The 115,343-nt window shown below is 49.9% G+C and carries 98 protein-coding genes and 1 tRNA gene (1 of these 99 running past the window's edge); 47 read left to right on the forward strand and 52 right to left on the reverse strand.

Going from position 1 to position 115,343, the window contains the following annotated elements:
* Positions 1-131: 131 nt before the first annotated feature.
* Both FCN78_RS14175 and clcA read left to right on the forward strand, forming a co-directional pair.
* The gene (locus FCN78_RS14175) at positions 132-1,421 is read left to right on the forward strand and encodes an alpha/beta fold hydrolase (protein ID WP_077658985.1); all 1,290 of its coding nucleotides are present in this window, start codon (positions 132-134) and stop codon (positions 1,419-1,421) included.
* Positions 1,422-1,838: 417 nt separating this feature from the next.
* Positions 1,839-3,233, forward strand: coding sequence for a H(+)/Cl(-) exchange transporter ClcA (clcA, locus tag FCN78_RS14180; protein WP_077457242.1), 1,395 nt, complete (start codon positions 1,839-1,841; stop codon positions 3,231-3,233).
* On the opposite strand, the gene FCN78_RS14185 is transcribed toward clcA, so the two are convergent.
* Entirely contained in the window at positions 3,227-3,913 is a 687-nt protein-coding gene (locus tag FCN78_RS14185; RefSeq protein WP_131825564.1) for a substrate-binding periplasmic protein, read from the reverse strand. The two genes, clcA and FCN78_RS14185, sit on opposite strands and share 7 nt — an antisense overlap.
* A gap of 97 nt (positions 3,914-4,010) precedes the next feature.
* Positions 4,011-4,535 (reverse strand): TetR/AcrR family transcriptional regulator, encoded by a 525-nt coding sequence (locus tag FCN78_RS14190; protein ID WP_077658983.1) that lies wholly within the window; start codon positions 4,533-4,535, stop codon positions 4,011-4,013.
* A gap of 102 nt (positions 4,536-4,637) precedes the next feature.
* On the opposite strand from FCN78_RS14190, the gene FCN78_RS14195 reads away from it, so the two are divergent.
* A complete protein-coding gene (locus tag FCN78_RS14195) occupies positions 4,638-5,159 on the forward strand; it encodes an HPP family protein (protein WP_077658982.1) in 522 nt (173 codons plus the stop codon).
* 331 nt (positions 5,160-5,490) lie between these two features.
* On the opposite strand, the gene FCN78_RS14200 is transcribed toward FCN78_RS14195, so the two are convergent.
* The 3 genes from FCN78_RS14200 to FCN78_RS14210 form a co-directional block, all read right to left on the reverse strand.
* Entirely contained in the window at positions 5,491-6,678 is a 1,188-nt protein-coding gene (locus tag FCN78_RS14200) for an acetate kinase (RefSeq protein WP_069362280.1), read from the reverse strand.
* A 146-nt stretch (positions 6,679-6,824) separates the two neighbouring features.
* Positions 6,825-7,208, reverse strand: a complete 384-nt coding sequence (locus tag FCN78_RS14205) for a hypothetical protein (protein ID WP_077486837.1) — start codon at positions 7,206-7,208, stop codon at positions 6,825-6,827.
* Between the two features lie 321 nt (positions 7,209-7,529).
* Positions 7,530-8,012 carry a TetR/AcrR family transcriptional regulator gene (locus FCN78_RS14210; protein ID WP_158075246.1) on the reverse strand — a complete coding sequence of 161 codons (483 nt, stop codon included), beginning with the start codon at positions 8,010-8,012 and terminating at the stop codon, positions 7,530-7,532.
* Positions 8,013-8,375: 363 nt separating this feature from the next.
* Between FCN78_RS14210 and FCN78_RS14215 the strand changes: the two genes are divergently transcribed.
* Positions 8,376-10,031 carry an AMP-binding protein gene (locus FCN78_RS14215; protein WP_077658981.1) on the forward strand — a complete coding sequence of 552 codons (1,656 nt, stop codon included), beginning with the start codon at positions 8,376-8,378 and terminating at the stop codon, positions 10,029-10,031.
* Between the two features lie 245 nt (positions 10,032-10,276).
* Positions 10,277-10,573, forward strand: coding sequence for a DUF406 family protein (locus tag FCN78_RS14220; protein WP_077658980.1), 297 nt, complete (start codon positions 10,277-10,279; stop codon positions 10,571-10,573).
* 84 nt (positions 10,574-10,657) lie between these two features.
* Here FCN78_RS14220 and FCN78_RS14225 read toward each other — a convergent pair whose 3' ends face one another.
* Entirely contained in the window at positions 10,658-11,272 is a 615-nt protein-coding gene (locus tag FCN78_RS14225) for a DNA-J related domain-containing protein (RefSeq protein ID WP_046075714.1), read from the reverse strand.
* Between the two features lie 397 nt (positions 11,273-11,669).
* Here FCN78_RS14225 and FCN78_RS14230 point away from each other — a divergent pair, with 397 nt between their 5' ends.
* Positions 11,670-12,443 (forward strand): EAL domain-containing protein, encoded by a 774-nt coding sequence (locus FCN78_RS14230; protein WP_077520630.1) that lies wholly within the window; start codon positions 11,670-11,672, stop codon positions 12,441-12,443.
* Between the two features lie 128 nt (positions 12,444-12,571).
* Complete coding sequence (locus FCN78_RS14235; RefSeq protein WP_077658979.1) at positions 12,572-13,972, forward strand: multicopper oxidase family protein; 1,401 nt, start codon at positions 12,572-12,574, stop codon at positions 13,970-13,972.
* 79 nt (positions 13,973-14,051) lie between these two features.
* Here FCN78_RS14235 and FCN78_RS14240 read toward each other — a convergent pair whose 3' ends face one another.
* Complete coding sequence (locus FCN78_RS14240; protein ID WP_077658978.1) at positions 14,052-16,007, reverse strand: methyl-accepting chemotaxis protein; 1,956 nt, start codon at positions 16,005-16,007, stop codon at positions 14,052-14,054.
* Positions 16,008-16,247: 240 nt separating this feature from the next.
* Here FCN78_RS14240 and FCN78_RS14245 point away from each other — a divergent pair, with 240 nt between their 5' ends.
* A complete protein-coding gene (locus FCN78_RS14245) occupies positions 16,248-16,595 on the forward strand; it encodes a carboxymuconolactone decarboxylase family protein (protein ID WP_077457262.1) in 348 nt (115 codons plus the stop codon).
* A gap of 94 nt (positions 16,596-16,689) precedes the next feature.
* Here FCN78_RS14245 and gcvT read toward each other — a convergent pair whose 3' ends face one another.
* Positions 16,690-17,805, reverse strand: coding sequence for a glycine cleavage system aminomethyltransferase GcvT (gene gcvT, locus FCN78_RS14250; protein WP_077658977.1), 1,116 nt, complete (start codon positions 17,803-17,805; stop codon positions 16,690-16,692).
* Between the two features lie 64 nt (positions 17,806-17,869).
* A complete protein-coding gene (locus FCN78_RS14255; RefSeq protein ID WP_069361010.1) occupies positions 17,870-18,472 on the reverse strand; it encodes a helix-turn-helix domain-containing protein in 603 nt (200 codons plus the stop codon).
* A gap of 580 nt (positions 18,473-19,052) precedes the next feature.
* Between FCN78_RS14255 and FCN78_RS14260 the strand changes: the two genes are divergently transcribed.
* From FCN78_RS14260 to FCN78_RS14285, 6 genes are all read left to right on the forward strand, one after another.
* The gene (locus tag FCN78_RS14260; protein WP_077658976.1) at positions 19,053-20,453 is read left to right on the forward strand and encodes an L-serine ammonia-lyase; all 1,401 of its coding nucleotides are present in this window, start codon (positions 19,053-19,055) and stop codon (positions 20,451-20,453) included.
* A 26-nt stretch (positions 20,454-20,479) separates the two neighbouring features.
* On the forward strand, positions 20,480-21,778 hold the full coding sequence (locus tag FCN78_RS14265; RefSeq protein WP_077658975.1) for a serine hydroxymethyltransferase: 1,299 nt from the start codon (positions 20,480-20,482) through the stop codon (positions 21,776-21,778).
* A gap of 166 nt (positions 21,779-21,944) precedes the next feature.
* Entirely contained in the window at positions 21,945-22,322 is a 378-nt protein-coding gene (gene gcvH / locus FCN78_RS14270; protein ID WP_069361007.1) for a glycine cleavage system protein GcvH, read from the forward strand.
* A 15-nt stretch (positions 22,323-22,337) separates the two neighbouring features.
* Positions 22,338-25,202, forward strand: coding sequence for an aminomethyl-transferring glycine dehydrogenase (gene gcvP, locus FCN78_RS14275; protein ID WP_077658974.1), 2,865 nt, complete (start codon positions 22,338-22,340; stop codon positions 25,200-25,202).
* A 199-nt stretch (positions 25,203-25,401) separates the two neighbouring features.
* Complete coding sequence (locus tag FCN78_RS14280) at positions 25,402-26,178, forward strand: substrate-binding periplasmic protein (protein ID WP_131825563.1); 777 nt, start codon at positions 25,402-25,404, stop codon at positions 26,176-26,178.
* 126 nt (positions 26,179-26,304) lie between these two features.
* A complete protein-coding gene (locus FCN78_RS14285; protein WP_106407173.1) occupies positions 26,305-26,478 on the forward strand; it encodes a DUF6435 family protein in 174 nt (57 codons plus the stop codon).
* Here FCN78_RS14285 and FCN78_RS14290 read toward each other — a convergent pair.
* Together FCN78_RS14290 and nsrR are read right to left on the reverse strand one after the other, a co-directional pair.
* A complete protein-coding gene (locus FCN78_RS14290; protein WP_077658972.1) occupies positions 26,475-28,286 on the reverse strand; it encodes an ABC transporter transmembrane domain-containing protein in 1,812 nt (603 codons plus the stop codon). The two genes, FCN78_RS14285 and FCN78_RS14290, sit on opposite strands and share 4 nt — an antisense overlap.
* A gap of 29 nt (positions 28,287-28,315) precedes the next feature.
* Positions 28,316-28,741, reverse strand: a complete 426-nt coding sequence (gene nsrR, locus FCN78_RS14295; protein WP_069360987.1) for a nitric oxide-sensing transcriptional repressor NsrR — start codon at positions 28,739-28,741, stop codon at positions 28,316-28,318.
* Between the two features lie 108 nt (positions 28,742-28,849).
* Here nsrR and hmpA point away from each other — a divergent pair, with 108 nt between their 5' ends.
* From hmpA to arfB, 3 genes are all read left to right on the forward strand, one after another.
* Positions 28,850-30,034, forward strand: coding sequence for an NO-inducible flavohemoprotein (gene hmpA, locus FCN78_RS14300; protein ID WP_077658971.1), 1,185 nt, complete (start codon positions 28,850-28,852; stop codon positions 30,032-30,034).
* Positions 30,035-30,177: 143 nt separating this feature from the next.
* Entirely contained in the window at positions 30,178-30,873 is a 696-nt protein-coding gene (locus tag FCN78_RS14305; protein WP_077658970.1) for a pirin family protein, read from the forward strand.
* A 101-nt stretch (positions 30,874-30,974) separates the two neighbouring features.
* Positions 30,975-31,388, forward strand: coding sequence for an alternative ribosome rescue aminoacyl-tRNA hydrolase ArfB (gene arfB / locus FCN78_RS14310; RefSeq protein ID WP_077658969.1), 414 nt, complete (start codon positions 30,975-30,977; stop codon positions 31,386-31,388).
* 5 nt (positions 31,389-31,393) lie between these two features.
* Here the strand turns inward: arfB and FCN78_RS14315 are convergent, their stop codons facing one another.
* On the reverse strand, positions 31,394-32,395 hold the full coding sequence (locus FCN78_RS14315; protein ID WP_077520593.1) for a GGDEF domain-containing protein: 1,002 nt from the start codon (positions 32,393-32,395) through the stop codon (positions 31,394-31,396).
* 86 nt (positions 32,396-32,481) lie between these two features.
* Between FCN78_RS14315 and FCN78_RS14320 the strand changes: the two genes are divergently transcribed.
* Positions 32,482-33,531, forward strand: a complete 1,050-nt coding sequence (locus tag FCN78_RS14320) for a linear amide C-N hydrolase (protein ID WP_077520590.1) — start codon at positions 32,482-32,484, stop codon at positions 33,529-33,531.
* 108 nt (positions 33,532-33,639) lie between these two features.
* Here the strand turns inward: FCN78_RS14320 and edd are convergent, their stop codons facing one another.
* Together edd and FCN78_RS14330 are read right to left on the reverse strand one after the other, a co-directional pair.
* A complete protein-coding gene (gene edd, locus FCN78_RS14325; protein WP_077520588.1) occupies positions 33,640-35,433 on the reverse strand; it encodes a phosphogluconate dehydratase in 1,794 nt (597 codons plus the stop codon).
* Positions 35,433-35,954, reverse strand: a complete 522-nt coding sequence (locus tag FCN78_RS14330) for a gluconokinase (RefSeq protein WP_077520585.1) — start codon at positions 35,952-35,954, stop codon at positions 35,433-35,435. The genes edd and FCN78_RS14330 overlap by 1 nt, the downstream gene beginning before the upstream one ends.
* Positions 35,955-36,107: 153 nt before the next feature.
* Between FCN78_RS14330 and FCN78_RS14335 the strand changes: the two genes are divergently transcribed.
* The 4 genes from FCN78_RS14335 to FCN78_RS14350 all read left to right on the forward strand — a co-directional run bounded on the left by FCN78_RS14335 (position 36,108) and on the right by FCN78_RS14350 (position 41,843).
* Complete coding sequence (locus tag FCN78_RS14335) at positions 36,108-37,487, forward strand: GntP family permease (RefSeq protein ID WP_069360979.1); 1,380 nt, start codon at positions 36,108-36,110, stop codon at positions 37,485-37,487.
* Positions 37,488-37,496: 9 nt separating this feature from the next.
* Positions 37,497-38,105, forward strand: a complete 609-nt coding sequence (locus tag FCN78_RS14340) for a bifunctional 4-hydroxy-2-oxoglutarate aldolase/2-dehydro-3-deoxy-phosphogluconate aldolase (protein ID WP_077520582.1) — start codon at positions 37,497-37,499, stop codon at positions 38,103-38,105.
* 159 nt (positions 38,106-38,264) lie between these two features.
* Positions 38,265-40,190: a RecQ family ATP-dependent DNA helicase gene (locus tag FCN78_RS14345; RefSeq protein ID WP_077658968.1), complete on the forward strand. Its 1,926-nt coding sequence runs from the start codon at positions 38,265-38,267 to the stop codon at positions 40,188-40,190.
* 225 nt (positions 40,191-40,415) lie between these two features.
* On the forward strand, positions 40,416-41,843 hold the full coding sequence (locus FCN78_RS14350; RefSeq protein ID WP_077658967.1) for a transporter substrate-binding domain-containing diguanylate cyclase: 1,428 nt from the start codon (positions 40,416-40,418) through the stop codon (positions 41,841-41,843).
* A gap of 3 nt (positions 41,844-41,846) precedes the next feature.
* Here FCN78_RS14350 and FCN78_RS14355 read toward each other — a convergent pair whose 3' ends face one another.
* Complete coding sequence (locus FCN78_RS14355) at positions 41,847-42,008, reverse strand: DUF2798 domain-containing protein (RefSeq protein WP_198534587.1); 162 nt, start codon at positions 42,006-42,008, stop codon at positions 41,847-41,849.
* A gap of 321 nt (positions 42,009-42,329) precedes the next feature.
* A complete protein-coding gene (locus FCN78_RS14360) occupies positions 42,330-43,577 on the reverse strand; it encodes an aromatic amino acid transport family protein (protein ID WP_077658966.1) in 1,248 nt (415 codons plus the stop codon).
* Between the two features lie 439 nt (positions 43,578-44,016).
* Here FCN78_RS14360 and rihA point away from each other — a divergent pair, with 439 nt between their 5' ends.
* Positions 44,017-44,952 carry a pyrimidine-specific ribonucleoside hydrolase RihA gene (gene rihA, locus FCN78_RS14365; RefSeq protein ID WP_077659021.1) on the forward strand — a complete coding sequence of 312 codons (936 nt, stop codon included), beginning with the start codon at positions 44,017-44,019 and terminating at the stop codon, positions 44,950-44,952.
* 87 nt (positions 44,953-45,039) lie between these two features.
* Here rihA and FCN78_RS14370 read toward each other — a convergent pair whose 3' ends face one another.
* From FCN78_RS14370 to FCN78_RS14390, 5 genes are all read right to left on the reverse strand, one after another.
* Positions 45,040-46,623, reverse strand: coding sequence for a S8 family peptidase (locus tag FCN78_RS14370; protein ID WP_077658965.1), 1,584 nt, complete (start codon positions 46,621-46,623; stop codon positions 45,040-45,042).
* A 373-nt stretch (positions 46,624-46,996) separates the two neighbouring features.
* Entirely contained in the window at positions 46,997-47,500 is a 504-nt protein-coding gene (locus FCN78_RS14375) for a hypothetical protein (RefSeq protein WP_077658964.1), read from the reverse strand.
* A 126-nt stretch (positions 47,501-47,626) separates the two neighbouring features.
* Complete coding sequence (locus FCN78_RS14380; RefSeq protein ID WP_077658963.1) at positions 47,627-47,980, reverse strand: hypothetical protein; 354 nt, start codon at positions 47,978-47,980, stop codon at positions 47,627-47,629.
* Positions 47,980-49,299 (reverse strand): NAD(P)/FAD-dependent oxidoreductase, encoded by a 1,320-nt coding sequence (locus tag FCN78_RS14385; protein WP_077658962.1) that lies wholly within the window; start codon positions 49,297-49,299, stop codon positions 47,980-47,982. Before FCN78_RS14385 ends, FCN78_RS14380 begins: the two co-directional genes overlap by 1 nt.
* A 108-nt stretch (positions 49,300-49,407) precedes the next feature.
* On the reverse strand, positions 49,408-50,844 hold the full coding sequence (locus tag FCN78_RS14390; protein ID WP_077658961.1) for a coniferyl aldehyde dehydrogenase: 1,437 nt from the start codon (positions 50,842-50,844) through the stop codon (positions 49,408-49,410).
* Positions 50,845-51,165: 321 nt separating this feature from the next.
* Here FCN78_RS14390 and FCN78_RS14395 point away from each other — a divergent pair, with 321 nt between their 5' ends.
* Positions 51,166-52,161, forward strand: a complete 996-nt coding sequence (locus FCN78_RS14395; protein ID WP_069360967.1) for a chemotaxis protein CheV — start codon at positions 51,166-51,168, stop codon at positions 52,159-52,161.
* A 110-nt stretch (positions 52,162-52,271) separates the two neighbouring features.
* Here the strand turns inward: FCN78_RS14395 and FCN78_RS14400 are convergent, their stop codons facing one another.
* Positions 52,272-53,654 (reverse strand): alanine/glycine:cation symporter family protein, encoded by a 1,383-nt coding sequence (locus FCN78_RS14400; protein WP_201258644.1) that lies wholly within the window; start codon positions 53,652-53,654, stop codon positions 52,272-52,274.
* A gap of 402 nt (positions 53,655-54,056) precedes the next feature.
* Here FCN78_RS14400 and trhO point away from each other — a divergent pair, with 402 nt between their 5' ends.
* From trhO to FCN78_RS14415, 3 genes are all read left to right on the forward strand, one after another.
* Positions 54,057-55,037 carry an oxygen-dependent tRNA uridine(34) hydroxylase TrhO gene (gene trhO / locus FCN78_RS14405; RefSeq protein WP_077600094.1) on the forward strand — a complete coding sequence of 327 codons (981 nt, stop codon included), beginning with the start codon at positions 54,057-54,059 and terminating at the stop codon, positions 55,035-55,037.
* Positions 55,038-55,164: 127 nt separating this feature from the next.
* On the forward strand, positions 55,165-56,802 hold the full coding sequence (locus FCN78_RS14410; RefSeq protein ID WP_077658960.1) for a diacylglycerol kinase family protein: 1,638 nt from the start codon (positions 55,165-55,167) through the stop codon (positions 56,800-56,802).
* Positions 56,803-56,972: 170 nt separating this feature from the next.
* On the forward strand, positions 56,973-57,824 hold the full coding sequence (locus tag FCN78_RS14415) for an EamA family transporter (protein WP_077520540.1): 852 nt from the start codon (positions 56,973-56,975) through the stop codon (positions 57,822-57,824).
* Between the two features lie 88 nt (positions 57,825-57,912).
* On the opposite strand, the gene glpD is transcribed toward FCN78_RS14415, so the two are convergent.
* The 4 genes from glpD to FCN78_RS14435 all read right to left on the reverse strand — a co-directional run bounded on the left by glpD (position 57,913) and on the right by FCN78_RS14435 (position 63,250).
* Positions 57,913-59,454 carry a glycerol-3-phosphate dehydrogenase gene (gene glpD, locus FCN78_RS14420; protein ID WP_077658959.1) on the reverse strand — a complete coding sequence of 514 codons (1,542 nt, stop codon included), beginning with the start codon at positions 59,452-59,454 and terminating at the stop codon, positions 57,913-57,915.
* A 307-nt stretch (positions 59,455-59,761) separates the two neighbouring features.
* The gene (gene glpK, locus FCN78_RS14425) at positions 59,762-61,285 is read right to left on the reverse strand and encodes a glycerol kinase GlpK (protein WP_069360961.1); all 1,524 of its coding nucleotides are present in this window, start codon (positions 61,283-61,285) and stop codon (positions 59,762-59,764) included.
* 121 nt (positions 61,286-61,406) lie between these two features.
* Complete coding sequence (locus FCN78_RS14430; protein WP_069360960.1) at positions 61,407-62,270, reverse strand: MIP/aquaporin family protein; 864 nt, start codon at positions 62,268-62,270, stop codon at positions 61,407-61,409.
* 287 nt (positions 62,271-62,557) lie between these two features.
* On the reverse strand, positions 62,558-63,250 hold the full coding sequence (locus tag FCN78_RS14435) for a riboflavin synthase (protein WP_069360959.1): 693 nt from the start codon (positions 63,248-63,250) through the stop codon (positions 62,558-62,560).
* Positions 63,251-63,620: 370 nt separating this feature from the next.
* Here FCN78_RS14435 and FCN78_RS14440 point away from each other — a divergent pair, with 370 nt between their 5' ends.
* Positions 63,621-65,576, forward strand: a complete 1,956-nt coding sequence (locus tag FCN78_RS14440; protein WP_158014684.1) for a TonB-dependent receptor domain-containing protein — start codon at positions 63,621-63,623, stop codon at positions 65,574-65,576.
* A 164-nt stretch (positions 65,577-65,740) separates the two neighbouring features.
* Positions 65,741-66,754, forward strand: coding sequence for a 2-hydroxyacid dehydrogenase (locus FCN78_RS14445; protein ID WP_077658957.1), 1,014 nt, complete (start codon positions 65,741-65,743; stop codon positions 66,752-66,754).
* A gap of 96 nt (positions 66,755-66,850) precedes the next feature.
* Here the strand turns inward: FCN78_RS14445 and yiaY are convergent, their stop codons facing one another.
* Positions 66,851-67,999 (reverse strand): L-threonine dehydrogenase, encoded by a 1,149-nt coding sequence (gene yiaY / locus FCN78_RS14450; protein ID WP_077658956.1) that lies wholly within the window; start codon positions 67,997-67,999, stop codon positions 66,851-66,853.
* A gap of 284 nt (positions 68,000-68,283) precedes the next feature.
* Here yiaY and FCN78_RS14455 point away from each other — a divergent pair, with 284 nt between their 5' ends.
* Positions 68,284-68,922, forward strand: a complete 639-nt coding sequence (locus FCN78_RS14455; protein WP_069360956.1) for a YiaD family glycine zipper/OmpA-like lipoprotein — start codon at positions 68,284-68,286, stop codon at positions 68,920-68,922.
* Between the two features lie 48 nt (positions 68,923-68,970).
* Here FCN78_RS14455 and FCN78_RS14460 read toward each other — a convergent pair whose 3' ends face one another.
* A complete protein-coding gene (locus FCN78_RS14460) occupies positions 68,971-70,527 on the reverse strand; it encodes a cryptochrome/photolyase family protein (RefSeq protein ID WP_077658955.1) in 1,557 nt (518 codons plus the stop codon).
* Positions 70,528-70,670: 143 nt separating this feature from the next.
* On the opposite strand from FCN78_RS14460, the gene FCN78_RS14465 reads away from it, so the two are divergent.
* Entirely contained in the window at positions 70,671-71,249 is a 579-nt protein-coding gene (locus FCN78_RS14465; protein ID WP_235607551.1) for a hypothetical protein, read from the forward strand.
* A gap of 89 nt (positions 71,250-71,338) precedes the next feature.
* The gene (locus tag FCN78_RS14470) at positions 71,339-72,001 is read left to right on the forward strand and encodes a glutathione S-transferase (protein WP_069360954.1); all 663 of its coding nucleotides are present in this window, start codon (positions 71,339-71,341) and stop codon (positions 71,999-72,001) included.
* Between the two features lie 52 nt (positions 72,002-72,053).
* Here the strand turns inward: FCN78_RS14470 and FCN78_RS14475 are convergent, their stop codons facing one another.
* Positions 72,054-72,674 carry a glutathione S-transferase family protein gene (locus FCN78_RS14475; RefSeq protein ID WP_077658954.1) on the reverse strand — a complete coding sequence of 207 codons (621 nt, stop codon included), beginning with the start codon at positions 72,672-72,674 and terminating at the stop codon, positions 72,054-72,056.
* 321 nt (positions 72,675-72,995) lie between these two features.
* Between FCN78_RS14475 and FCN78_RS14480 the strand changes: the two genes are divergently transcribed.
* Positions 72,996-74,603 (forward strand): peptide ABC transporter substrate-binding protein, encoded by a 1,608-nt coding sequence (locus FCN78_RS14480; protein WP_077457151.1) that lies wholly within the window; start codon positions 72,996-72,998, stop codon positions 74,601-74,603.
* Positions 74,604-74,939: 336 nt separating this feature from the next.
* Here FCN78_RS14480 and FCN78_RS14485 read toward each other — a convergent pair.
* Positions 74,940-75,015 (reverse strand) — tRNA-Asn (locus FCN78_RS14485).
* A 238-nt stretch (positions 75,016-75,253) separates the two neighbouring features.
* On the opposite strand from FCN78_RS14485, the gene FCN78_RS14490 reads away from it, so the two are divergent.
* The 3 genes from FCN78_RS14490 (at position 75,254) to FCN78_RS14500 (ending at position 78,611) form a co-directional block, all read left to right on the forward strand.
* The gene (locus tag FCN78_RS14490; RefSeq protein WP_077659020.1) at positions 75,254-77,167 is read left to right on the forward strand and encodes a metallophosphoesterase family protein; all 1,914 of its coding nucleotides are present in this window, start codon (positions 75,254-75,256) and stop codon (positions 77,165-77,167) included.
* Positions 77,168-77,230: 63 nt separating this feature from the next.
* Positions 77,231-77,470, forward strand: a complete 240-nt coding sequence (locus FCN78_RS14495) for an HP1242/YdcH family protein (protein WP_069360951.1) — start codon at positions 77,231-77,233, stop codon at positions 77,468-77,470.
* Between the two features lie 13 nt (positions 77,471-77,483).
* Positions 77,484-78,611: a PQQ-dependent sugar dehydrogenase gene (locus FCN78_RS14500; protein WP_069360950.1), complete on the forward strand. Its 1,128-nt coding sequence runs from the start codon at positions 77,484-77,486 to the stop codon at positions 78,609-78,611.
* 26 nt (positions 78,612-78,637) lie between these two features.
* On the opposite strand, the gene FCN78_RS14505 is transcribed toward FCN78_RS14500, so the two are convergent.
* Positions 78,638-79,390: a PilZ domain-containing protein gene (locus tag FCN78_RS14505; protein WP_077457147.1), complete on the reverse strand. Its 753-nt coding sequence runs from the start codon at positions 79,388-79,390 to the stop codon at positions 78,638-78,640.
* Positions 79,391-79,520: 130 nt separating this feature from the next.
* Between FCN78_RS14505 and FCN78_RS14510 the strand changes: the two genes are divergently transcribed.
* A complete protein-coding gene (locus FCN78_RS14510) occupies positions 79,521-80,528 on the forward strand; it encodes an ABC transporter substrate-binding protein (RefSeq protein WP_069360948.1) in 1,008 nt (335 codons plus the stop codon).
* An 82-nt stretch (positions 80,529-80,610) separates the two neighbouring features.
* Here FCN78_RS14510 and FCN78_RS14515 read toward each other — a convergent pair whose 3' ends face one another.
* Positions 80,611-81,453, reverse strand: coding sequence for a 2OG-Fe(II) oxygenase family protein (locus FCN78_RS14515; RefSeq protein WP_069360947.1), 843 nt, complete (start codon positions 81,451-81,453; stop codon positions 80,611-80,613).
* Positions 81,454-81,661: 208 nt separating this feature from the next.
* Between FCN78_RS14515 and FCN78_RS14520 the strand changes: the two genes are divergently transcribed.
* From FCN78_RS14520 to FCN78_RS14530, 3 genes are all read left to right on the forward strand, one after another.
* Positions 81,662-82,039 (forward strand): glutaredoxin family protein, encoded by a 378-nt coding sequence (locus FCN78_RS14520; protein ID WP_077605498.1) that lies wholly within the window; start codon positions 81,662-81,664, stop codon positions 82,037-82,039.
* A gap of 430 nt (positions 82,040-82,469) precedes the next feature.
* Positions 82,470-82,904, forward strand: coding sequence for a putative pterin-binding protein (locus FCN78_RS14525; RefSeq protein WP_077520721.1), 435 nt, complete (start codon positions 82,470-82,472; stop codon positions 82,902-82,904).
* A gap of 104 nt (positions 82,905-83,008) precedes the next feature.
* Positions 83,009-84,928 carry a putative bifunctional diguanylate cyclase/phosphodiesterase gene (locus tag FCN78_RS14530; protein WP_069360944.1) on the forward strand — a complete coding sequence of 640 codons (1,920 nt, stop codon included), beginning with the start codon at positions 83,009-83,011 and terminating at the stop codon, positions 84,926-84,928.
* On the opposite strand, the gene FCN78_RS14535 is transcribed toward FCN78_RS14530, so the two are convergent.
* The 3 genes from FCN78_RS14535 to FCN78_RS14545 form a co-directional block, all read right to left on the reverse strand.
* Positions 84,925-86,283 carry a hypothetical protein gene (locus FCN78_RS14535; protein WP_069360943.1) on the reverse strand — a complete coding sequence of 453 codons (1,359 nt, stop codon included), beginning with the start codon at positions 86,281-86,283 and terminating at the stop codon, positions 84,925-84,927. The genes FCN78_RS14530 and FCN78_RS14535 overlap by 4 nt on opposite strands.
* Before the next feature lie 328 nt (positions 86,284-86,611).
* Positions 86,612-87,103, reverse strand: a complete 492-nt coding sequence (locus FCN78_RS14540; RefSeq protein WP_077520517.1) for a SixA phosphatase family protein — start codon at positions 87,101-87,103, stop codon at positions 86,612-86,614.
* Between the two features lie 71 nt (positions 87,104-87,174).
* Positions 87,175-88,119, reverse strand: a complete 945-nt coding sequence (locus FCN78_RS14545) for a chemotaxis protein CheV (RefSeq protein WP_069360941.1) — start codon at positions 88,117-88,119, stop codon at positions 87,175-87,177.
* 429 nt (positions 88,120-88,548) lie between these two features.
* Between FCN78_RS14545 and FCN78_RS14550 the strand changes: the two genes are divergently transcribed.
* From FCN78_RS14550 to FCN78_RS14565, 4 genes are all read left to right on the forward strand, one after another.
* Complete coding sequence (locus FCN78_RS14550; protein ID WP_069360940.1) at positions 88,549-89,478, forward strand: chemotaxis protein CheV; 930 nt, start codon at positions 88,549-88,551, stop codon at positions 89,476-89,478.
* A gap of 276 nt (positions 89,479-89,754) precedes the next feature.
* On the forward strand, positions 89,755-90,060 hold the full coding sequence (locus tag FCN78_RS14555) for a DUF496 family protein (protein WP_025744875.1): 306 nt from the start codon (positions 89,755-89,757) through the stop codon (positions 90,058-90,060).
* Between the two features lie 372 nt (positions 90,061-90,432).
* Positions 90,433-92,610 carry a TonB-dependent receptor gene (locus FCN78_RS14560; RefSeq protein ID WP_077658953.1) on the forward strand — a complete coding sequence of 726 codons (2,178 nt, stop codon included), beginning with the start codon at positions 90,433-90,435 and terminating at the stop codon, positions 92,608-92,610.
* A gap of 110 nt (positions 92,611-92,720) precedes the next feature.
* Positions 92,721-93,920, forward strand: coding sequence for an MFS transporter (locus FCN78_RS14565; protein WP_077658952.1), 1,200 nt, complete (start codon positions 92,721-92,723; stop codon positions 93,918-93,920).
* 61 nt (positions 93,921-93,981) lie between these two features.
* Here FCN78_RS14565 and FCN78_RS14570 read toward each other — a convergent pair whose 3' ends face one another.
* The 6 genes from FCN78_RS14570 to FCN78_RS14595 all read right to left on the reverse strand — a co-directional run bounded on the left by FCN78_RS14570 (position 93,982) and on the right by FCN78_RS14595 (position 102,578).
* Positions 93,982-95,619 (reverse strand): EAL domain-containing protein, encoded by a 1,638-nt coding sequence (locus FCN78_RS14570; RefSeq protein ID WP_077658951.1) that lies wholly within the window; start codon positions 95,617-95,619, stop codon positions 93,982-93,984.
* Positions 95,620-95,784: 165 nt separating this feature from the next.
* A complete protein-coding gene (locus FCN78_RS14575; RefSeq protein ID WP_077649400.1) occupies positions 95,785-96,927 on the reverse strand; it encodes an HDOD domain-containing protein in 1,143 nt (380 codons plus the stop codon).
* Positions 96,928-97,199: 272 nt separating this feature from the next.
* Entirely contained in the window at positions 97,200-98,207 is a 1,008-nt protein-coding gene (locus FCN78_RS14580) for a sphingomyelin phosphodiesterase (RefSeq protein WP_077658950.1), read from the reverse strand.
* 151 nt (positions 98,208-98,358) lie between these two features.
* Positions 98,359-100,626, reverse strand: coding sequence for a response regulator (locus tag FCN78_RS14585; RefSeq protein ID WP_077658949.1), 2,268 nt, complete (start codon positions 100,624-100,626; stop codon positions 98,359-98,361).
* A 224-nt stretch (positions 100,627-100,850) separates the two neighbouring features.
* Positions 100,851-101,936, reverse strand: a complete 1,086-nt coding sequence (hppD, locus tag FCN78_RS14590) for a 4-hydroxyphenylpyruvate dioxygenase (protein WP_069360933.1) — start codon at positions 101,934-101,936, stop codon at positions 100,851-100,853.
* A gap of 297 nt (positions 101,937-102,233) precedes the next feature.
* Positions 102,234-102,578, reverse strand: coding sequence for a hypothetical protein (locus FCN78_RS14595; protein WP_046075644.1), 345 nt, complete (start codon positions 102,576-102,578; stop codon positions 102,234-102,236).
* A 208-nt stretch (positions 102,579-102,786) separates the two neighbouring features.
* Here FCN78_RS14595 and fabG point away from each other — a divergent pair, with 208 nt between their 5' ends.
* Positions 102,787-103,518 (forward strand): 3-oxoacyl-ACP reductase FabG, encoded by a 732-nt coding sequence (fabG, locus tag FCN78_RS14600; protein ID WP_077650683.1) that lies wholly within the window; start codon positions 102,787-102,789, stop codon positions 103,516-103,518.
* Between the two features lie 33 nt (positions 103,519-103,551).
* The gene (locus FCN78_RS14605; protein ID WP_069360931.1) at positions 103,552-104,259 is read left to right on the forward strand and encodes an SDR family oxidoreductase; all 708 of its coding nucleotides are present in this window, start codon (positions 103,552-103,554) and stop codon (positions 104,257-104,259) included.
* A 32-nt stretch (positions 104,260-104,291) separates the two neighbouring features.
* Here the strand turns inward: FCN78_RS14605 and FCN78_RS14610 are convergent, their stop codons facing one another.
* From FCN78_RS14610 to FCN78_RS14630, 5 genes are all read right to left on the reverse strand, one after another.
* The gene (locus FCN78_RS14610; protein WP_077658948.1) at positions 104,292-104,981 is read right to left on the reverse strand and encodes a hypothetical protein; all 690 of its coding nucleotides are present in this window, start codon (positions 104,979-104,981) and stop codon (positions 104,292-104,294) included.
* 193 nt (positions 104,982-105,174) lie between these two features.
* Positions 105,175-106,368 (reverse strand): acetate/propionate family kinase, encoded by a 1,194-nt coding sequence (locus tag FCN78_RS14615; RefSeq protein ID WP_077658947.1) that lies wholly within the window; start codon positions 106,366-106,368, stop codon positions 105,175-105,177.
* A 7-nt stretch (positions 106,369-106,375) separates the two neighbouring features.
* Entirely contained in the window at positions 106,376-107,794 is a 1,419-nt protein-coding gene (locus FCN78_RS14620; RefSeq protein WP_069360928.1) for a bifunctional enoyl-CoA hydratase/phosphate acetyltransferase, read from the reverse strand.
* Between the two features lie 56 nt (positions 107,795-107,850).
* Positions 107,851-108,624: an enoyl-ACP reductase FabI gene (fabI, locus tag FCN78_RS14625; RefSeq protein WP_077658946.1), complete on the reverse strand. Its 774-nt coding sequence runs from the start codon at positions 108,622-108,624 to the stop codon at positions 107,851-107,853.
* 314 nt (positions 108,625-108,938) lie between these two features.
* The gene (locus tag FCN78_RS14630) at positions 108,939-109,526 is read right to left on the reverse strand and encodes a nucleoside triphosphate pyrophosphohydrolase family protein (RefSeq protein ID WP_077658945.1); all 588 of its coding nucleotides are present in this window, start codon (positions 109,524-109,526) and stop codon (positions 108,939-108,941) included.
* A gap of 223 nt (positions 109,527-109,749) precedes the next feature.
* Here FCN78_RS14630 and FCN78_RS14635 point away from each other — a divergent pair, with 223 nt between their 5' ends.
* Positions 109,750-110,259: an outer membrane beta-barrel protein gene (locus FCN78_RS14635; RefSeq protein WP_069360925.1), complete on the forward strand. Its 510-nt coding sequence runs from the start codon at positions 109,750-109,752 to the stop codon at positions 110,257-110,259.
* On the opposite strand, the gene FCN78_RS14640 is transcribed toward FCN78_RS14635, so the two are convergent.
* The 6 genes from FCN78_RS14640 to FCN78_RS14665 form a co-directional block, all read right to left on the reverse strand.
* The gene (locus FCN78_RS14640; protein WP_077457119.1) at positions 110,227-111,006 is read right to left on the reverse strand and encodes an NRDE family protein; all 780 of its coding nucleotides are present in this window, start codon (positions 111,004-111,006) and stop codon (positions 110,227-110,229) included. The genes FCN78_RS14635 and FCN78_RS14640 overlap by 33 nt on opposite strands.
* Positions 110,994-111,542: a hypothetical protein gene (locus FCN78_RS14645; protein WP_077658944.1), complete on the reverse strand. Its 549-nt coding sequence runs from the start codon at positions 111,540-111,542 to the stop codon at positions 110,994-110,996. Before FCN78_RS14645 ends, FCN78_RS14640 begins: the two co-directional genes overlap by 13 nt.
* 69 nt (positions 111,543-111,611) lie before the next feature.
* Positions 111,612-112,724, reverse strand: coding sequence for an ATP-grasp domain-containing protein (locus tag FCN78_RS14650; RefSeq protein ID WP_077658943.1), 1,113 nt, complete (start codon positions 112,722-112,724; stop codon positions 111,612-111,614).
* Positions 112,721-113,308, reverse strand: a complete 588-nt coding sequence (locus FCN78_RS14655; protein ID WP_077658942.1) for a DedA family protein — start codon at positions 113,306-113,308, stop codon at positions 112,721-112,723. Before FCN78_RS14655 ends, FCN78_RS14650 begins: the two co-directional genes overlap by 4 nt.
* A gap of 72 nt (positions 113,309-113,380) precedes the next feature.
* Positions 113,381-114,127, reverse strand: coding sequence for an SDR family oxidoreductase (locus FCN78_RS14660; protein ID WP_069360920.1), 747 nt, complete (start codon positions 114,125-114,127; stop codon positions 113,381-113,383).
* A 16-nt stretch (positions 114,128-114,143) separates the two neighbouring features.
* Positions 114,144-115,343, reverse strand: the 3' portion of a protein-coding gene (locus FCN78_RS14665) for a methyl-accepting chemotaxis protein (protein WP_077658941.1). The gene runs 444 nt beyond the window's last position; the window shows 1,200 of its 1,644 coding nt (coding positions 445-1,644); the start codon falls outside the window, past its right edge — the gene reads right to left on this strand; its stop codon occupies positions 114,144-114,146.

The raw sequence follows: 115,343 nt of genomic DNA on the forward strand, positions 1-115,343 counted from the left end.
AGGCTAAGTAAATAGAAAAGTGATGTTCATCACAAAAAAGTGACAGGCTGGCTGAGGGAAACGTGCTCGCTGCTCCCCGCCATCTCTGGTAATCTATCGTGCGTCATCTTTTTGTTTGTAAAGGAATTACCATGCAAGATCTGTGGGATCGCCACCTCCGTTATCGCAGCCATCATGTTGATGTACCGCTGGATCATAGTGACGTTGATAGCCCCTCAATCTCGATTTTCGCCCGTGAAGTGGTGGATACGCGTAAAAATGAACAAGACTTACCCTGGCTGGTGTATTTCCAAGGTGGTCCTGGCATGGAGTCACCTCGCCCTAATGGTGCGAGCGGTTGGTTAAAACGGGCACTAGACGATTACCGCGTGTTGTTGCTCGACCAACGCGGCACGGGCTTAAGCTCGCCGGTGAATCACCAAACGCTTGCCCACCTCACAGCCGCCGAGCAAGCGGACTACCTGAGCCATTTTCGTGCCGATAGCATCGTGAAAGACGCCGAGTGTTTGCGTGAGGCGTTAGGTATCAAGCAATGGGCGATCCTCGGTCAAAGCTTTGGTGGGTTCTGTGCGCTCACCTATTTATCTTTCTTTCCGCAATCGCTATCGCGCGCGTTTGTCACCGGCGGTATTCCGCCGATTGAAGGGCATGCCGATAGGGTGTACCAAAAAACCTATCAGCGGGTGGAAGACAAGAACCAGCAGTTTTTCGCTCAGTTCCCCGATGCACAAGCCCGCTGCCACGAGATTGCCCAGTATTTGCAAAACAATGCGGTGACGCTGCCAAACGGTCAGCCGTTTACGGTGGAGCAGTTCCAGACCATTGGCCTAAATCTCGGCCGCGGTCATGCGGGGCTGCCGCTTTATTATTTATTGGAACGAGCCTTTATTGAGGTGAATGGCGAGCGTGTGCTGAGCTATCCATTCCTTGATGCGATGCAGGCAGAACAAGGGTATTTAACCAACCCTTTCTACGCTATTTTGCATGAATCGATTTACTGCCAGCAGCAGGCCTCGCAGTGGTCAGCACATCGAGTACGCGATCAGTTCCCGCAGTTCCACTACCAGCCCGACCAGCCTTTCCGCTTTACCGGTGAAATGGTCTATCCATGGATGTTTGATCAACTCGCCACGCTCAAGCCACTCAAAGACGCCGCCATGTTACTGGCGGAAAAAACCGATTGGCCGGCGCTTTATGATCTCGAGGCACTCAAGCACAACACGGTGCCGCTCGCCTGTGCCACCTATGTGGATGATATGTTTGTCGAGTTCGATTATTCCCGTCAAACCTTGGCGAAGATTGCTAACAGCCAAGCGTGGATGACTAACGAGTACGAGCACAATGGCATTGGCGTCGATGGCGAGCGTATTTTGGATCGCTTAATCGATATCGGCGATAACCTAGCTGCCCTTCATGGTTAATGACGTCTTACTTTAGCGATGATGACGGCCATGCCTTAACGACTCAGGCATGGCCACACCGCTGTCTACTCTTCGATCAGGTCAGAGCAGAAATTTTCAGCGCAACAAACTGTGATCTAATTCAAATCAATTATTGGCGCTGATAAAGCTGATACGCTAGTTGTTAATACGGTGCACACCGGTTAAACGTATAAAAATGTTCGCTTACGACTGTCTCATTAATATATCGCTTACTCCCGCGGGTTTTGTCTTTATCACTAGACAATGAGGCATCTGTCAAGCGCTTGCATGTTCCGTTAATTGGCGTAGTATAAATGCGTTCTCTCAGGGAACAGGACGTTCCCAGCACGATGTTGGCGTAGGAAGTCGTGCCACCGTACATCGTCACTTTTCTTTTCACACTTTGCGTTCACACAGATGAAAATTGTAAGTAAAACAGGCAAGAAGAGAGCCATCTTTTACAAATCTAGTGTTTTCTTTGATAAATTATGGTCTCGCGATAAAACGCCCGTTTCTATCCTTTTACTCGCGGTAGTCATTGGCTTTTTAGGTGGCGTGGTGGTCACCCTTTTCGAACTCGCCATCCATTCACTGTCTCAATCCAGAACCGACTGGCTAGACAGCAATATCAGCTCGATGCTCCCTTTAGGCGTGCTCGCGTTTCTCATTAGCGCAGGACTCGCCTTGGTCGGCTATTGGCTTGTCCATCGTTTTGCCCCTGAAGCGGCAGGGTCTGGTATCCCAGAAGTTGAGGGCGCGATGGAAGGCATTCGCCCCTCACGGTGGTGGCGAGTTATCCCGGTGAAATTTTTTGGCGGTTTAGGCGCGTTGGGCTCGGGGATGATTCTCGGCCGCGAAGGCCCGAGTGTGCAAATTGGTGCCAATATTGGCCGAATGGTCACCGACACCTGCCGCATCAAAGACAGAAACAGTAATCAAACACTGCTGGCCTCCGGGGCCGCAGCGGGGCTGGCGGCCGCTTTTAACGCACCACTGGCGGCGATCATGTTTGTGGTTGAGGAGATGCGACCGCAATTTCGCTATACCTTGATTTCAATTAAAGCGGTAATTATCGCCGCAATTGTCGCGGACATTGTTTTTCGGTATATCAATGGCCAAGAGGCGGTGATCGTGCTGCCACAATATGAAACCCCACCGCTCATTTCTCTTTGGTTCTTTCTCGCCCTCGGTTGCTGCTTCGGCGTGTTTGGCGTGTTGTTTAACTTTTTGATTATTCGCTTTCAGGATTTTTTCCAGCGCTTTTATCAAAAAAGCCAAACACGGATCTGGCTAGTCGGTGCCACCTTAGGTGGCTTTTTTGGTCTGCTACTTATCTACGCCCCTGAGCTGACCCATGGCGGGATTAACTTGGTGCCGGACTTCGTCACCCTCAATTATTCAATCAGTGCCCTGCTGTTTATCTTTATGGCGCGCACATTACTGACAGTGATTTGCTTTAGCTCGGGTGCGCCTGGGGGCATTTTTGCGCCCATGCTGGCGCTAGGCACCTTGTTAGGCACTGTTTATGGGTTAGTGGTTGCCAATATGTACCCAGAAATGGGCATAGAGCCGGGGATGTTTGCCATTGCTGGCATGGGTGCCTTATTTGCGGCCACGGTGCGCGCGCCGATTACCGGTATTTTGTTGGTGATTGAAATGACCAACAACTATTATCTGATTTTGCCGTTAATCATCACCACCCTCGGTGCCACCTTGGTCGCACAGTTGCTGGGCGGACAACCGATTTATACAGAACTATTGCGTCGTAAAGTGCGCGAGCAAAAGCTGCGGATAGAAAACGCGTCTCAATAAGTGGCGCCATGTTTTTCGAGTAAAGCAGCCATTTCACCGCTCTTTTTCATTTTACCTATGCTGGCGTCCAATCGCTCAAGAAGTGCCTGATGCCGCTGATGAATCGCAAAATAGATGGGGATGGACTCGATAGGGTTATCCCCCATGCGCACATTAGTTAGTTGCTCTTTTTCAATAATGCTTGCCACGCCCACATAAGCCACCATGGCTTGTACCCGATTGCTATTGACCATATTCAACGCTGCGCGCTCACTCCTCGCACCGACCATTTCCCACTGGTACTTATCCGCGATCATTTGCGCTACTTGGTCACCAATCACTCCCACTACACGTTGATAGTCTTGAGGGTTGCCAACATATGTATGGCCAAACAGGTGATAACCGACGGAAAACAGTGATTCACTCGGATAAAGCGCCTGAGGCGTGTCCTGGTAGACCAACCGCGTGCGTCCAAAATCAATATCAATGATCCCTTTAGCCAGTGCATTCTCTGCCCGCGCTAACGGCATTTCTATCCAAGCGAGTTCGATTTGTGGGTCAACCGAGTCAAAAACCCGCTCGACGATCGCTTTGGTCGCGGATGACATTGCACCCGTATGATCGCGATATGCAACAGTGAGTGTGTTTGCCAGTCCACTCAACGGCAACCAGCAAACCATTAATATCCACCATCTCGTCACAGTGCCACCTCAAATCGTTTTCGCACTCTTAGAGATTAGAAGACGGAAAAGGCGACGTCCATATGCAACACGTGACGCTGTCACGAAGCATCGGTAGCTATGCACTCGAGAGAGGCTGTAATATCTTCAGACACGACGCGCGACTGGGTAACTCACCAAATTCGGCGCGCACGATCAGCCCCTCTAATAACGTCATCACGGTGTCGACATCCTCAGACCCGACAATGCCTTCAATCATATTGCGAATTTTGCGCTTATGCGCTTTGGCAATCGCTGTAACTTGGCTGTCTGTACTGCTCTTAAATTCTCCAATCGCGTGCATAAACATACAACCTTTGAAGTCGTCTTGTTTAAACCACGCCAGATGCCAATCCAGTAAAGCCGTCAATTGGGCATCTTTATCCTGATGCGCATCAATAGCCTGCTGCAGCCCTTGTTCAAATCTTGTATGGCGCGCTTGCAGTACAGCCTCAATCAAGGCCGACTTAGCGCCAAAGTGCCGGTACATTGAGGTCTTTGAGACCGCGGCTTCATCACGGATTTTGTCGACGCCCACTGCGGTGTAACCAAACTGATTAAATAACGACTCGGCCACCGCCAAGATGTGATCGCGTTTGCTCATCATGCTCTCCAAAAAAGACTTGTCATAAAGTGTACCGATCTGTACTCTTTAAAACAATGTGTACAGATCGGTACACTTTATTCGACCATTGAAGGAGCAACTATGAAACGACTAAAAGGTGGCGGTGCGTTACCGCCTAAACCCACTTGGGTTCAACTGACAAAAGGCTTACTGGGTGGATTTTTTGGCATTCTCACCTTAGCTGTGCTGAATCAAACCACTGGCGTGCCGTGGCTGATGGCTCCCTTTGGCGCAACCTGTGTGATTTTATTTGCAGCACCTCAATCACCACTCGCGCAGCCGAGAAATGTGATTGTGGGTCACTTACTGACCGCCAGTGTGGGGTTGGCGATGCTGTATGGCGTAGGAAGTGAGAGTTGGATGATCGCACTAGCAGTTGGCCTTGCGATTATGCTGATGCAAGCCTGCCGTGCCGTTCACCCACCGGCAGGAGCGAATCCACTGGTAATCATGCTAGCGGGGACTCAGGTGGTAGGCATCGATTATTTGTTTACGCCCGTGCTCGCAGGCAGTGTCGCACTGGTAACCATTGCAGCAGTGATCAACAACCTCGGTGAACCACATCATTGGCCTGTGTATTGGCATGGGATCAAGCGGGGCTAAAAGAACTCGGTTCCTGAGTCGTACAAGGCTGAGGAACCCATCCCCTCACTAATGAAGCAAATAGCCTGAAAGGGTTAACCACACCCCTAGCGCGAACGCGCCACCGAGAATCAGGGCTTCCAATAAATAAGCCTTAATCACACTATATAATTTCATACCTAACCAATCTTTTTTATCTTTCGGGTATCAAATCAAAAAACGATGCACTTTGTCCATCATTATATACAAAAAGCGCTATATCGGATCATATAAGGCTTGATAGAGATTGATTTTTAGGCATAAAAAAAGCGAGCCACGAAGCTCGCTTCATTAACAGAGGAAGAGACGACAATCAGGCCATTGCCATGGCTTGTTGTGCGATCACCAGCTCTTCGTTGGTTGGGATCACCAGTGCTAGCGGTGACGCTTGGGTGGTGATTTGTCCTGCGGCACCAAAACGCGCGGCGGCGTTAGCCTCGGCATCGGCTTGATAACCGAAAATCGCGAGTTCTTTTAGGATCATTTCCCGCACTGGCAGTGAGTTCTCGCCAATTCCACCTGTGAAAACAATCGCATCCAAGCGAGATAAAGGCACCATGTAACTTGCGATGTATTTCGCAACGCGATAAGCAAACATTTCTAGCGCTAGTTGTGCGCCTTTGTGACCCTGCTCTGCCGCGTCGACCAAGCCTCGACAATCGTTCGTCAATTCCGACACGCCGAGCAAACCGGCTTTATCGATCAGTTCATGATGGATTTCATCGGTACTCAGGCCTTTTTTGGAGAGAAACTCAAGAATAGATGGGTCGATATCGCCACAGCGTGTGCCCATCATTAAGCCCGCCAATGGCGTAAAGCCCATGCTGGTATCGACACTTTGACCGTCTTTGACCGCACACAAAGAGGCCCCGTTGCCAAGGTGTACGGTGATTACGTTGGTTTGCTCAGGCGCTTGATTGAGCCATTTTGCCGCTTCACGACTCACGAAGTAGTGGCTGGTGCCGTGGAAGCCGTAGCGGCGAATACCATAATCGTTATAAAGCTGACGCGAGATCGCGTAATGATACGCTTTTTCCGGCATGGTTTGATGGAATGCGGTGTCGAAAACCGCCACTTGCGGCAAGCTTGGGAAGGCTTGGCGTGCCGCTTTAATGCCCACCACATGCGCGGGATTATGCAAGGGCGCCAAGGCTTTTAGCGCATCAATTTGCCCCAAAACGGCATCGTCAATCAAGGTGGCCTGGCTGAAGGTTTCACCACCATGTACCACGCGATGCCCAACGGCCTGCAGCTTATCACTTAATTGGTTGCTTTCGATAAGGCCCACAATGATATCCATGGCCTCTTGATGGTGGTTGCTTCCTGCACTTAAGGTTTTCTCAGTTTTTTCGCCGTCGACTTTCCAGCTCATCCGCGCGTCATCGCGCCCAAAGCATTCTCCAGCGCCGGAAATCACCGCGTCGCCAGTTTGCGCATCCATCAGTGCAAACTTTAACGACGAGCTACCTGAATTAATAACGAGTACCAGTGCATCACTCATAGGGTTACCTTATTGGCAGAATTAGGATAACGGCTCACGGCCGTCACCCCATTATTAAAATATTTTTGAACAATTCAACTCTCGTTATAGTGATAGCATACTTGCGCAACAATTTACTGCGTAAGATCAAGCTAAGTGCGCACGGACTAGACAAAAACAAAAACCGATAAATAGCTCACAGCGGCCACGGCTAACACTAATGACAAAAAAGCAAACAGTTTGGCGCGTCTCCGGTGGATCCAAGTCCCCACGCCCGTATGTAGGCTGCGATGCGGGCGTATCATCCCTAGGCAGCGAGCATATTTATTGGCTAGACGCTGGTGGCCTTGCGCGTTTAACCGTTCAAGAAGCTGATGGACATGCGTCACCGAGCAGTGACCCAGCACAGCCATACACTCCTCGTGGGGCATGACTGTGAGCAGTTCAACTTGCTTGTTGAGATCATATTGTAAAAAGGCATTGCGAGCGGCCACAATCTCTGATGTTGAGAAAGCAGTCGGTTCAGTAAAGGTGTTGTTCATTACCGTCATGGCGAATCTCCCGATTGGCAGTAGGTAACGACCATCAACAACATCGTGCCCATCCGGACAGTGTGATGTCTAACAGCGAGAGGAGAAAAACAAAGCAGGCAGGGCCAACTATCGACGACAGTTGGTAACGATGAAATGCAGCAATACCAACAGTCGCTATTTTTCTCCGTTAAGACTCGGAGGATGGTCGGTATTGTTCATGGTTGTCTCCAAATACATGTTTTGCTGATAAAGCGTGACAATGATAACAAGAAACGCAGGGGCTGTCTGTCAACAGACGGTCATCTCTCGCACCATAACCCGGGTTAAAAGGCGATGACATTAGGATTTCGCGTCAGCTCGCTGACGGCACAGCAACACACTGGCCCCTAACAGTTGCGAAAAGGCGACCGTTAAATCGGTTTGCATCTGCTGTTCACACTCTTGCTGCAGCGTTTTTAAACACCTGAATGCGGCTCCATGATCGGCTTTGCCACTAATTAACACATAAAAGCACAGCTTTAGCGTCGCCTTAAATTCACCTTCGGCATGCATCGCTTGCATCCAGCTTTTCATAAATGCATTGATGGTGCCACTCGTATCGAGTGGCGTACGCAGGCTCTCCACCAAAAAAGGCTCTAACGCGACCATGAAATCTTGCTTTCGAGGAAAGTGATGGCTAATCCCGGTGCGCGATACGCCTGTCGCTTCACTGAGCGTGGTATAAGACATTCCCTCATAACCGAGCGCCAACAGCTGCCGCTTCGCCTCTGCCAAGATAGTCTCAATGGTTTGTTGTGTTTGGGCTTTACTGCGTTTTGGCATGCGTAATCTGTTCTCCCCGTCAATCGCCGTCATTGGCGCTGTGATGACACGCGCGCCAGTCGGCTCGCGGCCAGGCTAACTCACGAAAAAGTCCCGCCCCTTTTAAAATAGTACAGACTCACCCACTCAGCCTGACACTAACCCTTTACCAAGACGCTGAAGCGGATCAAACTTCCAAAAACCTTATTGAGAAGAATATGAAAAAACTGAAAAATCCGTGACAAATCACTGCAAATAGTGCCATCAGTCATAATTTGAACACGTGTTTAAATGATTATCTTGCTTCTCGCCGCCCCCGATCACTAAATTAACATTATTATAACGTTTAAACGTATTCTTAGGTTGCGACAATGAGGAAGTCCAATGTCACATATCAAACCGAACGATCAGATCTTACGGTGGGCTGATGAACGTCCAAGTCATGTTTTTCTACGCCAGATTCACGGCCGCCGCTTTCATGACTACACCTTTGCGGACGTGGCCGACCAAGCATTGCGCATGGTCACCGCACTACGGGACATGGGGCTGAAACCCGGTGATAAGGTCGCGCTCATCTCCAAAAACTGCGCGGAATGGTTTATTGCCGATTTAGCGATGATGATGGGCAGCTATATCAGTGTGCCGATATTTCCAACAGCCGGGACAGACACCATTGACCATGTGGTCACCCATAGTGAATCGAAAGCCATGTTTGTGGGCAAGCTTGATGACAGTAAAGCCTTGAGCGCCTCACTGGAAAACATGCCAGGCTTAAAGACCATCGCCTTTCCTTACCCCACCATTAGCTGCCATTACGAATGGCATGACTTGATCGCCAACCATGAAGCATCAGATGAGCGCCCTGTGCACCAAGACAGTGATGTGATGTCTTTAGTGTATACCTCGGGCACGTCAGGCTTACCTAAAGGGGCAATTTTAAGTTATGGCGGCTACTGTTGGTCCGCTCAGCGATTAATTGATCATATTGGCATTGAACCTAATGATCGCTTGTTCTCTTATCTACCACTCGCGCATATTACCGAGCGGGTTTACATCATGGGCTCAGCGATTATGGGCGGGATCCCTACCGCGTTCCCTGAGTCACTCGATACCTTTATCGAAGATGTCAAAATGCATCGCCCCACCTTGTTCATTTCTGTCCCTCGGCTTTGGACACTATTCCAGCAACGCATTCAAGAAAAACTGCCAGACGGAAAACTTAACCTTCTCTTGCGCATTCCCTTGGTCAATAACCTGATCAAAAGCAAAATCGCAAAAAACCTTGGATTGGATCAGGCACGCGTGTTGGGATGCGGCTCAGCGCCTGTCGCGCCCGCATTACTGCAATGGTATGAAAAGCTCGGGTTACACATTACCGAGGCGTGGGGCATGACAGAAAGCTATGCCTACAGTACCCTCAACTATCCATTTAGAGCCGATAAGATTGGCACCGTGGGTAATGCAGGGCCTGGCGTGGAGATCAAAATTGCCGATGATCAGGAAATCCTAGTAAAAAGCGAAGGCTTATTCAGTGGTTACTACAAAAACGAAGAAGCCAGCGCAGAAACCTTGGTCGATGGCTGGTTACACACGGGAGATTTAGGTGAACTGGATAGCGAGGGGTATCTGAGTATTTCTGGCCGCAAAAACGACACCTTTAAAACTGCCAAAGGTAAATTTGTCGCGCCCGTGCCGATTGAAAAGCGTTTGTTCGAACTCTCTAATGCCGAGATGCTCTGTGTGATTGGTTCAGGCATGCCTGCCCCTATTCTACTCGCGCTGCCACATCACTTTCCCAACTTTGACCGCGCGCGTTATGAGCGTCGCGTGAAGAAGGTGATTGATACCATCAACGGGGAGCTGGAGTCTCACCAGCAAATCAAAGGCGTATTGATGATTAAAGAGCCGTGGAGCATTGAGAACGGCAAACTCACGCCGACGCTGAAAATTCGCCGTCACAAGCTAGAGCAAGAGTATCATGATGTCGGTACTCACTGGCCGAAGGGTACCTTAGTGCAATGGGAAGAAGATTTGCGCTGATCCTTTAACCCAATCAAATGATAATGCTCACCCACTATTGCACGTGTTGGCATAAACACGAATAGTGGGTGGTGTCTTTATCAGTATCTGTATTGCTGCCATCACTACAGCGTGCTACAAACACTGCAAAACCTGACCTGCCTCAATGTGCCACAACCCAGACTTTGCTAAAGATCATGTTATCGACTTACAGCAGGCCACCAGCACGTTTTTCACGCCTGCTGCTTTTAACGTAGGGAAATACCATGAAAGAGAATCAAACCGATACCTGTGATGCATGTGGTGTTAGCGCTGAAATAGGTTACATTATTTCTGAGGGCGACGAAGTGGCAGAATTGACCATTCAAGGCGATAGCAAGGACGCGGTGCAAGCGCGCTTCGAGCAATACCTCTCCCTCGCAGAGAGCATTAACCCTGCCGTTAAGCATGACTTTGATCCGCAACAGTTTGATCGCAATGGCGCGCACATCAAATTGCAGTTTGAATGCAGTGCCGAAAAGCTGATCTTTGAATTGCGCAGTCGCGGGCTGAATAACGCGTAAGTGTTACGCGAAAACCACAAGCATGTCAGAGGTTCAAGCAACAGGGTGTTTTCTCACACCCTGTTGTTGCTTGCTGACAGCCATTTATAAGCGCAAGCTTTGCCAAGCTTCACACATCTCACGGAAAGTGGTTGCATCTCCTTCGGGCCGATCTGGGTGCCACTTGAGCGCCATTTTGCGCCACTGACGCCTAATTTCATGCTCACTAGCATTCTCATCCAAACCCAACACTTTTAACGCCTTATTGCGCTCCAACATCGCCTCGCCCGGCGCCTCATTGCCGATATGACGCTGGTAGTGCTTCCAAAACGAAGACAACAGTTCTTTGACGTCATCTTGGCTGGCGTCATAGTTGTTCCAGTCCATGTAGTAATCACGCAACGGATCCTGGTAATCAATTTCTTTGGCCACAAAGCCACTGTTGCCAACCCGCCATTGTAGCTGGATATCCATTGACTCAACCTGCAACCACTGCTGCGGCAACAACATTTCTTGTAGTTGATACAAGGCATTCATGATCAGGAAGTTGCGTTTAAATAAATCAAGGTGGGGGTCAGCATCAAGCTGGGCCATCATGGTGTCTTTTTGCAGCTCACCTAATAGATGGTGCACTTTCCAACTTTGTCGCGTTGATTCTAGAATACTGAGTATTGGCCAAATCAGGGGGTTGTCTATTTCATCCCGTTTTTCAGCAAGCATGACGTTCATCCTCTGTCACTGGCCAGCTACCTTGAACCGGCATCTCGTGGGGTTGGTTGTAAAGCCACCTTATTAAGGTATAAACCAATTCTGGCTATTTTGTAGCAAATATTGGGAAGTCCCTTTTCGCGGCACGCATTTTTAAGCGTGCTTTCCGCCATCATAATGACACTTCCAACGTTGCCGGTTAAATATTAAGCATATCCGGTGCCAACTTGTGACGAAAAAGAGACCGTTTTGGCCTATTGAATCCCAGTCTGATCGGTTTATATCGAATGATCACGACTAGGCCTGTACCTTAAACCGTGCGAACCCCATAATTTTTGTCATCTCATTCGCATTCTGCCCAGAACTCCATTAATCTTTTTACAAGGACAGACTAAATAACCGCTTTTCTATGACAGCATCTTCAACACAATGTGAGGCCTGCAGGGATGCGCAGCCACTCGCATTCGATTTTACCATGGCATTCCAACCCATTATTCGGCTTTCCACGCATTCCATTTATGCCTACGAGGCGCTTGCCCGAGGCAAGGACGGTAGCGGCGCGGGCAGCGTGTTTAAGCATGTTAACGCAGAGAATCAGTATCAATTTGATCAAACCTGTCGGATCAAGGCAGTCAAACTCGCGGCCGAACTATCTATTCCTTGTTATCTCAGCATTAACTTTATGCCCAATGCCGTGTACGAGCCAGAGCGCTGTATCCGCACCACGCTGAAAGCCGCGAATGACTATAATTTCCCACTCGAACGGATTCTGTTTGAGTTCACCGAAGGGGAGGAAGTCCTTGATTACAGTCATATTCAGCGCATTATTCGTTATTACCGCTCACAAGGCTTTTTAACTGCAATAGACGATTTCGGTGCCGGTTACTCCGGCCTTACCGCGCTTGCCAGCATTAACACCCATATGATTAAACTGGATATGGCGCTTGTGCGAGATATTGACACTGACGTCACCAAGCAAACCATTGTGCGCCACAGTGTCGCCATGTGCCACGAGCTAAGTCGTCAAATTATTGCCGAAGGTGTTGAAACAGAAGCCGAGCTTCAATGCCTGATTGATTTAGGCGTCGACTTCTTTCAAGGCTATTACATTGCTAAGCCAGGTTTCGAAAGCTTACCGCCTATCAATCAAGTACCTGGGCTCGAAGCCTTCCACTGTCAATAAGCTGACGGCTCAACGAGTCTTGGCACTCGCTGTTTTAACTGCCTCACAAACACAATTGATAATCTTTCTCAGAAACCATTTTTCGAGGTACACTGTTACGCAATGACGGCGTTGAAAAGGTATTAAGAATGAATGGTGAATCACTGAACGCGCGTGGCCTCTCCCGGCGTCAATTTTTACGAACGACCGCAGCGGTGGCAGCCCTTTCCACTTTGCCTGCTTGCTCCTTAGTCTCTGCCTCTCGACAAAACGGGCAGTGGGAATACCATTTAAGCGCTGAGCCCAGTCAGGCTGAGTTGGTTCCTGAGCATCAGACCGATGTACTGGCCTTCAATGGCGAGACGCCAGCCCCCACTATACGCTGCCGCCAAGGTGAGCCAGTGACCATTCACTTCACCAATAACCTCAATGAACCCACCACGATTCACTGGCATGGGCTACGCATTCCCATTGAAATGGACGGTGTTCCTTTCTTGTCCCAAGCGCCTATTCAGCCCGGTGAAACCTTTACCTATCGTTTTACCCCACCGGATGCCGGCACCTTTTGGTACCACCCGCATATGAACTCAGTGGTGCAGTTGGGTAAAGGGCTGGTCGGTGCGATTGTGGTCGAGGAAGCCACGCCGGTTGTGTTTGATGAAGAGCACACACTGACACTCAAACACTGGCATCTTGATCGTCAAGGTAACTGGAAAGATCTCGCTATCCCTCGCTATAGCGCGCGTATGGGCACGCCTGGCGAGTGGGGCACCGTAAATGGTATTCACCATCCTGAATACACACTGCAAGAAAAGGCAACCACACGATTGCGCTTAGCCAACGTGGACAATACACTCACCTATCCCATTCAAGTGCGCGGCGCAGAAGCCTGGATAATCGCTATCGATGGTAACCCGATTGCCACACCACGCCGCTTGGAGACGCACAAGATAGCCCCAGGGATGCGGCTAGATATTGGTCTGATAGCACCCAATGCTGGTGAAACAGTTGAAATAATGCACATGAAAGGTGACTTTCCTTTCTTGCTGGCAAGCTTTACCGCCACACCGTCAACGTTAACAGAGAAGCCCCTACCCACTCTGCCACTCAATCCCGTTGCAAAACCAGATTTAGAGAATGCTGAAACCCGTCATTTTGTGTTTGAGTGGGCTGGCGCGATCACGCCTGCTGATAAGCAAGGGAAGGGAAAACACGAGTTTTGGTTGATGAATAAACGCGCCTGGGAAGGAATGAGTAAAGGTAATATTCCTGAGCCGATCGCCAAACTGGAACGCGGAAAGACCTATATCTTCGATTTAAAAAATGTCACCCAGTACCATCACCCTATTCACCTGCACGGACACACCTTTACTGTGCTGGAAATGGATGGCAAACCAGTCACACCATTTCACACTGACACCGTTTTGTTGGGTAAAAATGGCCACGCCAAGGCAGCGTTTGTGGCCGATAATCCGGGCCGATGGATGTACCATTGCCATGTTATTGAGCACATGAAAACGGGTCTGATGGGGTTTGTCGAGGTCACCTAACGAACAAATCACACACATGAAAAACGGCGAGCACTTGGCTCGCCGTTTTATGTCGTCACTCGGTTTTCACCCGCTGCGATTAACTGTCCTTTTCCGTTTTAAAACGATTAACTAACTCTGATAGCTCTGAGGCCACCACACGCAGCTCGGCAGCTGTGGCATTGGTTTGCTCTGCCGTTGATGCTGCACTGTTGGCACCTTCTAGCACACTGGTCACATTCTGATTAATATCTTCCGATACTGAGTGCTGCTCCTCGGTGGCCGTGGCAATTTGTGACGCCATGTCGTGAATTTGCCCTACCAAACTTTGGATAGTGTCAAAGACGCTCAAGGCCTCTTCCGTCGCCTCCGTGGTGGTTTGTGAGTGCTCAACACTGCCTTGCAGCTTCTCGGAAAGCTGATTCGTGCGCTGGGTTAAGGCCTGCAACAGCTCATCAATCTCTTCCGTTGATTTGGTGGTTTTTTGTGACAGCACCCGTACCTCGTCGGCCACCACGGCAAAGCCTCGCCCATGCTCACCCGCACGCGCTGACTCAATCGCCGCATTAAGCGCAAGCAAATTGGTTTGTTCAGCAATGCCTCGAATGGTATCCAGCATGGCGGTGATATTATCGTTCTCTTTGGTCAGCTCAGCCATCGCGCTATCCGCTTCGTTTAGCGTGGTGGCCATTTCTTGCACCGCTGCGCGCGTATTATTCATCAAGGTCATGCCACGATCGACCTCCGACTGACACTGCTGGGCAGAATCCGCCGTTTGATTGCAGTTTTGAGAGACTTCGTTGGCGGTGGCCACCATTTGGTGGAAGGCGGTGGCAATTTGTTCTAGCCCTGAGCGCTGTTGGTGACTGGCGCCGTCCAACTGTTCAGCAAATTGAGTGGTTTGATCGGCATGAGACGACAGCTTGGTGGATCTGTCCTTGATACCGACGATCAACTCTTGAATCACATCCACAAACTGATTAAAGGCACCCGCCGTTTTACCCAACTCATCCTGGCTGCGAACCGGTAAACGCTTGGTCAAATCACCATCACCGCTTGCCGCATCACTCAGCCCATCACTGACGGCAATGATAGATGCAGATATACGTTGAATCATAAAGTAACCAAGCGCACCAAACACGACAACAAGGATCAGGCTGATGGATAAAATAACGGTTTGCAGCCGGGTAACCTGGCCTAGAACTTCTTGCTGCGGCACAATCCCAATCAAACGCCAGCCACTCTCTGGCGCTTTGTACTGATTGACAAAATAATCTTTACCAGAAAAGGAAACAGCAGTGAGTGATTCACTAAAATTCCCACCGCTGTAAACACTGTCGACACTCTGGGCAGGTTCAAAGTTATTGTCTGGGTTGTTCGGGTCAGCAAGCACCGTGCCTGTGTCTTCCACCAGCACAATATACCCCGACTCACCGAGGGTAACGTCACCTAACATATTTGTCAGTGCTTCTAGCGTAACGTCGACACCAATCACACCACTCAGGCCGTCTTGGGCTTGAAACTCCATGACATAATCAAGGAGGGGGGCACCCGTCGTCACATCTTGATAAGCAGGCACCCTAACTGGGTTATTTCCGCTTCCCTGGCCCGTCTGGTACCAAGGACGCTGACGAGGATCGTAGTTGCCAGACTCCCCTTGCGGCCACTGAATGTACCCACCATCACTTAGCCCAAGGAACACATACGCAAAATCTTCTCGTGACTCGCCCATCGCCTCTAGCAACCCATACGCCCGTGCCTCAGCAGGACTATTTTGCTTGGAGGTCATGGCTTTGGTCGATCCCATGTATTTGGTGACAGAGCTGTCTAAACGTTGAAGGGCGTCGCTGTTACCCAGCATCTTGGCGTTTGCCGCCAACCCTTCTAAGTAAAATTTAAACGCGTTGCCTATGTGCTGCATTTCTTTGTAGGAGCTTTGCTCATAGCTTTGCAACGTACTCGTTCGGAACTGATAGAGTGATACGATAGCGATGATAAGTGTGGGCAGGATAACGCCTGTCAGGACGACAACGAGTAAGCGCTTTTTAATACTCATACTGACCTCCGTCAGTGACAGCACATAGGAACATGTTGGTCAAAAGGTTAAGTGTGTTGTTTTAAATTAGAACAACCATTAATGACAATCTAATAAATAACGTATTTTCCCTCTCTTTTATCACGAAACGGTATCGAGCTGATTGCTTTTTTAGGCAAATGCAGTGGCTCGGCAGACACGGATTGCATGATGGCCAAAAAGCCATTACATTAGACAAGGCTAAATTAAAAGGACAACTTCATGACCAAGAAAAACTATCAGGAAATCAATCAGCAACAACTGGCGCTCAATAAACAATTTAAAGCACACAGCAGTGACACCCTGTCCGCATTCGGACAGCTGCATCGGGCAGCAATGGCTGAAGGTGATCTCGATGTAAAAACCAAAGAGTTGATTGCACTAGGGATTGGTATTGCCGCGCGCTGCGATGGCTGTATCGGTGCCCACGTGGCCGCCGCTTTAAAGCACGGCGCGACTAAACAAGAATGCGTAGAAGCGATTAATGTTGCCATTGTGATGGGCGGTGGTCCGTCGTTGATTTACGGCTCTCAAGCACTGGAAGCGGTCGAGCAACTGAGTGAGGCGTAGCGATTCATCGCCACCTAAAAAGTAGAAGTCGACTCACAAACAAAAACGCAGCCGTCTTTGGCTGCGTTTTTATCGACCTTCGCACTGACCGAGATCAGCCGCGATAATACCGCTGCGGTACAAAGGGCATTTTTTCGACCGTCATGGGCAGTTTTTTGCCACGTACTTCCGCGTATACCTCGGTGCCGGGGGCAATAAATTCAGGAGGGAGATAGCCCATCGCCACAGGCATGCCTTTGGTGGGGCCAAAGGTGCCGCTGGTGACCACGCCGATTTCATTATCGTCTGCATCAAACAGCTTGCTGCCTTCACGCACAGGGGCTTTGCTTTGGCCCACCAGCCCAATGCGCTTGCGGCTCACCGCTTTGGTCGCGATTTGATCGAGTATTTTCGCCTCACCGGGGAAGCCACCCGCACGCTCACCATCGGCGCGACGCACTTTACTGATTGCCCAGATCAAGGTTGCTTCAACCGGCGTCGTGGTAGTGTCCAGATCGTGCCCATATAGACACAGTCCGCACTCAAGGCGCAGTGAGTCACGCGCGCCCAAGCCAATCCATTCCACCTCGTCGTAAGCTAAAAGGGCTTTGGCGAGAGATTCTGCATGTTCAGCCGGGACAGACACTTCAAACCCATCTTCGCCGGTATAACCTGAACGACTCACCACGCAGTGAATGCCATCAATCTCAACAGGCTGAATGTCCATGAACACCATGTCATTCACCTTCGGGTTGAATGTCGCCAGCACTTGCGCCGCCTTCGGGCCTTGAAGCGCCAGTAAGGCGCGATCTTCAATCACCTCGACGGAGACATCCCCTTTCAAGTTGTCGCGCAGGTGCTGAATGTCTTGTGCTTTGCAGGCCGCGTTGACCACCAAAAAGAGGTGATCGCCGAGGTTGGCAATCATCAAGTCATCCAAAATGCCGCCCTGCTCATTGGTGAATACGGCATAGCGTTGTTTACCTTGAGGGAGATCCAACACATCAACTGGGACGAGCGCTTCCAATGCTTTGGCCGCGTCTGCGCCATGAAGACGGATTTGCCCCATATGAGAAACATCAAACAACCCTGCATGCTCACGGCAATGAAGGTGCTCTTTGCGCACACCCAGCGGATACTGAACTGGCATGTCATAGCCAGCGAAAGGAACCATTTTTGCGCCCATATCAAGGTGCAGGCGGTGTAACGGGGTCGTGAGTAACTCTGCCATTATTCTCTCCATATTGTGCCCGCAGGCATCTTGCCCACGTTAAGCAATGCGTTTATGTGGTTAGTTAAGACGCTGTTACCCATAAGATCAGCGCATCGTCATCACTGACGGAAGCTAGCATGTGCCCCATGGTGGCGTCGTAATATACGCTGTCACCCTCATTGAGAGTGATCGCTTCATAAAACTCAGAAAAAAATTGGATACTGCCTTCCAGCACCAATAAAAACTCTTCCCCGTCGTGTCGAATCCAGTCGCTATAATCCTCAAACGCACGTGCCCTAACCCGCGACTTAAACGGCATCATCTTTTTGTTGCTTAGCTGTGTTGCCAATAACTCATGTTCGTAGGTACCCGTAGGGTGTGCTTTTCCCTGACCCGCTAGCGTCACATCTCGCCGACCTGTTGCTTGCCGCTTTTTTGGTGGGGCAAACAGTTGCGGAATATCGATATCCAAGCCGTGCGCGAGTTTCTGCATCGCTTGGAAAGTCGGGGATATCTGTTCATTTTCAATTTTGGATAAGGTTGAACGCGCCAAGCCAGTGCGCTGGCTTGCCTCCTCAAGCGTCAGCCCAAGCCCGACCCTGACGGCTTTTAAACGCGGGCCCAGCCGCAATGGTGCAATGGGTTCGCGAGCGTCACCCTCGCGTTGCGATCGCTCAACCTGCATCGACGGGTACACATCCTGTGTTGATTGGTCTGTTGTCACCTGCTTTCGCCTCTATCGGTTGTCCCGCTGTATTTGCCGCTTTAACACTTTTAACAAAAAAGTTTCCTATCGGAAAATACCGATATCATAAACGTGACCTAGCCAGCGAATTGATCAAGGTAACCAACCTGTCACTCTCACCCGGCACCTTGAGTCCATCATGCTCTTCCTCGTAAAAACAAGGTATTACAGAGATATTAATTAACCATTCACTTAATAAAAAGCGAGTATATTCCCCGGCGTTACTGGCATTGATTTGCAATTTACCCTCGCTTAGGATAAAAAGGCAAACGTTTGCTCCGTTGTTAGATAGTATCAACAGGAGGACGTTTTGTCTCCAGGATCACAACATAGGTTTCTTATTGGAAATTTATTTTGCGGAAAAGTGAACGCTTAGGTACGTTAACAAAATGTTTAAATCAACAGTAAGCGCAATCATCGCCAATCTGTTGAATGCTACGTGAAGCAATGTCGGCATCGTCGATGTCAGGACAACAACAATCATGACAACAACGTACCTTACTGATTGAGGAGACAGGCCATGAGTCACAGCATGTTTGACCTGTTTAAGATAGGCGTCGGGCCATCTAGCTCACACACCGTTGGTCCGATGGTGGCCTGCGCACGCTTTAGCCACTATGCGGCGCAAACACTGTCCATGACCGATATCGAGCGTGTCAAAGTAGACCTATACGGCTCGCTGGCGTTAACCGGCAAAGGCCATGCGACTGACGTGGCGTGTGTGATGGGGTTAATGGGCGAAATGCCTGCCACCATCGAGTCAGATGAAATCGATACCATGACCAAGCTGGTCAAAAACGGCGGCGAACTCCCCTTTGCTGGACGCCACTACATCCCATTCAATTGGCAGGCAGATATTGCCTTTCACTATGAGCAAGTACTGCCCGCGCACCCCAACGGGATGACAGTCAGTGCATACGATAAAGCCGGTGACTGTTTGGCCAGCAAGACCTATTTCTCTGTCGGCGGTGGTTTTGTGGTGGAAGAAGGCGAAACGGATGCCCTAGCGACTGATTTCACTCCGCCATATCCATTTAAGAGTGCAGCGGAATTACTTGAGCAATGTACAAAAACGAACATGACCATCAGCGAGCTGATGTTTACGAACGAGGTCGCACGCGCCCAATACCACGATAGTCACGCCACACGTGACACGGTTAACCAGGGACTGGATCATATCTGGCAAGTGATGCGTGAGTGCATCGACAGAGGCATTAAACAAGGTGGCGTACTGCCAGGCGGTTTAAACATTAAGCGACGTGCCAAAGGCATGTACGACGCCATTCACGATAAACAAGCCCATGGGTTACCGACAGACACCAATGATTGGGTCAACCTGTTTGCCATGGCGGTCAATGAAGAGAATGCCGCCGGAGGCCGAGTGGTCACCGCCCCGACCAATGGCGCCGCGGGTGTGATCCCTGCCGTGCTTGCTTATTACGATAAGTTTGTCTCGCCCAATAACCCAGATGGCATCCGTACCTTTATGGCCACCTCCGCGGCTATCGGCTCTTTGTACAAGACCAATGCCTCTATTTCGGCAGCAGAAGTCGGTTGTCAGGGAGAAATTGGCGTGGCGTGCTCGATGGCAGCGGCAGGATTAGCCGCCGCCATGGGCGCAAGCAACCAACAAATTGAAAATGCGGCAGAAATCGGCATGGAGCATAACCTCGGCCTTACGTGTGACCCGATTGATGGCCTGGTGCAAGTCCCTTGCATAGAACGCAACACCATGGGCGCCGTAAAAGCGATTAACGCGACCCGATTAGCCATGGGTGGCGACGGCGAGCATCACGTCTCGCTTGATAGCGTAATTAAAACCATGCATGAGACCGGGCTCGACATGATGAGTAAATATAAAGAAACCTCACAGGGTGGCCTCGCCACCAATGTGATCCCGATTAATGTTGTGGCCTGTTAGCCACCATCGCCAATAAGGAAAGCGCAATGAAACCGAGCTACCCAAATGTAGAATTGGAGCAGTTTTTCTCCACCAACTTATCGGAGTCCGATGGTGCCGTGATGTCGGCCGTGCAGGCCGAGCACAAACGTCAACAACAGCAGATTGAGCTGATCGCCTCAGAAAACATCGTCTCGCAAGCCGTGATGCAAGCGCAAGGCACCTGCCTAACCAATAAGTACGCCGAAGGCTATCCGGGCCGTCGCTATTACGGCGGCTGCGAGCACGTCGATGAAGTCGAAGCCATCGCCCAGGCCCGCGCCAAACAACTGTTTAGCTGCGAGTATGTCAATGTTCAGCCGCACTCGGGCGCACAAGCCAACGGCGCCGTCATGCTGGCGCTACTGCAACCCGGTGACACCATTTTAGGTATGTCACTCGATGCTGGCGGCCACCTCACTCACGGCGCGCGCCCTGCTCTATCCGGTAAATGGTTTAATGCTGTGCAATACGGCGTGAGCAAAGACAGCCTAGAAATTGATTACGATGAAGTCGCAGTGCTGGCTCGTGAACATCAACCGAAGATGATCATCGCCGGGGGCAGTGCGATCCCTCGCCATATTGACTTCGCTCGTTTCCGTGCCATTGCCGATGAAGTGGGTGCCTATTTAATGGTCGACATGGCACACATTGCTGGCCTAGTGGCCACCGGCGCCCATCCCTCGCCACTACCTCATGCGCATGTGGTCACCACCACTACCCATAAAACCCTGCGTGGCCCGCGCGGTGGCATGATCCTGACCAATCACGAAGACATCAACAAAAAGATCAATTCGGCGGTGTTTCCCGGCCTGCAAGGCGGTCCATTAATGCATGTGATTGCGGCTAAAGCCGTCGCATTTGGTGAGGCGCTAGAGCCTGAGTTTAAATTGTATATTGATCAAGTAGTTGCTAACGCCAAAGTCCTGGCCGAGGTCCTACAAACACGTGGCTGTGACATCGTCACCGGCGGCACCGATACTCATCTGATGTTGGTTGATTTGCGCCCCAAAGGCCTAAAAGGCAACCAAGCGGAGCAGGCGCTCGAGCGCGCTGGAATCACCTGTAACAAGAACGGCATCCCTTTCGATACCGAAAAACCCATGATCACCTCCGGCATTCGCCTCGGCACCCCCGCGGGTACCAGCCGCGGATTTGGTACCCAGGAGTTCCACCAAGTTGGTCAATGGATTGGGGACGTGCTCGATGCCTTAGTCGAGGCACCAGAAGGCAACGCCGAGGTTGAGGCACGCGTGCGTAAAGAAGTACAGCAGCTGTGTGCTCGTTTCCCGCTTTATCGCCAATGATAACTGGTATGAAGCAACTCTTGGAATAACCGCTGCGTCGTCTATCACGATTGCAACCAGCGCAAACAAGACATAGGAGGCGGTGTGATCCCCCAGACGCCGTCTTAATTTACATTGTAAATCGCTCAACGATTGAGCAGCTCGTATTAAAGCAGGAGAGTAACAAATGGACGCGACACTAAAGTTTTCTGAAAGCCATGAGTGGGTCAAAGACAATGGCGATGGCACTGTCACTATGGGGATCACCGATCATGCCCAAGGCCTACTTGGCGATGTCGTGTTTGTCGATCTACCTGAGGTGGGTGACAGTACTGAAAAAGGTGAAGGCTTTTCATTGGTGGAGTCGGTAAAAGCCGCATCAGATATTTATGCGCCGGTTGATGGTGAAGTGGTCGCCATTAATGAAGATCTGGAAGATAGCCCAGAACTGGTCAACGAAGAACCTTTTGAGGGCGGCTGGATTGCCAAGATTAAGCTGGCAGACGACACCAACTTGGATCATCTGATGGACGCGGACGCCTATACCGCCGCAATCGACGACTAATTCAGGACGAATACCATGACGCAGACTCGTTTACTCGATAGCCTGGTGGCCGATAATGATTTTATCGCGCGCCATAATGGCCCCGATACCAATCAGAAAAATGCGATGTTAGCGGCGATCAACGCCACTAGCTTAGAGCACGTGATTGAAGAAACTGTCCCTGCTGACATCCGCTTACCTCAGCCCCTTAACCTCAGCGCCCCCAAAAGCGAAACCCAGATGCTGGCTGAGCTAAGTGACATTGCCGCGCAAAATACCATTAAGCGCAGCCTGATCGGCCAAGGTTACTATCACACACATACTCCACCGCCTATTTTACGCAATGTGTTGGAAAACCCGGGTTGGTACACGGCTTATACCCCGTATCAGCCCGAGATCTCGCAAGGCCGACTCGAATCCTTGCTGAACTTCCAGCAAATGGTGATGGACTTAACGGGGATGGATTTGGCCAACGCGTCGCTGCTCGACGAAGCCACCGCGGCTGCGGAAGCCATGACCCTGTGTAAGCGTGGCGGCAAGCACAAAGGCAACGCCTTTTTTGTTGCCAGCGACGTGCACCCACAAACCTTGGATGTGATTAAAACGCGCGCCAACTTCTTAGGCTTTGACATCATTGTTGATGACATCGACAAACTGAACCAGCACGACGTATTTGGCGCCCTGCTCCAGTACCCGGGCACCACGGGTGAAGTGCGCGATCTCAGCGCGCTGATCGCGGAAGCGCAAAGCAAGAAGACGCTGGTCGCGGTTGCTACCGATCTGCTTTCACTCACTTTGCTCAAAGCGCCGGGTGAAATGGGCGCGGATGTGGTGATTGGCTCCGCACAACGCTTTGGTGTACCCATGGGTTACGGTGGTCCACACGCCGCCTTTATGGCGACACGCGACAAGCTCAAACGCACCATGCCCGGCCGCGTGATTGGCGTATCGGTCGATAGCAAAGGCAATCAAGCTCTGCGCATGGCGATGCAAACGCGTGAGCAACATATTCGCCGTGAAAAAGCGACCTCCAATATTTGTACCGCTCAAGCCTTGCTCGCCAACATGGCCGCTTTTTACGCGGTGTATCACGGCCCTGAAGGCTTGAAGAAAATTGCTCGCCGAGTGCATCACCTCACCGCGCTATTCGCCAAATCGATACAAGCGGCTGGGTTGAGCCTTGCTCACGACAGCTTCTTTGATACCGTGACGCTCAACACAGGCGAGCAAACCGACGCCTTGTATCAAAAAGCACAGGATGCCGGCTTTAACTTGCGTAAATTAAATGGCCAACTGGGCGTGAGTTTCGATGAAGCGAGCACGCTGGCAGAGGTCAATCAATTGCTTACCGCGCTCACCGGTCAAGGCAATGCAGAAAGCGTGGCGAGCGATATTGAAGCCGATGAATTTGCCGCGATCCCTGCCGCATGCCGCCGCACCAGTGCATACCTAACGCACCCCGTCTTTAACCGCTATCACAGTGAAACCAAGCTGATGCGGTATATGAAGGCGTTGGAAAACAAAGACTTCTCCCTTACCCACGGTATGATCCCATTGGGCAGCTGTACCATGAAGCTGAATGCCGCGGCCGAGATGATCCCCGTCACCTGGCCAGAATTTGGTGCCCTGCACCCGTTTGTGCCATTGGAGCAAGCCAAAGGTTATCAAACACTGGGTAAATCACTGCGTGACATGCTGTGTGAAATCACCGGCTACGATGAGATCTCCATGCAACCCAACTCAGGTGCACAAGGGGAGTATGCGGGCTTAATCGCGATTCAGCGCTACCATGAAAGCCGTGGCGACAGTCACCGCAACGTGTGCTTGATCCCAAGCTCTGCCCACGGTACCAACCCTGCTTCCGCGGCGATGGTCTCGATGAAAGTGGTGGTAGTTGGCTGTGATGACGATGGCAACATCGACATTGACGATCTGAAAGCTAAAATCGACAAACATCGCGATGCGCTCTCATGCATTATGATCACCTATCCATCGACACATGGTGTGTACGAAGAAACCGTGCAGCAAGTGTGCGAGCTGGTACACGAGGCTGGCGGTCAAGTTTACTTGGATGGCGCCAACATGAATGCGCAAGTGGGGCTGACCACACCGGGCTACATTGGCTCAGACGTTTCGCACCTCAACCTGCACAAAACCTTCTGTATTCCCCACGGTGGTGGCGGCCCGGGCATGGGGCCAATTGGCGTGAAATCGCACCTTGCGCCTTTCCTCCCCGGTCATGTGGAGCAAGGTGACCAATTTGCCGTCTCAGCTGCACCAATGGGTAGCGCCTCGATTTTGCCTATTTCATGGGCGTACATTGCCATGATGGGTGAACAAGGCCTCACGCGCGCGACCGAGTTAGCGATTCTCAGTGCCAACTATGTGATGGAGCGTTTGCGCCCCTACTACCCCGTGCTTTATCGCGGTAAAAACGGACGCATTGCGCACGAATGTATTATCGACATTCGCCCACTCAAAGAGGCATCCGGCATCAGCGAAGAAGACATCGCCAAACGCTTGATGGATTATGGCTTCCACGCGCCGACCATGTCATTCCCGGTCGCGGGTACTCTGATGGTTGAACCGACCGAAAGTGAAAGCCAAGAAGAGTTGGATCGCTTCTGTGATGCCATGATTGCCATTCGCGAGGAAATTGCCAAGGTGCAAGACGGTGAGTGGACGCTGGAAGACAACCCATTGGTCAACGCGCCTCACACCCAAGCGGATCTGATGGCAGACGAGTGGTCTCACACCTATTCCCGTGAGCTGGCTTGCTTCCCATCCGCCCATAACAAGGCAAGCAAATACTGGCCATCGGTCAACCGTGTCGATAATGTCTACGGCGACCGCAACCTGATTTGCTCTTGCCCTAGCATTGAAAACTATATGGATGAGTAATCCACTAGTCACAGATAACCAAGTTAGAAACTAACTTGATAAACGAAAGGCGAGCCGCTCGGTTCGCCTTTTTTATTGCCCCGTTTTATCGGCTAATGTCGTTCTTCGCAACAGCCAGTCTTAGCGAAATTTTCTCCCGTCTTACTGCTTGCTGGCTAAACTTAAGGCAATACACCTTTTCACTGAGAGTGATTAAGCCTTGCTGAGTTCATGTCGACGCCCTGTTGTACGCGTGCTGTTGGTGATACTGCTGTTGGGAATGACCGGCTTGGTCCATGCGGCTACGCCAACTGTGCGTTTAGTCACGCTCGAATACCCGCCCTATATTCAGACTTCAGACGGCTCCCTTGATGGTGTGGCGGTACGAGTTGTACGCCAAACTTTTGCCAAGCTCGGTTATGATGTCGAGATTGAAGTGCTGCCATGGGCGCGAGCACTCTATCAGGTCCGAACTGGCTTAGCAGATGGCATATTCACCATTTTCAAAACATCTGAGCGCGAAGCGTTTCTCGATTACTCTCAGCAGGTTTTATTTCAACAAGGGATCCGCTTTGTTCATCGCCCCGATGTCAGTCTCTCTGAAGATGCGATTCAATCGTTCAATTTTGGCGCTTACTCCGTCTGTGTGATCAACCAAGTCAGTTACGGCAGCCGGATGGATGCTGCCTTGGCGCAAAATCAATTCGATCAGGTTTTCCGCCTGACTCGCGCACCACAGTGCCTTCGGATGTTGGAAAGTGGCCGAGCACGCTTGTGGCTCAGCAACCATTTTGGCGCACGCGCCCTGGTTAACCAGCTCGATATGAAGGATGTTGTCGAGATCAATCCCCATCCTATTGAAGACACCCCTAGTTACATTGCCTTTTCTAAAGCGCAAGAATTATCAGCCCTACGTGACCAATTTGATCAAGCGTTAGCAGACATGAAAGCCACCGGAGAGTACCAAGCGATCATTAATGACTTTTTTAATGATTAATCGCTGACATTCCTGCACAAGGTTTTATCGCGCACTCACTTTGAGCCGCTAAACAAAGGCCGCTTATCATCCAAGCCCACCCTTACACCGTAATGGAGCATGTCAGTTATCAACAAAGGACGCGACATGCTCTCATTTTTAAAGCCGAATCCGGTTAAAAAGCTTAAAAAGCAGTACGAAGCTAAGCAACAACAAGCCTTTCAGGCGCAGCGCAACGGCGACATCCGTGGTTATTCACTGCTCACCGAAGAAGCAGAAAAGATTGACAAACAAATCAAAGAATTAGAAAACAACGCTTAGCCATTTGAGACATGGCTAAACTGCCGTTTTATCAAGCGTTGGTACAGAGGGCAGCGTGCCAGCAGGTCGGTATGGCTGCCTACATCAACAAGCTTGCCTTGATCCATCACGACAATGCGGTCAGCATGCTGAATGGTCGATAAGCGGTGAGCGATAATCAAGGTAGTGCGGTCACGCATTAAAGCCGCCAAGCCTTGCTGAACCGCATGCTCACTTTCGCTATCAAGGGCGCTGGTGGCTTCATCGAGCAATAAAATTCGCGGGTCCTTGAGAATCGCGCGGGCAATCGCGATTCGCTGCCGTTGCCCACCCGAAAGCCGCACGCCTCGCTCACCCAAAAAGCTGTTGTAGCCGTCCGGTAATTGCTGAATAAACCCATCGGCGTGCGCTTGAATCGCCGCCGCTTTGACGGCGTGCTCACTGGCGCCTGGCCTGCCGTAGCGAATATTGCCTATTACATCATCGCTAAACAGAGCGGGTTGTTGTGGCACCAGTGCCATTTGTTGGCGCAACGCTTGCGGGGATAAGCGACGAATATCTTGCCCGCCCAGCCTAATCGCGCCTGACTGCGGATCATAAAAGCGTTGCAGTAATTCAAATACGGTGGTTTTTCCCGCCCCCGACGGTCCGACTAAGGCGACGACTTCACCGGGCTGAATCACAAGGCTCAACGCATCAATCGCTGCTTGATGGGGACGCGTGGGATAATGAAAGTGCACCGCTTCAAAACGAATATCGTTGCTTAATGATTGGGCATCGACACTCAGCGAGGTGGCGGGAGTACGAATATGGCTTTGCACGTGTAAAAGCTCCACCAAGCGCTCTGTTGCGCCTGCCGCGCGCTGCAACTCCCCCATCACTTCCGACAAGGTGGCCATGGAAGAGGCAACCATGATGGCGAAAAATACAAAGGCGCCCAAATCGCCTGCCGATATGGTGCCTTGAATCACATCGCGCCCGCCGACCCATAACATGCCGGTAATAGCGCTGAACACAATCACGATCACGCCAGAAATAAGAATGGCTCTTTGTTTTACGCGCTCGCGTCCGATGTGATATGCACGCTCCACCTCTTGCCCAAAGGCGGCTTTGGCGTGATCTTCTACCGCGAAGCTTTGCACGGTTTTAATATTGGTGATGGCTTCGCCGGCATAGCTGCCTACATCCGCCATCGAATCTTGGCTTTGCCGCGACAACGCCCGCACACGACGGCCATAGATAAGTATTGGCACCAAAATAAATGGTACGGAGGCCAGCACAATCAAGGTCAGTTTAATATTGGTGGCAAACAGCATGATGATCGCGCCCACACACATCAGCGCACTGCGCATCGCCATGGAAAAAGAGGAGCCAATGATGTTTTGCAGCAGGCTGGTATCTGTGGTGATCCGCGACATGATTTCGCCACTGCCGTGGGTTTCAAAATAGCTCGGATGCAAGCCAATTACATGATCAAACACCGCTTGGCGAATATCGGCACTGACCCGCTCACCCACTGACGACACCAAATAGAAGCGGAAGAAGGTGCCAATCGCGATTAATACCGTGATCAGCAAAATAAACTGTACCGCATTCCCCAGCTCAACCAGTGATTGCTGTGCAAAGCCTTGGTCGATCAAAAGCCGAACGCCGTGTCCGACCGACAGCGTTAACGATGCAGTAAACACCAAGGCCAACAAGGCCGCACTCACTTGCCAGCGATAAGGACGAATAAACGCAATCAGCTCCCACAGAACCGTCAGATTTTTACTGTTGCGATTTGAGGCAGATGGTGTCGAAGCTGTGTGTGTTGAAGCGGAATTGGCCATAAGCTCTACTTAGTGCTGTCCTTGCACATTTAGGGGCGGGTGAGCAGGATCATTAACTCGCGATTGTCGTTGATAAGCGCATCGATGGTGCATGCATCCAACTCCTCTAAAAAGGCTTGCTTGGCTTTTGCTAAGCGCTCTTTTAAACGGCACGCTGGGGTGATATGACAAAACTCAACCGAGCAATTGACGAGTTCCAACGGTTCAAGGTCGCGTACCACTTGCCCCACCGTGATCGCGGTCGGCGCTTGCAGTAGACGAATCCCCCCGTTCTTCCCGCGCACCGTTTGAATATATCCTAACTGCCCTAAACGGTTGATGACTTTCACCATATGATTGCGCGACACCCCAAACAAGCGTGTCACCTCGGTAATGTTGGTGAGCTCACCCTCTGGCAAGGAAGCCAGAAAAATCAAGGTGCGAAGTCCGTAATCTGTAAAGCTGGTTAGTTGCATGTGCGCCTCTTGCTGCTTGGCCGAATTGTAAGTCTTCTATTGATTAAAAGATATATTTGAGATACAACTTAAAACATGCATTAAATATACATGTTTAGAGAGATGCTGATGTTAAGCCAACAAACCATTGATATTGTTAAATCAACTGCCCCTGTACTCGCCGAAACTGGCCCGAAGCTGACAACCCACTTTTACCAAAGACTGTTCCACCATCACCCCGAGTTAAAGGATATTTTTAACCTCCGCCACCAGCAAAATGGCGATCAGCGGGAAGCACTGTTTAACGCGATTTGTGCCTATGCACAGAACATTGACAACTTGCCTGCTTTACTGGGTGCGGTAGAGAAGATTGCTCACAAACATACCAGCTTGCTGGTCCAAGCTGAGCACTATCCGATTGTCGGTCAGCATTTATTGGCTACCATTGATGAGCTACTTTCACCGGGACAAGCCGTGCTCGATGCGTGGGCTGAAGCCTACCAAGTGCTCGCGGATGTATTTATCGCCAAAGAGCAGCAGCTTTATGAAGGTAGCCACGCCCAAATCGGTGGCTGGCAAGGGCAGCGAGCCTTTACTTTGATTGAAAAACGTCCTGAAAGTGAACAGGTCACCAGTTTTGTGTTTGCCCCTCAAGATGGTCAGCCCGTCGCGCCTTTTACGGCCGGGCAATATATTGGCATTGTCGTTAATCATACCGGCTTTGAACATCAAGAAATTCGCCAATACAGTTTGTCACATGCGCCTAACGGCCAGCATTATCAGATCTCGGTAAAACGGGAACCACAAGGTCAGGTCTCCAATTACTTACATGATGAGTTGGCCGTTGGTGGCACTGTGATGCTCACCCCACCGGCCGGCGATCTCAAACTGAACGTGGATCAAGATACACCCGTGGTATTAATTTCTGGCGGGGTGGGCGTAACGCCAATGTTGGCGATGTTACAAAGCCTGACCGAACATGACGCGCCCGTCACTTGGCTGCATGCTACCGAGAACAGCAAACTGCATGCTTTCAATCATTCTGTCCGCACCCTCGCGCGTCAGCACGCGCATATTCAGACGCACATTTGGTATAACCAACCTCAACCCACGGATACGCTTGGACAAGACTTTGATCATACCGGATGGATGGATCTCACTGCGGTGAGCAATACGTTCAGCCCAGCCACGGTACAGGTATATCTCTGCGGCCCTGTTGGCTTTATGGGTCATATTCAAACTCAACTCCGAGACCTTGGCGTCCCTGACGAACACTTCCATTATGAGTGCTTTGGGCCACATAAAACCTTGTAGTGCGTTATTAAGCTAGGATTATTCAACTTTTTAGAACAAGATGCTCAATGTTACGCCGTGTTCGCACGGCGTTTTTGTTTATACACTGCAGCTATTGTTCAGCGTCACCGCTGTTCAACATCGAGTCAGTGAGGAGAAGCATTATGATTACCGTCCGTCATGCCAGCGATCGCGGTCAGGCCAACTTTGGCTGGCTACAAAGCCGCCATACTTTTTCATTTGGTAGCTATTACGATCCTCATCATATGGGCTTCTCTGCACTGCGTGTGATCAATGATGATATCGTCTCGCCCGCCGCAGGCTTTGATACCCACGGACACCGTGATATGGAAATCATCAGTCTGGTGCTGGAAGGGGAAATAGAGCACAAAGACAGTCAAGGCAACCGACAAACCCTACCGGCTGGCGAGTTCCAACTGATGTCGGCTGGGCGTGGTATTTATCATAGCGAGTATAATGCCTCATCAACCCAAGCCTTGCGCTTTCTACAAATTTGGATTGAGCCCAATGAGCAAGGTGGGGAGCCGGGTTATCAGCAAAAAGATTTTGGTAAGCAGGCTGGCTCTACCATCATCGCGACCCCAACTGGGGAAGATGGCACCTTACGCATCAAACAAGATGCGCGTTTGCTACAGCTGATTCTGCCGCCCAGTGAATCGGTTACCTTGTCATTGGAGGCAGGACGCCATGCCTATGTGCATCAGGTCGCGGGCACGCTCGACGTTGAAACGACATCTCTGGCCCCCGGCGATGGCGCAAAAATTGAAGATGTCCCTCATCTAACCTTCAGCAATAAGGGCAACGAAACCAGTCAAGCACTGGTATTTGATCTCCCCTAACGTGATGACTCACCAACCAGCCGCCCTGGCCTGCCGGTCTATTTGCGCCACAGGCCTTACTCTGTGTACACTGCGCTCTTTCTTCATGCATAAGAGGTTGTATGCTCACCCTATCGAATAAGGTGGCGATTCCCGACAATGAGATTGAGCTCACGGCCATTCGCGCCGCAGGGAAAGGCGGGCAAAACGTCAACAAAGTATCGAGCGCCATCCATCTACGCTTTGATATCCAAGCCTCGTCGCTGCCTGATGCCTACAAAGCCAGATTAATGGCTCTGTCTGATTCGCGCATCTCCAAAGAGGGCGTCGTGGTGATAAAAGCGCAAAACTACCGCACCCAAGAGCTAAACCGAGAGGATGCGCTAGAGCGCTTGCAAGCATTGATCAAAGCCGCGATGGTAGAGCAGAAAAAACGTACACCCACTAAACCCACCAAGGCTTCACAGCGACGCCGCGTGGATGCTAAAAAACGTAAGAGCCAAACCAAAGCCCTGCGTGGCAAAGTGGCGCCTTAACCCTTTCACGCCACCACTTTATTCCGACCACCCGCTTTAGCCGCATACAAATTCGCATCTGCTTGGCGATTGATTTCTTGCGCACATTTTGATGCCTCGCTTTGCGTGACCCCGATACTGACCGTAACTGGAATGGCGCGCTGCTGATAAAAAATGGGGGTTTTCGCAATACGCTTGCGGATTCGCTCTGCCACCGCCAACGCATCATGGTGAGAAACACCCTCTAAAAGAAGGCAAAACTCCTCACCACCTTGCCGGAATACATTGTCACTCCCCGCGACGTCGACCATGGTGTTCACCACCGCTTGCAACACAATATCGCCGCCATCGTGGCCATATTCATCATTAACCGCTTTAAAATGATCAATATCCAGCACCAAAAGATGAAACTCGGCCTGCTGATCTTGTAACGCTTGATAGCGATGCTTTAACGCGAGGCGGTTATTAGCTCCGGTTAGCGGATCACAAGTCGCCAGTTTACTCAGTTTGTTTTCCGCCAGTACGCGATTAATTTCATAGGCATGCGAGACAACGGCAATGGTGACGTAACAAAACGAAAAGTTAAGCATCATGGTTATCATGTCGAAATACTGCTCAGTATCAAACTGAAAAGCGATATTAACCATTTGGATGAGAAATAAAGACACGGTAGCCAAAAACCCCGCTTTGTGCCCTAACAGTAGGTAATAAATAATAGGGAACACTAACGTCCAGAAGAACACGCCAGTGTCCGTTGGCTTCAAAACCGTTCCCGCTATCACCAATACCGTCAGACTGACCGACATAATGTATTTGTGGCCATTAAAAATGGTCGTCTTAGAGGTTTGTCGATACACGTGCCAAGAGTAAAGCGCGTACAGCATCACAAATGACGCATAGACATAGCTTTGACTAACAAGAATATTACCGATCGCCACCAAGACTGCTAAACCACCCACTCCCAGGCTTAATCCTTTAAGCACTTTGAGGCGCAACCGAGAACTGCTGTTGAGCTCACTCACTTCCATTGTTCATTCTCATATAGGCCAATTTTTTAACATCAGCTATCATAGCCTGGATTGATTAACATGTTAATAACAAAGGCATCAATGGTATGTGCACACGCATCTTTAATAACCTTAATCCACAATATCCTATCACTGCGCGCAACATGGACTGGTTTTGGCCCATTAATACCTATCTCTATCGTTTCCCAAAAGGTATGAAAAGTCGAGGACTGGACGCGAAGTCTGCTAGCCAGCTCGGTATTCGTAAGCAGCAGGTACTACAATGGCGCTCGGAATACGCAAGCCTGGTCACTGTCATGGGTAGTGACAAGCAAGGTTATGCCGCAGTGGACGGCCTCAACGAAGCCGGATTAGCCGTGAATGGCCTATATGATTCAGATGTCAGTTACGGGCCGGCAACCGGAGACGGACAATTTTTGAGTGCTAACCGCTGGGTGCAGTTTGTATTGGATTGTTTTGCCAACGTTCATCAAGCGATTCAGTTTTTTACTTCAAACACGATCACCATCGTTTCAGAGCGCTTACCTGATACATCGGAAACCGACTCCCATTTGCACCTATCACTCTCCGATGCTGACGGAAATGCCGGAGTTATCGAAGTGCGAGACGGCGTTTTTCAACTCTATGAAAGCCATGACGATACCGTTGTCACTAACCAACCCGACTATAAAACGCAACAAACGCTGAAGGCTTACTGGACTTATGCATGGGGACTTGACCCCAAGAATCCTATTGCTCACCCTGTTTATTCAGCTCCTGGCGGCAACAGTGCTACGCAACGTTTTGAGCGAGCCAGCTATTACTTAACCTTTAGCCAGCCCGCGCAAAACCAGCGTGAAGCGGTTTATCAAGCACGTTCGCTCGTAGCTACGTGCTCCGTTCCTGTTAATTTTAACCCTTATCACACAGAAAAAGCGTCTTACACCATTTGGACCAATGTGGCTGATCATCGTCAGCACGTTTATTACCTTGCCAACACCTTGACCATGGATAGCGTATGGATACACTTTTCACCGGACCACCATAACTGTCAGCGACTGCAACTCCAAAAAGAAAAATCGACAGAGTCCGTCTGCCCGGTTCAATCGGGTGATGTGAGTCGCTACCTCACACTATGCGAGAACCCGTTTGTATAAAGCAAATAGGGAAAAATGTCTCAAGATATCGCCTCTCGACTTTATTCTCCCTACAATTCTTCTTCGCGGAATGGTGACAGCGCATAAGCATCTCGGCTTGCTGGGCGATCACGGAATTAAATAGGTCGCCCCCTCGTCAGCGCGTGACACCTGCTGACGCGCAGCTGCAAACCAATCACGTCCCCATGTATTGGTCGCTTGGGGCGGTTCTGCCACAGGACGCTGGGAGAAGTCAGCATCGCAGGTCAATATGCCAGTATTGGCGTCTAATGTGATCAGATCGCCGTCTTGAATGGACGCCAGCGCACCGCCATGCATGGCTTCCGGACAAACATGCAAAGCCGCAGGGACTTTGCCTGACGCGCCGGATAACCGGCCATCTGTTACCAATGCGACCTGATAACCCATTTTTTGCACATTGCCGAGAATAGGCATGAGTTTATGAAGTTCTGGCATGCCATTGGCGGCGGGGCCATTAAAGCGCACCACTACCACTACATCGTGGTTGAGTTCACCATCTTGATAAGCCCGTTCGACCTCGTGCTGACAATCAAATACGCGTGCGGGCGCACAAACTACGCGATGCGCGGGGTCAACCGCGGAGACTTTGATCACCGCGTTGCCCATATTGCCAGATAGCATGCGTAATCCACTGGTTGAGCTGAAATACGAGCCGGGAGCAGCTATCACCCCTGTGTCGGTTGATGGTGTGGCGGCTTCCCAAACAAGCTGCCCCTGATCTAATCGTGGAGTAGTCAATTGGTCGCTAAATTGGCCAACGGCAGGCAAGGTATCGGCATGCAATAACCCTAGCGCATGTAAGTGAGTCATCAGAGTGGGGACGCCTCCGGCCGCTTCAAAAGCATTAATATCAGCCGGGCCGTTAGGATACATTCGAGTCAATAAGGGAACCACATGGGATAACGCATCAATATCTTCCCACGTTAGTTTAATCCCTGCTGCCCGCGCCATGGCCACCAAATGGATGGTATGGTTGGTGCTGCCGCCTGAAGCCAACAACGCGACCACGCCATTAATAACGCTTTTTTCCGTCACCACATCGGCGAGGGCTCGGAATGTCGCACTTCCCGTACACTGGGATGCTAACGCTGTCGCAGCATAGCAAGTCAACGCTTGGCGCAACGCCGAGTTAGGGGCGACAAACGCAGCGCCGGGAAGGATTAATCCCATAGCTTCAAGCACCAGTTGATTGGTGTTGGCCGTGCCGTAGAAGGTGCAGGTCCCTTGGCTGTGATAAGCCTGACATTCCATCGCCAATAATGCCTCTTTTCCGATGTCACCGGCTGCATATGCTTGACGCACGGCCACTTTTTCCTCGTTGGTTGAGCCCGTGGGCATCGGGCCAGAGGGCACAAATAACGTCGGTAAGTGTGCATAGGTAAGCGCGCCCATCAGTTGCCCCGGCGCAATTTTATCGCATACGCCAAGCAACAGTGTGGCATCGTACACATTATGACTTAACGATATCGCAGTTGCCTGAGCAATCACATCACGTGAAAACAACGACATCTCCATCCCTGGCTGGCCTTGCGTCACCCCATCACACATCGCAGGCACACAGCCTGCCACTTGCGCCGTGTGGCCCAATGGCTGCAAGGCGGCTTTGATCTGATCAGGGTAGTAAGCATAAGGTGCGTGAGCGCTAAGCATGTCGTTATAGGCACTGATAATCGCCACATTGGCAGTGGTCATATCCAGCATCTGCTGTTTGTCTTGCTGGCACGATGCGGCGACCGCATGCGCGATGTTGCCACAAGACAAGCTTGCTCGCGTCTTACCTGCCTCGACTTGCCACTGGGTTTGGCGTAAAAATGCGGTGCGCGCAGATTCGCTGCGTTGGCGTAGCTCGTTAGTCACCGCCTCAACTTTAGGATGCATCATCAAGCTACCTCTTGGTTACGAATAATGAGACACGCGGCGTACTTTGTTAAGGATTCGATGTCTCGGTTGATATCAACAGAAATCACGTCTGATTCAATACCCGTCGGTTTTTCTAAAGCGGCAAATTGACTGTCAAGCATTTCGGTTCTCATGAAGTGGCCTTTACGCGCTCGCAAACGTTCAAGAATTAACTCATAGCTACCATCTAGAAAAAGAAAAGTGACGCTCTTATTTCCCTCTCGAAGCCTGTCCCGGTATTGACGTCTAAGGGCAGAGCAAACGATGACACCGAATTCATTTTTTTGCTCCAAACTAAACGCGACATCACGGATCCTCTCAAGCCAAGGCTCCCGGTCTTTATCGTTGAGGGGGTGTCCTAATGCCATTTTCTCGATATTTGCGCGAGGGTGTAAGTCATCACCATCGATAAACTTGGCCCCCAAATGCTGTGCCAACTTCGCACCTAGGGTACTTTTTCCACAACCACTCACGCCCATCACAATCACACTACCCATTTCCATACCGACTCCTTAGCGAGATTTTAACTAGATCTCATTTTTGGTCATGCATTCAATAATTGTCTTTATCTTAGTGTGGTTACCGGTAACATGTTACCGGTAACTTTTAACTTTGTGACGTTTAACACAAAACATCTTGGTATGAAGAGGTGAGCCATGGAACTACTCGCACAAAGCCCTGAACCCACCACCTTACTCTTGATAGCATTGGGCGCTATCGCGTTGTTATTACTCCTAATAATGAAGCTTAAGGTACATGCTTTTGCATCGCTGACGTTGGTCAGCTTGGCCACAGCACTCACCACCGGAATCCCTATCGATAACGTGGTGCCAACCATGATGACGGGTTTTGGCAATACCCTCGCGTCGGTTGCCTTACTCGTCGGGCTGGGTGCCATGATAGGCAAAATTCTCGAAGTCACCGGCGGTGCAAATGTCTTGGCCGATACACTGATCGCTCGGTTTGGCGAAGCCCGTGCCCCGCTAGCACTCGGTATTGCCTCTTTACTGTTTGGCTTTCCTATCTTTTTCGACGCGGGGCTGATTGTGATGATGCCAATCATGTTTAGCGTCGCAAAACGCTTAGGTGGCTCACCGATAAAATACGCCCTACCTGTCGCAGGGGCATTTGCGGTTATGCATACCTTTGTCCCCCCACATCCCGGCCCCGTTGCTGCCTCAGATTTACTTGGCGCAGACATGGGCCTACTCTTGGTGGTCGGGCTCCTGGTTTCGTTTCCTACTTGGTATTTGGGTAGCTACTTGTTTGGCCTGTATGCCGGCAAGAAATTCAACATCCCACTCGCGAAAGCGTTTTTAAACACCGAGGTCATGTTTAAAAGCAAAAAGGATTACCCCGCCTTTTCAACTGTATTGATGATTTTATTGCTCCCTGTACTGCTTATTTTCCTCGATACGGGTCTGAACGCACTCAGTGTCGCGGGTATGGTTAACGGGGAAAGCACTTGGGTCGGTTTTTTGCGTATGCTGGGTAAAACTCCAGTTGCACTGCTCATCACCCTATTGACCTGTTTGTTGGTCTTTGGCCAAAAACTGGGTAAGAGTAAAATGGAAAAACTGTGTACCGATTCGTTAGCGCCAATTTGTGCGGTGATTTTGGTCACTGGCGCGGGCGGCATGTTTGGTGGCGTCTTGCGCGCGAGCGGTATCGGTCAAGCACTCGCCACCATGCTGTCAGACACGGGCATGCCGATAATATTGGCAGCATTTGTGATTGCTACCTGCTTGCGCGTTGCACAAGGCTCTGCCACCGTTGCTCTCACCACCACAGCAGCACTCATCGCGCCTACGGTGTCGCACACTGTGGGTTTATCTCAATTGGATTTATGTTTTATTGTCATCGCGATTGCAGGTGGAGCCACCGTTTTATCGCATTTCAACGACTCGGGCTTTTGGTTGGTGTCGCGCCTGCTCGAAATGGATGAAAAAACCACACTTAAAACTTGGACTGTGATGGAAACCCTGCTCGGAACCATCGCGTTTGTTATCGTTGCGCTATTAAGCATTTTACTGTAAGGGACCCCCATGACTGAACTGAATCAACGCCTTAAGGCAATTCGCATCGTGCCAGTGATTGCGATTAACAATGCGGATGATGCCGTGCCGCTTGCCAAAACCTTGGTAGATAATGGTCTACCGTGCGCTGAAGTTACCTTTCGCACTGACGCGGCTGCCCGTGCTATTCGTCTCATGCGCGATGCGTACCCCGATATGCTCATAGGTGCGGGTACGGTACTCACCACTACCCAAGTCGACGCTGCGATTGACGCAGGCGCCGATTTTATTGTCAGCCCTGGGCTCAACCCCACCACAGTGAAACATTGCCAGCAACGCGGCATTCCTATCATCCCCGGTATCAATAACCCCAGTTTAGTCGAGCAAGCCATGGAACTTGGGCTTGATACGTTGAAGTTTTTCCCCGCGGAAGCGTCGGGCGGCATTGCGATGTTAAAAGCATTATCTGCCGTGTACCCCGTCAGCTTCATGCCAACCGGCGGCGTGAGTGAGGCGAATGTGAGTGATTATCTCGCGTTGCCCTCGGTGCTCGCATGCGGCGGCACCTGGATGGTGCCCGGCAAGTTGATTGATGAGCAAAGGTGGGATGAGATCGCGGCACTGATTGAGGCGCTGTGATAGCTCTCGCATCCGTTAAGAAAAGATCGGCCCCACTTATTGAAGATAATGGGGCCGCTCGCACGCATACCGCCTGTGCTTGCAACCTCGGCACATAGCCGATACCTTTTCCCGCCTGTTCAAAAACAGACACTGGGTTAAAAATAGGGGAAAGACGGTATGTTGGCACAAGCACTTGAGCACGTTTTTGGGTTTTCATCATTTCGGGCAGGACAAGAGTCGGTGATTTCTCAGATAATGCAAGGGGAGTCGGCCTGTGCGATTTTTCCTACCGGTGCGGGTAAGTCATTGTGCTATCAACTACCCGCCACGCAACTGCCCCACTTAACCCTAGTGATTTCACCTTTGCTAGCATTAATGCATGATCAAATCGCATTTATGCGCCGCAAAGGCATTGCCGCCGCTACCATTGATTCCACACAGACTCCCGAGCAAACTAAACAAGTGATGGAGCAGATCCGTCGCGGCGACATCAAAGTCCTGATGATTTCGGTCGAACGGTTAAACAACGAACGCTTTCGCCAATTTATTGCCCCCATCCCGATCTCTTTATTGGTCGTAGATGAAGCACACTGCATCTCTGAGTGGGGCCACAATTTTCGCCCCGATTATCTCAAACTCCCCGCCTACCGAGAGCAGTTGAATATTCCACAGGTGTTGCTTCTCACCGCAACTGCGACGCCGGCAGTGGTTGAAGACATGCAGCGAAAGTTTGCGATTTCGTCAAATAACACCACGTTAACCGGCTTTTATCGTCCTAACCTACACCTGAATGTGGTCGCCGTGGAAGAGGCGCAAAAACAACAAGCGCTAATTAAGCAGTTGCAGCCCGACCCCCATTTACCAACTGTCATTTATGTCACCCAGCAGCAGACCGCGGAGAATATCGCCGAGTGGCTACAAACCCAGCATATCCCCGCGACCGCTTACCATGCCGGCATGAATCACGAGACGCGTGTATCAATACAAGAGGCATTTATGTCGGGCCGTGCGCCGTGTATTGTCGCGACCATCGCTTTTGGGATGGGCGTCGATAAGGTGGACATCCGGCGTGTCATCCATTTTGACTTACCTAAATCAATCGAAAACTATAGCCAAGAAATTGGCCGCGCGGGACGAGACGGAGAAAACGCTACGTGCACTGTGCTCGCCAACCAATCTAGCCTGAATGTGCTGGAAAACTTTATCTATGGCGATACACCCGACAAGGCAGCGATTCAGGGCGTACTGGAGGATATAAAACAAGCGGGTCAACAATGGGAAGTTATGCTGCACAGCCTGTCACGGACGTATAATATTCGCCTTTTACCGCTTAAAACCTTGCTGGTTTATTTAGAAATGGCCGGCGTGATCACCAGCCAATACAGTTACTTTGCCGATGTGAAGTTCCAATGTGTTGCGTCGCCAGACACCATTACGGCTAAATTTCAGGGTGAGCGGCGCGAATTTGTAGCCCAGCTATTTGCATGCGCAGTCAAAGCCAAAACCTGGTACAAGATGGATTTCCAACAACTGTGGCAACGCTTTGGGGCAGAAAGAAAGCGCGCGTTAAAAGCACTGGAATATTTTCATGAACAAGGTTGGCTGTCACTTGCCACCCAACAAGCCACGCAAGTCTTTTCGGTCAGCTCCCATGAGATTGATGTTCAAGCGCAGGCCGAACAATTACATCACCTTTTTGCTAAAAAGGAAGAGAGCGAACTGGCCCGCATCAACCAATTACTGGCTTTATTGGCCTCTTCAACCTGTATTAGTCAGCGCCTTGCCGACTACTTTGGTGATCGCGACGCACCAACTACCTGTGGTCACTGCTCGGTATGCCAAGGACATATTGCTCATTTACCTCCCCGTCCTGAGTTACCCGCGATCGACGTGCAAGCATTATCATCATGGTGTCAGCACTTTGCCGCCGCTTGCGATGAAACGCCAAGCCACGCGGCGACCACGCGCTTTTTACTCGGTCTATCTTCGCCGCTCCATACCAAAATCAAAGCGAAGACAATACCCGGTTTTGGCGCCCTCGCGTCGTATCCGTTTCAAACAGTCAACGCTCATGTCCTCGCTGAGCACGGAGCCAAACAGTAACGGATAACAATGTGGTGCATCGGCAGCTTGGCAACGCCCGGTGCGCCACCCCATGCCTCTAAACTACCGAAATTTTTTGCATCATCGTCAACATACTATCCTCTCAGTATCGGGGAAAAGTGACATTTATCCTCAGCCGCTGAGGTTTTAATCATATACTGATAATAATGACGTGATGCGTTGGGCGGCGTCATTTGAATTCATTACCAGATTCAAGGGTTGTTTATGAGTCATTCTGGGGTGCTATGTGTGTTGATTCGTCACATCATTGTGGTTTTGGGCGCCAGCGTACTCCTGTCCATCAGCCTGGCGCTTAATGCGGAGCAGAATCAGCAATCCAAGCCACAAAGCCCTGTATTAAAAGTCGCTAACTCACACGCTTGGCGGCCATTTTCCTATCTTGACGACAATCAACAACCGAAAGGGATCTTGATTGACTTTTGGAAAGAATTTGGCAAACGCAATGGCTATCAAATTGAATTCGTTTTGACCGACTGGCAAGACTCTATTGACGCTGTGCGAAACGGTGAAGCCGATGTTCACGCCGGCTTACTCCAGTCGCCAGAACGGCTAGCGTTTATGGATTTCGGCACCCCATTGTTCAGCATCGATACGCAAGTATTCTTTAGCCAGGCGCTCACGGGCGTATCAGCGGATTATGTGTTAGCGGGTGATACCGACCACACAGTCGGTGTTGTGCAAGGTGGGTACGAAGAAGAGTTTATGAGAACGGAATTTCCAAACGTAACGCTACAGCTTTTCCGCAATAACCAAGCCATGCTTGATGCGGCGTTATCGGAAGAGATCCAAGCCTTCGTCGCCGATCTACAAGTGGCTAATTATTACCTTTACACCACCACTAACCAAAATCTGTTTGTGCCTGTCAGACACCTGTATACAGAAATGTTGTATGCCGGTTTTGCAAAAGGGAATACGGCATTACTCAACCAGATTGATAATAAGTTTGCTTGGCTCGACGAAGATACCAAACGGCAGCTCTTAAACCGCTGGGTGTATTACGATGTCGAGACCGTCTATCCGGTGTATTTATTGCCAACGCTGTTCGTGTTTGGCGTGATCATTGCGATCAGCTATATCATGTTACTGAAAAGAACAGTTAAACAAAAAACCCGCGCATTACAAGCCGCCAACGACTTATTGCAAGACCAAGCCATTACCGACTCACTCACCTTGCTACACAACAGACGTTATTTTTATCAGTGCTTATATGGGCAAATGCGCGACATCAAGGGGATAACTCTGATGGTGTTTGATATTGATGATTTCAAAGCCTTTAACGATGGCTTTGGCCACGCCCATGGCGATGAAGTCATTTGCTTTGTCGCCCAAACAGCGCGGAGTCTATTGACCAACGACGCCGTGGTGGCGAGGATTGGTGGCGAGGAGTTTGCCGTACTACAGTATTTTTCCTCCGCTGAACGCGCCCTCGCGCAAGGTAAGCTACTGTGCAACGAGATATCAAGACAAAGCCTTGGGTTATTTAACCATCCGTCTATGCCCGTTACCATCAGTTTGGGCGTGGCTTACTACCCAAATGGTATGCCTCACAGTGAAATTGTTGATGCCGATAAAGCTATGTATCAAGCTAAAAAGCAAGGTAAGAACTGCGCCGTTCTCAACGTGTTCGATTGACCTTTAATCGCGACTGCATAACCACTGCGCTAAACGCTGTACATGCTTTGACGAGAGAAAAATAATAGTGAATGCGATCGGCCAAGCGACGATAAAAGCCTCAACCCAACGCCAAACAAACCCATCACTTAACCCAGTATTCACAGCCGTAATTACCGCTGTCATCAATGTCACCATTAACACTGACATTAAAAAAGGCGCAACAATAGGAAAAAATCGTTTAGGCAGCATAGCGACCTTTACATAAGAATAAACTAATATTAAGACTTTAGCGATACAAAAGAAAAATAGCAAGTACTGTTAGTGGTCTATTAGTACATTATTGAGGGAGAGTTTAAGGGAGGGTTGTCAGTCACTCTCCATAAAATTCAGTAGTGACGACTCACCATATGAAGCCGTGATCGCGTTTTTTACTTGCGCTTAGAGGCCTAAAAGCGCCCATTGGACGCTTTTAACAGGTTATAACGGGTTATAACGGGTTCTTCATTAGCCTATCAAATTATAAAGCAATGCCGAAATCGCCAACATGCCAGTCACAAAGATAAAGTACGTCCCCGCTTTACCGCGATACTGTGCCAGTGCTTTGACTTTATAGGCCGCAACCGTTGGCATAATAAATAGGATCATCGCAATCACAGGCCCAGATAATGCGCCCATCATATCGAGGATGCTGGGGTTAATCACCGCACACCACCAAATGGCAAAGAACATCACTATCACGCCAAGTTTATCAGCCTTTTTGTAGGTCAATGTGCTGTGTTTGGTCACCAGGCCATTGAGGCTCTCACGCGCGCCCAAGAAGTGGCCCAAAAACGAAGAGGTGATCGCAATGAAAGCAACTAATGGCCCCAAAGTGCCAATAAATGGATTTTGGGTGACATTAGCAAGGTATGAGAGCACTGACACATTTTGCGCTTTCGCTTCCGCCATTTGTGCTGGAGTGAGCGTCAGCACGCACGAGAACACAAACAGCAGCACAAAGGCAACTAACATCACGCCCGCGCGTTTAAGAATTTGCTCTGACTTGCCTTGTGCGTCATCACCATAGTGACGGCGTTGAATATTAGCAAAACTCGAAATTGCCGCGGCGTGACTGAACGAAAAGATCACCACAGGCACCGCTAGCCAAAGATTCATTCCCAGTTCTCCCATCGCGGGCATCGCTAGGTTCGGCGCTTGCCATGATGGTATTAGATAGAAAGACAAAAACGCCAAGATAGCCACCAGCGGATAAACCATCGCCGCGAAGGCGCGCAGCATTAGGCGCTCACCACCCATCATGATCGCAATCATACCTGCGACTAACACACCAGACAGCATGACGCGGTTTGGCGACGCCCATCCGAGTTGATTAACCAAAAAGCTATCAACGGTATTGGTCAACCCAACGCCATATATCAACAAAATCGGGAAAATAGAAAGGAAATACAGCACGGAGATCAAACGGCCTGCCTGGCTGCCGAAGTGCTCGGCAACGACATCGGTGAAATCGGCATCTTTGTGGCGCGACGACAGCACAAAACGTGCTAGGCCTCGATGAGCCATAAACGTCATCGGAAACGCCAGTACGGCCATAATTAGGAGTGGCCAAAAGCCCCCCATCCCAAGATTAATCGGAAGGAACAGGATCCCGGCTCCCACCGCGGTACCGAACAAGCTCAGTGCCCAATGGGTATCATGTTGGGTCCAACGGTGCGATACACTTTTTGAGGAGATATCTATAGTCTGGTTCACGTCAAACTCTCTTAGTTATAATATTTTGTGCGGTTGCATACTATCGAGTTCGACTTAAAGTATCACATAAATGTAATAGGTATATGTCCTAATTGTTTTGTTAAAAACTTGTCATATAATCTAGTTTAAATTCAAAATGGCAGTTTATATGACTATAAAACAGCCACTAAACTGGAATTAAACACTAAATTATTAACCAAAGTTAGATTGATTGAATTGTTTGCAAAATAATGCAACAACCACATTTTCGTTCGCAACATGTTGACAATGTGTAACAACTCATATCTCAGTTTTTTATGATAAATGATTCACCTGTTACATCTCGCTCGTGCAAGCGATTAGCAATTAGTAATTAGCGAGGACGATCACACGCTGTAAGTAGCAAGGCGTTTATCCTGTGCTGAGCAACATGCACTCCAACTCAGCGATAGGCCCACTTATGCGTGAACCCATTATTATCGACTGCGATCCCGGCCATGACGATGCCATTGCACTGGTGATGGCTTGTGCACTCCCCCAGCTTGACATCAAAGCGGTCACCACCAGTGCAGGAAATCAAACCCCAGATAAAACCCTTTACAACGCCAGACGCATTTTGACCTTGTTACAACAAACACACATTCCTATCGCAGGTGGCGCACATAAACCACTTACCCGAGAGCTCATTATTGCTGATAATGTTCACGGAGAGTCGGGCTTGGATGGTCCTGCGCTGCCAGAGCCTACGATGGATGCCGACCCCGGTAATGCCGTTAACCTGATGGGCAGAGTGCTTCAAGACGCTGACCAGCCTATTACTTTGGTCGCGACTGGCCCCTTAACCAACGTGGCTTTACTCTTAGCCGCCTACCCGGATTTAACCAATCGGATTAAGCGAATTGTGTTGATGGGAGGCGGCGTAACCTTCGGCAATTGGACACCAGCTGCCGAGTTTAATATTTATGTCGATCCAGAAGCCGCTGATCGCGTGTTTCGCGCTGGGATCCCAATCACCATGTTTGGATTAGATGTTACCCACCAAGCGTTAGTCAAAGATGAAGATGTGGCTTCCATCCGTGCCATCGATAACCCCGTAGCGCAGACCGTTGCAGGTTGGCTTGATTTCTTTATGCGCTATCACCGCGATCCCAAGTGGCGCCTAGACGGCTCTCCGCTCCATGATCCTTGTACCATTGCATGGCTAGTGATGCCTGAGCTCTTCGAGTGTGAATCACTATGGGTGGGTGTCGAGACACAAGGGACGTTAACCACTGGAATGACGGTGGTTGACCGTTATCACGTCACAGGCAATCTCGCAAATACCGAGGTGGCCATGGCCGTCGATCGAGCGGGCTTTCTCAACTTGCTATGCGATTGCTTACGCCAATACGACTAGAAAAAGCGCGACTTTCGCCGCGCTTTAACGTCATCTTGGGTCATAAAACGGTTTCGGTTATAACGCGACCGTCCTAGCGACAGCGCATTAGTATCGCGCTGTCACACTGACACCGTTAAAAGCAGTGTAACCATTAAGCATCACGTGATAGCGACCCTTTTGTGTGCTTTGTACCGTACACACTTCACTATTGCCGTAGTTGTATGGGCGGCAGTCCCAGCTGTTTAAGGTTGGTTTCGCCCCATAGCGTAGATACAAATCTGCATCGCCTGAACCACCGCTAATATTGACCGTTAGACGTTGCCCCGCGTCAACATCAACGTAAAAGAAGCGCTGCGCACCTTGAGCCCCAGCAATACCCGTGACTGGCTGGCCATTTTTGAGCTCGTTTTTTGGCCCTGGCGTCGGGCCACAATCAGGCTCACAGCTGCTATCCGCTTGGCTGTAGAGGAGTTTGTTGACCGAACCACGAGGATCACTGATTTTATTGACGCTAGCACGGTTGCTAATTAAGCTCTCGACTTGTGCTGGCGATAAGCTATTGTTTTCTTGTAAATACAAGGCAGCAACACCGGCAACATGAGGTGTCGCCATTGACGTGCCACTGATGGTGCGATAACCACCGTCATACCAGGCAGATTTGATTTGCGAGCCTGGTGCAAATACATCAAGACAGCTGCCCCAGTTGGAGAAACTAGAGCGGCTATCGCTGCTTGTTGTTGAGCCCACGGTGACGCCACTTGGCTCACGGGCCGGCGAGCTGTTACAGGCGTCGGCATTGGAATTACCAGCCGCCAGCATAAAGCTCACACCCGATTGCACCGCACTGGCAACCGCGCGATCCAGTGCTGTAGACACGCCACCACCCAAGCTCATGTTTGCCACCGATGGTCCACTGGCATTGGATGCCACCCAATCAACCCCGCCAATCACACCGGACGTCGAGCCTGAACCACTACAGCTCAGCACTCTCACCCCAACAATGTCGACATTTTTAGCGACGCCATATTGGCTACCACCGATAGTGCCGGCCACATGGGTGCCGTGACCGTTACAGTCTGACGCGTCATTATCGTTATCAACAAAGTCATAGCCAGAGCGAGCACGACCACCAAACTCTACGTGTGACGTTGTCACACCTGTATCAATGACGTAGGCCGTCACACCTGTGCCATCAAAATTGGTGCTGTAGTTGTTATCCAAAGGTAGGTTGCGTTGGTCAATGCGATCCAACCCCCAAACTGGATTACTCTGGTTGGCGTTTGGGGTGATTACCGGGTCCAAGGAAATCGTCTTATCTTGCTCAATAAAATCCACTTGCTCGTCCATACGCAACGCGCGCAGTTGCTCTGGCGTCAATTTGGCTACAAAGCCACTCAGCGAGCGATCAAACACTTTCTCAACTTTAACCGCGTGTTGGTTGACCATGCTTGAAACGGTCTGCTGCGTGAAGGTTTGTAGTGCTTGTGGATCGTCGCTGAGCGTCATCGGTTGTTTAAATACCACAATGTATTGGTCTTCAATCCCCTGCTTGTCTGACGCGACAACGAGTGGCGCTAGCGTTTGCTGCTGAGAGATCGCTTGTTTACCCTCTTCCTGTTTTGCGAGCGCTGCAGGCGATGCAGCGACTAATGCTGATGCAATACAGCAGCTAAGAACATGCTTTAACATATTGTATTCCTTACAATGGTTAAACGTATCAAAGATTGATTGCCTACAAATAACAACAAGCACGTTTATAAAGCTATGCATCAACAGCAACTTTTTCCGCAGAGAAAATCGCTTTATTTGTCCAACCTACCAGCATTATTTACTATTACATCAGCAGCATCACTTTTAACTTTTTGTTTACAAAGTGTTTATATAGGCCATCCGTGAGCACTTAACACTTTTTTACTAAAAATGATTGATGAACAGTTCTTTGATGCTGCTCACAGCTAAAATGAAAGTGAACTAAAACATGCAGTTAGAGAGTGAGATTGATTGGCATAAAAAAGCCAGTGACAGAGCACTGGCCGGTAAGATACTCGGTGTTCAACCTAATTTAACTTGGCTGCTCATGCACCAATACGCCGCCTTCAAGCGCCCCTATTAATACATTCGGAACGTCAGCTTCATCAGAGGTAACAGCAATACGCGTGCCCGGCCCAATCGCTGAGATGGGGGCTGCCATCATCAAAGGACCACGCTCCCCGTCATCAACAAGCTTCCACGATGGCGCGGCTGCCGCATGATCATTGGCATATAGCCGACACTTGTTTCTGTCAGGTTCAATTAAACAGTCCAGGCCATACTCAATGTCGTCATAAAAAAACGACCACTGATAATAGCCCGCATTGACGCTGCAAGGGGTTTTGATAAAACTCAACGCCTCTGCGTTATCTTGGGTTAAGGTAATAAAGCGCTGCGCATCTGGCACCATCGCTAAATATCCCAGTGATTTGCCATTGGCATCGGTGACCGAGAGCTTTACCTCTTGCTCAACCATCGCGCGCTCATGATCGCCAATGTCTGGCAACATGGAATCGGGTTGTACTGAAAACGCCATTGTGTCGCTCCTTTGGTTGCTTCGCGCCATTTTTAACAGTTATGTAACAACCAAAGATATAGATCAATTTCTCGGAAAAGTTTAGTGATTTGATCGCACACTATGTTGATGAATCACTCGATACGATCATTGTGCCCGTTGGCCGAACAACGACGTTGATTGTGGCTTCAAAACGATCGCCGCAACGATCATAGTGTAGAATGCCGCACCTATCGCAACCATGATTAACATCCCCCAGTCTGCTACACCATTAAGCATCGCAAGTTTGGAGCCCGTTAACGGTGGTGCTGAAAGTGCACAGACAAGGCCGACTACAATACTGAATACAAAAGCGCGCTTGGCGCTGCGCAAAGAAAAGCGACGAAAAATCACTAACGACACTATAGGCAAACCCACTAAAAATAATAACCATCCCCAGTAAGGAGCGGCTGAGTACAGTAGTACGGTAAAAATTGCGTCAAGAGTCATGTCCGCCTCCATTAAATTTTTCCATCCAACATCGCTTGATAGGCTGGTAACAACATTTTTTCTTTCATTACCCAAGCCATCCACGTTTCTTCTGTTGGACTAATAAACGGGAAAGAAGGGAGTAATTTGCCACCGTAACCGAACTCAGCCAGAATCGCTTTGCCAAACCCAGTGATCAATGGGCAAGAGGTATATCCATTGAATTCAGCCTCTAAAGGCTTGTCGTTCAGATAACTTAAGAGGTTTGCCTCAACGATGGGAACTTGTTTTTTTACACTTGCAGCCGTTTTCGATAGCGGAATCCCAGTCACATCACCGATACCAAATACATTGGGGAAAGTGGGATGTTGTAGCGTATATTGGTCCGCTGCCATCCATTCAGCCTTATGAGGACCTTGGTTCCAAACCAGATCACTATGCTTGATCACATCGGGCGCACTCATTGGAGGCACGACGTGGATATAATCATACTCTTCGACCCGTGTTTTCCCCGTTGCTGTGAGTGAGAAGTGTGCTTTTTTATTGGTCGGGTCGATGCCAATCAACGTTTTCTGATCAGCAATGTCTACCCCTTGGTCACCAAAGCGTTCCATGACAAAGTCGTTATAAACGGGAATCGAAAATAATCGGTCTTTAAACGGCGTGGCGAAGTTCACATCATATGCTTGACGATGGCCAGTCTGCTCAAGACGTGCAAGCGAGGTAAAGGTCATTTTAAGTGGTGCGCCCGCGCACTTGATTGGTGTTTCAGCAAGAGTAAATATGGCTTTGCCTTCGCCTTTATTCATAAACTGTTTGAACGCCGTATCCGTTGCTAATGCACCCTCTGGCCCCGGATAAACGCTACCAATACCATGCTGACCAATAAGGCGTTCCTCCATTCCCTCAATGAGGGTGTAATTAAGTTGGGTGCCCATGGCAACGACCAGTACGTCATAGCTAAGCTTGGTGCCATCCTCGAGTACAACTTGTTGTTGTGCAGGTAAAAACGCATTGGCATTTTGTTGGTGCCATTTTATACCAGCAGGTAACCATTGTTCTGTTGTTGATAGGACTTGGGATACTTTCCATAACCCAGATGCCACCAAAGTTTGTCCAGGCTGATACAGGTGACGCTGACGTGAACCCACTAATGCTATCTGATCAGCGGAAAGGTGTTGCACAAGGCGATTAGCTAACGCAATACCGGCAGCACCATTACCCACAATAACCACCTTAGCGCGCGTCTGAGCACGTGAGGGTAAGCTTGCCGGCATCAAGCCTATCGCGCTCGCACCTGCCAGTAGTTTTAAAAAACGGCGTCGCTCTTGGTTCGAATTTTGATATGGCATGACCACCCCACTAATTAAGATAATACTTAATTAGTAGTCGTGAATTAAAATGGGCGCAACGTTACCGGATAGCTTTTGTGGTTTTATTCACAATTCAATCAAGAGTAACTATCGCATCAGCCACCAGCGCATTAATCGTTTGTACCAGCGGTTGTACGGGGGTTTGACTAAAAAGCTGGTGTCCCACTTATCGCGGGTGAGGACGGTTTTGCTGTGGCTAAAGGTATAAAAACCCTCGACTCCGTGGTAATGCCCCATGCCAGAGTCACCAATGCCGCCGAAAGGCGCATCTTCGGCAGCGACATGAAACAAGGTTTCATTAATCCCCATGCCGCCTGCGTGAAGCTGTGTGGTAACCTGCGTGCGTATCTCAGCGTCATTGCTCATCAAATACAACGCGAGCGGCCGTGGTCGCGCTTGAATATAACTCAGCGCCTCAGAGAGATCTTGATAGGTGACAATAGGTAGGAGCGGGCCAAAAATTTCTTCTTGCATCACCCGCATGTCATCGGTGACCTGGGTTAGCAGCTGGGTCGGCCAGCGCTGATTTTCGGCGGTTGGCACGGTTTGCTGGTCGAGTGCACACCAGCGGCGCGCACCTTTATCGAGCGAATCTTTGAGTGTTTCTTCAAGCCGCATCGCTTGCGTTTGGTTAATGATCTGGCTGTAATCTGAGTTGGCTTCAAAGTCAGGATACATAGCACGAAACGCGCGTTGATAGGCGTGGATAAAGGCTTCTTGCCGATGTTCAGGACAAAGCACATAATCGGGCGCGACACATATCTGCCCAGCGTTTAAACACTTGCCATAAATGAGCCGCGACACGGCCACATCCATATCAATTTGATCATCAATGATCACCGGCGATTTACCCCCAAGTTCGAGGGTCACCGGGGTCAAATTATCGGCCGCCGCCAGCATGACTTGACGTCCGACCTGGGTTGAGCCGGTGAAAAAGAGGTGGTCGAACTCTAACTCGCTAAAACGGCGCGACACTTCGACTTCGCCCTCTACCACGGCGACTTCGTTTGGGCTAAATACCTCAGCGATTAACGCGCGTAATACCCGATTGGTGTTGGGGGTGAACTCCGAAAGCTTAAGCATCACCCGATTGCCCGCGGCCAACGCGCAAATCAAGGGACTCAGGGCCAGCATAATCGGGAAGTTCCAAGGGACGATAATCCCAACCACCCCTTTTGGCTGAAAGCGCACGACCAATTTGGTGCCTAGCAGGGTAATGCCTGGACGCCGTTTTTGCGGCTGCATCCATCGCTTTAATCGACGACGGGTGTAATCAATCTGGTGCAGCAAGGGCAAGATGTCGGCAATTTCAGTATCAACGGGCGCACGATAGCCGTAATCATCACTCAAGGCTTGTTGTAACGCAGACGATTTTTGCTTGATCGCCTGACGCAAGCGCAGCAGCGCGTCACGGCGATAGCTGTACTCTAAAAAAGGACACCGAGACACCTGCTCTTTTTGTGCGTCGAATGTCTCACGCATCTCTTTAACCGTTTCCAACCACTGTGAGCCTGGCTCCGTCATCCTTGCCTCCTCTGTCGATACAAGATCGCGACACACCACTTCTTCATTGATGACATAGTCTCACCAACAACGCAACTGGGCATACTTCACGTCGTTGTGCGGGTATAGCGACCAAGGCTTACGCTACCCGTCTGAGTCTTGACATGTTAAAGCCTTGTATCTTCATCCCTGTTATTCATCACGTTTTTAGCGCCATAGCCCACAGAAAGCAGCTTGGTTGTTGAGCAAATATTGTCGCTTTATTGATCTCAGGCTTATACTGAAACAAACTCAGTTTAACGCCAGCTTTATTCGCTGATATCGAAAGGAAATGTGGTAGGCATGAACGACGAGCCAACAAAGAACGAAATACTGACGGAAAGTGGTACGAATGAGCTAGAGATCATTGAGTTTCACTTAATCAAGCAACTTCCTGACGGCAGTACCAAAACCTGCTATTACGGTATTAACGTTGCCAAGGTTCGCGAAGTTATCCAAGTGCCGGAAACCACTGACTATCCAAACGCCCAGGCGCACATGATTGGGGTGTTTTCGTCACGCGACAAGCTAACGCCACTGATTGATCTGGCGGGCTGGTTAGGCGTCCCGACGCGGCCAGAGAAAGACAATAAATTTGTGATTGTCACCGATTTTAACAACATGACTAATGGCTTTTTGATTGACAGCATTAGTCGTATCCATCGTATTTCCTGGGAAGCCGTTGAGTCACCGAGCCAATTCCTAGAGGCAGGCGAGCAAGATTGTGTGGTCGCAGTCGTCCGCAAAGACAAAAACCTGATCATGATCCTAGACTTCGAAAAAATCATCGCTGATATCAATCCTGAATTGAGCATGGAAAAATACGATGTCACTCAGGACAGAAACGTCAACATTTCCGAATCCAGCGCGAAAAAACGCGAGGCAAAAACGATCCTAGTGGTGGACGATTCCGCTTTCATCCGTAGCTTAATTGAAAACACGCTACGCTCAGCTGGCTTTAATATTATATCGGCCAAAGATGGTGGCGAAGCCTTTGACAAACTCACCGAATTTGAACGCATTTCCAAAGAAGAAGGTGTGTCGATTAATGAGTTTGTCGATGCAATTGTGTCAGACGTCGAGATGCCACGCATGGACGGCATGCACTTGGTCAAACGCCTTAGAGAGATGGATACCTATAAAACCATGCCTATTATCATGTTCTCGTCGATCATGAGCGAGGATAACCGTGCTAAGGCCCTCCAATTGGGTGCCAATGATACCATCACCAAACCCGAGATCGGTCGCATGGTAAGCCTGGCGGATACCTATGTATTCGGCACACCGCTCGACGATTGATCAACGATAAGAACGAGCAAGGTGAATACAACAAAGGCTGCACATTGGCAGCCTTTGTGGGTTTTAGCGTGACGCCAAGGTGGGTCGTCAAGCCATTAACTGTCGGTTCATTAGCTATCGGCTACCTGTGAACGATGGCTTTCACGGTAGCGGTGACTGGCGAAATACGTTTTCGCCGCTTGGTTTACCTTAGGCGCCAGCAACAGCGCTGAGACCATGGTGGGAACCGCCATCAGTCCATACGCACCAATGAGGAATAAGAACACCACATCCAGCGATAATACCGCCCCCAGTACCACGAGCGATAAGTATAGGTACTTATAATACTGACCCGCTTGCTCGCCAAATAAATACACAAAGCATTTATAGCCGTAATACCAGAATGTAAATACCGTGGTGAAAGATAACACTAACACTTGTGCCGCCAATAACCATGCACCAGGAGCACCAAAGGCAGCTTTGAAAGCGGCCATGGTCAGGCTGACGCCTTGCATGCCCTCGGCTTGATCAAGCACACCGGTCACCAAGATCACCAGCGCGGTGCAACTACAAACAATCAAGGTATCAATGATGGGACCCAGGCTCGCGACTAAGCCCTCACGAACAGGCTCATTGGTTTTTGCCGCACTGTGCGCCATGACTTCGGTGCCAATCCCAGCCTCATTAGAGAAAGCACCACGACTCACCCCCACAATAATCACACTGATCAGGCCACCGAACATGGCATCCGGTGAAAAAGCGCTGGCGAAAATCGACTGAAAGACGCCAGGCACGCGCTCGGCATTGAGCGCCAAGGCGGCGATCGCCATCACCATATAGCTGCCCGCCATCAAGGGCACTAGCGCACCGGCAACATCAGCCACACGCTTCAAACCACCCCAAATCACCATACCGACGAAGACCGCCAGTACAATACCCAGCGCCCAAGAGAACGCGCTGCTTTCTAGCCAAGCGACCCCAGGAAAGAGCTGAGTTTGTACCACTGCGCCGAGTTGGTTAATTTGGAAAGACGGCACAAACCCCATTAGACCAGCAATGGCAAACATCACCGCTAGCCATTTAAATTTTGGCCCTAGACCATGCCGTACCGTGTACATCGGTCCGCCATGAACATTGCCATTTGCATCTTTGTGACGATACATGACCCCCAGTGTGCAGGTATAAAACTTGGTCGACACCCCCAATAATGCGGTGAGCCACATCCAAAACACCGCACCCGGTCCACCGGCACTTAGCGCCAGAGCCACACCGGCAATATTACCGAGACCCAAAGTGCCGGAGAGCGCGGCAGCAAGTGCTTTGCGATGAGATAAATCACCATGGCCACTACCATCGTCCACCTTACCGGTTAACAGCTTGATGCTGTGTGCCATATAACGAAACGGGGTGAACTTACCATAAAGGGTAAAGAAGACCCCACCGCCAACCAGTAAGATCAACATCGGCTTACCCCAAATAAAGCCGACAAAGGCATTAATCCATTCTTCAATCATGTTTTGCATCCTTTCTTGATGCTTGGCTAATTACTTTGCTTGCTAGACCACTGCCTAGCCGGTGCACGCCAACTAACAAAATAATTAGACCATAAAGCAATAAACCATTCTGGCGTGACTAAAAACCCATTCAAATTAAGTCCAAATGAGGTTTCAGGCGATAAAAACACCGTTTATACGTGATATTGATCTCACAAAAACCAGACAACAATGAATAACTATCAATGCAATTTGATTTGAACACGAAGTAGCGTGTTTGACGTGCTCTACTATCAGCGAGCTCGACATTTAACCTTACTTTTATCCGGTGTTTTGCGTCAGTGGCATTCGCTATACTCCGCGCTCACGTATACACACCACCCATGCACTGGATTTACGCTCCAGCCAGCAAGAGGAAACAAGATGTCTAAATATGTCATTTGTGCCTTATATAAATTTGTCACACTCGACGACTATCAGTCTTTGCAAGCACCACTGCTTGAAGTCATGGAAGCCAACCAAATCGGCGGCACACTCCTTCTCGCCCAAGAAGGCATAAATGGCACAGTGGCCGCGACAAGAGAAAACATGGATGCGCTATTTGCGTGGTTTAAAAACGATCCACGCCTAGCGGATATTGACTATAAAGAGTCGTTCGAAGACAGCCAGCCATTTAGTCGCACCAAGGTAAAACTCAAAAAAGAAATTGTGACCATGGGGGTTGAAGGCATTGATCCGCGCCAAAGCGTGGGCACCTATGTCAAGCCAACAGAATGGAACCAATTAATCAGCGATCCAGACGTTTTAGTGATCGATACACGTAATGATTACGAAATCGAGATTGGTACCTTTGAGCGGGCTGTTAACCCACATACAGATAGCTTCCGTGAATTCCCTGACTATGTCGAACAGCAGCTTGATCCGACGAAGCATAAAAAAGTGGCTATGTTTTGTACTGGTGGGATCCGCTGTGAAAAATCGACCGCTTTTTTGAAAGAGAAAGGTTTCGATGAGGTGTATCACCTAGAAGGCGGGATCCTGAAGTACCTCGAAGAAGTGCCTGAGAGTGAAAGCTTGTGGAACGGTGAGTGTTATGTCTTCGACAGCCGTGTAGCTGTTAATCACGATTTGGAGCGAGGGTCTTACGCAATGTGTAATGCCTGTCGCCTACCCATCACGCAAGCGGACATGGAAAGCGAACATTATGAGCAAGGCGTCTCTTGCCCTAAATGCATCGACAAACACACCGACGCCCAAAAGGCAGCGTTTCGAGAGCGAGAGTACCAAGTCCGTCTTGCACGAGAACGGGGTGAACAGCACGTCGGCGGTGAGGCGAGAAAAATCATTGAACACCGTCGCGCCATGAAAAAATTCCGGCGCCAACGTCAAAATCAAGATAAATAATAATACAAAAACGGCACGCCAGACGTGCCGTTTTTTATGATATTGGGCAGGGCTAACGTATAGTAAAAGCTGGATTGTTTTACCGCTGGCGTCTGTGCTGAATAAAAAGGAGTGAATAAGCGTGTTGATGGGTCCCTTTTATAGCTTGGTCGCCGCGTGTTTATTCACCGCCAGCTGGTGGATGCCCAACCTCCTTCTTAGCTTGCTTTTCGCATGGTGCGCGGCAGCGTTTTTCGCCGTTAGCATCGCTTATTGGCGCAATCAGCCTCGCCTTTTTCGCAAGCGCCAATCCGGACAGATGCCTCGCATCAGCCAGTGGATGTTTGCGCCATTTTTCGCCTTTACCCACCTGTATAACCGTTGGGCGAGAAAACGTGATATCACACCGCCCGTCCAGCAAGTCGCGCCTGGGCTCTATGTCGGTGCCCGCCTGACCGACAAAGACATACCCGATCTACAAGCGCAAGGTATTGACGGGATATTAGATGTTACCGCTGAGTTCGAAAGCATCGATCGCTTCACCCAATCACAGGCTGTTTCCTATCTCTCAGTACCCGTTCTGGATCACGCCTATCCCTCGCGTAGCCAACTGATGCGCGCGTTACAATGGCTGCATCAACAGCGACAAGCCGAACACAAGGTGGTGGTACATTGTGCACTCGGACGCGGGCGATCCGTGATGGTGGTGGCCGCCTATCTTTGGGCGCTTTCCCCTCAAAAAACGCTTGATGAGATGCTGGATGCCATCAAAACGATACGCCCTAAAGCACACTTAAACCGACGCCAGCGCCGCGCTTTAGTGCGTTTCCAGCAAAGCGGTGCGTTGAGGTTGGCGCGTCCCATTGCCTGGATCATTGCTAATCCTGCCGCAGGGGGAAAGAAATGGCGTAAGCACCGCGACTATATTCAGTCCTATTTAGGTGATGGGTATCGGTTAGTGGTCCATCAGACACGCCATAATCGTCGCAGTTATCAACTCGCTTGCCGCGCGGTTTCACAACAGGCTGATGTGGTGATCGCCGCCGGTGGAGATGGCACAGTGAACGCCGTTGCGCGAGCACTGATCAACACCTCAACCCCTTTAGGCGTATTGCCGCTTGGTACCGCAAACGCCTTGTGCCATGCACTGTGGGGAATAAAAACCAAGTTTTTAAATATTGATGCCGCTTGCGATGTGATTTTGGATGGCACGCCCAAAACCATCGATACTGCACGCTGTAACGGCAAAGTGGCGTTGTTAGTCGTGGGCGTTGGCTTTGAGCAACAAATGATTCGCCACGCCGCTCGAGAGCAAAAAAATCAACTAGGCCAGTGGGCGTATTTGCAGGGTTTATTGGGGGCCGCCAGTCAAAATCAAGCCATCGATCTCACCGTTCAATTCGACCAGCACGCGCCTCAGCTGATCCGCACCACCAGTATGGTGGTCGCCAATGCCGCGCCAATGACAACCTTATTAGCACAAGGGCAAGGCCAACCCAATTATGCCGACGGCAAACTCGACGTCACATGGCTCACTGCGAGTTCCACCAAAACAGATACCGCACTGTCCCTGATAGAACTAGCACTGGCAAGCCTGTTTGAAACACGGCTAGGGCGCTTTACACACCATCAACAGGTCACGCGCGTCTCGATAAGGGCCGCATCGAGCATTGACTATGTCATTGACGGCGAGCTGTATCGCGACCGAAAGTTGACGATTGACGCGCAACCTCAATCACTGGCGATTCTCTCGCCTTCTCTCCCCGACGCTCATCAGACCGACTAACCGGCACTCACATCCCTCAAAGACGCCTACGATTCAGCCAAACAAAAATTCTAGCGAATACGATAGGATTGAGACAATTCGCTCCAAAATCTTCGCCCCTCTCTCATCGGAGCGGCTTTTTTTTGTCTCTATGTTAAGGTAATAAACCTATTTTACTAAAAGGAGGGATTATGCAGGCTCGTGCGCTTTTGGTGGCGATATTGAGTGTTTTTGGTGCCATGTGCGCCATTCAATTTGGCGCCTCCTTTGCCAAACAGCTTTTCCCTCTGGTGGGACCTATTGGGACCACTGCCCTACGTGTCGGTTTTTCCGCCCTCATTTTGTGGCTGGTCTTTCGCCCTTGGCGTCAGTGGCCACGCGCACGACATTGGCGAGCGATTACGGTATATGGTGGGTGCCTGGGTGGCATGATGATGCTGCTTTATTTGTCTATCGAGACCATTCCGTTGGGGATTGCCGTCGCACTTGAGTTTACCGGCCCTTTACTGGTGGCCTTAATCTCGATTCGTCGCGCCAGAGACAGTCTTTGGATCGTGCTCGCCGTTGGCGGTGTTATTACCCTTCTCCCCGATTTGTCGGGTGTGGATGCGCTCGACCCGCGAGGAGTGGCTTACGCGCTAGCAGCGGGCGGCTGTTGGGCTGGCTATATTCTATTTGGACAAAAAGCAGGGAATTTAGCGCCAGGCGGCGGGACGGTTGCTTTAGGAATGAGCGTTGCTGCCCTCTATCTCGTACCCGCGGGCTATATTGCGACTGACGGTGCGATTTTTCAATGGCAGTTGATACCCTTGGGCGTTGCCGTCGCACTCATCTCAAGTGCGATTCCTTATTCTCTGGAGATGATAGCGTTACGCAACATGCCCAAACAAACCTTTAGTGTGATGATGAGTTTAGAGCCTGCTGTTGCCGCCATGGCTGGGCTGCTCGTGCTCGATGAACAACTGGCCCTGCGTCAATGGCTCGCCATTGGCATGGTGATCAGCGCATCACTAGGCAGCACGTTATCGGCCAAAAGGCGTTAAAAGACAGTCGATCGAAAAGAGCGCCGACCATCGGCGCTCTTTTCTGTCATCCCATTGTGTTAGCGACACGGGCTCACTTTACCGAGTGTTAGCTCGCTTCACTCAATGGCAGTGCATGTACCTTGACGCGCTGTTGCTCGATGTACTGGCTAATCGCATCAGCCTGTTCTTCAGTCAAATAGAGACCAAGCTTAGTACGTCGCCATAACGCATCTTCCGCATGTTGAACAAACTCATGCTGTACCAAATAGTTGATTTCTACTTGATAGACACCCTCGGCAAATGGGTGGCCCATATCCGCCTCGCTCTGGCAACCTTTCAACAGCAGATGCGTGCGAGTGCCATAAGTATCGACAAATCGCTGCGCCGTCTCGGCATTCAACCATGGATAGCGCTGCTTAATCGACAGGGCTAATTCTTCACGTGTGCAGCTAAAGTCTCCGCCGGGCAGTGTGCCGTCAGCTGTCCAAGGCTGACCCATTTTGTCAAAGAATGGCTCGAGTTTACGCATCGCGGACTCCGCCAGCTTACGATAAGTCGTGAGCTTACCGCCAAAGATGGAAACCAACGGCGCTTGATTGCCTTGTTGTTCCAACTCTATGGTGTAGTCGCGTGTCATCGCCTGTGGCGAGTCCGATTCATCATCACACAATGGTCGCACGCCACTGTAACTCCAAACCACATCCTGCGGCTGAATTTGGTGAGTAAAGTGCTGATTGACGACATCAACTAAGTAATCAATCTCAGCTTCATCAATTTTTGCTTCGCGGGGATCGGCTTTATGCTCCACATCCGTGGTACCAATCAATGAAAACTTGTCGAGATACGGGATCACGAAGACGATACGGCCATCGTTATTCTGCAAAATATACGCTTGTGGATCTTGATGAATGCGTGGCACAACAATGTGAGAGCCTTTGATCATTTTGATCCCGCGCGGCGATTTTTCTTGGAGACTATCATCGTAGAATTGCTTCACCCAAGGACCGGTCGCATTCACCAACGCCTTGGCCTTGCGCTCAAAACGCTCGCCTGTCTGCGCATCCTCTAGTGTCACCCGCCATATGGTGTTTTCACGCTCTGCCGCCACCACTTGACAGTAATTACGGACTTCCCCACCTTTCTCGCGCGTGTACTGGGCGTTTAACAGGGTTAAACGCGCATCATCAACCCATGCATCCGAGTACTCAAACCCGACTTTCATGTCTTTGTTCATGTAGCCGGTTTTGCGTAAATCAACCTTGTGGCTGCTCGGTAACGTTGAGCGCTTGCCTAGGTGATCATATAAAAAGAGCCCACAACGGATCATCCAGGCTGGGCGCAGATACGAGCGATGAGGTAAGCGGAAACGCATCGGAAAGGCAATATGGGGGGCCTTGTTGATCAATACCTCGCGTTCGGCCAGTGCTTCCGAGACCAAACGAAACTCATAATGCTCGAGATAGCGCAACCCACCATGAATAAGCTTCGAGCTCGCGGATGACGTTGCTGATGCGAAATCTTTGGCATCGTACAGACCCACATTGAGTCCACGACCCGCCGCATCGGCAGCGATACCGGCACCGTTAATCCCGCCCCCAACCACGAGGATGTCGAGAAGTACGTCTTGATGAGAATTATGCGTAGTCATTTTTAGCCGACCTTGTTCAAATATGAGCGAACGAACATTTACTGATGGGTATAACTGTATATCAACTTTCGTTTTCGGTCACTATCTATGTTCGAAAAATTATTATTGAGTGTGACAAGTGTAGAATAAGTGTTAATAAAAAAGCCTTCATGTGAACTAAAAAGCCGGCTAGCGAGTACTGTGACACGCGAACAGGCCCAGAAAAGGCGCAGTAAGAGAGAGGGATACGATCCATAGACCGGTGAAAGAGTAATATGAAAAAAAGGCGCGAAAACGCGCCTTTCATTAAGAAAGAGTGATACCAGGCTTACACATCTTCTTCTTCATTATGCAGCTCGGCCCACGCTTGCGCACATTTTACGGCACGCTTCCAACCACGATAGCGACGATTACGTTTTTCTTCGTCTCGATGTGGTTCAAAGCTTCGGTTCAGTTTGGCTTTATCTTTTAGCTCATCTAGGCCATCCCAGAAACCGACAGCCATACCCGCAAGGTATGCCGCGCCTAACGCGGTGACTTCTGTCACTTCCGGACGATGAACGTCGGTGTCGAGCACATCGGCTTGGAACTGCATCAAGAAGTTATTGGCAACCGCGCCGCCATCAACACGCAAGGCTTCAAGTTTGATACCTGAATCCGCCTGCATCGCATCCAATACATCACGTGTTTGATAGGCAATGCCTTCTAGGGTTGCGCGAATGATATGGTTAGAGTTCACACCACGGGTCAGCCCCACAATGGTACCGCGAGCGTAGGCATCCCAGTAGGGAGCCCCCAAACCGGTGAACGCTGGGACAACATACACGCCATTCGATGTATCAACTTTGGTGGCAAAGTATTCGGAGTCATGCGCATCTTCGAGTACCTTAAGCTCGTCACGTAACCATTGAATCGAGGCCCCACCCATAAAGACCGCGCCCTCGAGCGCATAGGACGGTTCACCCTGCGGGCCACAACCAATAGTCGTCAACAAGCCATGGCTCGATGTGACCTTTTCTTGCCCGGTGTTCATTAGCAAAAAGCAGCCGGTTCCATAGGTGTTTTTCGCTTGGCCTGCTTCCACACACATTTGTCCGAATAGAGCGGCCTGTTGGTCACCCGCGATCCCCGCGATAGGAATACGCGTACCGCCTTTACCACCGATGTTCGTTTGTCCATAGACTTCGGAAGAGCGACGCACTTCAGGGAGCATTGAAGCCGGGATCCCAAGCTCATCGAGCATTTTTTGATCCCAACACATATCATTGATATTGAACAGCATGGTGCGCGAGGCGTTAGTATAATCGGTCACATGCACACGCCCTTGGGTCATCTTCCATACCAGCCAGGTATCAACGGTACCGAATAACAGCTTGCCCGCTTCTGCGTCTTCGCGCGCTCCTTCTACGTTGTCCAAAATCCATTTGACCTTGGTACCAGAGAAGTAAGGGTCAAGGACTAACCCAGTATTATCACGCACGTAAGATGCTAACCCACGCTCACGCAAGTCATGACAAATGTCGGCAGTACGGCGACATTGCCACACAATGGCATTGTAAACCGGCTTACCGGTTTCTTTGTTCCACACAATCGTGGTTTCACGTTGGTTGGTAATCCCGAGCCCAGCAATCTCATCGCTACGAATGCCGGTTTTGCCCAGCACTTCCACCAGCGTTGAGCTTTGGGTGGCATAAATTTCCATGGGATCGTGCTCAACCCAACCCGCTTGCGGATAAATTTGCGTAAACTCGCGCTGAGACACACCGACGATATTAGCATCGTGATCCATCACTACTGCACGGGAGCTGGTGGTGCCTTGGTCGAGAGCAACAATATACTTGTTCGCTGACATAATAGGGTTTCCTTCTATCTCTCTTATTTTAGTCTGTATCGCGACATTTCGCGTCATGTGTCATTTTGGACGTGGCTCAATGTCGCGCATTGCTTTATTTCATGTTGCGTACAGTGCTGGGTTATGCGTTGACTTCTCGCGTTTCCGTCTCAGCCAGCTCATCATCGTCACACTGGTTGGGGATCGTACAACCATGGCCTGCCTGTGGCAGATACGGGGCAATCGCTTTCGGATACAACCAACCGCCAAAGCAGGCACCCAAAATAGGGGCGACGATAGGGACAATGAAGTATGGAATGTCACGCGCACCCGTCAGGGCGTAGTCCCATCCAGCGAAGTAGGCGAACAGTTTCGGACCAAAGTCACGCGCTGGGTTCATCGCAAACCCAGTCAATGGACCCAAAGAGCCACCAATGACGGCAATAAGGATACCAATTAGCAGTGGATTCATTGGGCCACGAGCCGCACCATTGTTTTCATCACCCAGTGCGAGAATCCCGAACATCAATACTGCCGTGATCACAAACTCAACCGCCATAGCCCCCATGAAAGACAAGGCTTGATGCGGATAGGTTGAGAAGATACCTGCGGTTGCTAAGGCTTCAGGACTGCTCCGCACAACATTATTGGCCATTTCCCACTCGACAAAAAGGTTACTATAAAGGCTATACACGAGTGCAGCCGAGGCAAACGCGCCGAGCATTTGCGAGATGATATAAGGAACAACTTTACTTTTCTCAAAGCCATGGAAAGCCGCAAGCGCAATGGTAACAGCTGGATTAATATGCGCGCCGGACACCCCTGCGGTGCAGTAAATGGCGATGGCGACACCAAAGCCCCATACAATACTGATTTCCCACTGACCAAAGTCAGCACCGGTGAGCACTAAGGCGGCCACGCAGCCCACACCAAAGAAAATGAGTAAGCCCGTGCCGATAAACTCGGACACGCACTCTCCTAATAGAGTCGACGATGCTTTTTTCATATGATTATCCTTGTCACTGTTAGTAGGGTTACACGTTCAAAACCACACTGTCATTTTGCATAATCACAGCATCTCGAAAACAAACTCACAACAAAAATGAGCGTTCGAGCATAATTTTGTGTCGCAATACTGACATTTTTGTTAACCACATCATCATTTGAGCAAGTTCGCGCACAAAGTGAGCAAGGAGAGTTTAAGCAGCTTGGAAGGCAGGCAGCGCGTCGTTCGCCCCGCCTGTTATGGTATGAGTCAACTTGAGAGGGTGTTTCTTATTTGTTAACTCATCGTTATTTAGAGATACCGATTGCATCTAGGTCAATTCCCTGCTCTTTCGCAAGCGATTCAAGGACAGGAAGTAAAGGGCCCAGTTGCTCATTGAGCGTTTCGCGCACCGTATCTACCATGACTTGCGTCTGGCGTTCAATTTCGATATTGACTTGATCCCCTTCCGACTTTCGCTCGAACGTTGTCATGCGACGCGTTTCAGGAATAAGCCAAACATCAAACCAGCCTTGGTCTTTGTTCACCTCGGCGATGGTCAAACTCGCACCATTGATGGCAATATAGCCTTTGGAAAAGACATAGCGCATCCATTCGGGCTGTACCGAAAAGCGCAAACGATAATTTTCTTCTTGTACCAGCACATCCGATAAGGTCGCACGGCAATCGACATGCCCCGATAACGGATGCCCGCCAATTTCAGCGCCATCTTTCGCGGCACGTTCAGCATTCACCGTATCCCCAGCTTTGATGCTGTTTAGCGTCGTAATCGCGAGGCTTTGTACCATCACATCGAAGCGAACCAGCGTCTGTTCAAGCTGCTCAGTCACTGTCAAGCACACACCATCAATAGCAACGCTGGCTCCTACCGCCAACCCCTCACAAAAGCCATCAGGGAAACGAATATCGAATGTTCGAATACCTTGATGATCGCGACAAACTTCAATATTTGCCACCGCTTGAATAATTCCGGTAAACATGGGCATATCCTATTGAGCATTTCCCAGTATCATACTGCTTGGCAACAAAAATGGCCAACACACATAACTGATAATCAATCTCATTAGCATTGCTAGTTATCAAGCGCTGGCGTATAGTGCGCACTTTTATACGTCAGTAAAGTATTATCAGTATGCCGTATCACTCTCTACGCTTTACCGTTTTGGCAGCCTTTGCCGTGGGCGCCCATACCGCCGGTGCAGCCACAAACCCCTCATCCAACAGCATTGAAACCATTGAGATACAAGGAGAGCAGTTAAACCACCCTATCACCCTTATATCCCCGGACAGTCGACGTTAGAGCTGGACGATATCCAACGTGAACAGGCGCATAACATCGGTGAGTTGGTCATGAAGATGCCCGGCGTCTCACTCGACGCTGGCGCACGGCCAGGCAGTGAACGTATCAATGTGTGGGGCTTTTCTCATCCTTCGGCACTCTCTGTCCGGGTCGATGGTGCCCCCGTCGGTTTTCAACAGTATCGCTACGGTAGCTTCTTCCTTGATCCTCAGTTACTGCGGTCCGTGCGCGTGGTCAGAGGCGATCATAATGTACGTGCCAGTGTGGGGGCCTTTGGTGGCAGCTTTATCATGGAAACCAAAGAAGCGGCTGACTTTCTTGATCCTGATTCCTCGATTGGCGCGATGGCGCAAGCCGGCTTCAACAGTGTCAACGAACAATGGAAACGCAGTGTGACCACCTATGGTGCCTCTGACTCTGGCTGGTCAGTGCTGTTGCACGGCTCTCGACGTGATGCCGATGATATCGAACTGGGCAACGGTGATGTTTTTACGTTCTCTGGTTACCGTCAGCACAGTTTGTTGGGTAAGATTCGCTACCAGTCAGACGCGCACAGTATGATGCTCAGCCACACCCGCTATGACGATCAGGGAAGAAAGCCATGGGCGAATCGTCGCGGTGCCATGCCTTCAATCAGTGATTATAAAATCAATAAATATGGTAGCTACCAAGCGGCAGTGTTTGCCACTTCAGTAGACAATCATTATCGCGAATACACCAGTACGTTGAATTATCACTATCAACCGTTTAACGACAATATCGACACCCGTGTCGTGATCGCGCATTCACAAAACCATCGCTATTGGGAGCGCCCAGATAGTACCTATCAGTCTTACATCACATCAGGCCAATACGGCCACCAAGTTTGGTTGTCCTATGAGCGTTGGTTCGCCGAGCTAACCAACACCAGTCACATCGGTGATCATGAAATCATGGTGGGGGCGCAGTACCAGAACCAGGACAGAAACTCGCACGTTTACAATCACACTTATCGTAACAGGCCGGCGAAAAACAACGGCTACTACACGCCCAACTTTGAGCCATCAGGGGAGCAACAAACCGCCAGTGTGTTTGTACAAGATAAGTACTTTATTACCCCAGATCTCGAACTCACCGCCTCGCTGCGCTATAACCATATTCGTTCACAAGGTGTGCCAAATCCGGCGCCTGATTATAACGATCCATCGGTAGGTCATGATTATAGCGCGATAAGTCATCAGGGTTGGGAGCCGCGTGTTGCCTTAACTTATGATGTCAGCGCATCGACGCAGCTCAAAGCCGCGTATGCCTACGGCATGAAAGCGCCAACCATCGATGAGTTATATACGGTGCAATATGCCAAGGCCTCAAAACGGGCATCATCGAGTCGCGATCTTTCCGTCACGCGTATCAACGCGTATCTATTGGGTCTGTCTGATACACGTCAAAATGTGTTGACTGAAGGCGATCATCTCTCTTCCGAAGTCACACTATTCTGGAATGACATTGTTCATGATGTTGCCCAGCGCCGGGGGGTCAATGCGACCAAACAAAAACAGGGCTATTACACCAACCTGGACGGGCGCTATACTTACGGCTTCGACGCACAACTGCAATATCGTCTTCGCGAGTGGTTTACCGACGCGTCTGTTTCCATGGTGAGAGGTAAACACAAAGGTTCATTGCGCGATAGCACCGGCGAGGACGAATACTGGTATGAAAACCCACCACTCAATGCCAAGTTAGGGATTGGACACCAATTGACGGATACCGTCCAACTCGGATGGCAAGGCCAATACTGGGATGAGCAGGACCGAGTTCCCGACGAGCCTTCTTTGCATACAGCCAACGTAGCCAGTGACGCCTACTTTTTTCAAAACCTGTACGGTGAATGGAAACCCAGCGATGATCTTGTGCTTCGCGCGACCATCGTTAATCTTACCGATCAGTATTACACGCCCTACCTGTCTGCCGGTGTGCCAGCCGCTGGCCGAGATATCCGTATTAATGCCACGATGCGTTTCTAACCCAGCGGGAAAGCCCAATTTTCAGAGCCGGACATAGGTTCGGCTTTGTTCGTTGATACATAACAGGCACGATTATCCTGACAAATTTAAGGGTTTATTTTTGATGGAAATCACGTTATTGATACACATCACATTTCCTCCTCGACAGCTTCGGAGGCCAGTTAATGACGACCATAGCCGTATTTAGTGCCAAATCGTATGATAAATCCGCCTTCTCCCATGTGAATGCGGCGTTTGATTATACGTTTGAGTTCCATGATTTCTTACTCACTGAAAAAACCGCCAAGATGGCGCAAGGTGCACAAGCCATTTGTGCTTTCGTGAACGACGATCTTTCTCGGCCCGTTTTAGAAATTCTCGCAGATTCAGGCGTTTATTTAGTTGCATTGCGCTGCGCGGGATACGATCGCGTCGATTTAGATGCCGCCAAATCGCTGGGCATCACCGTGGTACGAGTCCCCGCTTACTCGCCTGAATCGGTCGCCGAGCACACGGTTGGCATGATGATGTGCCTCAACCGCCGCTTCCATAAAGCATACCAGCGCACCCGAGACGCTAACTTTGAGCTGGAGGGTTTAGTTGGGTTTGATTTCCATGGTAAGACAGCTGGGATCATCGGCACGGGCAAAATCGGTATTGCTACCATGCGCATTCTTAATGGGCTAGGCATGCGTATTCTCTGCCACGACCCCTATGAAAACCCCGAAGCAATGGCGCTTGGTGCTGAATATGTCTCGAAAGAAACACTGTATGCCCAAAGCGACATTATTTCCCTGCACTGCCCGATGTCTCAGGATAACTACCACTTGCTTAGCGCCGACGCCTTTGCGCAAATGAAAGATGGCGTGATGGTGATTAATACCAGTCGGGGCGAGCTACTCGACTCGGTTGCCGCGATTGAGTCGCTCAAACAAGGACGGATCGGGTCATTGGGACTCGATGTTTACGATAATGAGCGTGAATTGTTTTTCCAAGATAAGTCGAATGATGTGATTGTCGATGATGTGTTCCGTCGCCTTTCAGCGTGCCATAATGTCCTGATCACTGGCCACCAAGCGTTCTTGACCAAAGAAGCACTGCACAATATCGCCGAGACGACGTTAACCAATATTCAAACCGTTCTGAGCGGGCAAGCCTGCCAAAACCAGATTGCCGAAGTGGAAGATCGTAGTGATTAATCGAGACTGGGCCATTGATTAATCTTGACCTCTAACTAAGAAAGCAGGCCTGAATCATCAGGCCTGCTTTATAATGGGGCGATACGCTTTGATACGTTACATGGCTTCCATGAAAATCTTGGCGATTTCGTCGTGTGTTGCTTGTTTCGGGTTAGTGAAACCACACGCATCTTTCAACGCATTTTCAGTCAGCACATCAATATCTTCTTGCTTGGCACCTAATTCGTTCAAGCCCGCAGGAATGCCTACGTCCGTTGAAAGCGACTGAATCGCTTGGATGGCGGCTTTCGCGCCCTCATCAGCCGTCATATTCTCCGTATCCACGCCCATTGCAGTGGCGACATCACGCAAACGCTCAGCACAAACCTGCGCGTTATAGCGCTGAACATGAGGCAGCAATACGGCATTACACACGCCGTGCGGCAAGTCATAAAAGCCACCAAGCTGGTGCGCCATGGCGTGGACATAGCCCAAAGACGCATTATTAAATGCCATGCCCGCCATGAACTGGGCATACGCCATTTGCTCGCGCGCTTCGATGTTTTGTCCATCAGCGACAGCAGTACGCAGATGCTGTTGAATTAACGTCATCGCCTTTAATGCCACTGCATCCGTAATCGGCGTCGCCGCGGTGGATACATAGGCTTCAATCGCGTGAGTGAGCGCATCCATACCTGTGGCCGCGGTTAATGACGCAGGCTTAGCCAACATTAACTCAGGGTCGTTGACAGAAATAATAGGCGTGGTGTGCTTATCGACAATCGCCATTTTAATGTGGCGTGCCTCATCGGTAATAATGCAAAAACGCGTCATTTCCGATGCGGTTCCCGCCGTGGTATTGATTGCTATTAACGGCAACTGAGGTTTAGCTGATTGATCAACCCCCTCATAATCACCAATTTGCCCGCCATTGCTGGCCACCAAGGCAATCCCTTTTGCACAATCGTGTGGAGAGCCACCGCCGAGTGAAATCACGCAATCACACTGGTTCTCTTGTAACAGTGCCAGCCCTTGCGCCACGTTTTCGGTGGTCGGGTTTGGCTGCGTGCCATCATAGACCACACTGTCGACCTGTCGGCTATCAAGCAGGCCTGCAATTTGTTTTACCACGCCAATTTCGTTCAGCACCTTATCTGTCACGATCAGCGCTTTTTTGAATCCATATGATTGAATCGCGTCTGCCGCTTCTGCAAGGCAACCGGCCCCCATCAGGTTAACGGCTGGGATAAAGAAAGTGCTCGACATAATCGTTGGCTCCTTTTGTAGGGATAATCGGGCTAGCACGAAAACGGTGCTCCCTTTTGCTTTGATGCCTTTTTGTAACACGTGGTTTGTTCGTCACATTTTGATCCAGCGCAATTCGCTTGGCAGGATGCAGAGATAAAAAGGCAAAATTGAGAGTTATGTCATCGGCGCGCACCATATCGTTTAAAACGGCAGCAACTATTCATTTTTTTGACACTTTCTTGAAGAACACTGTCTAACGTGCGATAGGTTATGGAAGCTAACGCGTAAACAGAGAGAAAACCATGGGAAAAAAATACACACTAACCGCTGTGGCAGTATTGACGGCATCTTTGGCGCTCACCGGGTGTGAATCAATGTCCAACGCCCAAAAAGGCGCAGCCATTGGTGCCATTACTGGGGCTATCGCGGGTAAGTCAACATCCAACCACAAAGACAAGCGCGCATTTATTGGCGCCGCGATTGGTGCCATTGGGGGCGCAGCGGTCGGCAACTACATGGATAAACAAGAGCAGGCTTTCCGTGAGGAATTGGCTGGCTCTGGCATCCAGGTCGTTCGAGAAGGGGATAATATTCGCCTGATTATGCCGTCAAACATCACCTTTGGGCTTGACCAAGACGCTATTGCCGCTGACTTTTATCCGACCCTGAACGCCGTTGCTAACGTCATGCGTAAATACGATAAAACCTTTTTAAGCATTGAGGGACATACGGATAACACTGGCGCGGCGTCGTATAACCAAGGCCTGTCTGAGCGACGTGCGATGAGCGTTAAACGCTATCTTGCTAGCCAGTCTATCGACAATGCGCGCCTTTATACCTCTGGTTTTGGTGAAACGCGTCCTCTCGTCGCCAACAACAGCGCCTCTAACCGCGCCTTGAATCGCCGTGTGGAAATTCAAGTCGTGCCTAATACGCAATAAGCGTGCGCGTGGCGCGTTCATAGGATGTGCACGCGCCATTTCCCAGCACTAGAGCGCATCCAGGTTGTCGAGTAAGTCATCTGCATGACTAATGATCTTGTCTCGCTGCCCCTCATCCATTTTGTCCCAATTTCTATAAGGCATTGCTGTGCGTGGATTATGCGCAAATCGCTCGCGATGGCGATGCATAAAGTGCCAATACAAGGCGTTGAGCGGGCACGCCTTCTCACCAGTTTTTTCCTTCACAGAATAGTGACAGTCACTGCAATAATCACTCATGCGATTAATGTAGGCGCCACTGGCCGCATACGGCTTGGTCGCCACCAGTCCATTATCGGCAAACTGTGTCATCCCACGGGTGTTTGGCATCTCCACCCACTCAATCGCATCGATGTAAATCGACAAATACCAGTCATCGACCTCATCCGGCGCGATACCCGCCAAGAGGCAAAAGTTGCCCGTCACCATTAAGCGTTGGATATGATGCGCGTACGCGGTCTGCAAGGACTGATTGACAGCTTTGGACAAACAACGCATCTTGGTATCGCCAGTCCAAAAAAAACGAGGAAGCGGCCGCTGCGCGGATAACGCGTTTTTGTTGGCGTAAGCAGGCATATTTGCCCAATACACCCCGCGTACATACTCCCGCCAGCCTAGAATTTGTCGCACAAACCCTTCAATCTGCGCAAGGTTGACGTCGTCGGTTGCGCGAAAGTGAGCGATGGCGGTTTCAATCACCTGCATCGGGTGCAATAGCTTGGCGTTTAAAGCAAAAGATAGACGGCTGTGATAGAGGCTCCATTGGTGTTCGCTTCGCCCCGTCATGGCGTCTTGAAATTGACCGAACATAGGCAGGCAGTGACGACAAAAATGGTCTAAAAGCAATTTCGCCTGTGCACGAGTCACAGGCCAGAGTAAGTCTCGCGCTGGCTCGCCGATCGTCGCCACGTGATGCCGTTCGATACGCGCCAAAATATCGCGTACATCATTGCTAAATACTAAGGGGGTTGGAATGGCCGCTAAATCGCTTTTCTTGAGTTTATTTCGATTGTCTTGATCGAAGTTCCACCGTCCTCCCTCTGGTGACTCTCCCTCCATCAAAATGCCAAACTGGCGTCGCATATCGCGGTAGAAATACTCCATTTTGCGATGTTTATCGGCAGTGAACTGCTTGGGTATTTGGTCGTACGGCAGTAAAAAGTGCTCGGTGTCCACACATGTCATTGTGACAGCCTGAGGTAAAGCCATCTCTTTTAATTGCTCGTCTAACCGGTATTCGTCCGGGCGTTGATATTCAAACGTTTTGATCTGATAGCGCTCGCACAGATCAGCCACTAACGCCGGTAAGTTATCGTAATGTTGCGTGTCATCCAAGGTTAGATAGCAAACGTGATGGCCTGCTTGGCTCAGGGCATGGGAAAACGCTTCCATGGCAGCAAAGAAAGCGCTCACCTTTTGGATATGATGTTTGACATAAGTTGCTTCTTGATTGAGTTCGGCAACAAGATATAGCACCTCTTCATCCGTCTTTTTATACCATGAGTGGCTGGCGTTGAGCTGATCCCCTAACACAAGACGCAATGTTGAATACTGGCGGTTAGTCACTGGTACCTCGATATTTGTTAAATCAATCTTAAGCGATACGCAGCAAACCACATTTTCGATGATTAACCCTGGCGAGTGCTTGAATCTTAGGGAAAACCCTCTACATTAGAGCCAGTATTGATCACCCATGTGGCGGCGAGGCGATGAGAGCATTCTTTGTCGGGCTGTTTTTACTCCCAATTGCAATGATAGTGGCTGAGCCAGCACGTGCTATGAATGAACCGGCCAGCCAGTTTGTTCAAGATCTTCGCTTTCATGGCTATATCGACAATTATGGCAATGTGAAACTTCGCTTTGCCCCAATTACCGCTCTACCGGCAGGGTTTAAGACCAAAGGTTACTTGGATATTGAAGCCAGTGATATCGTTCGTCTTCCGCGTGGGCTTGATGTTGGCGGTTACTTTAATGCCGCCAATACAGCGATTCGGCAACTGCCGAGAATGAAAGTGGGTGGGTATATTAACCTTACCAACACCGCGATTACCCGTCTCCCCCCAAACTTAGTCGTGCGAGGGGATTTAAGCCTCGTCAACACGCCGCTCACCCAGTTACCGCGCCGTTTATTCGTCGAGGGAAACTTGTACCTGACAAACTCGCCCATCGAGAAGATTCCTGACGACATCTATGTAGGCGGCAACCTCTACATCCGCGGTACCGAGATCCAGTCAGTCAGCCCCGATCTTCGTATTGAAGGCCAGGTACTTCCTTCGGTAAGTCAATGATATCACGCTAGGCGTTGATCGAATTGGGTGCCAAGCCGTACCTTAGTTGCGAGCCTAGTTTTTAAATTACAGTCAAAAAACGGTCCATTATGATTATCTTACATCATCTAGAACAATCGCGGTCGCAGCGGATTGTGTGGTTATTAGAGTCGCTCGCGATTCCGTATCAGCTGGTACGGCATCAACGGGACCCGAAAACCAAGCTCGCGCCCCGCGAGCTAAAAGAAATACACAGTTTGGGGAAAGCGCCTGTTATTGAAGACGGCGATGTGGTGATTGCCGAGTCAGGGGCGATCATCGAATATCTTATCGACAAGTACGGCGATGACACGCTCACCCCTACCACTGATAATGAAAAAGGCCTGTATCGTTATTGGATGCATTATGCGGAAGGCTCACTGATGCCGCCGCTGGTAATGTCTTTGATCTTTAGCAAGATCCCAGAATCTCCGATGCCATTCTTTATTCGCCCCGTGGCAAAAAAGCTGATGAAGGGCGTGACTGAACAGTTTCTCGCCCCACAGCTTCGCGATCATTTCTCAATGATTGATAAGCATTTAGCCAAACATACCTGGCTGTGTGGCGATACGCTGACAGCAGCCGACATTCAAATGAGTTTCCCATTGTTGGCAGCACGCAAACAACTCGACGCTCAGCAGCACGCCAATATTCTTCGCTACCTTGAACGCGTTGAACAACAACCCGGCTATCAAAACGCCTTGTGTGTGGTCGGCCCACTCAAAGCGATGTAGTTTGCCAAAGCGAGATCATTTGCCAGAACGCTTGCCCGGATCAATGGCTGAATCATGTGGGCAGCGTTGACGCTGCCTGCATCACCCAGCGCTGGTAACCGGGGCGCTCAACCAATTGCTGATACCAACGTTCAACATTGGGCGGTAATGCCCAATCAGTTTGCTGACTCAGGCGATGAATTAAGCTGCCTACAGCGATGTCTGCCAGGGTCATCCGGTCGGAGGTAAGGTAACGCTGATCGTCCAACGCATCATTAATTCTATCAAGCTCATAGCGGCATTGTTCCCACGCTCGCTGCTGCGTTTGACGCCCCTCGGCGCCATCCGCTGAAGGCATAAATAACGCAGCCTTAATCACGGGCTGGAACGAAGACAAGCACCAATCCATCCAGCGCTCATAACAGGAACGTTGAAAGGCACAATCGGGATACCACATTTTATTACCATAACACGCGACCAGATAGCGCAATATGGTATGCGACTCCCAAACACTATTAGGGCCATCTTCAAGTACGGGCACCTGGCGCATCGGACACCGCTGTGCGAGCGCTTGTGCGTCATGTCGATTATGATGAATATCGACTTCTTCTAGCGCGATACTTAAATCTAACTCATCGATTAGCCACATCACTTTCTGAACGTTAATCGATAGCGGATGCCCATAAATTTTCATTTTGCTCTCCTTGTCACGCTACAACGCTTTTCCTTGCTCGTCTGCGTCTTCGAGGCTCGCATAATCCTCTATCCATAGCAAGTCATCGGGAAGACCTGCCAAAAACCTTAAGACTTAACCCATGATGTCCGGCAAACGCCATACGTTACACCTCGCTATACGCGTTTTGTGATGTTTCCTTCTGAAACGGATATGCCGAATGACGGAGGGCTTATCCCGCTATGTCACATTTCTTTCATTATGTATTGGCCTGCCAAGAAATCAGCGTTAATCTATTGATTGTTAAGGCTTATTAACAAAACACTCAACCAAGGAAGGATTATGAAAAAAACGGTATTAGCCAGTGCGCTAGCACTCGCATTGAGCGGATCGGCGTTTGCCGCACAAGTCCCTGATGACGTCACTCTTGCCGAGAACCAAACGCTGATCTGGGGCGTGGCGGGGGAAGTACCCACGTTAGACCCCACCAAGTCCAGTGATACCGCCAGCAATAAAATCATCTCCGATTTGTTTGAAGGATTGATGGTACGCAATCCAAATGGCGACGTCGTCCCGGGGCTGGCGAAGGATTGGGAGGTCAGCGAAGACGGGCTAACCTATACGTTCCACCTTCGCAAAGCCAAATGGTCTGACGGTGAGCCCATTACCGCCGCCGATGTGGTGTATACACTACAGCGTGTGGTTGACCCGGTCACTGGCGCACCTTATGCCTGGTACCTAGGGACAGCCAATATCCAAAATGCCAAGGCGATCACCGACGGCGAAAAACCCGCGGAGCAGCTTGGCGTCAAAGCCATCGACGATCACACGGTGGAATTTACCCTTGAGCGCCGCACGCCCTATTTCCCGAATATGCTCACCCACTCGTCTACTTATCCGGTGCCACAGCATGCGTTGGAAGCCTTTGGTGATAGCTGGACACGTCCAGATAATATGGTCAACTCTGGCGCTTATAATCTCACCAACTGGGTGATTAACGAACGAATTGATTTAGCCCGTAACCCGCTTTATTGGAATAACGACGAAACGGTGATTGATAAAACCTCTTATGTCGCCTCCAGTGATGTCAACGCTGAATACAACCGCTACCGTACCGGTGAAATTGATATCACCTCGAGCTTTCCACTTGAGGCCTTTGATCAGATTAAAAAGGAACGCCCTAATGAACTGATCACCATGCCTTCTCTGGCGACTTACTATTATTTGTTTAATACAGAAAAAGCGCCGTTTGACGATGTGCGAGTCCGTAAGGCTTTGTCGTATGCGATTGATAGAAACATCATTACCGACATTATTCTCGGTCAAGGCCAGCTTCCGGCATATAGCGCCACGCCCCCAGCCATCAACCATTTTGAGCCACCTAAGCTCGAATGGGCGGAAATGAGCCAAGATGAGCGCTATCAAAAAGCCAAAGCCTTGTTGGCAGAAGCCGGCTTTACCCAAGATAATCCTCTGGAGTTTGAGCTGGTCTATAACACCATGGAGTCACACAAAAAACTGGCGTTAGCCGTGACGTCTATGTGGAAGCGTCACCTTCCTGTCAATGTCAACTTGGCCAACCAAGAATGGAAAACCTTCTTGCAAAAAGTCTTGCAAAAAGATTTTGATGTCGCCCGTGACGGTTGGATAGGTGATTATAACGAAGCATCCACTTTCCTGAGCTACTTCAGCAGTGATGGCATGAATAAAACTAGTTGGGGCAACAAAGACTATGACAAGGCACTTGATCAGGCATTAACGGTCGCAGAGCCCGAGAAACGCAAAGCTTACTACCAAGAAGCAGAGCGGATTTTCGCCCGCGATATGCCGGCGATCCCACTGTATTTCTATACCCGCAGCGTGATTAAAAGCCCGAAAGTCGGTGGGTATAACATCGATAACCCTAACAAGCTTCGGTATACACGTAACCTATATATCACCAAAAATTGATCGCCACTGAATGAGCCGTGATCGATCACTAAGACCCACGCCACGCTTTGACGCGTGGCGTTTTTATTGATAAGCACAAAAAAAAGCGCCAGCCTTTCGGCTAGCGCTTCTTATCAATTTGGCTCCCCCAACTGGACTCATCGGGGACGCCTAGTTGGGGGCGCCCAGCCCAGTGACATATTCCGCGCAGCGGAACAGTTAAAAAAATTTGAGAGCCTTGATTGAAACGACTCTCCGCACGACAGACTAGATTCCAAGGTTATTCAAATTCGCGAGAACACTTTGGGAATTCGAACAAAAAAGCGCCAGCCTTTCGGCCAGCGCTTCTCATCAATTTGGCTCCCCCAACTGGACTCGAACCAGTGACATACGGATTAACAGTCCGGCGTTCTACCAACTGAACTATGGGGGAATCGTCTTTGCGACAACGAGCGAGATGATAGGCAATCCATTATCTCGGTGCAACCCTTTTTTCAATAAATCCCCACACACTCGGCTCGAATGGCTAAAAAGGCAACAAATCAGACGATTAAACGATCACCTTTGCACTGACGTAGGTAAAAGTGCAAATATACGACACTGCAGCTGACTTCGAGGACCCAGAGACATTGGACAAAGACACATCGCTCCCACTGTTTATTGCCGGCCCCATGCTACGGCGGACGACACAGCATGAAGTGACGTTATGGTCAGTGCTGACACAAAAGCCCGACGATGGCACCGTCTCCGTTTATCAGCACAACCAGATATTAGCATCCATGCCGTTGTCAGCTGGACATTGGTTTCGTATTGGCGCGCATGCTTGGGTCGTGCTTCATCATCTCCGTTCAGCGCATGGGTTTCCCGTCGATCGACCAGTGTCATACGACATACAGATCAACGGCAGTGGAATAGCGGACATCCAACCGGATGTCTTATATGACAACGAACGCGCTCCCTCTTTTTGTATTCCCTCAAAAGCCACCCATATCGCGCATGGCTCGTGCCGACATCCGCACCATCGCTGCGATGATGCCCTCGTGACCCTCGACCAACATTTGGCCACGACCCCGATGACACAATGGCCCAATATGTTGATTATGAGTGGCGATCAAATCTATGCCGATGATGTCGCCACGCCGATGCTGCAGCGTATTCGCCGGTTAATTGCCGTATTAGATCTCAAAAATGAGTCTTTTGAAGACGCGCCCATTGTCGACTGCCGGGCGTTGGATACACACCCGGACAGCTATGCTCAACGTGGCAAACTTCTCCCTAACCAGCGTGCAGAAAGGGGCAACCGCTTAGAAAAACTATTTGGGCAACCTCTGCCTATTTTTACCTCCAAAACCGTTTCTAATCACTTGATAAGCTTTGCAGAGCATGTCGCCATGTATTTGCTGGTATGGTCGCCGGTTCCTTGGAAACTAACAGACAGCGCTGACCATCAACCCCCCAGTGGACTCACCGACGACCAACGCGCGCGCTATCAACAAGAAAAAGCCACCTTGGATGTGTTTCGCGCCGGCTTGCCTCAGGTGCAGCGACTATTCGCACACCTATCAACATATATGATCTTTGACGATCATGACATCACAGATGACTGGAATATCACCGTCGGATGGGAGCAAGCCGCGTATTTTAACCCCTTTTCTCGCCGTATTATCGGCAATGGCCTCATGGCGTATTGGTTGTGCCAAGGTTGGGGCAATGCCCCCGACAACTTTAGTCAAGACTTTCTCACTACGGCCCGCCAAAGCGCCTATCAGCCCATTGATATTCGCGACTCGGACACACAAACAGAGGCTCATCAGGCCATGGTGGAGCAATGTCTGCGTTTTGAACACTGGCATTACACGGTGCCAACAACGCCACATCTCGTCGTGTTAGATACACGCACACGTCGCTGGCGCTCTGAGTCACGAATGAATAAGCCGTCGGGCCTGATGGACTGGGAAGCACTGATGGATTTTCAACATGATCTGTTAAGGCATGATAGCGCAGTGATTGTCTCTGCTGCCCCCATGTTCGGGGTTAAGTTTATTGAGGTATTGCAACGAGTCGCGACCTGGCTGGGCGTCCCCACTGTCGTCGACGCCGAGAACTGGATGGCCCACCCAGGGAGTGCCAACACCCTGCTGAGTATTTTTCGCCATCAACGTACACCCACCAATTATGTGATTTTATCTGGGGATGTGCATTACTCGTTTGCTTATGATATCCGAATCCGATTTCGCACCCATAGTCCGCGCTTGTGGCAAATAACCGCTAGTGGATTCAAAAATCGCTTCCCCGAGCCACTCCTCACCGTTTGCGAGTGGTGCGATCGCGTTTTATTCAGCCCACTGTCTCCACTGAATTGGCTCACTAAACGTAAGCGTATGCGCATTGATCGGCGCGATCCTGATACGCCAGGCCCTAAGCGGCTGGTCAATGCCAGTGCCGTGGGGTTAGTCACCCTCAATGAAGATGGCTCTCCACACACCATTGGCCTTCTGAAGACCGATGGCCAACGCGTCGCTTTCCCGGAAAAGACAAACACCGAGTCAACTCGCCAGCTAGGTTACCGTGATTCTCATCGATGAAATTTGGATAATAGCGTAAGCAGGCCTAACCTTAGAAGGAGTTGGCCGATAAAAGGAGGCTTTATGCAAGGAGAAAACCACGCACTCGTTTTTGATTTCCCGGAGCATCGCGATCGTATCCACCACCTTAAGCAACATGACCCCGCGTTTCAGCTCGATGCACACCGCTATCATCAACTCGATCACCATATTCGTGGTCTAGAGATGAACCAAATTCCCACCAGCGACGATGTCTTTACCGCGATGAAACGACAGCGCGCGCACCTCAAAGACCGCTTGTACGAAAAGCTACGCACACATTAATGGGAGGTGAGTAATGCGTCTGTCGCATTCATTGTGCTTGGTGGTTCTGTTTCTAGGAACAATAGGGGCTGCAGTGGCGAAAACCATCAACACGGAGGCGGTGAGCCTTCGTGTTGAAACACTGAAATCCGGCTTTTCTCACCCATGGGGGATCACTGAGCTTCCGGATGGCGATCTACTGATTACCGAGCGCAACGGCAAGCTTAAACGGCTGACACCCAATGGATTAGTCGTCTCCATTTTAGGCACCCCAAAAAACGTGTTTCAAGAGGGACAAGGAGGACTATTAGATATTACCCTAGCACCTGATTTTGCGACCAACCAGCGTTTATATCTTTCCTACGCCGCCGTCGACGAGCGAGGACAAGCCGGGACTGAGGTAATGATGGCCACACTGTCTAAGGATGTACTGATTGACAGTCGTGTTATTTTTAAAGCCTTTCCCAAGCGCAGTGGCGGGCGCCATTTTGGCAGTCGTTTATTGGCCACCTCTGAGCACCTATATATCACGCTCGGCGATCGTGGCCACCGCGATCGCGCGCAGTTTGCCGACGATCATCTGGGCACGCTCGTGCGTCTTAATCTTGATGGCACAGTGCCAGAGACTAATCCTTTCACACAGGTGAATGACAAACGTGCTGAAGTGTTTAGTTTCGGACACCGAAATATCCAAGGTATCGCCCTCGATAACACAGGCACACGTATTTGGGCCCATGAGCACGGCCCCCAAGGTGGCGATGAGCTCAACGTTATCCTCGCCGGCGAAAACTATGGCTGGCCGACCATAACACATGGCGTAAACTATGGGCTGGGCACACAAATCGGAGAAGGCACATCCAAACCCGGCATGCGCCAACCTGTGTATTACTGGGATCCCTCTATCGCACCATCAGGCATGACGATGGTGAACAGCCAGCAGTTTCCCATGTGGAAGGAAGATTTACTGCTCGGGTCGTTAAAGTTTGGCTTACTGGTCAGGTTAGAGCTGGAGAACGGCCAAGTCACACATGAAGAACGAATGTTCGACGGTCAGTTTGGCCGCATTCGCGATGTGATCCAAGCACGTGACGGCAGTTTACTCATCCTCACTGATAGAAGAAATGGCAGTGTATTGCGGGTCACACCATTGTCTCAGTCGTAGACCATTATCTCAGTCGCAGATAGGCGCTAGGAAAGACTGGACGTCAGCTCGCCATCATTGTGAGGCATCGACAGACGATATTGCCCACCATCGTAGTCTAAATTGGTGACCAACCACGCGCTTCGTGACTTAGAGCGTTCATCAAATTGAAACCCACAATGATAGCGACCGCCCATCAAACGGCAGTTCATTATAACGCCACTGATACCCATATCTTGACTTGCAGTGGTGTCGGTCAAACTCAACGATGCCGTTTGCGCCTCATCGAGTTGCAAACCAACAGCGCGATAAGAAAACAAGCAGCCGCCGACAGAGAAGTCATGTATTGTCACCGAGATATCAGGTTTTCCATCGATGGTTAACAGCGCAGACAAGTCGACATTGAAACGCTTATCTTGGCGTAAAGGCGTCTCACTGGCCCCCTCACGAATAAGCTCGACACATAAAAGGGTGTGGTGGGCCTCCATCAAGCCTTGTACTTTTCCACCAAATCGAATCAGTGATCCATCGGCAGAAACACCATGAAGACGTAAACTATAACCGACCCCAAAATACTGCTTTTTCTGTTGGGCCGACAATTTAGGCAGTTGCAGATAACAAAAACGTTGCCCATCACTACCAATCAACAAGCCATTAAATCGAAATAGAGCTTTAGTCGGTGTCTGAATATGAACACGCACCAAGGTTGCCACCCCCAACTTCAGTATCGCTTGAGTGACAGCTAAAGCGATGACTTCTTGGTTTTTTTCTATCGCATTGAGTTGTTCTTTTCTGGGCATAATGACGTTCGTTATTCCGTTAATATGAATTTCAGTATTTTCATCAAGATCGGTTGCCCTGAGTATAGATCGCACTATTCACCCATGTTACTTTTCGGTTCATAACGCACGCATCTATCAAGGACACATCATGAAAGGGACGCTAAAACGGCTACTGTTCAGCACAATGCTGGTCTGCTCCCCCTTCGCCCAAGCCAGCGATCAAGCGGCATGTGGCAAGGTTTCTATCGCGGATATGAATTGGAACTCAGCCACATTAATAGCACATGTTGATCAATTTATCTTAGCGTATGGATATGGGTGTGATGTCTCTCTTGTCCCAGGCGATACCATGCCTACCGGCGTCTCAATGACGGAAAAAGGCGAGCCAGATATAGCGCCAGAGTTTTGGACAAACTCGCACAAAGCGATGTTGGACAAAGGCGTGCAAGCAGGACGATTACGGTACGCAGGCGATGTATTCTCACAAGGTGGCAACGAGGGCTTTTGGGTCCCCAAATACATGGTCGATCAACACCCCGAGTTAGCGACGATTGAAGGCATCAAAGCGCATCCAGAGCTGTTCCCTCATCCAGAAGATCCTGATAAAGCCGCATTCATGGGCTGCCCGGCGGGGTGGACATGTCAAATCTCAGCCCAACACATTTTTAACGCCCTTGAGTTGGACAAAGCCGGCTTTGAAATTGTCGACCCTGGCTCTGCAGCAGGCTTAGCCGGCACCATCGCACGTGCCAATGAGCGAAAAAATCCTTGGTTTGGTTATTATTGGGCGCCGACGCCTGTGATGGGAAAATATGAAATGGTTGAAGTCGATTTGGGTGCCGATGTCAATTTAGCGCACTACAAACAATGTATCACTCAAGCGGACTGTCAATCGCCCCAGGTCACCGCTTTTCCCACCTCTCCCGTGCACTCGCTAACCACAGCATCATTTGCTGAGCAAGCACCAGCAGCATTCGAGTATATCAACCGCCGCGAATACGATAATCAAGTAATGAGTGACATGCTGGCTTGGATGGATACCTATCAAGCGGACGGTGAAATAGCCGCAGACGAGTTTCTTCGGCGCTACCCTGCCGTTTGGCATCAGTGGGTCGATGCACAAACCGCGCAACGTGTCGAAGACGCACTACGATAACGGTAGAATATACACTGAGAGGAATATAAGTAGACATGACTTGCCGAGGATCCAATTGGCCTCGGCAAGCCTAACAAGCGTGTTACTCGATCACGCCAAGCTCACGGAGGCGCTCCATCAAGTAACTGTTGGCAGTATGGCGATCAGACAGCACCACATCTGGCTTAGGGTGCAAGAATAGCGGCAACGAAATACGCGCTTTGGTTTTATCCGCGCCTTCCGGGTTCACGACACGGTGGGTGGTAGAAGGGAAGTATCCGCCGGATGCTTCTTGAAGCATATCACCGATATTGACAATCAAGTTACCAAAATCACAAGGCACATCTAACCAGCTCCCGTCTTTTGCTTTCACTTGCAAGCCAGGCTCATTGGCAGCCGGTAATATTGTCAGCAAATTAATGTCTTCATGAGCAGCCGCTCGAATCGCCCCAAGCTCTTCATCACCCTTTAACGGTGGGTAATGTAAAACACGCAATAAGGTCTGTTGGCTGCCATTAATCATACTGGACAATGGCTGTGAGTAGTGCTGACTCACTTCAGACGGTGACTGACGTTCAACCCATGACAGCAAGGTTTCCGCTAAATGCGTAGCATGCTCGTAATAAGACTGTAGATCACTTCTCAGTGCGTCAGGACACTGCCCCCAAGGGTAGTAGTGGAAGAATTCTTTTAAATCGCGCTTAGTATGACCTTTCGCGGTTTCTGCGACTTTGGCGGGAAAAAAGCCGTCTTGCGTATCGGGTTTATAGGTGAACAGATGCTTGTCTTCGGTATTAAAGAAACCTTCCCATTGCTGATAGATATCAGCGACCCATTGTTGCTGTAACGGGTGATTTTTTAATACACCAAACCCTGTTTCACGTAGGGATTTAACAAAGGCCTGCTCGGCATCAGGCGCATTAAAGTCAATGGCTTGCAGTGTCATAATGCTCTCGTAATCGTTTGCTTTTTATCATGAGGTAAGTGAAACAATAGTTTAACAGGCCGATCAGCGCACACAACGCAAAACTGTTCTCATAGAGAAACGCTTTGTTTTTTTACAAGCACGGTTGAGGTTAAATCATGCAGCCTCGAGATAGGCAAACAGATATCACGTGTTACACTCTATGCCGTTGTAAACGCATGGAGGTTATATGGGCGTTATTCGTTGGATCCTAGGCAAGATTATTCTGGTGATTGAGTCGTTGACTCAACCCAAGGCACCTCAGCTGAGCGCGACACAAAAACAGGCTATCGACACCTTGGCGCAGCAAGTTACCTTGTATCAATTTGCGGCCTGTCCGTTTTGTGTAAAAGTGCGCCAGGCCAGCCGCAAACTCGGCTTACCGCTGAACACCAAAGATGCGAAGCGTGATATAGACGCGCGGCAAGAGCTTGAGCAAGGGGGTGGACGAGTCAAAGTCCCCTGTTTGCGTATTCAAAAGGCAAGCGGTGAGGCGCACTGGATGTACGAGTCAGACGATATTATTGCCTACTTAAACAAGCAGGTCTCGCCGATAATTGAAAAATAATTAGACACGTTTTGACTCGGGGTCTATGGTTTTAGTGACAAGACTCCTTCGCTTGCCCCTTGTTGCCCGACTGGCTGATGCCTTTTATCGGGCTTTGCTAAACTGCCCTAGCGCTACGCCTGGGCAGTTTTCTTTTTAAATCTAGCGGTTATCCATGTGACTATTGCCCACTCCCACCGACGCCACAAAACAACGCCACTTAACAGCCATTAACATCAAGTCAATGAAGAAAGGCGACATGCTTTCCCATTTTCTCTTGGAGCGTATATCATTGCGGTCATCGTTCTGTCTTGAGTTAGGTTGAATCACAAACTAGCTTTAAACAGATAAGGATAATAAGGAGTGTGACATGACAACGTACGATCCCAGACACACGATCAGCAAAAGCCGTTATCCCAACCTGCTCATCTTGTTCGCGCTGTTGTGTCTGATGCTGGTCAGTCATGGTGTTAAAGCGAGACCCATTCTGATCCTTTATGGCGATGTCGCTAAGCACTCGTTTACCCGTGAAGAGCTGATGCAGCTGGCTGATCGTACGATTGAAACGAAAACCCCTTGGACGGAAGGTAAACAGGTTTTTCTCGGCGTGTCAGCACAAAAATTGTTGAAGACGCATGACAAGCAAGGCCATGCATTGAAAGTTCACGCCCTCAATGACTATTGGTCTAAGATACCGACTGACGAGATCAATAAGTACAACCCGGTCTTCGCCATAAAGAAAAACGGCGAATGGATGCCTATTCGTGACAAAGGGCCGATTTGGGTTGTCTACCCATTATCCGAGTTTAATCAATACGACAATGAGATTTTACATAGCCGCATGGTTTGGCAAGTGAACCGTATCGAAGTATTAGGAAAAGAATAACAACGGACTGATGGGCTCAATCCCGGTTTTTGCCTGCACCACGAGCCTCTAGACCAAACCACAAATTTGCTAGGCAACACACAGTAGTAAAGGATTGTAACGGCATGGTCAAGCGCCCTCTTATTGGTTTCATCATTTTTGTATTTACCACTTTAGCCTTCGCGGCCGGGGCGCTTTACCAGTTTCACAATGCCTACGCACGGCAAGCCCTTCATACCCAATTGTCCGCATGGGCACTCGCACAAATGGAGCTCGAAACCTTAGAATTCCGTAATGAGCTTGCCTTGTACCTCGCCACCGCATCAGATAAACAGTCTCTTATCCTCTCTTATGACATCTTATGGAGTCGCTATGATACGTTTTTAAGTAGCCAAGAGGCCGCGCCCATGCGCCGAACCTTTGATGCTGAGCCTGTGGTGCAGCGCGCGTTTCGTTTAATTCAGCAACATGAGCAAGCGGTATTGAATGGTGACAATCAGCGCCTAGAAGCCCTTCTGCATGAGATGGATATTGTTCTACCGCAAGTGCGTAACCTGATGGTGAATAACTTCACTGGCCCTGCCGCTATCGAGCAGCGCGCGTTTTTACAGCACCAGTTACAAACCATGTATGCGGCCATTTTTATACTGATGGTGTTGTTGATACTGTTTGCCTATCGCCTCTACCGTAATAGCAGTAAGCAACAGAAAATGGCATGGCACGACAGTCTTACCGGTCTACCCAATCGCAACTATCTGCTGGAATACCTCTACAAAGCCGCTGATAAAAAACAAATTCATACCTTGTTGTTGATCGATGTTCGCCGTTTTAAAGACATAAACGATCTGATGGGCTATGAGCAAGGCGATCTCGCGCTGACGCAGTTAGCCAATGAGCTGAAAAGCATGTGCTTGCCCTACGGCTATCCTTGCGCACGGATCAGTAGTAATGAATTTGCGGTTCTCGCATACACCGACAATCGCCACCTGAGCTTTTTTACTCAACCTTTGTGCAACGCGCTGCGAAGCGCGATCGACAGTGTCTATCCCGGCCATCGATTAGCGGTAGCCATTGGTGTCGCTAAGAGCCTCGATTTGGATGATAATGTCATCAGGAATCACCGCCAGTTTGCCAACCAGCTACTTAACAACGCCGATCTCGCCCTGATGAAGGCCAAGAAAGCGCCTGTGACACAAGATAGTGTTGATATCTTCAAAGCGGAGTATGAGCAAGAAGCCAAGCAACGTCGTCAATTACGCGATGAACTCAAGGCGCACCTCGACGACCCTTATCAAGATGCACTCTATGTATTGTTCCAACCCATGGTGGCGGCGACGTCAACACGCCTTGGCTGTGAGTGTTTGATTCGTTGGGACCATGCTGAATTTGGCCCTATAAACCCAGCCCTCATCATCAATATCGCCGAAGAATCAGGCCTGGGTCGGGCACTAGGCGCTTGGCTTTTGCGCCAAGTCTATTTGGCATTAAACACCGAATGGCAGACCATCAATGAACGTATTGATATCGCCATCAATCTCTCCGATTCATTTTTCAACGAGTCCTTAATTGCCGATGTAATCACTGTCTTTTCCGACCACCCCGAGCAACGTAAGCAACTGATTTTTGAGGTGACAGAGACGATGACCATTGAAGATATGGGCCGCTTCAATCTGTTGATGAATCAACTGCGCGATGTCGGTATTCGGATCGCACTGGATGATTTCGGCACCGGTTGGTCATCCATGTCAGTACTCAGCCATCTGAATTTTGATAAAGTCAAAATTGATCGCTCGTTTGTCACCGGCATGGCCCATACATCGCGCCAGCATGTGCTGGTAGATACCATTTGTTATATGGCACACCAACTCGGTATTCGCGTGGTCGCCGAAGGCGTCGAAACACAAGAGCAACTCACCAGTCTAAAACAGATGGGCGTCGATGAATTTCAAGGCTACTTCTTCGCCAAACCGCTATCGGCGCTAGACTTTTATGCGTTCTGCATCGACCACTTAAATCATCAAGACAGGGAGTTGATTAATGATTAATCAAACACTTCTTCAATGTCGACCACTTTTGAACGGTTAACCGTAATTTTCCAACGCTGATATACCGTCGGCTGCCCCTTTATCCGCTGACAACTAACCAGGTTAAATTGATGCCGCTTCTCTACCGAGTCTTTGAGTACCTGACCTTCATTGAGCCGGTATAAGCGCTGACTACCGCGATCCATGAGGCGAGAAAAAGAGCGGAAGTCAAACTTCCACACGTCACGGGTGGTGTCATAGCCCGACAAAAAACGGGTCGTCTCGAGCTGTGTCTTCACTTTCAGCCTCACCACCGCTTCTTCTCGTTGACGAAGCTTACCACGCCGCAGTTTTTTCACTTCATCTGGCAGAGCAGCATAATCAATATAATCTAGCCACTCTAACTGCCGACCTATTTGTCGATTGGATGTAGGATCAATAAAGCGCTTTCGCCACTTGGGACGTCCTTTACGAATCCAGCGCCACAACGCATCACGTAGGTCATCTTTAAAGATCTCCCGCAACGCATACACACCCGCCATCGCCAACACGAACGATAACGTAATTTCGCCTAAGTATTGGCGTGCACGCACAATAACGGTAGTGACAAATAGCATCACAAACGCCGTCGCAGTGGCTTTAGCCAGTTTGTTTAGGTTTTTGCCTAGCGCCTGCGGCACTTGGCGAATCGTCACGGGAAACTCAATCAAACGGCGCGCAAGGCGCATCTTATTAACCATACGAGTGGGATCGCGGCGCGCTTTATCCGAGTTATAACGGTTGACGAGACGGTGCGCCTCTTCGGCTTGGCACAATTCAATCAATTGCTGGCGTACATCCTTGTAGACGTTTCCACGCGGCATATGGGCCAATAACGACAGAAAACGTTGCTCCGTTAACCAAGATAAATAATTATCTATATTATGGTAATACTTGAGTAGCTTGGTGTTTTGCGGTTTGTAGCGTCGGAGTCGTCGCAAAATCTCCACCGCCATCTCTATCGTGTCTTCTAATTGCTCTAGCGCCTGTTCATCCTCGAGCCCAGAAACGGATTCAAAAAAATCATGCGTCGCTTTTTCGAGCGATAGCGCATACTGATACGCATAGAGACTCAAACTAACTCGATATTGTTCGGTTGGCAGTTTGTCACGACTGGCCAGGCGAGCATGTACCAAGGGCAGATGATAACGAGACGTAAAATACGTCCGACTATTGGTGAGAACACGGTAATAGAATTCATCTTCAGATAGCACATGCTTACCAAACTTAAGCTCACCAGGGACAAAGAGATAAAACTCAACCTCTTGGGCACTGACTTCCTCGTTGAGTACAGCCACCCTAACTGATAAGCCCTCATGTTTGTCTACCGTGATCACGACTGCTCTCCTGTGAACGCCAATAAAGTTGCTACCAAGCGGATCCCCCATCATACCCATGCGGTCAAGGTGTTACGAGTATCGCACATTTATCGCAACACGAGTGAAAAACCGCCATATAGACAGCATTAAGCTGTTCGTTTTTTAGTCAATCGATCGTGTTGGGGTTGCTTTCCACGACTCACGTGCATTGCCGCGATTGCTTACAAAGAAATTAACGGGGTTATCCACAGATACAGTAGATAACTTTACCCTCACAGCGCTAAATATAGTTTAGGTCGCACAATATCTAGTATGCATATGACGTCATCCTCTCCCAGATCCTAAACTAACCGCGAAGTCGCTTGGGCCAGTCGAGAAAGCAAAGCTGTGCATGCGTATTCGCGACCTCTGTCCAATGTTCGACCGGATACTGCACCACAGCCACCCCTGACGTCGGTAAGTTATCCTTAGTCATCCCCACGCCATATAGGTAATCGTTTAGTGCGGGGTTATGGCCAATAACCATCGCCACATCGTGTTCTAACTCAAGTGCTTGGATGGTATGAATGATTGCCGATGCATGCTCACTGTATAGCTTTTCCTCTAAAACAATGGGCGGCTTGTCGGCAAGCGTTTGTGCCACCAGCACGGCAGTATCTTTTGCCCGTTGCGCGGTGCTGGTCACAATCGTTTGCGGCTGATGCAGCCACGCGTTCAAGCGCTCCGCCATTTGTGGCGCTTGCCGAAATCCTCTCGGGTTGAGCGGACGCGCGTGATCATCAAGGCTAGGATCATCCCAACTGGATTTTGCATGGCGCATGAGAAATACCGTTTTCATCGTCTCCCTCCTTGTTCAATAAAAAAAGCGAGCCACGGCTCGCTTTTTGTTCACACGGGTGCCTAGGCGGTTTAACTCGCCACAACTTGGCGTAAACGCTCCTGCACCACATTAACCAACAGGTCGGGCTGGAATTTAGAGATAAACTGATTACAGCCCACTTTCTCAACCATTGCCTCATTGAAGCTCCCGCTTAGTGAGGTGTTCAGTGCAATGTACAAATCACTCATCCGGCTATCAGAGCGCACTTCATGCGTCAGTTTATAACCGTCCATTTCCGGCATTTCCGCGTCAGTGATCATCAGCAAAATTTCGTCACTCACGTTTTTACCTTCATCGCACCAACTCTTCAGCAAATGCAGTGCTTCCGCACCATTTTTTTTAATGATGCACTCGACACCAAACTGCGACAAGGTTTCACTAACCTGCGCCCGCGCCGTCGATGAGTCATCAACAACCAGGACTCGCTGTCCCGCCATATAAGGGGTCAAGTGGGGGTCGAGGACATCTTCAGAAACGCCAACCTCGTACGCCACAATCTCTGCCAGTACTTTTTCCACATCGACAATTTCCACTAAACGCGTTTGCCCGTCAAAGTCTTGGCGAGTAATGGCCGTTAAGTAATTATTGCGCCCTGAACTGGAAGGCGGCTCCATGATCTCATCCCAGCCCATGTTTTTGATATTGATCACCTGCCCAACGAGGAATGCTTGGATAGTGCGGTTATATTCAGTCACGATAACGTTACATTCATCCGACATGCCTATCGAGCCCATGCCGATGGACTGGCGTAGGTCAATCACCGGAATAGATTTGCCACGAATCATGGCAACGCCACGAATATTAGGATGCGATCCCGGCATTTGGCTGAGCTTTGGCACTTTAATGACTTCACGTACTTTAAACACGTTGATGGCAAAAGGTTGGGTAGAGCCAAGGTAAAACATTAAAAGTTCGAGGCGGTTTTCACCCACCAATCGTGTCCGCGAATCTACCGAATCTAAAATATTGGTCATAGTTCACTCAACCGTCGTGTTACTGCTCATTCGCATTTATCCGGACACGTAAACCCTTGCTAACGTGCCTCAATGTTGGGGGCTTTTGTGTCGCGTTGCACTGTGACTTCACGTCCCGTGACAAAAAGCGTGTGTCATTCTTATTTTAGGTAAGATACAGCCACAGGCAACCTCTTTGCGTAAGGTGACGCCTAAATGACTGGCTCACTGAGTCTATATCTTTCGCTATCTTAGCAAAAGGCATGGCTTAAAAGCGTGGTATACACCACGTTTAAATGAGACTATCAATAAGTTTCAAATGTGAGACAATAGCAGGCAAAAGTTTTATCTTTTCGCCCGTTAGCCCTATCCTTGGGGGTAAGAATAGGTGATCAAAGACAACATTGTTACCATACTCAAAAGAATGACGATAACACGCAGAGTGATGCTATGAAGAGCAAAGCGAATCAAGCACAAGGCATGTTGATGTTCCGCCTCACCGCCACCCAATCTTTCGCGATTGGGACGCTAAAGGTACGAGAAATCATCCCCTTTCAGCCGCTCACGGATTTGCCGGGATCTCACCCAACGGTGATCGGAACCACTAGCTTCCGTGGCATCGCCACCCCTGTCATTGATATGGCAAAAGCGATTGGCTACAAACCCGTTGCTAAGTCAGAATGGGAGTCTTGCTACATTATCGTGACCGACTGTCAGCGTCGGGTGATGGGCTTTTTGGTACGTGGTATCGATAAAATCAGCGAGTGCGACTGGCGCTCTATTTCCGAGCCCCCTGAAACCTTGGGAACACGTGCTTTTTTAACCGGGGTGATGCACATCGACGATAAGCTGGTACAGCTTCTCGATGTGGAGTACATCATGGAACACATTTTCCCCTCTGCGCCTGATAAATTACACCCCATCCTGGCTGACGTGGATCGTGAAAAGCTTAAACCGATGAATATCCTCTTGGTCGATGATTCACTGACCGCTAGGCGACAGCTTTCAGAGGCACTCGACAGTATCAATATTCCTTACTTTGTCACCAACAATGGCCTAGAAGCGCTGCAAATGATGAAAAATGCCGCCTCTGCAGGCAAGCCATTTGATATCATTGTCAGCGATATCGAAATGCCTGGGATTGATGGCTATGAGTTAGCGTTTGAAATCCGCAGCGATGATAAACTCGCCGAGGCGTATCTTATCCTCCATACCTCATTATCGAGTGATATCAGTGTTGATCGTGCGAAACAAGTCGGGGCGCACGAAGCACTAACGAAATTCGATGCCACTGAGCTGGTACAGGCCATGTTGCGCGGCGCAATGATGAAAACATCCGGCTCATCGGTCAAGCTCGAAGGCAGTCCAACCGATTACTAAGGGTATGACCGCATTATCGGTGAGCCTTGATATGTGTCATGACACTGTCAATGCTCACCTGTTATCGTTGCCACCATCAATTAGCGAAGAAGGTAGGGTGACGGTTTAGCCAGCTAAATGGGGTTGTTGATAAACAGGCCTCACCATGTCTTTTCTTCACCCGCCTGTTTGATTCAAGTGTTTAAAAACTCCCCACTTCAAGCGCAAAAAGACTGGGTTTGCCGCAGCGCTTGTGGTTTAATTTTTTCATACTTCAAAAAATAGAAGGCGACTACTATGACCAGCGTATACGAGATTGTTAAGCACTCACGACAAAAGAACAAATTGAAGCGCGAAATCCAGGACAATGACAAGAAAATCCGCGACAACCAAAAGCGGGTGGTGTTGTTAGAAAACTTGCTCGACTACATCCAGCCTGAGATGTCGTATGAAGAAATCGTTGAGATCATCAAAAACATGAAAGGCGATTATGAAGATCGCGTTGATGACCACATCATCAAAAATGCGGAGATCTCTAAGCAGCGCCGTGAAATCAGCCGCACTATCAAAGAGTTAACCAAGCAAAGTAAGAGCGGTAAGTAATTCCGCGAGCACAAAACAACAAAAGGTCTACGAGTCAGTAGACCTTTTTGATACGCCTCCCAATGGCTTCCATCGCTTCCCCACACGAAAACGTCTGACCTCATTGATGCGCCACCGTATCTCTGAGCACTGATATCTATCAGAACAATCTTTATTAATCCCTTACATTTACCACGCCTTTTATGCGTTTTTTTCAACAATTTAGGTGAAATGTGGCAATTCGGTTATCAATGTATTGACATCGTTAGCAAAGATCAATAATCATAATGATATCCATTATCATTTGATTTTGGAATTAAGGTAGTGACGAAGAAGTACTGCAGGGACGCAGCCTCATCATGCCCTGCAGGGTTGTGACGTATAAGGATAATTATGAACACCATAAAAGCAGTCGGCTTTTCACTCTCGCCGCTGGCGTTAGTGATCAGCGCCCATCTCGCCCATGCCGCTCCTTCTGCGGCCAATACCGAAACCATCATTGTAACCGGTAGTAAGATTCAAACGACCATCGCCGATTCCGCCAGCACCAACTGGGTGATCACCAATGAAGAGTTAACCCGTGAAATTCAAGGCGGTGAGTCATTAAAAGGCGCGCTCGGGAAGCTGATCCCAAGCTTTGACTTTGGCAGCACCAACGCACGCACCAACGCCTCACAGAATTTACGTGGCCGCAGCGCGCAGATCATGATTGATGGCGTTGCTCTGAATGCCGCTCGCACCATCAGCCGCCAGCTGGATAGTATCGACCCCTTTAATGTTGCGCGTGTTGAGGTACTGTCAGGCGCAACCTCCATTTATGGCGCAGGCGCAACCGGCGGTATTATCAATATCATCACCAAACGCGGTGAAGCAGGCGATGCGCAACTCGAGGTGCAGACTGGCGTCACCACTGGGTTTAACAACAGCGACGATCTCACCAAGCAAGCCGCGATCGCGGTCTCCGGCGGCAGTGATAGCTTGCAAGGGCGCTTATCCGTCGCGTATGAAGGTAAAGGTGCGGCCTACGACGGCAATGGCGATCCTATCCTGCCCGATGTGACCCAAACCGATACCCAATTCAATGACAGCATTGATGTGATGGGTAGCCTCGATTATCGCCCAGATGACGAACAGCACCTTTCCCTAACCGCGCAATACTATGACAGTCAGCAGGATACGGATTATGGGATTGATTACGGGCCTATGTTTGCGGGGCTTCAAGATGACTCTCTGATTAAACGCTCAGATGGACTCCAACTGGATGAGCAACCCTTTACTGAGCGCATGATGCTAAACGCTCAATATAGTCACGCTAATGTCTTTAACCATGCTTTACTGGCGCAGGCTTATTATCGTAAAGAAACATTTGGGTTCTTCCCGTTTCCAATAAGAAAACTTAATTTCAGCCACTTAGGCGCCTCTGAGCAAAGCAATCAGGTACTAGGAACTAAGATATTATTAGAAAAGTCGTTAGATAATTTGACATTAAACTATGGTATCGATCTTAGCCAAGAAAAGTTTGACGCATTTCAGCGGATCTACGAGCAGGCTGCAAGTCTAGAAAGTAACGGACTCACATTTAAGCATCTAGGCAATGTTGGGCGTTACCCTGATTTTACGACTCAAAACGCAGGCATTTTTGCGCAAGCGGATTGGGCCATCAACGATAAGCTGAATGCCTTTGCCGGATTACGCTACCAGTACACCAAATATAAAGGCGATGACTTTATCGGTTTTGCAGAGCAAGCGAAAATACTCGTTGGTGCACTCAACAGTGCGGATACTATCCCCGGTGGCACGACGGATAAAGATATTTGGCTCGCGAATGCGGGACTCAAGTATGACCTGACCGATAACCAACAAGTATGGGCCAATTTTAGTCAAGGCTTTAATATGCCGGACCCAGGTAAATTCTACGGCAAAGGCAAATATTCAGGCGGCACCCTCACCAGTAGTGTGAGTGTTCAGAACACGGAGCTGGATGGTGCTAAAACTAACTCCTTTGAACTTGGCTGGCGCACCCAGCAACAAGACTACAATGCTCAGCTAGCCGCCTACTATTCACTCTCAGATAAGACCTATAAATACAACGATACCGATTTAGAATTAAACAGTAATAAAAAACGTATTTATGGTTTGGAAGGACAGATTAAATACTACCTTACTGATGCTTGGTATAGCCGCGCACAGGGTCACTTAGTGCAAAGCGAAGTGAAAGACCAAGGTAGTTGGGACGATCTCACTATCGAAAACGCCAGCCCTTCTACCGCGATGGCGGCAGTAGGTTACGATAACTTCGATTGGGGCACCGAGCTCAATCTACAACACGTTGGCGATCTGTCTGATGAAGATGGAGACCAACTAGAAGGCTATGAACTAGTCGGCCTCAATGGTTACTACACCTTACCAATAGGCCAAATCAACTTTGGTATCCAAAATTTACTCGACGAACAGTATCAAACCATTTGGAGTCAAAAAGCACAAAAGACCTATGGCTCTGGATTAGCCGAACTATTCAACTACGCCGGTGTCGGCCGTACCTTTAGCTTGAGCTACAGCGCCACGTTCTAATTATGTTCCTTTTCGCGCCCAGTCCTCGCTGGGCGCCTTTTCTCCCAATGTGTTTCAACCATAGTTGCACCACAACATTGCCCAGTAAGCCGTGTCTGTAAGGAGTTGTGATGACACACCCTAAAAGCGCGACACAAACCGCCAGGTGGCAACCGATCACTTTGACCTTGATTGCGGCTTTGATGGGCATCGGTCAGAACGGACTCTTGGTCTCACTCCCCCTGCTGGTAGCGCTAGGTGGCTTTTCACTGTCTACATGGGCAGTGATTATTGCCGTGGGGAGCGTGTTGTTTCTCCCCGCCGCGCCATTTTGGGGACGGATCAGCGACCAATATGGTCCTAAGTTTGTGGTCCTGCAAGCGCTAATCGGCATGGCGATTAGCTTCGCGTTATTGCTCGCAGCGACACTGGGCGCACAGAGCAGCGCTAACCCATGGCCTTGGTTGGCGCTTGCGGTACTGGCTCGGGTGACCTACGGCTTAACGGTCGCAGGGATGGTGCCTGCTAATCAGCATTGGGCCGTGTTACTCGCCGGGGAAGCGCGCCGTATGCAAGCGATCACCTCCATTAGTATTGGCTTAAGCCTCGGCCGACTCGCTGGCCCATTGATTGCCTCAGCCGTATTAGTGATCAGCCCCTACGCTTCACTGACGTTGATGCTACTGCTGCCCGTATTGGCGGCACTGGTTGTCAGTTTGATGCCTCACTGCGCCGGTAAAAAGGACGAATCTCATTCATCCGCCAGTCTGTGGTTAGCGCCTAAAGCCATTTGGCCCTACATGGGTTACGGCCTTGCCGTATGTGCAGCGATTGCGCTGTTGCAATACAATCTCACCCCCATGCTCGATCACCTCACCGAATGGTCCGCTGATCATGTCAGCCAAGCCATCGGCTATTTACTGACGTTAAGCGGTATCGCCACCTTAGCCGTACAAGTGTTGGTGGTAAAAAGGCAGCGTCTGAGCACCGAGCGTATGCTAAGCATTGGCGCAATCAGTCTGGTGTCAGGCTACGCGATGCTATTGATGCCAAATTTTGCCGCGTTAGTGATGGCAATGCTGGTGATATCTGGCGCCTGCGCACTCCTTATCCCTGCCTATACCAGCCAAGCGATGCAACAACTTGACGATCAACCGGGAAAGGTCAGTGGTTATATTGCCATGGCCCATACACTGGGTTATGGACTCGCGTCCCTGCTAGCAACGCTCACGCTCAGTTATCCGCCACTGCCTACGGTCACCTGCATATTGCTTTCCTGCGTGGTTGCCATTGGGATATTTATTATCAAACCGCCCGCTCCGTCTTGCTAACTCAGCTCTCTTAGCAAGCTTTCGCTGCTCGTGCGTCCTATCTCTAGGCAGCGAATAATGCTTAATCACTGCCGCCAAGCTTGGTAGGGCATGTTTTTGACTTAAACGTCGCCAAAAACTCAAGAAGACGACTTCGACGGAGCGGCGCACCAATGACATGGCCTTGCACACGCGTGCAGCCTTTTTCTCTCAAAACGTCGATTTGGTTTTGATTCTCGACCCACTCAGCGACCAACTCTATATTGAGTAAGGTCGCACTCTGGCAAATTGATGACAAGATCACTTCATCCGTTTCACTCTGACCGATATGACGGACAAAGCGACCATCAATTTTTATCACGTCAAAAGGTAACTCACACATGGACTCAAAGCCGGCAAAGCCGGTACCAAAATCATCTAACGCACAGGAAATACCGAGTGATTTCAACTGCTCCATTTGTTGGTGAGCATGCGTAAAATTATGAACCTTCTCGGTTTCGACCAACTCAACCTCAAGTTGCGGAACGTCATCTGGATAGTGAGGCAAAAGGAGATGAATCACACCGACTACAAATCCAGTCTCCAACTGCCGAGCCGTCACATTGACACTGATGGTTTTGGTATTGTCTGCTTGGCGTAACAGATGAATCGCTTCCAGTGCTTGTTCAAACATCACGGTGGTTAACACGTCTTCGAGCTGGTATCGACTCAACAAAGGCAAAAATTCAGCAGGGGGTTGATAACCGCCCGATTCGAGTCGACGTCTCACCAGTGCTTCAAAGCCATCAATGTCGTCGGTCATAATATTCAATTGTGGTTGAAAGAATGCCTCGAAGTGTTTGGCTTCAATATCACGAATCAAGGTGCGCAACGTGGCGTCGTCTTGATGCTCATTGGGACAGGGAAGCCAGTAGTGCACATCGTAAAGCGGAATTTTTTTCGCTTTACGCGCCTGAATCGTCTCGAAGGATATCTCCTGCCAAGAGCGAAGTGCGCTAACCATCAATTGTGTCGGCAGTGCTTTTGTCTCCCTTGCACAGTTCAAGCGCTCAATCAATGCATTTAACAAACGATGACCTGCCGACGAGTAAGCCAATACCCCTACGAACTTATCTGCGACGCGGTACCAGTTAAACTCCGCTATTTGCTCAAGGAGCTCACTCAGACGCCGTAACTGATGATTCCCCGCTATCACCGACTGAGTTTCATTGATCGTGCTGGTTCCTTGACTATCAATAATCGCCACCAACCAGGGTGTTTTAACGTCTACCGCCATCCCCTGAATGCGCTGATTAAGGGCGTCTTGCGACAAACTTCTCGTCAGCGTGTCATGCGGAAAAGACGTATGCTTATTGCTCAAGAGCGTTTTAACCGTATTGCACAACACCTCGCGATCCCAGGGCTTGCTCACGTATTGGCTCAGTGCGCCGGCATTAATAGCCCGAGAAACGCCCGGCAGATCCGCGTGTCCAGATAACATGATGGTGGCAATATCAGGGTACCGTTGGTGAATATTAATCAGTAATTCGGCCCCGTCCATGTGCGGCATCCGATAATCGGAAATCACGAGACCAATGTGATGTTCAGATAAAATAGTCAGCGCCTGCTCGCCCGATGCTGCCGTATGAATATGCGCCACAAAATGACGTAGCTCTCTCTTTAGCGCGCGCAAGATATGCGGCTCATCATCCACCAGTAGAATTTCCGTGTAGGCCATCATGGGCTGCGGCCTCCTATCATCGCCTCATGGACTGGCGGGACATACGCTCAGCATGATTGCCCGAGTCGGGCAACACAATCGTCAATGTCGTTATCCTTCACGAGCCCCTTCCATGTTTATGCTACATGCACAGGAAAAACGCCGTCATATTACGATCTGACGCACTCAAATCGTCTCTTTATACGATTGAGTAAAAAAAGCGCCGATATTGGCCGACCAAGACTGTAAAAGCTTGGCTTTGTCGATATCGTTCGCATTAATCCACTGACGGCAGTAATGCAATAGCGCCCCATCCTTGGTGCGCTCACTGTCAGGGGACAATGGGATGGCACCACTTGCCAGCACAATCTCTGCAAACTCATAGTCATAGCCCCACAAAATAATGATATAACTCGAGACGACGAGCGCGGTATCAAAACGAACGGGTAAATCGCAAATGGGATTGTTGCCATTGTCACGACAGCCAAGCTCTCGCGCCATTAGCTCCCCTAACGCAGACAACACTGATGCAAGATACAAACGCTCTGCGCGCGCTTTGTCATACCCGAGGAATAGCCCCAGCGACTTACTCACATTAGCCAGTTCAATATGTTCATCCACCACCGCATAGTGTTCTTGGGTGGACAAGTGCTTAAAGGCATTATGTCCCACCATTGTCGCGGCAATTGACTCGACCGATTGAATGCCCAATCGATTTATCGCTGTCTCTAGTGACCATGTTCGGTTTCGAAAGCCCAAATAAGCAGAATTAGCAAGCTGTAAAAGTCGGGCAACTAAGGGAGGCTCTTCACTGACCACTCGTGCAATTTGTTCCATGTCCGAATGGGGATCATTAATCGTGGCACGTAAATGGCGCACACAGTCAGGCAAGACGGGGAAGTCCTCAATACCGACCAACCGGTTACGCGTTTCAGCATCAATCGGCAACTTATGGAGACGCTCAACACTATTCAGCACATTATTGAAGTCATCTTCAGAGAAGGGTTTGGGTAATACGAAGTGCACACTGGGCGTGGCTAATTCAGTAATTTTTTGGCGTGTGTTCCCTGTTATCAGCGCACGTATCGTACCCGGGAAACGTGCCCGAACTTGGTCTAGTAATGCATCCCCTTTGAGCTTGGACATCAAGAGATCACTGATCACCAAAGACGGGGGCTGATCATCTAATAGGCCTTTCTCCCACTGGGTAGGATCCTTGATCAAGCTGATAGCCCAACTTGGTTTCAAGCGGCGAATCTCCCGACCAATCGCCTTTAATGTGAGTTCGTCATCGTCAACATAGATGATATGGAAACGCGGCCTAGTCATGCTTCCCTCGTCTTCTGATCGTTGTCCTCAAGCCCCTTAACACTATCGCTAGGTCGCCAATAAGAGAATAATCAACGCCTCGGCGTGTCCCTATGAAGCGTTATCCAAGATGAGATGCCCAGCGATCCTATCAATAAGCGTAGTCCAAAATTCCAGACTGTCTTGGGCTAAGCGCAGAAATAAGCCGTGTCTCGCTGACGTTTATGGAGGGTAGGGAAAGCGGGCTCAACATCGTTAAGCCCGATATCAATGCGATCTATCAAGCGCTGAAATTATTCAAATTCAAACTGTACCATGACCGGATAGTGATCAGAGAGTTCATTGTAGTAACCATCATGATAGGTTTGTCCAGCCGCTTGCGGCCACTCGCCTTCAAGGTAGTCCCAATACCAACGGTCGTTAGCGCTTAACTGTACCACCTGCATCTCAGGTTGATTAGCTGGCACGGCATGATCACGGCTCCACAAAATATAATCTAACGTGGTATTGTAGTTAAGATCATAGTCAAAGTGATACGCGTTCGCTTTCGTAAACCAGTTGTGCTTGGCAGAAAAAGACGTTACCTCCGGTTCGGTAAAGCGCAATGCACCATTTAATGCTGCTTTCATGTCTTTAATTTCATCTTGGCGGCTCCACTCCACATTCATATCACCACCAATAATCACAGGCTCGTCAGCAGGGATCGCCGCCTTGTCGATAAAGTCTTTAATTTCACCTAGCTGACCCAGACGCACTTGATGCTCTTCATCGGACATCCCATCATGCGTGGCTTGTAAATGGGTGCCAATTAGGTGAAAAGCTTCGCCTTCTTTGTCAATTTCGACGTATGCAAAGCCTTTGTTGGCTTGGTAGTCCCAGCTACCTTTCAGGCTGTGATGATAAACGTGCGCTTTCTGAGTCAAAATGGGGTACTTGGAGAGAATCGTCACGCCGCCACGCACGACAAATAAAGAATTGGAGCAATCCCCAGTCAGTGCATCCCAACCTTCTCCGCTACAGTCTTGTCCGACATTCGGTGTTTGATAAGGGTACAGGCTTGCAAGCTGATTCATCGCTTGCTCAGCTTCAGCGTTGAAGGCCTCGCTCACCAAGATCACATCAGGCTGCGTGTCCATGTCGGCAATGGCTTGCGGCAGACGGGCTGCACGCTCAGCTTGATCCCAGTCTTGTAGGTTGCTAAGTTGCATAATGTTATACGCCATGACATTAAGCTGACCCGCATGCGCACTGAGGCTAAGCAGCAACGCCGCTGCCGTTGAGAGCAGTTTATTGATTTTCATGTTTCCTCTTTTCGTTTTGCTTTCTAATTGTTATCGGTGTTTCGCCCACCAAAAGATTAGAAGCCTAACGAAAATCATTTGAGACGCCCCAGTATTTGTTTACTTTTTCTGATAATTTTGTAACTAATATCACGTTCCTTGTATTACGCCATTAATGCGTCACTAAGTAGGTTTGCGAGGTAAAGGTATGTTTTCTCAGCATGGTCGCAAGCTCATGCTGCCTAACAGGTTTGGCAATATAATCATCCATCCCCGCGGCTAAGCACGCTTCCTTGTCTTCCGTTGTCGCATTCGCGGTCAGTGCAATAATGGGGGTTCGGTTAAAGCGTGATTCTTGTGCCCGGATGTGTTCAGCGGCTTGATAACCGTCCATCACAGGCATTTGACAATCCATGAAAATCGCATCAAAAGGTTGGCTTTTCCATAGCGCTAACGCCTGCTCACCATCGGCAGCCGAACGGACATGTACCCCTAGCTGAGTCAATATCGCTTCAGTCACTCGTTGGTTAACTTTGGAATCTTCCACGACTAAGACATGCAACCCAGCCAGTGAGGTGCCTTTTCCGGTAGAGCGTACGACCCCCAGCGTCGGTTGGCGCTGTTGTAAGATCCGCACCAAATGCGCTTTTAAGTCATTAAATTGGTAGGGACGACCTAAGTAACCCTCTATGCCTGAGCGTTCAACCCGCGGCTTATCTAATGCATCAGGCGCCGCCGTTAACATCATGATCGCAGGGCTTTTATCTGCAAATGTAGCAATGATCTGTTCTGCCAAGCGAAAGCCATCCATTTTGGGCATCACTTTATCGAGTAAAATCACTTTAAAGGGATAGTGGCTATCAAGGCGTTCGCGAATTAAAGGGATCACGTCATCCGGGTGCATGCAGCATGTAACCTGGCAGCCAAGGTTGCTCAATTGTGCCGTGGTGATGCGCATGTTTAAACGACTATCGTCTACCAATAACATCGGCGCACCGGCAAAAAGATAAGCCTCGACCGGCGTGGCTAAAGGAATATCCGCACACTCAAAACGCACGGTAAACGTAAATAGACTGCCCACATTCACTTCACTGTTGAGGGTGATTCGCCCCCCCATTAAGTTGACAATTTGCTGTGAGATGGCGAGCCCCAGCCCTGTGCCTCGAGCGGCGGCGGTTAAAGAATCACCTTGTTCAAACTTACCAAAAATACGGCTTTGTTCTTCAACGGGAATGCCTGGCCCGGTATCGCTCACTTCAAAACGCAGCACACTGGCGGTATCCTCGTCGCTCACTTGCTTGATAGAGACAACCACCTCTCCACACTCAGTAAACTTGATTGCATTACCCACCAAATTAATCATCACTTGGCGTAATCGCGGTGCATCGCCGATCAACAATGGGGAAATATCAGCGTCTATCTCGCAGCGAAAGGCGAGTTGCTTTTCCTTGGCACGAAGAATGAACAGGTTCTCGAGATCTTTCCCTAACTCAAATATATTGAGTTCTAATGGTTCTAGCTCTAACTTACCTGCTTCGATTTTAGAGAAATCGAGGATGTCGTTAATGATATCTAATAACGACATCGACGACGTTTCTAACATCTCGACAAACTCTTGTTGCTCGTCATTTAAGCGTGTGCTCTTTAACAGTGAGGCCATCCCAATAATGCCGTTCATTGGTGTGCGGATCTCATGGCTCATATTGGCCAAAAACTCGCTTTTCTTTTGACTGGCCTTTTCAGCGTCGTGCTTCGCGTCCTCCAACTGCGTCAGTTGTTGCCCTAGCGCTGTGATCATGGCGTTATAACGCGTTTCAAAACCCCGCCAATGATGAAATTGGCGTGGAACCTGAATCGGTGTGGGTATGCCATTCTCCCACTGGTTAACTTGCTGGTGTAGCGCCAATAACGGCCTATCTAAGTGGCGGCGCACAATCCACATAGAGCTGATAATTCCCAATCCTGACACCGCCAACCATCCAAGAAAAACCCACTGGGCACTATCACCAAAATAGGCGTTTAACGCCGTGTAATTTGACGCCACCTCAAGTTGCCCAAGGGTATACTCGTTCCCCTCGTCGGTTGCAATTAACGACCAACGCTTTTGCAACGACTGTGCAGCAGGCTCCACGCCGCGCTCAATTAACGAGCCATCGGCATCATATACATGGATATAGTCAATCTCAGGTTGGGCGATGAGCTGCTCTATCTGTTGCTCAAAAGCTTGCGTTTCCACACGCCATAGATGCCCAGTCATCGCACTGACATCTCTGTTGCCTACCTGTTGCAAGGCGCGCTCGACATCTGCTTTGTGCGTTTGGTAATCGCCCAGCAGAAGAAGCGCCGTAAACAATGCAGTCAGTACGGTCCAGCTTAAGGCTAGCTTGGTAACGATTCCCGCAGAAAGCGAAGGGCGTGTCAGGGGGCTACCTACCTTCATAATCACCTTTTTAGTGGGAAAGCTTCTCTGCTAATCATAGAGTCTAATCTTGTTTTGGGCGAGAAATGTCCTAGTTAGTAGGCGAAAAAGGACAAAAAAGGCGCTCCCAAGGGAGCGCCTGCCACACGCAATGTCTACAAATAATGACACGCTACCGATTGGAGTCAGTTTATCCGGATAACCCGTATCGCTGCCCCAAGCGGGTTTGTTATATGCCGTTTCAGTTAGTCCAATACACCACGACGCATTTGATCCAGCTCGATAGACTCGAACAAGGCTTTAAAGTTACCTTCGCCAAAGCCTTGGTTACCCTTACGTTGGATAATTTCAAAGAAGACCGGCCCAATAACAGTATTGGTGAAAATTTGCAGCAAGATGCCGCTGTCTACGTCACCGTCAATCAATACACGGGTGTCACGCAACTCGTCGATGCTTTCTTCATGGCCGTTGACACGCTCGTTGATTTTCTCATAGTAGGTGTCCGGCGTATCCATGAATGCCATACCTCGTTGACGTAACGTCCGCACGGTTTGGTAGATGTTGTCGGTGGTCATGGCGATATGCTGGATCCCCTCACCGTTGTACTCTTTCAAGTACTCTGCAATCTGTGACTTGTCATCACTTGACTCATTGATGGGAATACGGATTTTTCCGCAAGGCGCGGTCAGAGCACGCGACTTTAGCCCAGTCTTTTTGCCTTCAATGTCAAAAAACCGGATCTCTTTGAAGTTGGCAATACGCTCGTAAAAGTCAGCCCACACGTCCATGTTGCCAATATCCACGTTATGGGTTAAATGGTCGATGACTTTCAATCCTGCATCCGCTTCTTTCAGGCGCGATTGCCAATCTGGATAAAAGTCAAAATCGACTTCATAAATACTTTGGTCGCCATAGCGGTCGACAAAGTAAAGCAATGAATCACCAATGCCGTATACCGCGGGAATACTAAGCTCCATTGGACCGATGTTTGGTTCAACCACTTTGGCGCCTTGTTTAGCCGCATACGCAATCGCGTGTACCGCATCTTGAACGCGAAACGCCATGGCGTTGACACTCGCACCGTGCTGCTTGGCAAAGCCTTGCGCTTGTGATTCAGGCTCACCGTTGACGATAAAGTTAGTGTCTCCCTGACGATACAGCCAAACATCCTTGTGTTTGTGTTTGGCAATTTCGGCAAAACCCATCAGTGAGAACAAATTTTTAAGCGCATCAATCCCCGCTTGATCGGGCGCTGTGTATTCGACGAACTCAAATCCATCTGTGCCCAATGGATTAATCGTTTTGACAGGTGCTTGCATGGTTGACGTCATAATCGCTTCCTCCTTGTGTGTAGCATTAGAGATAGCATTAGACGGTGGTTGGGACTAGAGAAGACAGGCGGACAACAGGTTAACTAATTGTTAACCCATAGTGTCACTTATACTGAACAGTGAGAGAAAAAGGCTGATAGCCGCGTTTTATTAGGGGTTTAAGCCAATTAGAAGTGTAAAGAATAGCGACCAACACTCTGCTTTGTTTTACATTTTTGCAACGCAAGATAAAAACCACACAGCAAAGACACAAACGCCGCCCAGAGGCGGCGACCAAAAAGCGGGCGGATGAAAGGATTACACCTTGAGGCTATAACTATTTTGCTGGCCATTGGGTGTGATGGTTTTTTGCACTTGATCCATCAACGCTTGTTGCTGTTGGTTATAGGCATCAGCGCGCGTTTTCTGCGCTTCTTGTTCCGCAACACGATCAATGAGAGCTTGATAATCACGCTTATCCTCACGCTGCTCGCCCGATGCAGCGGCTTCTTTTTGCTCTTCCCGCTCTTTACGGATCAGCTCGGCACGCTCTTGCACGCTCATCGAGTTATTGAGACCGCCATTGACCTGGTCATCTTGACGATCGCGCTGGCGCTGCATGTATTGCTGCGCTAAAGGTTGCGAATTGATTGACGTCGGCATAGGTCCTCTCTCGAACAAGGTGACAGCTTGATTAAATTTTAGCCTATACGCCCACAAATTGATATCTCTATTTACTATAGAGGATGTCACCACTGGCCTAGTTGTTGCACGTTATCTCACGTTGGCCGTGAGATACCAACGCAGAAGCAGGGGCTTAGGTGACCCAACGCCCAAGAAAATCACGATGAATATAATGAGGAGAAACACCATGCTGACCGGTAAACACTGTGTCATTACAGGTGCCGCACAAGGGATTGGCCGCGCGATTGTTGAAACCTTTGTTGAGCAAGGCGCTACCAAAATTTATGCACTAGATAGGAATATTGACAACATGCAAGACTGGCAGACGGATGCGGTTATCGTGCCCGTCGCGCTGGATGTTTGCGATCAAGACGCTGTCGCGAATTGGGTGCAGACCCTGCACCAACAACACGCAGTGATCGATATACTGGTGAACAATGCTGGCATCACCCGAGACAACCTACTCACCAAAATGAGCGAAAGTGACTGGGACGCAGTCATTGACGTTAACCTAAAAGGCGTCTTTACCATGACACAAGCGATCGCGCCACTGATGATAGCGCAAGAGAGAGGCGCGATTGTGAGCTTGTCTTCCGTCGTCGGCACCGATGGTAATATTGGTCAAACCAACTACGCGGCATCAAAAGGTGGCGTGATAGCCATGACCAAAACCTGGTCAAAAGAGCTTGCCCGTCATGGGGCACAAATACGCGCTAACTGCGTGGCCCCCGGTTTTATTGAAACGCCCATGACAGCAAACTTACCCGATAAAGTCATTGAGATGATGAAAGGAAAAACCCCGCTGGGACGAATGGGCACCGCCCAAGACATCGCCAATGCGATCAGCTTTCTCGCCAGTGATAACGCGAGCTTTATCACAGGGCAGACGCTTAAAGTCGACGGGGGATTAGTCATATAATAGTGGAACCAAATCAGCCACTATGAGGCAACAATGACGCCAACACTCCTTATCACAGGCGCAAACCGTGGAATTGGTCTAGCGCTCACCGAGTTGTACCTTGAGCACGGTTGGCAGGTGATTGCCTGCTGCCGCTTCCCCGGCTCTGCGCCTCACTTAATGACATTAAAAAACCGCTACGCAACACTCACCACGCACGGGCTGGATGTAACGGATCATACCGCGATACAGCATCTTGCCTCACAGCTTAGTGACACACCTATCCATTTGCTGATCAATAATGCTGGACTCTATGGCCCCAAAGGCTATCAATTCGGTGAAGTGGACACAGCCGCATGGCGCGACGTGCTGGAGGTCAATACCATCGCGCCACTGGTTATCGCTGAACATTTCACCCCGCATCTTGAAAAGGCAAGCCAAAGTGGCCATACACCCATTTTTGCTTTCTTGTCCTCAAAAGTCGGGAGCATGAGTGATAACCAATCAGGTGGCGGGTATATTTATCGAAGTTCAAAAGCCGCGCTCAATGCTGTGATCAAAAGCCTATCTATTGACCTGCGAAGTAAAGGCATTCGTTCGATTGCTCTCCACCCTGGTTGGGTACAAACGCACATGGGTGGACCCAATGCCCTGATTGATACCGCCACATCGGCACAAGGACTAAAACATGTGCTCGATACCCTCACGGACAGTCAGAACGGCAACTTTATCGATTATCAAGGCCAAGACATTGGCTGGTAAGGGGCGAGGCGGTGATTGCACCGCCTCGTTAATTAGATAGGGAAGAACGTCATCGACGCCATACTGTGCACAACCTGATTGATATTACGGTTGGTGCTGTCTGCCACCATCACCGCCATCATATCTTGAATAATGATCATCTGACTCAGTAAGCGTTCGTAGCTGTAATTGGGCACCCCATTTTTGCCCATGCCATTACTCAGCAACAGCAGTTGGCCGTTGTCGTCCTTTTCATTATTCAACAACCAAGCGATCTTCTCTAGGTTTCGCGCACTGTTATAGAGTTTTTGTTGATCAATATCATCGAGCAAAAAAAACTCAAGTTGATGATTATAGCTGGCACTGATCATGCCGGTAACACCAGCCATGAGCGCAAACACGCGGTCGCCCTCAAATTCACTTGAAAAGGCTAAAGGCAACAGCGCGATACCATCCATTCCCCCTAGCTCTCGAAAGCCATTGTCAGGGCGCTCCGTTGTCATCAATTGCGCCACACGCTTTTCAATGGTCATGCCAGGCACTTTTTTAAGCTCGTGCGGGTTGCGCTTATATAACTTCACGATGAGCGCTTCGCTGAGATCACGAATTTCAGCAATGTGAATATCGGTAATTAAATCCATGTCTGACTTGGCCAGATTTTTAATATCAAATGGCCGACCAAGCTTTTGCGCGCACCCTGTGAGGCTAAGCAATAACACGCTCATCCATACCCAGCGCATCATAACAACATCCTTGCATCCTCTAACTCGGCGCTAGCATAACGATTTACGCCCGCTCGGTGCACTCCTAGAAAAAATCTTGTATGGAATATCACACTTTTAGCGTCTAACGGGCGCTGCAATCATCAATTTACGTTAAACCGTTTTGAGCCAATATCTCCTCCCATTGGCGGCAAACAACGCAAAGAAACGATAATCATCGCAGCATCGCGGCGCAATCAGCGGCAATAACACGCTCTTCATCAGTGGGGATCACCCACACACCGATCTGACTATCCGATGCGGATATACAGGCTTGATTGGCTTGATTGGCCGACGCATCCAAGCGCATGCCTAGCCAATCACACTGTGCCACCACACGCTCGCGCACAGGTGCAGCATGCTCGCCAATCCCAGCGGTGAACACCAGATGATCGACACCGCCCATTGCCGCACACAGGCTACCGATTTCTCGCGCAATTCGATAACAATAGTGCGCTATCGCCTGTTTGGCTCTGGGTTTATCACTGCATAATAAAGTGCGCATATCACTGCTGATCCCCGATAAGCCTAATAGACCCGACTCTTTATACAAAAGTGTGCTGACGTCGTCGGGTGTCATTCCTTCTTCGGTGATCAGGTGCAGCACCAATCCCGCATCAATGGCGCCACTTCGCGTGCCCATGGGTAAGCCTTCCAGCGCCGTAAAGCCCATGGTGGAAGCCACACTTTGCCGTGATTGGATAGCACACAAACTCGCACCATTACCAAGATGTGCAACAATCACTTTAGCGTCGCGATCAAAATCAGGGATCACCTCGGGTAAGCAGCGCGAGATGAAGTCATAGGACAAGCCATGAAAGCCATACCGTTGAAAGCCTCTGTCATACATTGGATAAGGAAGCGCAAATTGACGCGCTTCCTTTGGCTGCTTGGCATGAAAGGCGGTATCGAAACAGGCAATCTGGCGCATATCGGGTAATCGCGTTTGCAATGCTTTAATCGGAGCAAGGCTATAAGGCTGATGAAGCGGTGCTAGCGAGGTTAATGCCTCCAAAAGCTTGACGCTGCGCGCATCAAGAGGCGTTGATTGCTGAAAATGCCTCCCCCCGTGAACCACACGGTGACCGACGGCGACAATATCGTCCAACAGCCCGTGGCGCTCTAACCAGACGAGTAACGACGCGACAGCAGTATGATGGTCCGGCGCAGAGCCCGGGGAGACCGTACTGATCCCCGGCTTATGGCGGGTCATTGATACATCGTAGCGATCGGTTCCGAGCCCTGAGAACTGCCCTTTGACTAAGACATGAACCGATGAGCCAGACCCCGAATCCACGGGGCCCTCGGTATCAAACAATGCAAACTTTAAGCTCGACGAGCCACTGTTAATGACCAGTATGTTCGCCATCGTCGCCCTACTTATACTTATTCAGTGCTTTTCGTTGATGCTCCGCAAGCAACAACGCCAGCGCGCTCGACGCAATACGGGTTAGTGCATCATCGGCACGGCTGGTGAGCATAATGGGCACACGCGCCCCCACCACCACACCCGCGCCGGTGGCATCGGCAAGATAGCTCAATTGTTTCATCAACATATTGGCGGCCTCAAGATCGGGCGCCACCAGAATATCCGCACACCCTGCAACCGGGGAGTCAATCCCTTTGGTTACGCGAGAGTCCTCGGAAACAGCACTGTCAAACGCAAGCGGTCCGTCTAAGATACCGCCCGTTATTTGACCACGTTCCGCCATTTTACACAGTGCCGCGGCATCGAGGGTCGCATTCAATTTCGGGTTAATGGTCTCCACGGCCGACAATATCGCCACCCGTGGATGACTATTGCCAATCGCATGAGCCAGTTCGATGGCATTTTGAATAATATCGCGCTTTTGAGCCAATCCTGGATAGATATTAATGGCGGCATCAGTAATAAATAGCGGGCGCGGGTAGGTCGGCACATCAAAGGCCATCACATGACTGAGGCAGTGCTCAGTTCTCAACCCACCTTCTCGTTTGACCACTTCGTGTAACAATTCGTCGGTATGCAGCGCGCCCTTCATTAGCGCCTCACTCTCCCCCGCACGCGCCATGGCCACCGCTTTTTCTGCCGCCGCATGACTATGAGGTGCATCGACAATGTCAAAGTCACGAATATCCAGCTCGGCTTTATCCGCCGCCGCCATTATTTTGTCGCGAGGTCCGACGAGGGTGGGAATAATGAGCTGCTGTTTCGCCGATGCGACCGCGCCGCGGATCGAGCTATCATCGACTGGGTGCACCACCGCGGTGTGCATAGGATCAGGGTGATCGGCCGCGGTTAAAATCGCATGCAATTGCCCGCGCTCGGATAAACGCACTTCAGGTAAAACGGTGCGTTGACGCCGAACTTTTTTGGTGGGGGCGAGGACGCGCGCTTCCCCTTCAATCACGGTATCACCGCGTTGGTTTTCACAGCGACAGGCAAACACAATGTGGTGATGTTTTTCGTCCATTTTATCGACACGAACGGCAACGCGCAGCACATCGCCGAGCATGACAGGGGCTTTGAACGCCAGTGTTTGTCCAAGGTAGACAGTGCCGGGGCCGGGTAGTTTTGTGCCGAGTACGGTAGAAATCAGTGCCCCACCCCACATACCATGGGCAATCACTTCTTGAAAGCGACTGCTCTTAGCAAAATCATCATCCACATGAGCAGGGTTAACATCCCCCGACATGATTGCAAAAAGCTTAATGTCTTCCATGGTGAGGCGCTTTTCTAAAAACGCCTCATCGCCTAATGAAATCTCATCGTACGTCTTATTCTCGATGACTTCCTCGTTATTCGTCCCTGACATGGCGGGCTCCTTAATAATCGATCAAGTCAAAAAAGTGTGTGTTAGCCTCGTTGCGCTTAAAACCTAAGGTGATGACCAGCATCAACGTAATGGGTTAGCCCCGTCAACACACGGCCGGCATCGGCGCTAAGGTACACCACAGCATGACCAACATCTTGTACGGTTGCCAATCGCCGAAGGGGCGAGCGCGTCTCACCATCCACGGCCAAGGCTTCAAATTCTTTTAACCCCGACGCAGCACGGGTTCTGATCGGGCCGGGGGAAATAGCATGCACCCGGATCCCTTTTGGGCCTAATTCTGCTGCTAAGTAGCGGGTGGTTGACTCAAGCGCCGCTTTGACAGGCCCCATAAGGTTGTAATTATCGACGGCTTTCTCCGCCCCATAATAGGACATGTTAAACAGCGTGCCGCCATCAGGCATCAGTGGCTCTGCCTGTTTCGCCATACGGATAAATGAATGACAAGAAATATCCATCGCTAGCGAGAACCCCTCTCGCGAGCAATCGACCACGCGACCGTGTAAATCATCCAAAGGCGCAAAAGCAATTGAATGCACAACAAAATCAACCCGTCCCCATTTTTCCTTGGCACGCGCAAATAGTGCATCGAGTTGTTGATCGTCCTGCACATCACACAGCATCAGTTCTGGATCGCCCATGGCCGCTTTGAGCGGGGTCACAAATCGCTCTGCCTTGGGTGTGCCATAAGTGACCAGCACATCGGCACCCGCTTGGCTCAGCGCTTGAGCACACCCAAACGCAATGCTGTTTTCATTGGCCAGTCCGGCGACAATGCCGACTTTACCTGCAAGTGAAAAAGGATGTTCCACAATATTCTCCCTACATTGGATAACGACGCGTTCATCGCTCAGTAACCTGAGTGATTACACTAAAACAGACATCATCCACTTTAAATCAACCGCAAACCCTCAACGTAGACTTAAATCAGCGTTAGGTGCAAAAGTATAGAAGAAAAAAGGCCGAGTGACGTGCTAGATAAAAAGACAATTTTGACAATTTTTTATGACAGCCGCGCCTTGGACCACGGCGATAAGAGCTTTCACTCTAATCGGTATTCTCGTCTCACAACCAAAAACGCCACCGCGATCAGCGGTGGCGTTTTACACAAGCGAGAAGCGTAGGACTACGCCAACTCGGCCATCACACACTTGGCAAGGTCAGCGGGACGGTAGTAGACCGATTTCATCACCTTGCCTTCACGGATAAGCTTGCCGTCCACACTGACATCGACGGCACATTTAGCGATGATGCCATCCTCTTTGGGGCTGGCAACGACGTCTATCCCTTTTTGCGCGTAAAACGCTTGGGTATCGGCAAACTCTTGTTGATTGCGACAGACTTTACTCATATTGCTGCTATGCACCTCATCCCAACAGGTCACAAAATCAATACCTAGGCGCGAGGCGATTTGAAGCAAGATATCAATCATGTAGCTCACTTCGAGTTGTTCCCGGTATCCACGCGACCCCATTTGAACAGCGCGCCCCATCAGCACGTAGACACTATCAACAATAGCGTCCACTTGCTCAACCAGCGAGTCGGCTTCCGCAAGCTCTGTCATCTCTTCTACCGCCAACGCCGTGTGCAAATCATCGGCCTTGTCATCGAGAGAATCTGGATCATTGCAGGGCAGATCAAAGGTGGTGCGAAAGGCTTCAATATCACGGTAAAGGTGGTCGTAGATCGCTTGATTGAGAACAGCAAATTTCATTTATAGGGCCCTTTGAGAAACAAACACGCATGCATTCATGCTGAAAGACAAGGGACAATACAATAGCACTGCTCATCAAGACTTAAAATCGATCCTGATGATTCTTTGTCACCAGACAGCGTTAAAGCACAAATATCGCTCAAGCTTAGTGTACGCGCGCCGCTAACTTCTTATACTGAACCTATGATGTCAATTGCACGCTCGGTCAAAAAGGATAGTTACTATGACCAAACATTTATCGCTCGCCACACTGTGTGCTGGCATGCTGCTGGCCACAACCGCACAAGCGCAAACCTCCCCGCTCAGTATCGGTGCTAGCGCAAGTGTCACCGACGTAAAATACGGCTCTCAAACGGAGACAGGTCACACTTGGGAAGTCAATGGCACCTTACGCGTGACAGATTATACGAGCTTATATACCGGATATGGCGAAACCAGCGCTGACTTTGACAATGAGAATGGCACCGAAACCAAGCTGACTTCATCCTATATTCCGGTTGGATTACAAGTTAACTTTCCCATGTCAATGGGCAATATCTACCTACGCGGTGGCGGCAACTACTATCAAACTGAGTTCGGCACAGATAAAGATATTGGCTGGGGCGCCACAGGCACTGTGGGATTTGAATTACAGCCCACCGTTGGCCCTAAAATGGCGTTTGAATTAACCTATGCTGATAGAGGCGACGCAGAAACCAGTTCAGTCAGTGTCGGAACCAGTGTTGGCTTTTAACGGTGTAATGTTATCGGTCACCAGCGGTAAGTGCGTGACCAATGGCCTGCTAACCCGACACGGTGCACCATCGTAATAGTACATGCTGGTCGTCGCCGAGCTGACGCGAATATGGGTGAAGCTCACCGTGCTCGCGTCGTCTCGGTGCATACAAACAGATAAGCTACCTAATACAGGTTCGTGGCTACGATGATACTGGATTAAGCCGTGCACGGAAGGACTCGCGTGCAGGCTTGATGCCAATAGCGCTGAGCGGGTTCGACGCGCATCATCCGGTACCACCGCAGACGACACGACAGGTGGCACACACTCAATACGCTGTAAGGTTTGTCCATCCCAGTGCCACGCCTTTGGGGCCGGGCACCTAGGTGGCGTTCCAATAGGCGAAGCGGGACGAAACACCAGCAAGTTAAACGGTGAGAAATCCGTCATTGTATGCGCAGAGACGATGTGCCCAACTTGGGTTAAGTCACGTGCTCGGGCCACGGATTTAACCAGCTGACCCCGACTACGCTTGGGCACAACAGACGACTGACCTTGATAATCATTTAACAAACAGACCAATAGTCCATGCTCATTCGCCGCTATCCAGGTTCCCATCCCATCAGGATCAATCGGCATAAGTACGCGTGTTCCCGCGATTTGATAAATTTTCGGCGGTATTGCACGGCTTCGACCTCGTGCCTCATCACGGTTAAAACACAGCTCAAACCCTTGCTCCGAGGTCAACCATGTCAGCGTGCACATTGATGTTGCTCTCGCTGATAACTTGCTGTCGCGGCGGCGATGCCAATCTCTTTATCCAACACTTCGCCCAGATCGTGGGCTGCTGTGCGCATCATAGCAAAATGGTGAGTGGCATGACTGGCCACTGCAATCAATTCACGCATTATGGTTGAGGGGGTCTTCACTGTGTTGGAGGCATATAAGGTGACTTGTGTCGATACGTGTATCGACTGCTTGAGTTGTTGATTAGACAGCGTGTGCAACCAGCTGGCTATGGCTTGCCACTCAGCTTGGGCAAGGGATTTATCGGTTTCTACACGATGGCCTCGCCGACGTTCATCTGCATCCATGACGCCACTGCCCTCTCCTTGGTGTAAGGCCCAATACATATCAAGCGCATGACGCATATGTTGGCCAATGGTGCTGGTAAACCCATCAGCCTGCATACGGCTATAAGCTTCGTTCGTGACACTCGCTAGTAGCTGCTGTGCCTGATAAGCCACATCTAGGTTACCACGAATAATCGCACTATCTGCTTTGGTTAGACTCGAATGCATACCCTCACCTTAGTACATGTTGCGGCAATTTGGCGCCATCATCTTCATACAAGCAGATGTCATGCCGTTTTAGTCCGTTCCTGGGTATTGCTTCATCCAGCGCCTTTCTTGATACCAGGCGCGTAGCAAAGCAAACACAGAAGGTGGTTGGTGCCCCCGCAATCGCAAGCGTGCGCCAATATGGTACAAATGCCGATATTGGTGCAGAAGTGCTCTGATGGCTTGGAAATAGCCCCCCTCACTGTCCCAAATATGCGCCGGCTCACTACTCGCGCCGTTGATCTCGACAATACACAGCCCCTTCCCTTGTTGTAACGACGCGATATCGCGAAACTTGATATCGAAACGGCCGAAGTAAAAGCCATTAATGTCTTTGGCGATCGTATCTATTTTTGCCGTCAGCGCCGGCGTCACCCAAGCCGCCCCATCTTTAAAGATGGCACCGCGGCAGTGGCTACCCGAGAAGGCTAGCGGCATACGTACGCCAGCTGGTATTACCTCATCAAGCTGATGATGGTGGCGCTGATGATAAAGATGTCCACGCACAGAGGCGGCATCATGGTGTTGGATAAGCGCGGCTAAGGTGCGCTTACCATCACCGATCACAGCGGGCAAGTATTTCAACCCGAGGGAAAATATTTGCCCCCTTTCCTCGCCGGGATAGCGAATATAGAAAACCCCCGCTTCCGCGTCGTAAGGTGCCAATGCTTGGAAAATAATGTCTCTGTCGGGTGGAAATGTGCGGATATAGGCGAAGAGCTTTCTTTCCGTATCAATGCGCTGAACACCAGCCCCTCGACAGCCTTTGTCCGGCTTAGCCACCAGCGGCATAGTGATACCTGCCTTCGCAAGTTCGGCAAGTAGCGTTTTTTTAATGCTGGGGGTGATGGCATTGGGCCGCGTCCATCGCCAATAGGCAGCGATGTATCGTTGCGCCGTGTCGCCCGCTTGAGCAAACACCTCTGATTTAGCCTCACCCACCATTCCTGAAAGGGAGATGCCTGGGTTGGCAATCAATGGCAATGTCAAACTGCGATAGTAGAGGCCAAGCCCGATTGATTGAACCACGACGGGCGTGTAGAAACACCACGCCGGCAGAAACTCAAACCAGCCCAACGGCCGTGACACAGGGTAATTGGGCATGCCAGCTTGACCGATGAGCATCATCGAGGGCTTTGTCATACCGAACCTTTTGCGGGGGTTAACAATGCGCGACGACGAAGAAAACGATTCATCAGCACCAACGCGATAACCGCAATAGCAAAGGCCCACCCAGTGAGCTGTTTCTCTGCTAGCCATTCACTGTGCTCAATGGTGAATGCCCCCCAAAAGATCACGCCTGTCCAACAGGCGGTGGCAATCCCCACGGACAATAAAAACGTACGAAACGGGATAAAAAGAAACCCACTGAGGCTGTAGGTGACCGTTCTAAGCCCGGGAATAAAGCGTATAAGAAACAGGTTTAAAAAAGCATGCCGACGCAACAAGTGGCGCGCGTCACGGACGCCTTTTAGCATTAACAGACGGGCACGTAAACGCCGGTAGCGTCGCGCGTACCGGCCCAGTAAGAATAGCGCGATATCACCACTGGCAATACCAACAAAGATAGCCAGTAACGCCATAGGCCAGGCTAATACCGCTTGAACAGCAACAAAAGCGGCCAGCGCGATCGCACCATCTTCAAAGACATACGAAGCAAATATAATCACAAAAAATAAACCCAGTGACGGTAAGGTCGCCAAACTGGGTATTATGTTCTCAACCATTGGCTTTCTCCTCCTTATTAATCATAGACAGAGGAAAACCCAAGTTACTTACAAATTGATGAAAAAACGCGGTTACATCCCCCCCGCCACATCAAATAAGCTGCCTGTCGAGTACGAGGCATTATCAGATAATAACCAAGCAATCATTTCGGCCACTTCAAGGGTAGAGCCACCACGCCCGAGTGGAATGTTATCCGCTACGCGGGCGACACGATCCGGCTCACCGCCTGCGGCATGCATATCCGTATCGATGGGTCCTGGCCGTACCGCATTGACACGAATACCTTCACGCCCCACCTCTTTAGCGAGCCCCATGGTCAAAGTATCAAGGGCAGCTTTGGTGGCTGCGTAGTCAACATATTCATTGGGCGATCCGGTTTTTACCGCTGCGGAAGATACGTTGACAATCGCGCCACCGTTCCCGCCGCGGGACTGCGCCATGCGGTGTACCGCTTCGCGGCAACACAAAAAGGCACTGGTGACATTCGCTTGGAACATCGCGTTGATCCGCTCGGCATCCATACTGCTCACCGCCGACTGCGGCAACATGATCCCTGCGTTGTTAACCAGTGCAGTGATATTTCCCAAACGGTTGTCTGCTTCGCTAAATAAGCGCTTCACGCCCTCTTCGCTCGACACATCCGCCTGAACCGCAATGGCATTGACACCAATCGCTTGAAGTTCATCAACAAGCGCAAAAGCAGATTCACTGTTGCTCAGATAATTGATGCAAATGGCATAGCCACGCTGTGCCAATAGTTTTGCCGTCTCACGGCCAATGCCGCCACTTGCCCCGGTTACAATCGCAACTGGATTCATTGCTACTCCTTTTCGCTTAATCCGCCGATACCGGTGGATAATACCCCATTCTCACTGCGCCCCAATGTTGACCTGCAACGAAAAGAGGGACAGAGAGATCATGCATTACCTCACCGGTATCGCGCTTGTAGGTCTGCAGCAACATGGTATCAGTATGTTGACCGCAACGCCTACCTGTTCGGTCATCAAATAAGCGTTTAGTCCGGTTTCCGGTGATATCTTGCGCATAATCGCCGGTGAGAGGCTGGCAAAAGCGCTGATTATGCGTGGGGACGTAGCCATGGTTGTCATTGGCAATCACATAAACAATATTCTCATCAGTCTCAAGAATTGGCTCTTGAATAGGCGGTAAGATCCGATCACACAAGCTATCAAATCGGGTGGTATATTTTTTAGGATCGGTATTCGCGATCGGCTGGTAGTGACGATCAAACAAATCACTTTTACTGATCTCACCCTGCTCAATGGCTTGTGCAAACGCCACCTCTATGCGATCGCGACATAAACTGGCCGCTTTGAAAAAGCGTTGATGCGGACTCGCCTCAGACAGCTCGGCAAAAACGGCATTGGTTTTTTCGGTGGTTTCCATCAAGCCTTCCGCTTCTTGGCTCAGCGCAATCACCTGGTTATCACTGTCTTTCAATCCAGTCCGCACTTGGGTCAATGCTGAAGCAATTTGCTCGAGGCTTGCACTGTTTTGTGACGATCCATCCGCCATTTGTCTCACGGCGGCTTCAACCTGATCGGCTCTGGACGAGAGGCCGGTTAAAATCTCTCCCCCTCTTTCAACATTCAACGTCCCTGACTCGACATCCGATGACAGCGTTTGAATATGGGTCATCACATTACTCGACTCTGTCATGATCTGTTTTATGATTTCCGCGACTTCACTGGTGCTTTGTGACGTACGCTGAGCAAGCTGACGCACTTCGTCGGCCACCACCGCAAAGCCACGCCCTTGCTCTCCCGCTCGTGCTGCTTCAATGGCGGCATTCAACGCCAATAGGTTCGTTTGCTCTGCAATCGCATCAATGACTTGTGCGACATCACTCACTTTATTGACGTTAGCGTCTAGCGCTTTAATACGTGCCACTGTTTCAGCCGTTTTTTGGTTAATATCACGCATTTCCTCAATGGAGTCCGTGAGCTTATCGGCACCTTCCAAGCTCAGATCTCGCATGCGCGTCACTTGCTCAACAGACGCTGCCTGCGCTTG

It is taken from the genome of Salinivibrio kushneri, from assembly GCF_005280275.1.
Taxonomy (GTDB): Bacteria; Pseudomonadota; Gammaproteobacteria; order Enterobacterales; family Vibrionaceae; genus Salinivibrio; species Salinivibrio kushneri.

Coding starts and splice junctions, on each gene's coding strand:
- FCN78_RS14640 (WP_077457119.1), bottom strand. CDS start 111,006: ATGTGCACGCTGACATGGTTGACCTCGGAGCAAGGGTTTGAGCTGTGT.
- FCN78_RS14210 (WP_158075246.1), bottom strand. CDS start 8,012: ATGCCAAAACGCAGTAAAGCCCAAACACAACAAACCATTGAGACTATC.
- FCN78_RS14585 (WP_077658949.1), bottom strand. CDS start 100,626: ATGAAGGTAGGTAGCCCCCTGACACGCCCTTCGCTTTCTGCGGGAATC.
- hppD (WP_069360933.1), bottom strand. CDS start 101,936: ATGACGTCAACCATGCAAGCACCTGTCAAAACGATTAATCCATTGGGC.
- FCN78_RS14340 (WP_077520582.1), top strand. CDS start 37,497: ATGACTGAACTGAATCAACGCCTTAAGGCAATTCGCATCGTGCCAGTG.
- yiaY (WP_077658956.1), bottom strand. CDS start 67,999: ATGTCGAGCACTTTCTTTATCCCAGCCGTTAACCTGATGGGGGCCGGT.
- FCN78_RS14380 (WP_077658963.1), bottom strand. CDS start 47,980: ATGGAGGCGGACATGACTCTTGACGCAATTTTTACCGTACTACTGTAC.
- FCN78_RS14515 (WP_069360947.1), bottom strand. CDS start 81,453: ATGACACTGCAAGCCATTGACTTTAATGCGCCTGATGCCGAGCAGGCC.
- FCN78_RS14610 (WP_077658948.1), bottom strand. CDS start 104,981: ATGATGCGCTGGGTATGGATGAGCGTGTTATTGCTTAGCCTCACAGGG.
- FCN78_RS14195 (WP_077658982.1), top strand. CDS start 4,638: ATGAAACGACTAAAAGGTGGCGGTGCGTTACCGCCTAAACCCACTTGG.
- FCN78_RS14215 (WP_077658981.1), top strand. CDS start 8,376: ATGTCACATATCAAACCGAACGATCAGATCTTACGGTGGGCTGATGAA.
- edd (WP_077520588.1), bottom strand. CDS start 35,433: ATGATGCATCCTAAAGTTGAGGCGGTGACTAACGAGCTACGCCAACGC.
- FCN78_RS14510 (WP_069360948.1), top strand. CDS start 79,521: ATGAAAGGGACGCTAAAACGGCTACTGTTCAGCACAATGCTGGTCTGC.
- FCN78_RS14390 (WP_077658961.1), bottom strand. CDS start 50,844: ATGACGGAGCCAGGCTCACAGTGGTTGGAAACGGTTAAAGAGATGCGT.
- FCN78_RS14445 (WP_077658957.1), top strand. CDS start 65,741: ATGACGACCATAGCCGTATTTAGTGCCAAATCGTATGATAAATCCGCC.
- FCN78_RS14530 (WP_069360944.1), top strand. CDS start 83,009: ATGGTCAAGCGCCCTCTTATTGGTTTCATCATTTTTGTATTTACCACT.
- FCN78_RS14635 (WP_069360925.1), top strand. CDS start 109,750: ATGACCAAACATTTATCGCTCGCCACACTGTGTGCTGGCATGCTGCTG.
- FCN78_RS14660 (WP_069360920.1), bottom strand. CDS start 114,127: ATGAATCCAGTTGCGATTGTAACCGGGGCAAGTGGCGGCATTGGCCGT.
- hmpA (WP_077658971.1), top strand. CDS start 28,850: ATGTTAAGCCAACAAACCATTGATATTGTTAAATCAACTGCCCCTGTA.
- FCN78_RS14520 (WP_077605498.1), top strand. CDS start 81,662: ATGGGCGTTATTCGTTGGATCCTAGGCAAGATTATTCTGGTGATTGAG.
- FCN78_RS14540 (WP_077520517.1), bottom strand. CDS start 87,103: ATGAAAACGGTATTTCTCATGCGCCATGCAAAATCCAGTTGGGATGAT.
- FCN78_RS14345 (WP_077658968.1), top strand. CDS start 38,265: ATGTTGGCACAAGCACTTGAGCACGTTTTTGGGTTTTCATCATTTCGG.
- FCN78_RS14350 (WP_077658967.1), top strand. CDS start 40,416: ATGAGTCATTCTGGGGTGCTATGTGTGTTGATTCGTCACATCATTGTG.
- FCN78_RS14200 (WP_069362280.1), bottom strand. CDS start 6,678: ATGAGTGATGCACTGGTACTCGTTATTAATTCAGGTAGCTCGTCGTTA.
- FCN78_RS14495 (WP_069360951.1), top strand. CDS start 77,231: ATGCAAGGAGAAAACCACGCACTCGTTTTTGATTTCCCGGAGCATCGC.
- FCN78_RS14385 (WP_077658962.1), bottom strand. CDS start 49,299: ATGCCATATCAAAATTCGAACCAAGAGCGACGCCGTTTTTTAAAACTA.
- FCN78_RS14525 (WP_077520721.1), top strand. CDS start 82,470: ATGCTGGTCAGTCATGGTGTTAAAGCGAGACCCATTCTGATCCTTTAT.
- FCN78_RS14575 (WP_077649400.1), bottom strand. CDS start 96,927: ATGACTAGGCCGCGTTTCCATATCATCTATGTTGACGATGACGAACTC.
- FCN78_RS14655 (WP_077658942.1), bottom strand. CDS start 113,308: ATGGTTGAGAACATAATACCCAGTTTGGCGACCTTACCGTCACTGGGT.
- FCN78_RS14240 (WP_077658978.1), bottom strand. CDS start 16,007: ATGAGTATTAAAAAGCGCTTACTCGTTGTCGTCCTGACAGGCGTTATC.
- FCN78_RS14205 (WP_077486837.1), bottom strand. CDS start 7,208: ATGACGGTAATGAACAACACCTTTACTGAACCGACTGCTTTCTCAACA.
- FCN78_RS14190 (WP_077658983.1), bottom strand. CDS start 4,535: ATGAGCAAACGCGATCACATCTTGGCGGTGGCCGAGTCGTTATTTAAT.
- FCN78_RS14370 (WP_077658965.1), bottom strand. CDS start 46,623: ATGTTAAAGCATGTTCTTAGCTGCTGTATTGCATCAGCATTAGTCGCT.
- FCN78_RS14305 (WP_077658970.1), top strand. CDS start 30,178: ATGATTACCGTCCGTCATGCCAGCGATCGCGGTCAGGCCAACTTTGGC.
- FCN78_RS14475 (WP_077658954.1), bottom strand. CDS start 72,674: ATGAAAATTTATGGGCATCCGCTATCGATTAACGTTCAGAAAGTGATG.
- FCN78_RS14550 (WP_069360940.1), top strand. CDS start 88,549: ATGAAGAGCAAAGCGAATCAAGCACAAGGCATGTTGATGTTCCGCCTC.
- FCN78_RS14595 (WP_046075644.1), bottom strand. CDS start 102,578: ATGCCGACGTCAATCAATTCGCAACCTTTAGCGCAGCAATACATGCAG.
- fabG (WP_077650683.1), top strand. CDS start 102,787: ATGCTGACCGGTAAACACTGTGTCATTACAGGTGCCGCACAAGGGATT.
- FCN78_RS14410 (WP_077658960.1), top strand. CDS start 55,165: ATGGGTCCCTTTTATAGCTTGGTCGCCGCGTGTTTATTCACCGCCAGC.
- FCN78_RS14570 (WP_077658951.1), bottom strand. CDS start 95,619: ATGATGGCCTACACGGAAATTCTACTGGTGGATGATGAGCCGCATATC.
- FCN78_RS14235 (WP_077658979.1), top strand. CDS start 12,572: ATGAATGGTGAATCACTGAACGCGCGTGGCCTCTCCCGGCGTCAATTT.
- FCN78_RS14375 (WP_077658964.1), bottom strand. CDS start 47,500: ATGGCGTTTTCAGTACAACCCGATTCCATGTTGCCAGACATTGGCGAT.
- FCN78_RS14400 (WP_201258644.1), bottom strand. CDS start 53,654: ATGATTGAAGAATGGATTAATGCCTTTGTCGGCTTTATTTGGGGTAAG.
- FCN78_RS14285 (WP_106407173.1), top strand. CDS start 26,305: ATGCTCTCATTTTTAAAGCCGAATCCGGTTAAAAAGCTTAAAAAGCAG.
- glpD (WP_077658959.1), bottom strand. CDS start 59,454: ATGACTACGCATAATTCTCATCAAGACGTACTTCTCGACATCCTCGTG.
- trhO (WP_077600094.1), top strand. CDS start 54,057: ATGTCTAAATATGTCATTTGTGCCTTATATAAATTTGTCACACTCGAC.
- FCN78_RS14335 (WP_069360979.1), top strand. CDS start 36,108: ATGGAACTACTCGCACAAAGCCCTGAACCCACCACCTTACTCTTGATA.
- FCN78_RS14290 (WP_077658972.1), bottom strand. CDS start 28,286: ATGGCCAATTCCGCTTCAACACACACAGCTTCGACACCATCTGCCTCA.
- FCN78_RS14565 (WP_077658952.1), top strand. CDS start 92,721: ATGACACACCCTAAAAGCGCGACACAAACCGCCAGGTGGCAACCGATC.
- FCN78_RS14580 (WP_077658950.1), bottom strand. CDS start 98,207: ATGAAAATCAATAAACTGCTCTCAACGGCAGCGGCGTTGCTGCTTAGC.
- FCN78_RS14430 (WP_069360960.1), bottom strand. CDS start 62,270: ATGAAAAAAGCATCGTCGACTCTATTAGGAGAGTGCGTGTCCGAGTTT.
- FCN78_RS14555 (WP_025744875.1), top strand. CDS start 89,755: ATGACCAGCGTATACGAGATTGTTAAGCACTCACGACAAAAGAACAAA.
- FCN78_RS14255 (WP_069361010.1), bottom strand. CDS start 18,472: ATGCAGGTTGAGCGATCGCAACGCGAGGGTGACGCTCGCGAACCCATT.
- FCN78_RS14490 (WP_077659020.1), top strand. CDS start 75,254: ATGCTACGGCGGACGACACAGCATGAAGTGACGTTATGGTCAGTGCTG.
- gcvH (WP_069361007.1), top strand. CDS start 21,945: ATGGACGCGACACTAAAGTTTTCTGAAAGCCATGAGTGGGTCAAAGAC.
- clcA (WP_077457242.1), top strand. CDS start 1,839: ATGAAAATTGTAAGTAAAACAGGCAAGAAGAGAGCCATCTTTTACAAA.
- FCN78_RS14435 (WP_069360959.1), bottom strand. CDS start 63,250: ATGTTTACCGGAATTATTCAAGCGGTGGCAAATATTGAAGTTTGTCGC.
- FCN78_RS14315 (WP_077520593.1), bottom strand. CDS start 32,395: ATGGAAGTGAGTGAGCTCAACAGCAGTTCTCGGTTGCGCCTCAAAGTG.
- FCN78_RS14470 (WP_069360954.1), top strand. CDS start 71,339: ATGATTATCTTACATCATCTAGAACAATCGCGGTCGCAGCGGATTGTG.
- FCN78_RS14480 (WP_077457151.1), top strand. CDS start 72,996: ATGAAAAAAACGGTATTAGCCAGTGCGCTAGCACTCGCATTGAGCGGA.
- FCN78_RS14395 (WP_069360967.1), top strand. CDS start 51,166: ATGAACGACGAGCCAACAAAGAACGAAATACTGACGGAAAGTGGTACG.
- FCN78_RS14230 (WP_077520630.1), top strand. CDS start 11,670: ATGACAGCATCTTCAACACAATGTGAGGCCTGCAGGGATGCGCAGCCA.
- FCN78_RS14440 (WP_158014684.1), top strand. CDS start 63,621: ATGAAGATGCCCGGCGTCTCACTCGACGCTGGCGCACGGCCAGGCAGT.
- FCN78_RS14265 (WP_077658975.1), top strand. CDS start 20,480: ATGAAACCGAGCTACCCAAATGTAGAATTGGAGCAGTTTTTCTCCACC.
- gcvP (WP_077658974.1), top strand. CDS start 22,338: ATGACGCAGACTCGTTTACTCGATAGCCTGGTGGCCGATAATGATTTT.
- FCN78_RS14415 (WP_077520540.1), top strand. CDS start 56,973: ATGCAGGCTCGTGCGCTTTTGGTGGCGATATTGAGTGTTTTTGGTGCC.
- FCN78_RS14320 (WP_077520590.1), top strand. CDS start 32,482: ATGTGCACACGCATCTTTAATAACCTTAATCCACAATATCCTATCACT.
- FCN78_RS14650 (WP_077658943.1), bottom strand. CDS start 112,724: ATGACAAAGCCCTCGATGATGCTCATCGGTCAAGCTGGCATGCCCAAT.
- FCN78_RS14560 (WP_077658953.1), top strand. CDS start 90,433: ATGAACACCATAAAAGCAGTCGGCTTTTCACTCTCGCCGCTGGCGTTA.
- FCN78_RS14220 (WP_077658980.1), top strand. CDS start 10,277: ATGAAAGAGAATCAAACCGATACCTGTGATGCATGTGGTGTTAGCGCT.
- rihA (WP_077659021.1), top strand. CDS start 44,017: ATGCGTGAACCCATTATTATCGACTGCGATCCCGGCCATGACGATGCC.
- gcvT (WP_077658977.1), bottom strand. CDS start 17,805: ATGGCAGAGTTACTCACGACCCCGTTACACCGCCTGCACCTTGATATG.
- FCN78_RS14500 (WP_069360950.1), top strand. CDS start 77,484: ATGCGTCTGTCGCATTCATTGTGCTTGGTGGTTCTGTTTCTAGGAACA.
- FCN78_RS14245 (WP_077457262.1), top strand. CDS start 16,248: ATGACCAAGAAAAACTATCAGGAAATCAATCAGCAACAACTGGCGCTC.
- FCN78_RS14605 (WP_069360931.1), top strand. CDS start 103,552: ATGACGCCAACACTCCTTATCACAGGCGCAAACCGTGGAATTGGTCTA.
- FCN78_RS14545 (WP_069360941.1), bottom strand. CDS start 88,119: ATGACCAATATTTTAGATTCGGTAGATTCGCGGACACGATTGGTGGGT.
- FCN78_RS14630 (WP_077658945.1), bottom strand. CDS start 109,526: ATGAAATTTGCTGTTCTCAATCAAGCGATCTACGACCACCTTTACCGT.
- arfB (WP_077658969.1), top strand. CDS start 30,975: ATGCTCACCCTATCGAATAAGGTGGCGATTCCCGACAATGAGATTGAG.
- FCN78_RS14175 (WP_077658985.1), top strand. CDS start 132: ATGCAAGATCTGTGGGATCGCCACCTCCGTTATCGCAGCCATCATGTT.
- FCN78_RS14355 (WP_198534587.1), bottom strand. CDS start 42,008: ATGACAGCGGTAATTACGGCTGTGAATACTGGGTTAAGTGATGGGTTT.
- FCN78_RS14465 (WP_235607551.1), top strand. CDS start 70,671: ATGAGAGCATTCTTTGTCGGGCTGTTTTTACTCCCAATTGCAATGATA.
- FCN78_RS14260 (WP_077658976.1), top strand. CDS start 19,053: ATGAGTCACAGCATGTTTGACCTGTTTAAGATAGGCGTCGGGCCATCT.
- FCN78_RS14620 (WP_069360928.1), bottom strand. CDS start 107,794: ATGTCAGGGACGAATAACGAGGAAGTCATCGAGAATAAGACGTACGAT.
- nsrR (WP_069360987.1), bottom strand. CDS start 28,741: ATGCAACTAACCAGCTTTACAGATTACGGACTTCGCACCTTGATTTTT.
- FCN78_RS14455 (WP_069360956.1), top strand. CDS start 68,284: ATGGGAAAAAAATACACACTAACCGCTGTGGCAGTATTGACGGCATCT.
- FCN78_RS14615 (WP_077658947.1), bottom strand. CDS start 106,368: ATGGCGAACATACTGGTCATTAACAGTGGCTCGTCGAGCTTAAAGTTT.
- FCN78_RS14505 (WP_077457147.1), bottom strand. CDS start 79,390: ATGCCCAGAAAAGAACAACTCAATGCGATAGAAAAAAACCAAGAAGTC.
- FCN78_RS14330 (WP_077520585.1), bottom strand. CDS start 35,954: ATGGAAATGGGTAGTGTGATTGTGATGGGCGTGAGTGGTTGTGGAAAA.
- glpK (WP_069360961.1), bottom strand. CDS start 61,285: ATGTCAGCGAACAAGTATATTGTTGCTCTCGACCAAGGCACCACCAGC.
- FCN78_RS14645 (WP_077658944.1), bottom strand. CDS start 111,542: ATGCATTCGAGTCTAACCAAAGCAGATAGTGCGATTATTCGTGGTAAC.
- FCN78_RS14225 (WP_046075714.1), bottom strand. CDS start 11,272: ATGCTTGCTGAAAAACGGGATGAAATAGACAACCCCCTGATTTGGCCA.